The organism is Herbidospora mongoliensis (genome assembly GCF_001570545.1).
Lineage (GTDB): Bacteria > Actinomycetota > Actinomycetes > Streptosporangiales > Streptosporangiaceae > Herbidospora > Herbidospora mongoliensis.
Genome location: NZ_BBXD01000023.1, coordinates 113693 through 219682, shown reverse-complemented (window position 1 = coordinate 219682; position 105990 = coordinate 113693). Strand labels below are relative to the sequence as shown.

The following is a 105990-nucleotide window of genomic DNA, read 5'->3' as shown; positions in this document are numbered from 1 at the left end:
CCCGAATTGTGGACACCGGTTTTAGGCTGCGGCGGTCAGGCTACCTGCGGTTTTCTCGTAGTCGATCGGTGAGATCTGGCCGAGGCGGGAGTGCCGCCTTTTGGTGTTATATCGGGTCACCCACGTGAACACCGCCAGGCGGGCTTCGCCGGCTGATGTCCAGCCATGAGCGCCTTGCAGCGTCTCGCGTTTGAGAGAGGCGTTGAATGATTCGGCGGCGGCATTGTCGGCGCTGGTGCCGACCGCGCCGCGGGAACGGGTGACGCCCAGGCGAGCGCAGGTCTCCTCGAAGTCCTTGGAGCAGTACTGGACGCCGTTGTCGCTGTGGAAGATCGCCCCGTCGAGGGTGCCGCCCCTGGTGCGGGCCGCAGCTTCGAGGGCGTCGGTGACGAGTTTGGTGCGCATGTGGTCGGCGATCGACCAGCCCGCCAGCCGGCGTGAGCCCAGGTCCAGGACGGTGGCGAGGTAGAGGAACTTGCCGTCCCCGATCGGCAGATACGTGATGTCACCCACGTACCTCTGGTTCGGCGCGGACGCGGTGAAGTCCCGTTTCAGCAGGTCCGGGACGGGGGTGGCGTCCAGTTCGGGGATCGTGGTGCGGACCTTCCTGCGGAGGTGCGCCCCGACGATGTGCCGCTCGCGCATGACCCGCTCGACCCGTTTGTGATTGACCTCGAGCCCTTGGGCCTGGAGTTCGGCGGTGATCCGCGGGGACCCGTACGTGCCGTCCTCTTCTGTGTGGATCCTGCGGATCTCGACCGCGAGAGCGTCGTCGGCCCGCTTGCGGGCCAGCCGGGTCGGGGCGGTGGCCAGCCACCGGTAGTAGCTCGATCGGGCCAGCTCCAGGACCCGGCACAACCGCTTCACCCCGAAGGTGTTCTTGTGATCGTCAACGAACTCGAAGCGGCTCACCAGTTCGTCTCGCCCGCGAAAAACTTCGCGGCCTTCCGCAGAATGTCCCGTTCCAGCTCCAACTCCCGCACCCGGGCCTTGAGCTGCTGATTCTCTTCCTCAAGCACGTCATCCGAGGATAGGTTTCCTCGCAAAACCGGCTTGCGGCCAGGCTTCGGCCTCGCGCTGGCCGTCCCCTTCTCCTGCGCGTCGATCACCCACAACCGCAGCGTAGCTCGATGGATTCCGAGATCATCAGCGACCTGCTTGTAGGTCTTGGCCGGGTCCGACAAGAACAACGCCACAGCGTCGGCCTTGAACTCCTCCGGATAGTTCTTCCGCACCATCAAGAACATCTCTTCCCCTGGACCTCAAGATCCAGTCTCCAAGGTGTCCACAATCAGGGGGGAACTCCCGACCGGGCGGGTTCACGCCGGTCATCACCGACCGGTGGATGGACCGCGGATGGCGCCAGGCGTAAATCATGGCGGTACGGGTTCCTACGCTCTGGCTGATCAGGTTGATCCGCTGGTAACCCAGTGCCCTGCGGACGGCTTCCAGATCCTCGACTCGCTGGGGTAACGAGTAGCCGTCGAGGTCGGCGCCGTCCTCGGTCAGTCGTCGCGCACAGTCGGCGTAGGCCTGAGAGGTGCGGCGCGTTGTGTCGGGTCCGGCGAGGTCGGCGGAGTACCGCATCGCCGTGGTCACCTCAGGACAGTCAAGGACAACGGCACCGTCGATGCCCCGGTAGCCGACCAGGACGATGTCGTGCCGGTCAGCGAGGCGGCCGGCTTCCTTGAAGGTCATGTTCGTCTGGCCGGGCCCACCCCCGAGACGGAAGATCGGCTCGCCCGGATCGGGGCCGGTGGCCCGGATGCGGTTCACGGGCAGCGTGATCGGCCGGGAGCCGGGAACGTCGTGGTTCTCGGGGACGGTCAGGGTGCCACAGTCCGCTGGGAGGGCTCCGTTTTCTGTCTCGTACATGCAGGGGTTCAGGGTCAGCGTGCCGACCTCGGCCGCAGGGGAACCGCCGGTGTCGTCGTATCCCGCACACCCAGGTAGCCGAGGGCAAGGGTGGTGAGGGTCATAGCCGCCAGGGCGACGATTCTGGCGGGGGTCAGTCTCGTGGTGTCCATGGCTGACGTCTCCTGTGTGTCAGGAGCGAGTCTGGTGCGAATGGATCGGCGGCTCGCTGACGCCTGCCGGTGTATCGGAGGTAAGGGCAGCCCTACCCCAAACGGCTCAAGGGCGAGAACCCGGACAAGGGGTCGAGCCTGACCCGCAAGGGGTCGGCACCACGACCACGCCACCGAGCGCCCGAACGGTCAGACGGCTAGGTCCAAAGTCGCTGCGGCCGCCGACTCCTGGCCCGACGTGATGATGACGCAGGAGGAGTTCGACCAGCCGACGACCCGCGGCCCGGCAAGCGTCAGCGTCTCTCTTCTGCCGGGAGTGCCCGTCGCAGCGGCTCGTCAGGCAGCGCCGGTGGTGGTACCGAGATCCTGAACGTCCGGCCCGGTCGAGCCCCCGTACGTGGCGATCTTGTATTCGACCGCCGTGAGGGAAAGGGTCAGCTCACGGATCCGGCGGCGGATGGTGTCGCGATGTTCGACCAGCACATCGAGCCGCTCCGGCACCGTGTGCCCGCCGGCATCGACGAGCGAGATGTAGTGCTGCAGGTCACGCATTGGCATACCGGACAGCCGCATCCGGGTGAGGAACACCAGGCGCCGAACCGCTCCGGCGTCGTAGACGCGATGACCATTACCGTCGCGGGCCACCTCGACCAGCCCGGCCCGTTCGTAATAGCGCAGTGTGTGAGGCGAGATGTCGAGGAGGTCGGCAACCTCGGCGATCGTCATCGCCTCGGGCAGATCGGCCAGATCGGCGAGCCGGTGGATCGCCTCGACCGACAGCGGACCGTCGTCCCCAAGCGCTTCGAGCGCCCTGGTCATCAGATCGTCGGTAGCCATGACCACGAGCCTAGATAGGCCGTACCGATGCGGAGACACCCTCGAAGTCGGCGCTGCGGGCGGTCTCGGCCCACCGCTCGACCTCGTCCAGACCGCGCCGGTAGGCACGCGAGATACGCTCGACCGCCTCGCGCCCGAGCGGCAACCGCAGCGGCACCTCGTCGCCGTGCACGAGGGACACGATGATCTCGGCGCCCGCGCCGGGTCACCTTCCTGGCGACCGTCGCTCCCGGCCATGTCCGCACGAACCTTGGCGAGCAAGTCACGGTAGATCGCGGACGGCTCGACGAACTCGAGCACGTCACCCCCGTTGAAGCCAGTCCTGAAACGGCTGGGCTCGACGAGCATCACCCGGATCCCGAACGGCGCGACCTCCCCGGCCAGAGCCTCGGACCAGCCTTCGAGAGCGAACTTCGACGCGGAGTACGCCGACACGCCGGGGAACGACGTCCGCCCACCCTGGCTGCTCATCTGCACGATCGTCCCGGTGCCCCGCTCACGCATCGCAGGCAGCGCCGCCCGGACAAGCGCGGCGGGCCCGAACAGGTGCAGATCCATCAACTCGCGCAACTGCGCATCACTGACCTCCTCGACCGCTCCGACCACGGCCCGACCCGCGTTGTTGACCAGCACATCAAGCTGACCGAAGCGGTCGAGGGTGTCGCACACGAGGTCCGCAGCCGCAGCGACGTCCCGGGCATCGAACTTCGCGACAAGGCAGTTGTCCGGGTACTCGGCCTCCAGATCGGCCACACTCTCAGGCCGGCGCACCGCCGCCACCACATGGTCGCCCGCCGCGAGCGCCGACTCCGCCAGCGCCCGTCCGAACCCGCGGGACGCGCCAGTGATGATCCAGGTCTGTGTCGTCATGGCGGGACGCTATGCCTTCGAGCGCACTCGAACGCAAAACCGACGTAGCCACCAAAACGGAAGATCGCGTCCGAAAAGCGCAAAGGCGGACCTCCACCTGCCGGGTCCGGGATGTTCACGAGTAGCTGTGACCTGGGATGAATCAAGAGTCTGAAGAGTTCTTGGTCGAAGCTATCAATCGCTCAATCGCCCAAAGCCACGCGTTGGACGATAGGGCAGAGCCCCCAACATCGGAAGTCCGAGCGAAGCGAGGCCTTACCAGGGAGCGCGAGGGGCGGAGCCCATCGTAAGGAGCGCAGCGACCCGGAGCGACAGCGACGAGAGGACGCGACAGCGGCCAGGGGGAGCGCGAGGGGGCGAAGCCCTCTCGTATCGGGGGTTCGGGGGGTCGTCCCCCCGGGTAAACGACGAAGGGACCCTAGGGGAAGCCGCCCCAGAGGGGCGGCGACCATAAGGTCCCTGGTCACGAGTGGAGCTATGGGGATTTGAACCCCAGACCCCTTCGATGCGAACGACGATCACCGAACCCGCTGACCTGGGCGATCATGGATCGCCCTGGTCAGAGCTTCATCAGAATCAATCTCGGTGAATCTCGGTGAACCTCAGTGAGGCTCGCTCAAGATCACGTCTCCCATTTTTCTCCCACCCCCGCGAGGCCTACTCCCCCGCCTCGATCCTGATGGCCCACCGGTCGGAGGGCAGGACCTCGTCACCCTTCGCCGTGGTGACGACGAGCACCGGCACCCCCTGGCCGATAGCCAGTCGCCGGCGTTCCTCCTCGCTCGGCATGCGGGCCGTCACCACGGCGCCTGACGGGGTGACCTCCTGACGGTTGTCCTCGCCGCGCACGTACGAGCCGCGGGGCCCGGTGACGATCGCGCCCTCCGCACGGAGGTGCGCGAAGGCCTGACGGACCGTAGTCCGGGAGAGGTCGTAACCCTGCATGAGGTCGTGCTCGCTGGGGAGTCGGTCGCCCGGCTCTAACTCGCCCTTCGCGACCTGGTCCCGGATGATGTCGGCCAGCTGTTTGTACGCGGGCCTTTCCAGGCTGTGGTCAATCCGCCGTCGCCTCCGCATGGACAGCGACCCTACGTAGTGGCGTAACCGCTCTCTGATGTCCCTACATACTGATGATCGGTACGTACCTACAGAACGTTCGTCTACTCCGACGGCCAGTTCTGGGGCTCGGACACGTAAGTCCCTTGCTGGGGAAGGGTGTAGACCCAGCCCTGATCCCGAAGCACGGCGACCGCCCGGCGCACCGTCCCGATACTGCAGTCGTAGATCTGGCTGAACTGGAGCTCGCTGGGGATGGCCTTGTTGGGCTGACGCCGGCCCGACCGGATCTCGGCAGCGACGTCAGCCGCGATCCGCTCGTACGTCCAGGTCTTCCGTGCCGGGAGCTCCTCAAGCTCGGCGACGGGGCCCACGAACGTTCCTCGGCCGGGGACCGCCTCAAGGAGGCCCTCGTCTCTCAGGATCAGAAGGGCTCGGCGAGCCGTCTGCCGAGCCACCCCGAACCGGTCTTTGAGCTCCTTCTCTGAAGGCGCGCGAGACCCGGGCGGCATCTCGCCCTCTTGGATCTCGTCGCGGACGATGTCCGCGACCTGCACGTACAGCTTCACAGGCCCATCCCGATCGAGCACGGACCGCACGTTAGATGTGCGTCTACCTGCATCATTGTCGCGCTACAGGCACTTGCCATTATGCAGACATCCTATTGCTCTTACGTAGACAAGTAAGTGCATGTATATTCCAGCCATGCGATTGCTCACGGTCACTGAGTGGCGCCAGGCCGAACTCGACCAGATCGACGGCCGCCATTGGGATCGGGTCAGCCTCGAAAGGGCCTTCCCTGAGTGGTGCGTCTGGGAAGGGCGTGACTCCAACGGTGACGGTCCCTTGCGTTGGTGGGCAATGCGGCGGCGGGGCCGTGGTGCGGACAACGCCATCTCGGCAGAGACCCTGCGCGAGGTGGCCGAGGAACTGCACAAGGTGGACACCCCCACTCCGAGGCCTGACCTGATCGGGCGAGGGCGGGAGCGGCTCTGATGTCGTACAAGATCGACTACCGTGGCCAGCTGCCGGACGGCGCTCCCGGAATCGCGGGCGAAGTGCTGATGTACGGCCCGAGCGACCAGCTCCTCACGATCTCCGTCACCGGGACCACGATGTCCCAGACGTGGCAGGGCTCCGACTCACCACCACGCACCGACCCGGTCGACCCACGGCCGGCCGACGTCCGCGCATGGGTGTTCAACCGGATCACCGAACTGGAGCGCGACGGCTGGCGCGTGAGCGCCGTCTTGAGCCGCCGCTCGGCCAGATAAGGGTGCCGCGATGGACCAGGACGTCCCGCCCGTTCGGCCTTGGCATGAGGTGGCCACGCACGCTGAAGTAGCCGCCGCCATCAAGGCGGCCCGTGCCGTCCCCGGCCTGCTCGCCTCCATCACGAGCCGCTACCGCTGCTCCTGCGTCCAGAAAGGGAAGCAATGCGGCTGGGACACCGGCTACACGCTGGGCGCGATCTGCCCGCAGTGCCGGGTGACCTGCGACCTCGGGAAACCGAATGTTGTCGAGCCAGGAGAGAAGACGTGGACGGCGTTGACGCGCGGGGCGCTGGTGTCGCTTCCGCTGCTCCATCTGGTGCGGCCGTTGCGGCCTGATCCCTTTGACCAGTCCGGAGCTGAAGTGCCCCCGTACGCTCCGGACTGCTAGACCCCCCGCCCGCCTCGGGAATCTCGTCCTTCAGGCGGGCGGGGCCTCAACGGGCCGTGGTGTCGGGGTTGGGAGAGCTCGGCACCACGGCCTCGCAAGACTCGGCATGGCCAGCTTCCTCGAAGGGTCCGAAAGCAACCCGACCACCCTGGCCCTGCCGACTCCCGTCACGCTCGGCGGCGTGACGGGATGGGCCGTGGCGCGGATGGCTTGTCAGGCTATGTCCGCGCCACGGCCCGCTACCGCAGTACGCTGCCCCCGAAATAGAGCGGCCCCGGCGACGCTGTCACGTCCGCCCGGGGCCTAGCTCAGCCCATCTCCACAGGACAGAGACGAGCGGAACCAATGAAAACCCTAGACCCTGACACCGCCCGCCGCCGCAGGTCCGCGCGCCTCGTCGCGACCGTCGCCGGCGGCCTGGCGCTGCTGCCGATCGCGGCCGGCGCCGTGGTCCTCATGACCACCTGGTGGCACATCGCCACGGCGGCCGGGCTCCTGCTCGCGGTCGAAGCCGCCGCCGCAGCCGCGCTGATACAGCTGCTCGACCTCGCCCGCGTCCCCTACGTGCCCGCCCGGGTGCGCGAGATGAACGCGCTCCAGACCGCCCATGATGAGGCGCTGCTGCTCGCCGAGAAGGAAGCGCGGCGGGCGGGGAAGGAAGCGCGGCGGGCGGACATGGCGGCCGCGTGCCGGGAATCCGAGGCGGCCGAGGCCGACCTCATGATCGGGAACTTGCGCACCGCGTTGAGCGCGGCCCGCGCTGTACCCGAGCCGGGCCCCGCCGTACCCGACGGACCCGAGCACCGGGTACGCAAACGCCTGGCGATGCCCCGGCGAACCACGGCCGCACCTGAGCGGGTTCCCTCCATCCGCGACCTCAAGGCCAAACTCGGCGTAGGCCAGGCCAAGGCGGCCCGCGTCCAAGCTGTGCTCGCCGACGTCGCGGCCTGAGCTGGACAGACGCCCGGGTACGCGCTGTACCCGGGCATACCTCGTAGCTGGGGTTCCAATTTCCTGGTAGCCGGGTGAACTCTGGGTCGGTTTGGAACGTCCCACATGTCACTCCCATCCCCCTGACCACGAGGTGCCCATGGGCTGGATCAAGGACGCAAAGGCCGCTCAGCTCCGCGAGGAGGCCGAGCGCGCTCTGAAGGAAGGTCGTTACACCTTCGCCCCGCGTCTCAACACCCCAATGACGCAGCACAACCTCAGCGGCTCGATCGCCGGCTGGGCCGAGATGATCGAGATGATCGAGAGCGTCGGCTGGCAGATGCAGTTCTGGAGCGTGTCGACCGACCCGAAGGGCCGGCCGGAGGCGTACCCGCTCTTCCGCCGCCGGGCCTGACCCACAACGAAAACGCCCGCCCCTCCCGGAGGAGGGGCGGGCGTTCGTGCGTCGCAGCGGCCTACCGCAGAGGCGTCCCGAAGACTTCCGGAACGAGGCGGCGGCCGCCGTCGTCCTTGGGCGCGGCCACCGGGGTCACCTTGCGGCGGGCGGACCAGAACGCCCAGATACCGGCCACGTAGGTCAGCCAGTCCTGGACGTCCTGCTCGTCCACCACCCAGTCGGCGGGCACCCAGCCGAGCAGGTTCAGCACGCGGACGATCGCGACCACCGCGATGGCCACGATGAGTCGGGCCAGCAGAGGCTGGCGCTTGATGAAGTCGGCCAACATGAGATCACCTCATGATCTTTCGAGGAGAGGGGGCAACCGGTCGGCCATGGATTGGGGCGATGCCACGGAGAGGCCGCCGGACAGGTGAGGCCGCGATCAGGACGCGGGCGAGGGGGACGGCGACGGGCTGGGCGTCGACCAGACGCAGTCGTACGTCGCGGTCTTGGCGGTGCGCGTCGCCAGAGTGCAGGTCTTGGTCTGGCCGGGGAAACGCTCGACGAGCTTCTCCACCGCCCGGCCGAGCTGGGTGGGGACCAGAACCTTGGTCTCGTCGTCCAGGCAGGCGCCATGCTGGGAGCGGCTGAGTTTCCGGCGCTCCAGCTGGCGCCAGTCGCCAGTGCCGAGGTCGATGCACACGCCGAGCACCGTCACGGGCGGCGGCGGTACTGCGTGGGTCTGGCTGGCCAGCGCGGCGCCGACCGGGACCAGGGTGGACAGGAACATCGCGGCGGCGGCCGCGATCGCCAGGGATCGTTTCACCGGGTTACTCCTCGGGCTCGGGTGAGATGGAGACCTGGACCGTGACCCGGTCGAGGGCCTGCTCGATCCGGGCCAGGAACGCGTCGACGTCGACGCCGCCGGCGTTGCCGAGCGCAGTGGCCAGCTCGCGGATGACGGCGGTCTGGGACTCCTCGCGGATGCGGGCCGCGTCGAGCTGGCCGGAGATCTTCCTCAGCCACGTGCCGTGGTTGGCGAGGATGTTGCCGGCCTGCCAGGTGGGGTTTTCCTGGTCGCCGTAGGGGACCTTCAGCTCGTACTGCCACAGGTCTTTCGGTGGGGGCATGTCGTCTACTCCGTTCGCCGGGTTCGTCATCAGGTGGGCCACGTCGACCCGGAACTGGTGCATGTTGAGCGAGTGGGGGTCGACCTTGCTGGTGTTGACTTCCTTGTGGCCGCACACGCGGGAAGCGGTCAGTCCGAACTCGTTGCACAGCTCGGCCGACAGGGCCTTGAAGGCGCGCAGCTGGTCGGCGGGCCAGGGCGTCTTGCCGTCGTTCTCGGCCTCGATGCCGATGCTGTTGCTGTTCTGGTGGTGGCGTGAGGTCGATGGCGCGTTCTGCCAGGACTTGCCCGCCGCCACGACGTGGATCTTCGCGCGGCGGCTGAGCCAGAACTGTGAGAGCGGGCCGTCCAGGCCGGGGCGGCCGTCCCGCACCACGTGCAGGTCATTCCAGCCCGCGGTGTGGTGACACACCACGCCCTGGATTGGGTACATCTCGCCGTGGCCACGAGTACGCCATCCGGGTTCCTCTACCACCTCGAAGCCGGTGCGCCTCGCGACGTCGGCGAGCTGGGTGAGCCAGGGCATGCGGCAGCCCTCCGTTCAGGAGTGGGGGCCGGCCGAGGTCTACGGCCGGGGACGGTGGGCGCGCTCAGCGCGGCGCTCGCGCAGCTCGCGCGGCAGGGCTCGCAGGATGATGGCCAGCAGCCATCCGAGCACGACGGGCAGCAGGGCGAAGGTGGCTAGCCGGAGGTAGGGCCACCAGGACCACTCGCCGATCAGGAGGCGGGCCATCCACACGTCGATGATCACGGCGACGGTGGCCATGTAGGCGAGCAGGTGCCGGCCGTAGCCGCTGGTCCACCAGCGGAAGCCGAGCCCGTAGACCAGCGTGCACGCGTTGGCCAGGACGGCAACGACGACGATCATCACGCTACCGGCGGTCTCGATCATGGACACCTCCCAGCGCCTCGTCGAACAACCTGGAGATGCCGTTGCGGCGGGTGTACTCGCGCATTCGTGCGCCCATCTCGGTAACGTCGCGCCACCGCTCGCGGACCTCGTCGAGGCCAGCCTCGGAGACCTCGCGGGCGTGCCGAGCCTCCTGCATGCCGCTGGTCTCGGGGAGGGTGGGAGCCGCGCAGTCGGCGGGCTCGGGATCCGGGTCGCGCCTGCGTCTACGCCACATCATGGGCCACTCTCCTCGCGGGGGTCGGCCGGCGACTCGCCCAGGGCGCGGCCGTACAGGGCCCGCATCACGCCATCCGTTACTCGTGCGTACTCAAGCAACGTCGACACCTGGTTTCCCTGCTCGCGGCGCGCCGCCTCGGCCGCCATCCACGCGGCCCGGAACTCGGACGCCTCCTGGGCCTTCTCATCTCCCCGCTGTTTGGCGACCGCGACCAGATCGTCGCCTCGTTTGTTCGCGGCAGCGACGAGCTCGTCGTGACGCGACTTGGGGATCAGCTGCCCGCGGATCACCAGGCCTAGCGTCCCGACGACGAGCCCGACGCCGAGGGCGACGAGCGAGCCACCCCAGGGGATCGATGCGAGCCAGTCCACTACGCTCCCGGCGGGGTCGCGAAGCCGAGCATCCCGGGGAAGGAACCTGGGGGCTTGAGGTCGAACGTCGGTCGCACGGGTCCGGCCATCTGGGCGCGCTGCCACTCCACCGCCATCCGGCGGCCGGCGACACGGACCGGGTCAAGCCGGGTCAGGGTGCGGATCGGGTCGAGCGGGTCGGTGGGGGCGCGCCGTTCGGAGCCGATGTAGACGAGCGCGGCCTGGCGGTCGGCGCGCCGGGCCGGGGCCAGCCGGACCCGGTGCTCCTTCACGGCGGCGACCCTGGCCAGGTGGGCCTGCAGCCGGTCGGTGTCGGAGACGCGCGGGGTGGCCACCGTGGGAAGGCCGTGAATGACCTTGAGGACCTCTTCGGCCGTAGGGTCTGCCCACACCAGCGGGTCGTTGGGGTCCGGAATGAACGGCTCATGCAGGATGACGTCCAGCAGCGTGGCGGTGTCCTCATGATCAATTCCGTACTCGGCGCATCGCCATTCCAGCGTCGAGTGCGGGAAGACGTGTATCCAGTTCCGGCCGTCAGGCCGAACCTGGTAGACGCCCCACATGGGGTTGCCGCCGTCGCCGACGTGCACAGGTTCGGCGGGCGGGCCGCCGGTTTCGGCCGCGGCTGCCGGCACCTTGATGCTGGCTGGGCTGTGCGAGAGCTCGGCGTCCCAGATGGTCCACGTCTGCAAGATTCCTCCCATCGTTAGTGCCGGTGAACCCACCAGTAGACGGCTTTGCCGGAGTAGACACCGCCACCGATCGACCACTCGACTACGAACCCGGATTGGTTGCTGCCGACCAGGCACCAGTAGAAGTTCGCGGTCACGGCGCCGTCCCTCACGGTCACCACGGGGCCCATGTTCCCGGTCATGGTGGAGCCGTAGGTGTAGTTGGCCCCGGACAGGCCAGAGCTGACGGTGTCGCTGCCCGCGAGGATCCCGGCGGTCGGCCCGAGGTCGGCGTAGTCCCACCATCGGCCGACGTGCCTGGTCCTGCCGGAGCGGTCGAACCAGAAGTACTGCTCGTCGCTCGCGTCGTGGAAGAACCCGTACCTGGCGTAGTCCTCGGTGAGCTCCATCAGCCCGCCGTTAGCCGCGTTCAGGGCGGCGTTGCGGACCTGCATCTGCATGTACCCGGCGGCGATCGTCGTCTGGCTCGCGGCCGTGACGCCGGCGTTGGTGCCTGAGGTGATCTCCCACATGGCCTCGCCGGTGAAGCCGTCACCCCGGGTCCTCTGCCGGGTGTAGTTGGCGCCGCTGTTCGGGTAGAAACGCATCTCCGGGTAGGCGGCGCCGGGGGGCGCGAGCTCGATCCGCTGGCCGCTGGCGGCCGTCCTGATCCAAGCGCCGGTGATGGTCTTGCCGTCGATCGCGGTGGCGGCGATCGCCGCGGCGGTCACCGCGCCGGCCTCGATGGCGTCGGCGGTCACACTGTTGGCCGACAGGTGGCCGGCCTCGATCGCCTCGGCCGCGATCAGCAGCGCGGTGATCGACTCGGCCACGATCTTCTCGGCCGCCACCAGGCTGCCGTCGACGATGTTCGCGCCGCTGACGACCTGGCCGATCAGGTCCGTGTCGACCAGGGGGACGGTGGCGATCGTCGCCTCGTCGCTGGGGTCGGACTCGTTGCCGGCGCGGTCGACGGCCGTCAGGTGGAACGTGCGGTCCTCGCCGTAGGGCTGGCCCGCCACGACGTAGGAGCCGCCGATGCGGAAGGCCCCGATCTCGATGGCCGGGTCGACGCCGTCGGTCATGAAGATCTTGGCGTGGTCGAAGTCGACCGGCATCGGCCCGGGCGCGGGGTTCAGTCCCTGGCCGTCCCAGGTGACGTAGATGATGCCGAGCCGGGTCGACAGCGTCGGCGTGGTCGGGACGGGCGGCGGCGTGACGTCGTTCGGGATGAGCACGGCCAGGGTGTCGGAGAACACGCCCTTGGTGCCCTCACTGACCGCCCGGACCTTGAAGGCGTAGGTGAAGCCGACGCTCAGCGGGCTGTAGGTGGCGGTGTTGTCCCCGCCGTCGGTCGAGGTGATCTGCTGCCACGGCTCGTCGACGTCGTTGATCCGGGCGTGCAGCTCGTAGGTGTCGACGTCGATGGCCACCGACGAGACGTCCTCGGTCACCAGGCCCCACGCGGCGGTGATCTGCCCGCGCGCGAACCCGTACTGATCGACGTAGGCCAGCGGGTCGACGATCAGTCCCTCGGGCGCTGCCGGCACCCGCCCGGGCGGGCTCTCTGGCGCGGGCTCCACTCCGGTCCCGCCGTCGGCGGCCGACCCGCCCAGGATCCCGGCCGACCGGCGGGCGAGCTTGATGTCCCTCTCCAGGAACCGATCGTTGAGCACCAAGTTGCCGCCGACGACACCGGCCTCGTCCTTGGTGAGAGTGATCTGCCGGACCCGCAGCGACTCCATGACACCGCCGTCGCCGGGCGCCAGGATGTGGTCACCGGGCCGGTAGTCGATCAAGGGCAGCCACTCGGCCACCTCGACCGTGATCCCGCGCGTCAGCTGGACCCGCTCGCGGCCCGCACGGGCCAGCGCCTCTTCGGCCAGCAACTGGGCGGTGCCCTCATCCGTCACCCCGCCCTGGCCCTGATACTGCTCCCACCGTCCCCACGGTGTGTCGGCGCCGGGGTTCTCGACCTCGACCCGGAGCGAGCCCTCGCCCTGAATGAGGATCGCCGAGGCGGCCTCCTCGTAGGTGCCTTCGACCGGGGCCTCGGTCACGTCCCGCCCGAACCGCAGGTCGACCGGGTCGGGTCCGCTGGCCAGGTCTCGGCCGAGGGTGGTGTCGCCGTTGTAGACCTGCAGGGTCCGGCCCTGGGTCCTGAAGTCGATCAACCCTTGCTCGGACAGGTTGATCAGCACGGTCAGCAGGTCGACGCCGATCTCCATGTAGACCGTCATCACGTGGGACCAGGCGTTGCCGGCCGAGTCGTGCGTCGTGGTGAAGTCGTGGTCCAGGCCGGGGATGGTGCCGCGGCCCTGGCCCTCCTGCAGGAAGGTCCGCAGGATCGCGCCGGGGCTGACGCCCAGGAAGGGACGCTTGCCGTCGACCAAGGTACCGAGGTCGTCCGGCGGGTACAGCACGCACTTCTTGGCCTGCCAGATGTACCCGGGGCAGGAGTACTCCCGCGAACCGGTGACGTCGACGTCGTCGCCACCGCGGCCGATGCGCATGAACCGGGCGTCGGGCGGCTCCACCCACTCCCCGCCGGTCACCAGGGCGCGGTACTCCACGGCGATCTCGCCGACGGTGGCCAGGTGCTCGTACCCGGGCGCCTCGGTGCTGTACCCGACGGTCAGGCCGGGCACGTCGCCCAGGGGCATCCCGGCCTCGAAGGTCAACGGCGAGGCGAGCAGGCCGCGCCGCGCCCCGTTGGGGTGATAAGCGACCAGCCGCAGATCGAAGGTCACAGGTACGCCCTTCGAGCCCGGATGGCCAGCCTGGTCGCGCCACTGGTCCCCGGTGCTGTGCCCCCGACCTGGATGAGACGCGAGTGCGCGTCATGTCCGTAGATGCTGGGCGTGAGGTGCAGCCACCGGTAGGCCGAGCCGGGGCCGGTCGAGTCGATCAGCCCGGTGACGTCCTGGCCGTCGGCCAGGTCCCACGTGTCGGTGTCGACGACGGCCGCGCGCATGCGCCCGCAGTCGATCAGCAGCCGCTCGCCGCCCGACAGGTCGACGTCGGCGACGACGCTCCCGCCGGAGGCCAGATCGTTGACCACGATGTCGTCGCCGGCCGGGCCGGTCACCCGGATCAGCGCGTCGGTGATCTCCCCCGAGCAGCCCGACAACGGGGTGGCCACGTACGACCAGCCGTCGAGCCGCCCACCGGACCACGTAGCCGCGGCGACGTCGCGCCAGAAGACTCCGGGGATCCGAGCGGCCATGGTCAGCCGGATGGCGTTCGCGCCGGCGAGCAGTTCAGGTTCGGACCCGGCGTTGAACTTCGCGTCGGCCTGGCGGATCATGCCCTCGCCGATGTGGTGGCGCAGGTCGACCAGGCGGTGGGGTGGCATGAGCAGCGCGATGAGCGCCTCCATGTTCCGCTCAAGATCGGCCTCGGTGCCCGGACGGCCGTCCGGGCGGCGGCCGCGCACGTTGAACGTGAACGGCAGCACCGTGGGCTCCAGGTCCTCGCGCGGCATGGGCAGCTCACCGGCGCGACCGGCCAGCGCGACGTTGATCCCGCGGCGGGCCGGGATGGCGCGGCGGCCAGTGCCCTTCTCCAGGTACCACAAGCCGAGCGGGTGATCGAGGGCCAGGCCGTCGACGGTGTAGGTGCTCATGCGAGCCCGAGCGCGCCGACGAACTGCAGCGACCGGTTCGTCGTCTTGGACGTCGGCTCGGCGACGGGGTAGTGGTTGGTGACGTTCAGGTTGACCGTCCTTCCGGGACCCGCAGGGACCAGGCCGGGGCCGTCGCCTCCGGGCGCGCCGCCGAACCGGGGCGGCGGCGGGGTGAGCTCCTCGCCGAGCTTGGTGGCGATCGCCGAGGCGGCCTTCAGCAGGCGGGCCCGGCGGGCGAGCAGACCGCGCAGCATGCCCAGCATGGTGTTGCCACCGATGCCGGCCATGACCCGCGACGGGCTCTTGATCTTGAGGGCTTTCTTGATCGCCTCGGCCATGCTCTTGCCGATCGCGACCATCTGGGACTCAAGGGTCTTGATCTGGGATTTGATGCCGGACAGGAAGCCCTTGCCGCTCTGTTTCCCGGCATCGAACAGGGCCGAGGCGGCGGCGTTGCCGACGTTCTTGGCGGCCTTGTCGATCCCGGACTGGGCGGAGTTGATGGCGCCGAAGGTGGTGGCGTCGGCGTCCAGGAACATCTTGGCCAGGGGCAGGCCCTGCTCCGGTCCGGCCCCGATGATCTGCCCGAGCAACGATTTGTTCAGGCCGCGCTTGGCCAGCTTCTTGATCGCGGTCCCGAACTGGCGCAGCTGGCTGAGCTTCTGCTGTAGGCCGCTCTGGACCTGGCTCGCGTTGGTGACCCCCTCGCCGAGGTTGGTCACGCTGGCGAAGTCACGGGCCGCGGACGCTACCTCGTTCGCCTTTTCCTGGGCGGACTTCATGACCTCCAGCAGGCGGTTCCGCTCGCCGACCAGGTCGCGCAGTTCGCTGGTGCCCTTGGCGATGGTGGCGACCAGACGGTCTTCGACCTTGCCCTCGAAGGTCTTCTTGACCATGTCGGTGAGCTTCTTCGAGCTCTCCTTGATCTTGGCGAGCCCGTCGTCCATGCCCTTCGCGACGCCGTAGGAGACCATCTTGCCGATGACGGCCATGACCTTCGACGGGCTGGCGATGCCCAGGGCGTCTTTGACCCAGCCGGGCATGATCGACGAGAAGAAGCCGAGGATCTTGTCCTTGAGCCAGCCGGCGAGGGCTTGAATCCCGTTCCAGAGTCCGGTCAGCAGGTCGCGACCGGCGTTGACCAGGAGTTTCCCGAGGTTGCCCAGGGAGGACAGGATCCGGCCTGGCATGCCCTTGAGCCAGTCGACGACCTCTCCGGCCTTCTTGATCGCGGCTTGGGCGAGCTGGGAGAACCAGGCGCCTACCTTGCCCGGGAGCGCCTTCAGCCAGTCGATCGCGGACACGACCGCCTTGACCCCGGATTCGATCTTGGACTTCAGCCAGGCCCAGGCCGCGCCGGTCTTGTCCTTGATCCACTCCCAGACCTTGCCGATGACCTCTTTGATCTTGTCCCAGTTGGCGACGATCAGCGCCACGACGGCGATCACCGCGGCGATGATGATGCCGATCGGGCCCATGGCGATCAGCCAGGCGAGCGCCACCCGGGCGGCCTGGGCCAGGGCCTGGGCGCCCATCAGCACCCAGCCGGCCACGACCCGCGCGGCGGTGGCGGCCATCGAGGCGACCATCCGGGCTGCGCTGGCCAGGAAGCTCGCCGCGGTGGTGGCGGCGGTCACCGCGAATCGGCCCATGGCCGCCCCGCCGGTGACGAGCTTGGGCCCGAGTTTGACCAGCCCGCCGTAGAGGAGGCCGACCCCCTTGATCAGGGGGAGGAGCTTGGTCCCTACGGTCCCGGCCACCATGGCGAACGCCAGGAACTGGGTGACCACGCCCTGCGCGCCGGGCGGCAGGGACATGATCAGGCCGGCGATCGCGCCGAGTGGCCCGACGAGCAGCCCCAGGATGGGCAGCAGGTTGCTCGCGGTCTGGCTGATCAGCCCGAAGACTGTGGCGAGCTGCTGCTGGCCGCCCGCCGATTGGGACCAGGCGGCCATGCGGGCGGTGAGCTGCTCGATGGTGGTGAGCAGGTTGCCGCCATCGCTGTTGGCGCCCTTGAAGAGCCCGCCTATGAACGCGCCGATGTTGACGGCGATCCGGCCGAGGCTGCCCAGGGCCGAGGCGCCACGCTCGGCCCAGTCGGTCAGCTTGGCCGCGCCCTCCTTGGTCTTCAGGAACGCGGCCGCGGCCTTGGCGCCGTTGACGACCCAGGCGGCGAACCGCTGGGCCAACGGCATGCCGAGGTTGACCAGCCGCAGCAAGATCGTGATGAGCGGGGCGACCCCGCCCTTCAGGGTCTTGACCACGCCTGAGGTGCCGGAGAAGACCTTCGCCAGCTGGCCCTTGAAGAAGGGCGTCGCCGCGACCCGCAGGCCCTCGCGGCCGAGACCGTTGATCTCCTTCGCTACCCCGACCATGCCCTTGCGGGCGGTGGGCAGGACGTTGGCCGCGGCCGCCTTCAGCGGGCCGGTCAGCCGCTCGAAGAGCTTCTCCTGTACGGCCTTCTGCAGGGGGTCCCAGGCCTTCTTCTTGAGGCCGGCGAACTCCTTGACGAAACCCGCAGCGTTGGGAGAAAGCCCCTTGAGGGCCTTGTCGAGCTTGGCCGCGTCGCCCTCGGCGACCGCCGACATGGCGTCGCCGACGCCGGTCAAACCGACCTTGAGGGTCAGGCTGGCCACCTTCACAGCGGCCATCGCCGCTGGTAAGGCGAGTAGCGCCCCCGCAGCGGGAGCAAGCGCGCCGGCCAGCTGCAGCGCGCCACTGGCCATGACGGCCATGCCGCCGGCCTTGGCGATGCCGTTGAGCCGCTCGGCCCGCGCGGCGATCGACTCCAGCCCGGCCAGGGTCCTGCTGACGCCGGACTTGAAGTGCTTGGTATTCAGGCCAAGCTTGATCATCAGGGTCTTGAGGGTGGCCACTGGTCACCCCCATCCCTGCCGTCAGTCCGTCTCCGGTTCTGGCGTGGTCCGGGCGTCGGTGCCGCCCAGCTGGGTGTTGATCTGCTTGATCCGCTCGTACAGCTCTTGCGGGCTCATGGGCTCGCGGCGGTCCCAGCGGAACACCAGGTCGGCGACCGTGAGGGCGCGCTTGCCGCGCTTGCGGTTGACGTTGAGGATCGCGGCGGTGACCTGGGCTGACTGGTAGTCGCCGCGTGCGGACCCGAGCGGGCCCGCCATCTGCTCGTAGATCATCCACTCGGTCAGCTCACGACTGCTGATCTCCCGCAGCAGCTGACCGACCGTCTTCCCGAGGTGGCTGGCCAGGCGGAAGTAGAAGGCCCGCTCAGGGCGGGCCCTTATTCCCCCTCAAGCTTCTCCACGTCGTCCTCGGCGAGCCCACTCAGCTTGGTCGCCACGTCGGCCACACGGCCCAGGGCCGCCGCATTCTTGCGCCCCAGCGCGGCGATCTGTTCCTTGCTGAACAGCAGCTGGCCAGCCTCGTTGACGATGGTGAGCTGGGCGAGCTTGGCGCGGAAGTTCTCATTGCGGACCTGGTTGTTCTTGCCGATGAGGGACTGCTCGAAGCGGTCCCGCTCGGTGCCGGTCAGGCTGCGCACCTTGACGGTTCCGCCCCATTCCGGAACGGCGACGTACTCGAAGGTCCGGTCGGCAACCGCGATGATCTCGTCGGCGGTGAGCAGCACCGGTGGCCCGGCCGGCAGCGGCGGCGAGATGACGTCACCGGTGCTGTACCCGGGGCCCGGCTGCTCGGGGTAGAGAGGGTTCACGCGCTCGCTCCGATGATGTAGATGTCGTACGCGACCGCTGTACCGGAGCCGGAGTTGGCGACCTGCAGCAGGTCGCCGGTCCCGGCGGTCACGGCGTAGGCGGTGGCGTCTTCCTCGCCCGCCCACAGCGCCAGGCCGGCGGCGGGGCGAAGGACGATCTTGTCGGTGGCGTCACCGAACGGCGTGATCCAGCCGTTGGAAGCCACGCCGCCGATCACGACGTTGTTGACGTTGTCGGCGTGCGCGCGGATCGCGAGCATCTTGACCCGGGCGAACACGGCCGGGCCGCCGAGTACGTCCTCCAGCGAACCGGACAGGTCGAGGCTCTCCGACCCGGAGGCGGCCAGGGTGCGCGTGTCGGTGAACACGCGGTCGGCCGCGCCGGCGCCCGTGCCGGGTGCCAGGGCCACGACGTGGCGCAGGTCGGTGAGGGCCTCGGGGTCGGACAGGTCGGCCTGTCCGGTCAGCCGGGTGATCAGCGACAGGGTGAGCTTGGTTCTCAGGCTCATCGTGCTCCGTTCGGGTTAGGAGATGACCGGCTTGCCGGACACCTTGAAGGTGACCTCGGCCGAGAGCAGGTCGTCGAAGGGGCCCTCGGGCGAGAAGCCGGTGAGGATGGCTTGGAAGTCCCACTGGGCGCCGGTGATCTCCGGCCAGATCAGCCGGTAGTCGCGCGGCTCGTCGTCCTCGAAGTCCTCAATGAGGGTGTCGTGGTCGCGCGGGTCGTACCGCAGCTCCAGCGACACCTCACCGCCGTCCTTCAGGCCGCCGAGGAACGTGCGCCACTTCTCGGCCGAGTCGTGGGCGGTGGTCTCGTAGTTCTCGCGCTCGATCTCCGGGCCGCCGACCGACGTGACGCCGGCGGTCGCGGTGTAAGTGGCGGGCGACTCGCCGTCGCTCCGAAGGAACTGGCAGCCGAACCCGTCTACTGCGGACATCGGCTCACCTCCTGGGGTCAGGGCCCTACGGGCCGGGTGACCCAGACGCGGAAGCGTGCCTGGGCCTGGCGGATGTTGGGGGTCTGGTTGCCGCTGGTCTTGCGCACGCCGTCGGCCAGGTGCGCGATGCTGACCAGCTCCCAGCCCTCGATGGGGAAGCGCTGCCGGTGCAGCAGGTCGACGACGGCGGCGATCATGAGGCTGGCCTGGCGGTTGCCCTTGTAGCCCGACCAGGCGTTGATCGTGACGATGACCTCGTACTCCTGGGAACCGTGCGTGCCCATCGCCTTCTCGGTCAGCTCGCCGAACGCGAGGTAGGGCACCTCGGCCCGCTCGGGCGGCTCGTCGTACAGACCGGTCACCTCTGCCAGCGGCTCGGTGGTCGCGGCCTGCACGGTCGGGTTGACGTGGCTGAAGATCGCCTGTTGGACCGGCCAGAGCGCGCTCACTCGGGCAGCCACCTGTCGATGGCCCGGCGGGTGATCTCCTCGATCTGGGCGTCGCCGAGCTCGGCCGCCGGCTCGATGTACGGCTCGGCCGTGATCGATTCGGTGCCCTTCTCGGGGAAGACGCCGTAGAAGCCCCGCTTGTCGAACACACCGACCTGCGCGGCCATCGCCGTGCGGGAGACCTTCTGGCCGATGTGGTCGCGCAGGAACCCGGTGTCGACCGGCGCCAGCTCTTGCGCGTAGGCCTGGACGACGTTGGCCCACTCCTGGGCGACCTCGGCACCGGCCCCGTCGATGTCGTTGAACATGCGGTAGACCTGCCGGCGGAGCGCGCGGCCGTCGACCTTGACGTCCATCACAGCGGTTCCTCTCCCTGCCGTTCGCGGCAGTCGGCCCGTAGGTAGACCGGCTTGGAGGGCCGGTAGACGAACGTGACCACCAGGGCCAGGCCGTCGACGTCGAGGCGATCGCCGCGGCGTACGTCGTCACCGGGTTCGAAGTAGACGGGGTGCTTCAAGTCGGCGCCGTCGGCGCCGGCCTGCTCGCGCTCGATCGCGACGGGCTGGTCGCGCTTGCACGGCAGCGGGTCCAGGTCGACCCACTCCGAGGAGGTGCCGCCCCCGCCGTCGGCCGTGGTGTCGAGGCGGGAGCGGGCCGCCGTGGTGGTGAGCAGGTGGCCGATCACGTACGCGCCCGGTAGGTCGAGATGGCGTTGATCTCCTGGGTGGTCAGCGCGATCCCGGCGACCTTCCAGGCGGCCTGCCAGTCGCCGAGCCGCTCGCTGACCTTGCCGGAGAAGTTGTCCCACGCGCTGACGGCCATGCGCAGGCACGGGGCGCGGGCGCCGTCCGGGATCGGGTCGTACCCGGCGGAGAGGGTGATGATGATCGACTGCTCCCAGCGGGGCCAGCAGCCGCGCCGGAGGGTCATGATCCCGGCGGTGCTCCACCGGTAGTCGGCCGGGTAGGACAGGTCGGTCGCCGCGTCGTCCTGGTCCAGCACGGTCACCGCCGTCACCTCGGTGACCGGCCAGCGCGGCAGCAGCAGGCGCACGCCGCCGGGCCCGTCGAGGGTGAACGTCTCGGTGGTGAGGGCCAGGTGCTGGCCGAGCTCGCGGTCGATCTCGCCGGTGGCGAGGTTGAGCAGCAGCTCGGCGCGCTCGCGCTCGGCGTCGGTGAACCCGGTGACGGGCTCGCGGCCGAGCGCGGTCGCGAGCTCGTCGACGGAGGCGTACGACGGCACCAGCTACTCCGGCTTCTTCTCCGGAGTCGGCGACTGCTGCGGGTTGGCCCCGCCGGTCTCGCCGGTCTCGCCGGTCGTCTTCTTCGGGACGGTCTTACGAGGGCGGACGGGGCGCGCCGGCTCGTCGACGGGCCGGGTTCGGATCCCGTCGCGCGGGCCGTCGACGGCTCTTGCGGCGCCGTCGCGGATCAGCTTCTCGGCGGTGTCGTTCGGGAACTGGGCGCGCTCGCCCGGCGCGATGCTGCGCTCGGCGTCGGCGTGCTGCACGATCATCTCCACCCACATGGGCCTGCTCCATTCGTCTTTCGGGATGGTGGCCCGCGGCCGGGTACGGGGAAGCCCCGGCCGCGGGTTGATTGGGCGCCCGGTCAGGCACGGTTAGGTGACGGGCCGCTTGCGGCTGCCGTTGCGCAGCACGATCGCGTCGGCGATAAGGGCGGGCGTGGTGCCGACCTTGGCGGTGATGGCCACGCGGATGTACCGCTTGATGCCCAAGTAGCCGATCACGTGCAGCTGCTCGTCGTTCGCGGCCGCGACGACGGGCTCGGCCCCGTCCAGGAAGGCGTCGGCGACGGCCGTGAACGTGGCGTTGTCGTCGGAGTCCTGCACCTCGAAGGTCTGGCTCGGGCTGGCCGAGCCGCCGATGGTGCCGACGTTGATGAGGACCAGCGCGCCGTTGTAGCCGGAGAGGTCGACGCCGGTCCCGTTGATGGGCAGCGAGGGGTCGGAACGGTTGGCGGGCGGCAGGCTGACGACGGCCGCGATGTTGTTTCTCAGGTCGCGCATCGACATGAGCGAGAGTCCCTTCTGGGGTTAGGCGACGATCTTGAGGCGGACGAACGGCTCCTCGTAGATCGGCATCCCGTCGCCCTCCAGGCGGCCGATGAAGCCGATGAGGTTCTGCTCGGCGTAGAGCTCGACCAGGCGTTTGACCGTCATGTCCAGGGCGTCGACGATCCAGTAGTAGGAGAAGTCGCCGATCATGCCGACGTAGGAGCCGTCGGTGTAGGTGCTGGGCACCCACTCCGACAGGACGTAGGGCACTTCGAGGATGGTCGGCGGCCGGTCGTTCACCAGGCCCGGCTGCCAGATGAACTGGCCGGTGCCGGGGCCGGCGCCGTCGTCGGTGCGGATCTTGCGGATCCGGGCGATGGTGTTGCGGTGGAACAGCCACCGGGCGCGCGTGTGGTAGCCGGCCTTGAGGGTGTACTTGGCGTCGATCAGGCCCTCGGGCGAGATGTCCCACTGGTCGGCCGAGATGTCGCCCACCGTGACGTCGCGGTTGGTCGAGATGCCTTGGGAGCTGGCGGTGAACAGGCCGAGCGGCTTCTTGTTGCCGTTGCCCGTCATGTAGGCCTTCTCCATGGTCAACGCGAACTTGTAGCGCAGGCGCTCCCGGACGAGGGTCTCGGGGTTGATGGCCGCCTTCCGCAGCAGCGTGTCGGAGATCTTGACGCGCTTGGCGATCGGGTTGGGCGACAGCTCGCGGCCACCGAGGCGGATCGAGTCGTCGTCGCTGCCGGTGGCCAGCTCGGTGGTCCACTCGGCGTCGGTCAGGTCCTGGTCCAGCGTGGGGACGCCCAGGCTCTCGCCCGTGGTGAGCTGCATGACCGTGGCCAGCTCGCGGAACGGCAGGTCGTCGTCCAGACCCTGGATCAGGTCGGCCACCCACTGCTGCGGGGCGACCAGGTAGCCGCCCTGCGGGTCGTTGCCCATGTTCAGGGCGCGGGCCATGTCGGGGGTCAAGCTCGCACGGCCGCCGCGCAGGAACGCGCCGAACGCAGCCGCCTGGCGCTCCTGCTCGGTGCCCTGGCCCAGCTGCGGGTCGGGCTTGGGCGGGTTGGCGCCGGCGATCCGCCTTTCCTGCTCGCGGAGGCCCTCCTCGCGGGTGATCGTGCGCTCCAGGCCGTCCGCATCGGCCATGAGCTTGTCGAACTTGGTCTCCTCTTCGCCCGTCATGGAGCGCTGAGCCGTCTCGACTTCCTCCATGAGCGCGCGAGCTTCGTTGACCAGCGCGCCGCGCTTCTGCTTCAAGGCGTTGATGTCCACGCCTCTCCTCCCTCTTCGTGATGCGGGCAGCCGCCAACGCAGGACCCGGCGGGCCCTGTGGCGGAAGTTGGTTAGGTCAGACCTTCAGCGAGGCCTCGGCCAGGCGCAGACGTCGCGCCCGGTCGATGGCCGCCGCGCCAGGCGCGACGGTCGTGGGGGTGAGCAGCTGCTCCAGCGCGGTGATCGCGTTGCGTACGGCGGCCGGGTCGACCGGGCCGGAGAGCGCGCCGAGCCCTGCGGGGCCGAGCGCCCGGGCCAGCGCGGCCACGCCCGCCCGGTCAGGGTCGGCGATGGCGTTGGGGTCCATCGGGAGCGGCACCACCGAGATCTCGTAGAGCTCCCAGCGCTCGGGCACCCCAGCGTCGTCGATGTTGTTGACGCCGAACCCGATGGAGACGGCGTTCAGGAACCGGCCGCGGATCTTCCGGTCGACGGTTCGCGCGAACTCGTCCTCCAGGTCGAAGACGAGCTCGGTCCGCAGCGCGTCGCCGTCGGTCCGGACGTTCTCGGCCCGGCCGATCGGCAGGGCGTCGCGTCCCCAGTACTCGTGGTCGTACATCACCACGGGATTGGCGATGTACCGGTCGAGGTCGACGCCGGACATCTGCAGGTTCAGCCCGTCGGCTTTCTGGCCGGCAGTGGCGGCCACGAACGGGATAGGGCCCTCGCCGGTCGCGCGCGCCAGGTCGGCGAAGCCCCGGAGGTGCACAGTCTTCATGATCACTCCTCAGGCGGGCACCAGCTGGCAGTCGCAGCCGGGGTGGAGAGGCGGGTGGTGGATCGCTCGCGGGGGCGAGAGCTTCTGACCGTCCGGGCCGTCCAGCTCGGACCCGGCCGGTACGAACGGATCGTCGATGGGCACGGTGGTGCCATCGAGGGGGCCGCAGTAGCCGCAGTCGTCCGTGCCGAAGGTCACCCAGCGCACCGCGCGCACGCCGGCGGCCTTCCACGTCTCGCGCGCCGAGCCGTTGGCCAGCTGGACGCGCTGCCACGCGGCGATGCGGCCGGGCCGCTCGGTGACCCACTTGGCCAGCCGGGCGAGCACGGCGGCGGCAGGGGAGTCGGCGTCCAGCTGGGCGGTCAGCTGGCCGAGCTCGGAGGCGATCCGGTACGCGGCGTGCGAGGCGACGTACTGGGCCACCCACTGCTGCAGGTCCACCGCGGCGTCGTGGGCGACGTCGGCGGCGGCGTCTTCGGAGATCGCGGCCGCGAACTCCCCGAACAGCGGCATCCACGCCTCGGTCGTGCGCTCCAGGATGGCGCCCCGGTAGAGCTCCTCCAGCGCGGCCAGGAACCGGGTCTTGGAGGTGACCGCGCCGGTGAGGTGCTTCTCGACCAGCTCGGTGACGCGTTCCTGCTCTAGGTCGGCCAGCTTCACGTCGGCGGCCTCGATCAGCGCGGCGTACCGGTCGGCGATCTGCTGGCGCACCTCCACACCACGGCCCCACAGACGTAGCCGGCGCGGCTCGTCCGGGTCGTCGGGGTCGGGGGCCGGGGCGGGAGGTTCCGGCGCCGGTGCCGGGGTGGGCGCCTTCTTGGCCGCCTCGATCTCCTTCGGGCTCTGCGCGGGGACCATGTTGAGCGGGACCAGGTACACCTCGCCGCGGCCGTCGGGCAGCGGGTTGCGGTTCTCCATCTCGCCGACGTCGTCGGCGCTCAGCCAGCCCCAGTTCCGGCCGATCGCGTACGCCTCGTAGCGGCTCTTGATGTCGCCGCGCAGCAGGGCGTCGACCAGGTGCTCGCTGAAGTAGCGGCCACGCTCGGCCGAGGTGAGCAGCCGGGTGAGGATGCCGCCTTCCCACCGGACCAGCCAGATGCGCAGGGCCGAGGTGACGTAGTCGAGCGCCTGGTGCTCGATGTTGGTGTACGTCGCGTGCTCGAGGTCGCCGATCTTGTGGGGCGGCAGGCGCAGCCAGCGCGCCATGTCGGTCACGCCGAACCGGCGGGTCTCTAGGAACTGGGCGTCCTCCGGCGGGATGCCGATGGTCTGCCACTCCATGCCCTCTTCGAGGATCGCGACCCGCTGGGAGTTGTCCAGGCCGCGGTGCATGTTCTCCCAGTCGGCGCGCAGCCGCTTGGAGGCGGGTTCGCCGAGGGTCTTGGGCGTCTTCAGCACGCCCGAGGGCCGGGCCCCGTTGGAGAAGAGCGCGGCGCCGTACCGTTCGGTGGCCAGGCCCAGGCCGATGCTCTGGCGGGCCAGGCCGACGAGGCTGTACCCCTCGATGCCGTTGCCGCCCAGGCCGTGGATGTGAAGGACCTCGTCAGGGTGCAGCATCGTGTAAATGCCGTTCACATCGTCGGTGTAGCGGTACATCAGCCGCATGACGCCGGGCCCGGTCCGGGTGATCTCCGGCTTGATCCGGTCGGGGCGTAGCGGCCAGAGCTCTTCGACGTGGCCGCCGCCGTTGCGCACGATGTTGGCGAAGCCGCCCTTCCAGGTCATGACGTGGCCCTGCAGGGTCTCCCGCAGGGTCACCGAGCTCATGTAAGGGTTGGGCTGGTCGTGCAGCACGCTGTAGAGCGGGTGATCGGTCGCGCGGCGCTTGCCCCGGCTCAGCCGCTCGTAGGTGATGAGCGGCAGGCTGGCCAGGTCCTCGGCGATGACCCGCACGCCGGCGAAGAACGGGCTGTAGTGGAGCGCGGTCTCCTCCGACACGTAGATGCCGGCGTTGGTGGCCACCCCGCCCGCCCACCAGTCCTCGGCCCATTGCTCGGGCGTGGCCAGCCCGCTGGGCTTCATGACCGAGGCGCGCGAGGACCGTACCGCGGACCGGACCAGACCCACCTCAGGCCCCCCGGATCGAGGTCGGGCGGCGGACCGGTTCGACGAGCTCGCCGTCGACCACCGGATCGAGCACGGACGCGGACGCGTTCCGGGCGCCGGCGATGCCCAGCGCGAGCACCAGGGCGCCGATGACGGTCAGGGCCGGGCCCGGGCCGAACCACACCACCAGCCCGACGGCCAGGATCAGCACGCCGCCGGTGCAGACGGCGTCCCACAGGTCCAGCCCCAGCCGGACCCACCCGTCGACGAGCACCTCCCATCGACTGGGGGCCTGCTCTTCCTGCTCAGGTTCCTGCTCGGCCATCTCGCCTCCCCTCACAGCACGGTCAGACCGCGCGTCTCGTAGATGGACAGGCCGGGCGCCCGCCGCCGGGCGTCGATGCCGTACAGCAGCGTGATCATGCCGTCGATCCGCTTGCCGGTCTTGTCGCGGTTGGGCTTGACCGGCCGGAGGCGCTCGGGGTCGTCGACCGGGCTCTTGGCCTCAAGGTTGTCGGCCATCCACCGGGCCACCGGGTTCCCGCCGTGGAGAAACTCGCCGTCGTGGGCCTTGAGCAGGCGGCTGAGCTCCTTCATGGGGTCGGTCATGCGGTCGTAGGTGGTGTTGCTCTCGTACATGGTCAGCCCGGTGCGCTTCTCGATCTCCTGGCGGACGGGCTCGCCGGTCCACTTGTCGTAGGTGATGTCGGCGATCCGGAACCGCAGGTGCTCCTCCTCGACCGCGTCGTAGACGGCGTCGTAGTCGATCGTGTCGCCGTCGGTCAGCTCGACCCACCCGTCGTCGACCCACTGGGAGAACTGGTTGTCGGTGTGCTCGTCGAGGACGGGCACGATCGCCTCGGGCGCCCAGAACCGCCACCAAACCCACCCGTTGTCGAACATGAAGCACAGGCTGGTGAGGTCGAGCCGGGAGCTGAGGTCCAGGCCGCCCCAGCACTTGCGCCCCTCGATGTGCGGGAGAATCCACTCCGGGTTCGGGGCGACCTCGCCGATGCACGCGTCCCACAGGTCCAGGGAGATGTAGCGGGTGACCTGCTGGACCCGGCAGTTCATCTGGAACTGAAGGAACCCGTTCTCCTTCATCTTGCTGCCCCGGGCCTCCAGGGCCTGCCGGCGTAGCGCGTCCCTCGACTTGAAGTCGTCCAGGGCCGGGTTGGGCCACTTCCAGTTCCGCTCGTCGTACGGGTCGCACGACACGGGCAGGTCCGGGTGCCCGGCGAAGATCCGTTGGAGCCGCTCCAGCGCCTCGGGCGTCCGGGGGGACTTCCTGACGAACGCGAAGACGTGCGGGGCGCGCTTGGGGTCCTCCTGGACTCGCTCGGCGTCGTCGATCAGCCCGGCACCGAAGGACGCCGAGTCGTTCGTCTCGGTCGTCGTGGAGAACATGAGCTCCTGCTCGCGGGCGCCCGCCGCGGTGGTCATCGCGGTCCAGAGCGACCCGTCCGGCTGGCTGAGGACCTCGTCCAGGCCGAACGAGTGCGGGTTGTGGCCGAGCTCGCCCTCAGCGTCCGACGTGATCACGCCGTAGTGGCTGTGGGACTTCTCGTCGACCAGCCGCTTGGCGTCCTTCATGTGGCGCAACCGGCCGCGCAACAACGGGCTGAGTTGGACCATGCGGACGGCGGGCTCGAAGACCTTGGCGGCCTGGTCCATGTCCTTGGCCGCGCTGTAGACCTCGGCGAACTCCTCGTCGTCGCCGACGAGCATGTACAGCTGGATCGCGGCGGCGATCTCGCTCTTGCCGTTCTTGCGGGCGACGACGATGTGGGCGATGCGGTAGCGGCGGACGTACCGCTCCCACTCGGCCGACCAGACCACCTCGCCGAACAGCGGCCGGGCGATCTCGTGCTCCTGCCAGAACCGCAGGATGAACGGCTTACGGCGGTGCGGGCCCTTGGTGTGGACCAGCAGCTCGGCGCAGAAGAGCACGAACTTGTCGGCGCGCGGCTCGCAGTAGTGCGCGCCCTTCTTCTCGCACGTCAGGCCGCGCAGCGTGAAGCCGCAGACGGGCCCCTTCCGGTCGGCCGGCCGCCAGCGCTTGTTGTGGTCCGGCGGCCGCCGCTCAGGTGAGGAGGTCCTCCGCCGGGTCACGATGGCCGCCCTTCCCGATCGACAGCTGGGCCCGGTCCGAGGGCGTCATGCCGAACCGTCCGCCCCAGCGGAGGATCTGCGCGTCAGCGTCGGCCAGCACGTACAGCCACGGGTTCTTGAATCGGCGCCAGATGATCTCGCCCTGAAAGTCGTTGGCCAGCTCGGCGTCGGGGTCGCCCGACGGCGGCAGGCGGACGTACTCGCCGGCCTTGGTGAGCAGCGGCACTTGGATGATCTCGCCCTCGGCCCGCAGCGCTTTGACCGCGGCCCGCCGGCGGACCACCGCGTCACACAGGATGGCGAAGGTCTCCACGTCCCACCCGGTGAGCACGCCCGAGCGCTCCAGGTCGGGAGCGTACTGGCGCCACACCGTACGGGCCGTCGGGCTGAGCCAGGCGGGCGGCTTGATGTCGACCTTGGACGGGACCGGCTCGTCGGTGTTGATCCTGTCCTTGCGGTCGCCGTGCAGCTGCCGGACGTTGGTCGGTTTGGGCGCTGGCCCGCGCTGTCCCACGGTGATCACCCCCTCACGATCGGCCGGAAACTCGGACCCCGAAACCTGTCACTCTCCCGAGCGACTCCCCCCCGCGCGTTCGCCAAGGGCCCCCTGGTGATCGAATGCCCCCTCCCCCGGGTCGACCGGGTCAAGGGCGCGGGGTTCGCTTGTTGCCGAATCCACCGTCGTGGCGTGCGGTCTTGCGGCTGTGGCACGAGGAGCACAGCGCCTGCAGGTTGGACTCCGCCCAGTTCGACTTGTTGCCGTCGATGTGGTCGACCTCGTCGGAGGGGGCTGCCTCGCAGGCCTCGCATACAGGTCGTTGCGCACGAATGCGTTCGGACACCTCACGCCATCGCCGCGTGTAGCCCTGAGCGTGTGAGCTGGGGCGGGGCTTGGCTGGGGTGCGTCTGGGTGGGTGCTGGTGCTCGCTGCAGCGCCCACCATTGGTGGCCTTAGCGCCGCATCCTGTGGCTGTGCAACGCCGTGGTGCACGCGTGGGCATCAGGGTGTGGTGGCTGGTGTGACCTGTCCCTCAACGTCCCTGTGGACGACGGCCCAGCAGCGGCCGCCGCCCAGGAGCCGGGTGACGATCTTGTATTCGGGCTTACAGGGGCATTCCCGGGTCAGGACGTGGTCGTATTCCTCGCCGATGGGGACGTCATGGCGCATGAGCAGCACCTCTCAGAAGACGTCGACCAGCCCCGCGCGGAAGACGGGCGTCGACTGGGTGGCGTTGACCCGGACCCACATGACCCAGGTTCCAGGAGTCAGTTCGAAGTCGGTGTCGGGCCCGACGTCGACGTAGGCCTGGGCGCCGGCCTTGGTGGTGGCGCCCCATCGGCCGGTCTTCCAGTCGCCGCCTGCGGGGTTGGCGTCGAGGGCGTCCAGGAGGGCGAACTCCACGGTGCCGGTCCCGTCAGCGCCCTTGATCAGGGAGCCGATCGGGACCTTCGAGAGGGAGGAGATCGGATCCATGGCTCTCCTCAGGGGGTGAGGCTGGGCTCGCCGGCGGCCCAGTCGGTGAACGGCGGCCCGGCGGCCCAGTCGATGAAGGGCTCGCCGGCGGCCCAGTCGGTGAACGGGGGTCCGGCTGCGGTGGGCCGGGCGCGGGTCTTGATGGCCGTGATCGGCAGGGCGACGTCGGTCTCGGCGGCGGTGTTGATGCGGTCGTCGAGCAGGACCAGGGCTCGGTCGCGCTCGATGGCCACGCCGAGGACGACGCGCTTGACCGCCCGGATCGGGAGCGCGATCTCCTCGACCGCGGCGAGGCCGAGGATGACCCGTTTGGCCGGCCGGATCGGAAGGGCGACGTCGGCCTCGGCGACCTGGTCGGCGTGAGCTCGCTTGGCTGGCCGGATGGGCAGCGCCAGGTCGTCCTCAACGGCGACCGGAAGGGAACTGGAGTTGCTGCCGGTGACGGCGAGGGCCAGGTCGCCCTCGATGGCCACGCCGAGCCGGACCCGCTTGACCGCCCGGATCGGGAGCGCGATCTCCTCGACCGTGGCCACGCCGAGGACAACGCGTTTGACCGGTTGGATCGGAAGGGCGACGTCGGCCTCGGCCGCCGTGTTGGCGATGGCGGCTTTCCCAGCCTTGGGCGGGCGGGAGACTGCGACTCGGGAGGGGAAGCCGCGGCCGAATCGTGCCACCGGTTGTCCTCCTTACCAGAGGCTGGCGCGGCGGCCGGCCACGCTGAGACCGGGGTTGAGAGGCCGCCGTGGGGTGGGCGGCATCAGGCCGTAGCTGGCGACCACCCATTGGGTGTGGAAGCCGCCGCTGGTGGTGAGGCTGGACACCTGGAACTCGGCGGACCCGGGGCCCGGGAGCGGGACCGAGGTGAAGTCGGCGTAGTTCTGGGTGCCGCTGGCGGTGAAGTCCCGGCGTAGGTCGTGGCTGTAGACGGCGGCGTTCAGGGGGTTGCCGGCCTTGCACAGCCCGAAGACCCAGCCCTCCAGCGCGGCGGGGATGGTCTCGGTCACGATGAGGCTGGAGGGTGAGTTGCTGCCGTTGGCGCCCTCGGTCAGCAGGGCCCAGGGCGGCATCTGGTAGGCGGTGGCCATCACGCGGGTGTCGGCGGAGGCCAGCGTCAGAGCGAGCGAGGTGTCTCCGGAAGCGGCGATCTTGGAGTAGATGCCGCGTGAGCTGTCGCCGGCATCTCGGACCCAGCCGCCGCTGAAGGAGTTGACCGCGACGTGGGTGTTGACCGCGACGACCAGGCGGCGGCCCGGGATGACTCCCGACCACGAGATCGTCTGGCTGGTCGAGGACGGGCCGCTGCTCATGGTCGTCAGGACCGTCGGGGTGTCCGCGAAGAACTCGACCGTGTCGATCCAGGCGGTGTCGGAGCCGCCGATGGAGCCGGAGTCCTTGACGTACCGGAAGGTGATCGTGCTTCCGGGGGTTACGGGGATGATCGGTGTCTGGGCCCAGCCGAGCTCGCCGCTGACCTCGAAGACGACGTTGGAGCCGACCAGGAAGCGCAGGAAGTCCCAGGTGGCCTCGGAGCTGACGCGCCACTTGAAGCGCACGCCCGTCGCGCCGGCGGGGAGGGTGACCACCGCGTCGGATGTGCCGTTGTCGGAGGTGGCGGGGGCCTTGTAGGACCATGAGCCGTCGCCCGCCGTGGTGTTGACCCGGGTCCAGCTGCCGGTGACGGAGAAGGCCAGGCTGGCGTCTTCGAAGTCCTCGGTGACCAGGAGTACGGGCATGGTGCTACGCCTGCGGGACCGGCGGCCGCCAGAGGACCTCGCCGTTCTCGGCGATGATGTGCACCGGCGCGCTGGAGTAGTCGCCAGAGGCCACGCACAGGGCCAGGTCGTGCTCGGCCTGGGCGAGTGCCGATTCGTAGTCCGCGTAGTGGGCCTTGCGGGTGTTGTGGTCGACCGAGTCGTGCCAGTTCCACACGAGCCAGACCATCAGCCCTCCTCGACTTCGACGTAGCCCTGGACGTTGCAGGCAGCGGGGGCGGTGCAGCGCACGACGTAAGCCTGTCCGCTGGTGGTCTGCTGCGGTTCGCGGCCGAGGGGGAATTGCCAGGTGCGGCCGGTCTGGGGGTGGACGAGCCAGCGCTTGATGACGGTGAGGACGGTCGGTTCGGCGGTGAAGTTTCTTTTGCCGGTGCCCTGGGCGGTCCGAGGGGTGCCGCCGGCGGTCTGCACGGTGTGGGAGGTCGCGGTCCCGGCGCCGGCCTCGGTCGACTTGCACAGCTCGACCGTGACGGCCTCGGCGGTCGGGGAGGTGCCGTCGAACCCGATCTCGAGTTCGATGATCTTGAAGGGTGCGTTGCTGCCCGCGATGTAGGACAGGACGGTCTTCGCGGTCGCGGCCGACAGGGCGATGTCGCCGTTGGTGTCGACGGTGTATGTGGTCATGGCCGCCTACGCGGGTTCCTGGGCGCGGAAGAAGCCGCCCGCGTTGATCTGGGCCAGGACGTCGGTGCCGTCCGGCTCGATGGCGAAGTCCTGACAGGTCATCGGGATGATGGCCGTGTCGGCGCCGCCGGTGGTGTCCGGGTCGTACCCGATGACGAGCTTGGCCCAGTTGGTGCCGGCCAGGACCTCCAGCCAGACCTGATCGGGTATGTCGGTGGCCAGCCAGTCGTTGGCGTCATCCGGGGCCACCGCGTCCAGGTCAACGTCGGTCAGGACCTTCCGCACGTAGCCGGTGTTCGTGGGCTCGTTGGTGGTGCCGGCCAGGACCGCAGACAGCGTGTCCTTGTCCTTGAGCACCGCGTCGGTCTCCAGCCCGGTCACGGCCAGGACCGCGACCACCAGACCGCTGGTGGACGGATCGTTGTTCTTGACCCGCCAGACGAGCTCGCCCACTCTGCCTTTCGCGATGTTGAACACGAAGTCGGCCATGTCACCTCCAAGGGTTGAGGGTTCGGTCGGTCAGAGACCGACGTGGAGCTGGCCCACGCGGCGGACCGGCCGGCGGGAGCTGGGGCCGGTGAGGCGCACCCAGATGTCGTAGTCGCCGGCGGTGACCGCCAGCTGGGAGCCGGGGCCGATCAGGATGACGATGTCGGAGCCGTCCCAGGCCGCATCCTCGTACTCGTCGTCGTCGGGCTCGCGTCCGTAGCGGGTGGGCAGGCAGGCGACCTCGGCGGGCAGGCCGACGATGTTCCCTCCGGCGGGGATGACCATCTCCTCGGTGCTGCTGGCGGGCACGCGCACCGCTACCTCCTCCTGGGCGGGTCGAGGTCGAGAGGGCGCGGCCGGGGCTGGCCGAGCGCGAGCTCTCGCGCGGCGGGTCGGCCGAGATCGAGGGGGCGCGCTCTGGGCGGGCCGAGCACGACTTCCAGGGCGGTGTCTGGGGAGGTGCTGTTCGCGACGTCCGTGACGGCCAGGGCGTCGACGGCCGAGCGGGCCCAGTGCGTGGATGCCCGGGTCGCGGTGTCGGTGACCGCCAGCTCGTCGACGGCCGCGGCGGGGACCGTGAACAGCTGCTCGGCGAGGTCGGCCAGGGCCAGGCCGTCGGCGGCCGCGCGGGCGGTGGCGGCCGAGCGGGTCGTGGCGTCGACGGCGGTGGTCGTATCGCTGGCGGCCCGCCCGATGGTGAGGGCCGAGACGGCGACGTCGGCGACGGCCAGCTCGTCGGCGACGGCCCGGACGCGGAGCACGGAGGCCGCCGCGGTGTCGGCGATCGTGGCCGTGTCGGCGGCCGCGCGCTCCAGAGGCGCCGCGGTGGAAACGGTGTCGCCGGCCGTGACCGCGTCGGCGGCCGAGCGGGCGGTGGTGGTCGTGGGCGCGGCGACGTCGGCGACGGCCAGCTGGTCGACGAGAGCTCTGGGCGCGGTGCGGGATGCGACCGTCGCGTCGGTAGCCGTGAGCGTGTCGAGGGCGTCGCGGGCCAGCGGGGTCGACGCGGTCGAGGCTTCGTCGGCGACGGCCAGCGCGTCGGCGATCGAGCGGGCTTGGACGGCCGAGCCGGTCGCGGTGTCGGCGGCCGCCAGCGCGTCGCCGGCAGCGCGGGCGGCCGTGGTGGTCGACGCCGTGGTGTCGGTGGCCGCGATCGCGTCGGCGGCCGCGCGGTCAAGGGGCGCGGCGGCGGTCGAGACGGTGTCGCCGGCGGTCAGGGTGTCGCCGGCAGCGCGAGCGGTGGTCGTGGTCGACGCCGGGGCGTCGGTGGCCGCGATCGCGTCGGCGGCCGCGCGCTCCAGAGGCGCGGCCGAGGTCGAGACGGCGTCGTCGGCCGTGACCGTGTCGGCGATCGAGCGGGCTTGGACGGCCGAGCCGGTCGCGGTGTCGGCGGCCGCCAGGGCGTCGCCGGCAGCGCGGGCGGTGACCGTGGTCGACACTGCGGTGTCGGTGGCCGCGATCGCGTCGGCCGCGTCCAGGCCCTGGGTGACGAGGGCGGTCGCCTCGTCGGCGGCCGAGACGGTGTCGGCGGCTGCTCGCGCGGCGGTGGCCACGCCGGTGGACACGTCGGCCGAGGTGACGGTGTCGGATGCGGCGCGGGCCAGCGTAACCGAGCGCGTCACGGCGTCGGCCGCGGTGAGGGTGTCGGCCGCGTCGCGTTCGGCCGGGCCGCCGCCGCCGTCGTCGGCGGCGAGCAGCGCCAGGGACGCGGTGACGACGCCGGAGGAGGAGACCGAGCACACCGACGCGGGCGGGGTGACGGGGACGGTCGCGGGGTTGACCGTGGCCAGGCCGTCGTCAGCGGCCTCGGTGATGGTGCCGCCGGACCCGTTGGCGAGGGCGAGCGTGTCGCCTCGCTCGGTGTAGCCGGACGGCGGGGTCACGTTGTTCGACCCGGTCGACTGGCGCTCGCCCAGGGCGGAGATGATGCTGCAGCCGTCGACGGTCGGGGTGACCGCCGGGTGGGTGTGGGTGGCGGTCGGGGTCGAGGTCTCCTGGCGGAAGGTCAGCGCGTCGAAGTAGCCGACGGGCGCCGCGCCTCGGTAGATCTCCAGAACGGCGGACTGGCGGTTGGTGCCGTTCATGACCAGCGGGATGTTGCCGCTCTCGCTGCCGGTGCACACCTTGTGGATGCACCGGAATCTGAGAGATCCCTGGGCGCTGTTCTGGCTCCCGCCCAGGGACCAGCCCGCCGGGTCGGTGACGGTGTTCCCGCTGGAGGAGGACCACCAGATGATGGCCACGTCGTCGGCGGCCGGGGCACCTCCGGCGGTGGGCCAGGCGACGTTGAGCGTCGCGGTGTTCCCGCCGGCGGTGTTACCCGAGACGTATTCGAGTCCCACGCAGCCCTCCCCGGTGAGGCGGCGTTAGGACAGGGTCACGGTCTGGGTGACGGTGAGCTGGTCGCCGCTGGCCGACAGGGTGGCGGTGGCGCCGAGCAGGGTCTCCCACACCATCGTGCCGGAGCTGCTCGCGTTGAAGATCCCGACCTTGGCGACCGTCACCGGCAGGGAGTCGGACCCGTTGGCCGTGAACGTCTTGGTCAGGGTGTAGGTCGCGGCGCCGCCGGTATGGGCGTAGGTGGCGGCCGCGCGGATCAGGCCGCCGCCGCCGGTGGTGATCTCGCCCGTGAGGGTGGTGTTCCCGGCCGAGGGTGCGGAGCTGTTGGCGGTCAGGGCCATGTACTCGGCGACGGCCGGGCGGCTGGCGGCCTTGCCGATGGAGTCGGCGATCATGTCGCGGCCGGCGGTGGTCAGCATGGTCAGGCCTCCGGGTCGGGGTCTCGGAGCTCACAGCCGTAGTGGTCGGCGAGCAGCTGGGCGAGGGCCGGATCGGTCGAGGCGACCCAGGCCGGCGCGGGGGCGTCGGAGTGCGCGGCCCAGACGCCCTTCGGGTGGGTGATGTCGGTCGCGGCGTCCAGCAGCGAGGCGTCCTCGCGGATGGCGACGACCGTGCAGCGCTTGCCGGGGAGGGCCTGCCGGTCGTCTTTGTGAACGGCCTGGCGGTTGCCGAGCCACACGTGGATGGGCATGGGGTGTACCTCCCGGGTGGGATCGCGGGCAGGCCGCACCCTCAAGAGCCCGCCCGCGACGAACATGGGAGCCTCACGAAGAGGCGGGGAAACGCGAAAGCCCGGCGCACGGCCGGGCTGCAGACATAGGGGTGGTAGGACGAATTAAGCCAGGTAAATAAGCTGATCGTCAACTGGCGGGCTGGCGAGAGCGGGTGGAGATCACGGCGGCGTGGGCCTGCAGGAGCTGTCCGATGTCGTAGACGGCCGGGGGCCGGCCGCGTCCGATCGTGCGGTGACCGATCGGGCTGAGCCCGAACAGCATGACGAGGGCGCGGACCTCGGGCCCCGTCATGGCGGGGTGGAGCATGGCGACGGCGTCTTCCAGGGTCCACCCCAACACGGTCATCAGGCCCAGTCCCTCCGGTAGGTCACCCGCCCATCGGCCCACTGGATCGTGGAGTCGCCGTTCAGGTTGCTCTTCACCAGTCTGCCTTCCGGACGATGATCTTCGCGGTCCCAGCAGTGCGGGTTGATGCACCGGATCCGCTGCTCCAGGCCCCGCATGCGCAGCCCGTAGGTCTGGCAGTACGGGCAGCTCGGCGGCACGGCGCCGTGCGGGACGGGGACCGGCACCCACGGCTCCTCCAGCCCGATGTCCCGGATCTGCCGGGCGGAGCGGATCCACCGCTCGATGATCCGCCGGGCGGCCGAGGCGGCCTCGCGCGGGACACCGTGAACCAGGTGGGTGATCGCGTTCAACGCCGCGGCGGTGTTCGCGTCGCTACCGCCGCGGCGTTGGCCGGGGTGGCCGGCGACGACCAAGCGGAGCGAGGCCTCCAGGCGGCGGGCCTCCTGATGGATGACCATGAGGACCATCCCGGCCTCGGGATGCCACGGCGCGGGCGACCCGCTCACCTTGTGGTGGGTGGTCGTCCCCCGTGAGGCGTCGCCCATCTGCTCGGGGAGGAGGGCCTCAACCTCTTCGAGCAGGTCTTGCAGCTCGGCGACCAGGGCGCCGATGTCGGTCTGGTCAGCCACTCAGTGCTCTGTAGATCATGCTGAGGTCCTATCGGTCGGCGCGCGGGACGGCGGCGATGTCGGGGACGTAGTCACCGGTGCGGAGCGCGGCGGGCGGGCCTCGGTGGCCGAGACACACCGGGGTCCAGGTGGGGTTACCGCGCACCCATAGCCATCCGGTCGAGGCCTGCCCGCATGCTGTGTCGAAGCCGCACCGCCGGCCGCCAGCCCGGGGCGGGGGCAGGGGACGGTTCATGGCGCCATGCCCTGGGCGCGAAGCCGGATGAGGTCGCGACGCTCGATGAGCATGTTCTCCAGACTGGCCTTGCCCTCCCGGCGGGATTGGGGGTCCGTGCCGGTGAAGATTTCCTGCAGGCGGTCGAACTCGCGCGCGACCTTCTCGACGTTCTTCTCCATGGCCTGCTTCGTCTGGTCCCCCAGGGTCTCCAGCCCTTTGGTGACCGCAGCCACGATCCGCGCGTCGACCTTCGCGGGGATGCCGTCGATCAACCCGACGACCTCGGCCTGCAGCGTTCGGAGATCCTTGTGGGCCGTTCGCAGGTCCTTGAGGAGCTCATGCCCTTCGCGGATCGCGGCGCGCAGTTCTTCGATCTCCTCTGAGGTGGTCTTGGGTGCCTTACCCACCGAGCTTCTCCTCTGCGGTCAGGGCGGCGGGCCGGGCCTGGAGCTCGGCCTCGGCACGCAGCGCGCGGAGCTTCCAGGGCAGGCCCCATTCCGGCGGGAGCGGGCCGCCGCCGCCGGTGATCGTGTGGATCTGCTCGGCCGCCTGGCGGTAGCGGTCACGGTCGCGGCCGAGGTCCTCGTGGCGCTCTCGCAGTCGGTGGTACTCGGTGATCATGCGGAGGATGTCTTCGAGTGGAACCTGGGCGGTCCCGTACCGGAGGTGCATCTCCATGTCGCGGATCTCGTCGGGTGTCATGGCGTTCCTGTTCAGCGTCGGGCGCGTCGTCGGCGGCTCGGGCGGGCGACGGCGGGCAGGCCGGGGAGCGTCAGCTGGACGTCAGCCAGCGCGGCGCACCCTCCCTTGCGGAAGTGGGGCTTGTAGGTGTGTTCGACCTTCGCCGGGGCCAGGGCGCCGGGGCTGGTGAGGGAGCGCGACACCCAGCGGCCGAGCCCGTCGCGCATGCACGCCTGATTGCCGGCGGGGTCCGGCTCGGCGTCGACGGCCATCCGCTCGCCGTACTCCGTACGGGTCCAGAGGATTCGTTCTCCGCAGAGGTTGGGGCAGTCGGTCAGGTCGTGTCGGGTGGGCCGCACGGCGCCCTCCTCGGTCAGGTCCGTCGTATGCGCGGTTCGCCGCAATTCGAACAATGTTCGAATACGGTGGGGCCGATCTGCTCGGGCGGGTCATGTCGGGGGTGGGAGCACGGGCGACGGCGCTGACGTCGCCCTTTGCGCCTCATCTTCATGATCCACCGAGTTCGGCGGATCTTCAGTCGGATTAGCGTTCGAATCACGTTCGAACGACCTGAAACAGCAACTGCTGCCCCTTGATGTCTCCCGGCGACCGGACCCGGCCGAGCCGCAGCGCCTTGAAGCTGCGCTCGACACCGAGCTTCTTCGCGCACTTGGGGCCGAGCTTGTACTCCAGGGAGAGGTCGACTCGGATGGGGTGACGGCACTCCTTGCAGCGGGGGCGGTTGGTCAGCCCGCGCCGGCCACGGCGGGGGCGACGGTCGTCCTCCTCGATCACCTCAAGGGGCGGCAGGTCCAGCGGCAGCAGCCCGAGCGCGGCGGTCATAAGCCGATCTCCTTTCGGACCGCGCTCACCGCGATCTCGGCCAGCGCGTCCACGTACGCCTCCCCGAAGATCGGGTCGTTGACCAGGTTGGGCCACGCCAGGAGCAGCGCCTCGGCGATGCCCGCGCGGGCGACGGCGGCCGGGTCGACCTTCGCGCCCGACGGGCTGATGCGGGTCTTGCCGCACCGCTCGACCATGACGTCCCCGATCACGTCGACCGGTTCCCAGCGGGGCCGGTGGAGGATCATGACGGGTGCTCCATCCCGCGTCGGGCGGCGTCTTCCTGGTTGCTCATGCAACGACTCCATTCGCTCGAAGGTGGACCCGGGCCTCAGCCGCGCCGCGACCGGCGCGCTTGGGGTCAGGGGGCGGGCCGTCCCGGATGACGGTGGACGGCGCGGTCCAGGGCACGTGGTCGGGCTCGGGCCGCAGCAGCATCTGGTCCAGGCGCCATCGGGCGACGGCGGCCGGGTGCTCGGCCTCGTGCACCCCGGCCAGCGCCCGGGCCAGGTGGGCCGTGCTGTAGCCCTGAATCATCAGCGCCATCACGCTGGGCGCCAGGTACCACGGCGCCTCGGCCCGGGCCAGCACGGTCATCGCCAGCTCGCCGTACCGGGGCGGGTAGTGGCTCATGAGGCTGAGCACCTGGCCGGGCGTGAGCCAGAACTGACTCTGTTCCTCGGGAGCTGGTAGTGGCGGGAGGGCGGACAGGGCCTTGAGGTCGGCGACGGTGCGGACCACGACCGGCGTGGTGTCTGTGGGATCCGAGGGGAAGTAGTTAACTGGTTTTATGTGCGCTTTTTCGACACATGTTGTGACCTGGTGTTCCATCGCATCGCCGCAGGTCGCAACATGTGCGCTCTCAGGTGAGATGTCACCGGGGTCGTGAGCGGGATCGGCGGCCGCCTCGGCCGCCAGAGCGGCGTCCAGCAGCGCCCAGGCCTCGTGCTCGGCGGGCAGGTCCCCGGGGTGGTCGGTGACCAGGATGAGGTGCTGCCACTTACCGCGGGCAAGCGAACGGCGGTGCTGCGTGAGGTGGCCCGCGTTGGCCAGCTCGGTATTGCCGGCGCGCAGTCCGTTACGGCTCACCTGGTAGGAGGCCGCCACGTCCTCCCGGCTACTGCCGGGAGCGGGCGGGCAGGCGAGATAGCGGACCAGCAGGCCGATCGCGGCCGCGCTGAGGTCGCGGGCGGCCTGGACGACGGCACCGATGGTGTCGTGTTGGAAGGCCAACACGAACGTCCCGGTCAGGGCCATAGGCCACCTGCCGGGACGTGAGACCGGACGGTGCGGGTCCGGTGTCGTGCGGTCATGGGAGTCGGCGCCTTCCTTATGGATCTAGTGGGGGGCGGAGGCGGTGCTGCGTAACCAGTGCTCCAATCGGCCGCGTACGCCGCGCTCGATCCGGTGCACGCGTAGCTTCGTGACGTCGTCTCGGCTGATGTCGGCCAGGTCCGGCAGCTCGGCCCAGTCGGCGTCCATCTCGTCGAGGCGCGCGGCTACGGCGTCGACGAGTTCGGCGATGGGCCGGAACTGGCGGGGCCGGACTTCCAGAGCGCGGCAGCCGGGGTCGAGCGTGGTCAGCCACCCTGCGGCGGCCAGGAGCTGCTCGGCCCAGTTGACGACGCGGTCGTAGTCGAAGGGGTCGGCGCCGGCCTCGTCCACGGGCCGGGCGATCAGCATCACGTGGTCCGACCCGGCGGGCGGGATGCCGACGACCAGGCGCAGGCCCATCGTGCCGAGCTCCGGCGCGGTCTCGTCGCGGATGTGCCGCCGGACCAGACGACTCACCGCGTCGCCCATAACGGTCAGGTCGTGGCGAGTGAGCTTCCGGGGCTCGGCCGAGACCTTGCTCTGGTCTCGGCCAGGAGCCGGGCGCTTAGCTGTCCGCGTCATGACGGCCGTCCGAACGCGGTCAGGAACAGCACACCAAGGCCGGCCACCAGGCACGCCAGCGCGAACACCACGGCGTACGCCATGGGGCCGTTGAGGCGTACACCGGCGAGCAGGCCGACGATGACAACGGTGATCGTCATCATCAGGTCTCGGACGGGTCGGTGGCGCCGCGCTGCCAGTTGATCTCGCTCTCGTGGATCAACAGGCCCTGGTGGTTGACCTTGCCGTAGATGACCTCGTTGTCCTCGGGCAGACCGCTGGTGGCCGCGCGTGCCTGGTAGGCAATCGCGACGGGGTTGAAGCTGTCCTGCCACGACTCCCCGGCCAGGTGGTCCCACCAGTCTTCGACCTCGAACTCGGTGCCGGTGCCATGCAGGATGACCGTGCTGCCCGCGAGCGGGTGCCGCTCCTGGTGGCCGGCGGTCGACGTGTCGGGCTCGGTGCCGGCGGCCCAGTCGGCGACCTGCGCGGCCACGGTGGTCGTGATGGTGCTCGCTTCGGTGTCGGCCGGGACCTGGACCATGCGCTCCTCCGAGCAGCCGCACGGCGTCCGCAGGTAGTGGGTCGTGTCCGGCGGCTCGCCGCTCCAGCCGGTCATGAGCCACCAGCCGCGGCCGCCGCACGACGGGCAGGCCAGGGCGCCGTCGCCCTCGTCCTCGTCGCCCTGGCCCTCGTCCTCGTCCTCGTCGGAGTCGTCGAACTCGTCTTCGTGGTCGAAGGACCAGGCGTGGGCCTCTCGCGGGCAGTGCTGGTGCGTGGAAGCGCCACAGCCTCGGCAGGCGGGGCAGATCTCGTCGAGCAGAACCGCGCGGGTCTCGTCGTCGGCGTCGATCGGCATGCTGAACCGCACGCCGGTCAGGCCCGTACCCGAGCATCCGCCGCAGGGCGTGGCCCCCTCGGGCACGGTGGGTGCGGGGAGGGGGAGGTGGAACAAGATGGTCATCAGAGGGTGCGACCTCTCCGTTCAGATGTGAATGTGCCTGGGCTGCATGAGGGTGAGGCGGGGCCGCCCCCGGTCCTGTGACAGGGCGGCCCCGCGCGTACCCGGGCCCCGCCCCCACAGCGGGACCCGGGAACTCAGGGGGCTACTCCCAGCGGGCCGGGATCACCAGTGCGGCCAGCAGACCGAGGTTGTGGACCACGGCGCGGACGACGCTGAGGAAGGACCGGCGGTGACGCTGGGGATGGCGGCCGAGGTGACGACGCCGGGATGTCACCTCGGCTGATGAGGGCCCGCGGCCTGCCCGACGGCCGCGAACCCCGCTCCGTGGGCGACGAACGAGCGGCCGAGCGGCGGGTCGGGCTGGTGCACCTGGGGCTGGCCCGGCCGGACCCCCATCGCCTGCGCCAGCGTCGTCCGAGCCAGGTCGGGTCCGTCCAGGCGCTGCTCATGCGGCGAGGCGTGCGCGCCGGTGGCGGGAGCGGTCACCGGCTCGGGCCCCTGTCCGGACGGCACGGGGGCCGGGGCCGGCATGGACGGCCCGCCGATCATGCGGGTGAGCTGCTCCCGCTGGATCTCAGCGGCGGCGATCAGGGCGTCCAGGTCGGCGGGGTCCTCGAACCAGAGGCGCTGACGGTCGTTGAACGCGATGGCCACGGAGGGCGGCTGCCCCATGACGTTGTGGATGCCGCCGGGGACGGCGGACCTGAGCGGGGTGAATGTGGTTTCGGCGAAGACGCTCATGAACTCTCCGAGGGTGCGGTGGAACCGGCCGCGTGCGGAGCGGCCGGAGACTGAGGGGTGTGGGTGGCCAGCACCCACCGCACGGCGGCGGTACGGCTGGTCTGGGTCTCGGTGTTGGCGGTCGGCGCCATGCCGTTCCGGCTGGTGGGCCTGAAGTTGGTGGCGGCGATCCACCGGGACTTCACCTGGCCGCCCTTGTTCCGCGCCATGGAGACCATGCCGATGACGTCCGACCACGACATGGGCCACTCCCGAGAGCGCGAGACGAGCCAGTAATCGGGCTCCTTCTCGAACCGGGGGATTAGCAGCGGGCCCGCGTGCAGCCAGGCGTCACCGACCTTGACCGGGGCGGTGCCGAAGCCGATCTCCGCCACCAAGCCGGACCGGTACGCCCATGGGCCGTCGTCGGTGAGGGACGTGGCCGCGCCGATGCGCCACTCCTCGAAGGCTCCGCAGCCGGCGGGGAGCGGGCAGACGGCCCGGATGGTGAGCCCCCGGGAGCCGAACAGCGTCATCTCGTCGGTCTGGAGAACCCAACCGGCGGCCTTGCAGCCGGGCCCGTGCCCGACCGTCTCAAGGAAGTAGTCCCGCGCCACGCTCACAGCCGACTCCCGGGAGCGTCCTTGGGCGGCTGGAAAGAGCGCAGGCGTGCGGCGGCCTGTCGGGCGACGTCGGCGAGCCAGTCCATCGCCTCGGCGTCGGCTGCCCGGTCGGCCGTCTTGGCGCCGAGCTCGATCGCGATGGTGTGGGCACCGTCGCACAGCTGCAGGTTCAGGCCGCGTCCACCTACGGGTTCGAGGCGGATCTCCCCGACGCGCGGGTCCCTGATCGTCGTGAGGGTCCAGGTCCGCGCCATCAGCGGTTGCCACCGTGAACGACGACACCGTCGCGGACGATGGTGATGATGTGCGGGCCGCCCTCCAACCACGCGTCCATCAGCGGGTCGGGGTCATCGGCCACGGTCAGATCGGTGCCGGGGTCGAAGTCGCCGGAGCGGACCATCAGCCGCATGTTGAGGAAGCCGTCGCTCGACCCGGCCTCGATCGCGTACGTCTCGCCGAAGGCCGGCATGACGTCGTCGATCGCGTCGTATCGGATGTGCACGATGTCGCCCGGCTTGAGCGGATACCAGGGCGCGTTCTTCAGCGACTGCTCGCCCGCCATCAGTGCGGCGACCTCACCACCGAGGTCGCGGCGGCGCTTGGCGTCCTCGGCCTGGGCCAGCGGGCTCTGCTGCTCGGCCGGGGCGCCGTATAGCGCGCGGCCGATGCGGTACTGCGGCGCGTGCTCCTGGACGTACGTCAGCACCGGTTCCCCGCTGGCGGGCTGGTCCTTGCGGAACAGTTGCACGGCCAGTCGCTCCAGCGGTTCGCAGAGCTGCTCCAGCTTGTCTTGGGCGAAGGACCAGTCGCCGATCTCGATGGCACCGGTCATGCGGGACATGAAGTCGAACATCCGGACGGTCTCTTCGCCGATACGCTGCTCGCGGTCGTTCACAGGTCGCCGCCGTGCAGGGTGTTGGCGTTGAGCGCGACCGCGAGCTGGGTCCGCATGGCGAGCGCGGCCGACACCAGGGCGTCGGCCTCGTCGAGGCTGGTGACGGTGAGCTCGGCGTCCTGGTCGTCCGCGTGCAGCACGATGGCTGCGACCGGGCGGCCGTCGTGCATGCAGGTCGACGATCTGTCGACCGTCGTGCAGGGCCTGGCCTGTCTGGGCCGCCCGCTACGCTTGATCATCATCTTCTGTAGTCCTTGAGGGCTTGTCGGGTCCCTCGGCGCGCACCGCCGAGGGACCTCGTCATGTCGGGGGTCAGAGCGGGAGCGGGGGCATGCCCGGGTAGGGGTGGCCGCTGGCGTCCCGGGGGATCACGGTCCGGACGGCCCAGTCGGGCACGGCGTCGGCCTCGGTCATGAGGCCGTCGGACAGACCGGCGAACATCGCCCAGGCGACCTCGCGCGGCGCGAGGAACCACTTCTTGAGCACCGGGTGGTCGATCATGATGAGCACCGGGTCGACCTCGCCGCCGATCCGGATCAGCACGCGGCCCGTGGCCCGTGGCCGTCTCGCCGACCGGGAAGTCGATCGAGTAGAAACGATCGCCGTCCGCGCCCGGCGGCAGGCCGTCGACGGGCTGCCCGTCGGACAGGTCGACCGGGACTTCCTGAGCCGAGGGGATGCCGGTCATGCCGGGTCCTGGGAGCGTTCCCGCTCGGCGAGCTTGGCCGTCAGGACCTCGCGGTAGCGGATGTCCCACTCGGTGTCGTTGGGGCGCGGCGCGGACCCGGCGAGCTCGGCCCGGAGGTCCTCCAGCGACATGGAGTCCAGGTGCTTGATCTCCTTGGCGAGCATCGCGTCCTCGCGGGCACGGCGCTCGTCGTCGTGCCGGGCGGCCAGGTTCAGCGCCTCGGCCACGTGCTCCGGCGTCAGACCGCGAGACCAGTTCGCGATGTGGGGGACGAAGTCGGCCGGGAGCATGCCGTTGTTGTTGTCGTCCCAGAAGTCGCGGCTGACGTAGCGCAGGCCCATGGCCAGGCACCGCAGCGCGGACATCGCCAGCTCGTTGTGCGGCTCGTCGCCGATCGCGTTCTGGCCGGCGGCCAGGCGGACCGCGCCGACGACGGTGAGGCCCTTGTCCGGCCGGAAGCCGCGCGGCAGGTCCTTGTTGTAGCCCTTCAGCTCGATCAGGGTGACGGCGTCCCGCAGCACGTGGCCGGGGGTCATGATCGGTTCAGGGTCAGGGGTGGTCATGGTGCTCCGTTCAGCTGTAGGTCTCGCCGTAGCGGCGGCCAGGCCTAGATGTCAGGGAGACGAGATCGCCGCGTTTCTTGGGCGGCGGGGGAACTTCGCGGGTACGCGTCGCGGCGGTCGGGGCCGGTGACCCGCCGCGCTCGGTCGCCAGGTAGGCAACCGCGCCGGCGATCTGAGGCACTGTCCAGCCGACCTTGCGGCCGTTGCGGGTGTGGTCGACCAAGCCGAGCCGGGCGAGGCGGGCGAGGGTAGAGGGGCGGACGACCTTGAGGTCAGGGTCGATGAGCCGCGCCGCTTCTTCGTTCGTGTAGACGCGCGGTACCACTGCCTCCTCGGCCGCCGCGGTGCTCATGCCAGGAGGTCCTCAACCGGGCAGTCCAGTGCTGCGGCGAGCCGGTGCAGCACCTTGACGCTCGGCGAGCGCTTGCCCGATTCGAGCAAGGACAAGTAGGGCCAGCTGATGCGAGCCCGCTTGGCCATCTCCTCCTGGTCGAGGCCGGCGAGGACGCGACGTCGCTTCAGCTCCCCGTGCTTGTGGAGCGTTGCTCGCGTGGGCTGAGTTGCTGTCATGGGAAGAAAAGTAAAGGAGAGAAAAGGATCTGTCTAGTCATAGATCTATCCTCTTCTTCTCTATGATCTCCAACCCTCTGATCACTTGCCTATGTACGCCAAGGTCGGCCACGCTGAGCACTGCACTTAGCTACACTTAGCTGTACTTTTCTTCATCGCGAGGAGCGACGGGGCAACCATGGCGAGGGACCTGCCGTCTCCTACTCCGGAAGGCGCCCTCATCCGGCGCGTGCGTCTGAGCGTCAAGCCCCGGCTATCCGTAGCCGAGGCGGCGAAGCGCGCCGGGGTGGGCGAGGCCACCTGGGGCAACACTGAGCGTGGCTACAAGACCGTCGGTCGGGACGCCGAGCCCAACGAGTTTTCTCCGTCGGCAATGATCTTGGCCCACATGGCCGACGTCCTCGGATTGACGCCTAACGACCTGCATGGAGTCGACCGGGGAGACGCTGCGGAGATCCTGGCCGAGATCGCGAAGCCGACCGTCGAGACACGCGGGTCGGGCGAGACGCAAGTCACCTTCATGGTTCCGGCAGGACTCCCAGAGGAGGACAAGGAAACTGTCCGCCGATGGGCCGAGCAGATGGCGCGAGACCTTGACCAGCGCCATCACCACCATGGAGATCATTAGTCACTACTGACCCTTTGGTGACATCTGTGTAACCGAATGTCCCAATCACCCCTTTTGTGTCCCGTTCCAAAGGGGGGTCACTACGTGACGAATCGCCCAAATGGTGTTGGAATACGCGGACGCGAGTGGGGCGCGTTGTAGGTACGTACGGACCAACCAAGGGAAGTCCGGCATGGATTCAAGCCGCCGCCGTCGTCGCATGATTTTCGAGCCAGTCGCCCCGACTCTCCTGAGGAATGGCCTCCCTATCGTCATCGACCGGCCATGCTGCTCCACGTGGCTTGTGAACGGCGAGGAGATCGACGAGCGTCTCGCCGCTCGCTTTAACGTCATCGGCGGGCCAGCGCAGAACGCCATGGAAGCGCGTGAGTTCCCGGCAGACAAACCCTTCGGCGGGCTAGTGCTGAGCCGAGAGGACATCGGGGTCGACGAGGTGTTCTACACCCTCACCTCCGCTGGCCTTCACGTTCCTGTCCCCCGAAAGCTCATTACCCAGCGCCTGATCGACCAGATCACGGTGACGGGCCTGGAGCGCATGAAGTGGTACTCCGCACCGAAAGAGAGATGAGGAGGGAGGGCTATGGCGTACACAGAACAGCGCGGGAAACGCTGGCGTGTGCGATGGAAGCTCGCTGACGGTACCTACAGCACCGGCACCACGTTCAACCTTGAGACCGGCGAGCACTTCGAGACCGAACCCGAGGCGAAGCAGTACGGCGAGGACAAGGAAACCCTGATCCGGCTGGGTCTCTACAAGGAGAAGGACAGGATCAAGTTCGGGCCCTACGCGGCTACCTGGTTCAGCGGACTCGACCTCGAACACAGCACGTGGGAGACCTACCTCAGCATCATGGAGAGCCACGTCATCCCCCGGTGGGAACACACCTGGGTGGACGAGATCGAGCTCCGTGATGTCGAGGCCTGGGAGCGCGGCATGATCCGGGCCGGCTACGCCCCTCGGACCGCGAAGGACGCCCGACGCCTGCTCGGCAACGCGCTCAGCGACGCGATCCCGAAGTACATCGACAAGGACCCGACGGTGAAACCGCGCGGCAAGGGCCGCAAGGGCCTGCGGCGGATCGCGCAGTACCAGCAGGCCGCGAAGGTCTGGGCCTCGCCGGAAGAGGTCGTGCTGATCGCCGAGCGGGCTGCACTTCTCGCCCGCGACGACGACCTGTTCCTCAAGCTGGTCACGAAGGCGTGGACCGGCGGACGCTGGTCAGAGATCACGGCGCTGTCCCCCGAACAGCTGACAGTCGACGGCATGCTCGACATCGACACCAAGCTCTACCAGGCCACGCGAGGTTTCTACCTCGGGTACCCCAAGGACGGCAGCCTCCGGGTGATCGACCTCCCGGACTGGCTGCTGCGCATGCTGCAGGACCAGGCCGCCGAGGCCCGACACTGCGGGTGCCGGCGGCCCGAGGACCCGGGGCGCATCGGCGCGGTAGAGCCCGACTGGTGCGAGGGCGGCCGCAGGAAGTACCTGTTCCTCACGCCGGATGGCGCGCACTACCAGCGGGGGACGATGGCCCAGATCATGGGGCCCGCCGCGAGCGGGGTCTTCCAGAAGCGGAAGGACGGCGGGCGCATCCGGCCGGAGCGGCCGGTCCTGGTCGACGTCGCCCGCTACATCGTCGGCCCGCTGCCTCGAGGAGCCCGCCGGCCGGTGGCCGATGGCGGCGGGTGGCCCGGGCAGCCGCTCACGCACGCCTGGCCGTACGCGGTGAAGGGCGAGGACTTCGAGCCGCCGCGGACCCGTGGCCGGCCGAACTTCGCGGCGTGGCCCGAGGCCGAGCAGCCGCACCTGATGAGCTGGCGGCCGATCCGCGCCGACCTGACACCGCACGGTTTGCGCCACAGTCACCAGACCTGGCTTGATGACGGCAACATCAAGCGGGCTCTCAAGACCGAGAGGATGGGTCACGAGGACCTGAGCATGCCCGGGCGGTACGGCCACATCACCGAGCGCATGCGCGTCGAGCTCGCCGAGTTACTCGCGGCTCTGTGGGAGAACGCGATCGGCGAGCGCTTCAAGCGGTGGCCGAGCTCTCCCATCCCGCTGCTCGACCGGGAGCTCGCGCGGTGGCGAATAGGGACGGCCGCCAAGGTCGTCTCCCATATTTCTCCCAGAAACGCGAAGAGGGCCCTGACCGCGTAAACGATCAAGGCCCTACCTGCAAGTTCATGGTGGAGCTATGGGGATTTGAACCCCAGACCCCTTCGATGCGAACGAAGTGCGCTACCGGACTGCGCTATAGCCCCGTGAACGAGATCTAGGCTACCAAACTCCAGCACCCCTTCGCGCCATCCACGCCCTAGTCCCCCACAGCCCGCCGATGATCCGCGTACTGGTCGAACACGTAAGCGCGCTTCTTCTCCAGCTCGATGATCTCGGCCTCCCGAGCCGCCTCAGCGGCCCTCCTGGCCTCGAACGCGGTCCGCCGAACCCGATCGGCCCGGACCCGGGCCGCAAGATCCTGCTGCTCGTCCTCAAGCTTGGAGGCCACCCGCAGCAGCAGCACGTACAGCCCGAGAAGAAGGGCAGCCGGCGCAACCCCCCACCAAGCCACCACCCCGAGAAAGGCGGCCAGGCCGGAGACGAGGACCATCGCCACACACCACAGGAGGGTGCGCCGCCGGCGCACGCGGATGCGGGCTCGCCGTCGCTTGGTCGCGAACTGTGGGTCGGAGGAGGGCGCGGCAGGTTCAGACACCGGGGCCTCCTCCTCCAAAGCGGTCGGGGCGGCCACGGCCTGATCGAGGGACTCGATCAGGGTGTCGCCCTCGGTGGTGGTGTCCTTGTCTTCGTCCATTAGGACATAGCGGTCGCGGCGTAGCCACATCGGGACGAGGACGCCGAGCCACATCGCGACGATGGCCAGATAGAGGAGGACGCTGCTCATCGGCTGCTCTCCTCCTGATCTCGACCCGCCTGCATGCTCACGTCACGCACCGTAAGACGGCGTGTCACTGATTGACGAGCATTCGGTGCGGTGTGTCGCGAGATCGTCGAAGCTGTTGATGCCTAGGGGGACTCTCCGTGACGCGCTTTCGATGAGTCTCGGGCTCTCCGCCACTGGACGAGCAGGCCCCTCGGCACATCTTCCACGGTCAAGGCATAGCAGATGTGGTCTCGCCACGCTCCGTCAATGTGTAGTTGCTTTCTGCGTACGCCCTCCTCACGGAAGCCCAGTTTCTCGACGACGCGGCGGCTGGCGTGGTTTTCGGGGCGGATGTTGGCCTCCAGGCGGTGGAGGCCGGTGGTGAAGAAACAGTGGTCCACCGCCATGGCCAGGGCCGTGGGGGTGATGCCCCGGCCGGCCAGGGCGCCGTCGACCCAGTAGCCGACCTGGGCGGAGCGGGCCGAGCCCCAGACGATGGCGCCGACGGTGAGCTGGCCGGCGAAGGCGCCGTTGTACGTCACGACCCACGGCAGGGCCAGGCCCTGTCTGGCCTCCCTGCGGAGGGTGCCGACCATGGAGACGTAGGGACTGAGGCCGGTGCGGAACAGGGGCGTCTCGGGGTTGCTGGGTTCCCAGGGGCGCAGCCAGTCGGCGTTGCGCAGGCGGGTCTCACGCCAGACGCGCACGTCACGGAGCCGCAGCGGCCGCAGCCCTACGGGGCCCTCCGCAAGGGTCGCGGGCCAGCCGCGAAGTCGATCCACTTGTCAATCATCCCTCTTGTTCACCGAATCACGCCATCAGACGCGATGGTCACCGCCTCGGATCTGGTCGACCGCGTGACCCAGGACGGGACCGAGGACGGCCATGCCGTCGCGTACGCCGCCGGTTGATCCGGGCAGGTTGACGATCAGCGTCTTGCCCGCCTGTCCGGACAGGCCGCGCGAGAGGACCGATGTCGGCACCTTTTCACTGTTGGCCTGCCTGATCGCCTCGGCGATGCCGGGGATCTCCCGGTCGAGGACGCGCGCCGTCATCTCCGGGGTCAGGTCGGTGGGGGTCAGCCCGGTCCCGCCGGTGGTGACGATGACGTGGTACGCCGACTCAAGGCCCTTCACCAACGCTTCATACACCGGTTCACCGTCGCGGACCACCACTGGACCGTCGACGGTGCAGCCCGACTCCTCCAGCAGGCCGTAGAGAAGACGACCTGACTTGTCCTCGTAGACGCCGCCGGCGGCCCGGTTGGAGGCGGTGATGACCAGGGCGCGGATCATGAGCGCCGCCAGTCGCCGGTCTTGCCGCCGGTCTTCTCCTCGACGCGCACGTCGGTGATGACCGCAGCCGGGTCGACCGCCTTGATCATGTCGATCAGGCCCAGGGCCGCGACGGTGACGGCCGTGAGGGCCTCCATCTCGACGCCCGTCTTGTCGGCTGTCTTCACATAAGCGGTGATCTCGACGCCCTCGTCCACCACCACCAGCTCCACGCGAACACCATGAAGGGCGATCGGGTGGCACAGCGGGATCAGGTCGGGGGTCTTCTTGGCGCCCATGATCCCGGCGATGCGGGCCACGCCGAGGGCGTCGCCCTTCGGGGTGTCACCCGAACGGAGGATCGCCACGGCCTCTTCGGAGAGAAGGACCCGGCCGGAGGCCGTCGACGTGCGGACAGAAACTGATTTTTCCGACACGTCGACCATGCGGGCCGCGCCCGATTCGTCGAGATGAGTGAGATTCACAGCCGGATCACTTCCACAGTCGTCCCCTCCGGAACCTCGGTCACGTCTTCGGGCACCACGATCAGCGCGTTGGCCGCCGCCAACGCCGCGAGTTGATGAGAACCCTGGCCACGGGCGGGGGTGACCATGTCGCCGGTCAATACCGCACGCAGGTAGGAACGGCGGCCCTGAGGTGATCTCAAAGCCGCGGTGGAAACCGCCCGGACCGAAGAAGGCAGCGCGGCGGGCAGTCCCTGCATCTGGCGGAGCGCCGGTCGTACGAACAAAACAAACGACACATATGACGAGACCGGATTGCCCGGCAAGGTGAAGATCGGGATCTGGTCGTCGCCGACCACGCCGAAGCCCTGGGGCATGCCGGGCTGCATCGCGACCTTCTCGAAGCGCACCGTGCCGAGCGGGCTCAGGCCCTCTTTCACCGGCTCGTAGGCGCCCATCGAGACGCCGCCGCTGGTGATCACCGCGTCGGCGCGGACGAGTTGCGCGTCGAGGGTCTCCATGAACACGCGGGGATCGTCGGTCACCGCGCCCGCGCGGAAGGCCTCACCGCCGGCCTCGCGGACCGCCGCGGCGAGCATGAAGCTGTTGGACTCCCAGATCTGGCCGTACCCGAGATTGGTTCCGGGTTCGGCGAGTTCGGTGCCCGTCGAGATCACGGCGACCCGGGGCACCGGACGGACCGTCACCCGGCGCCGCCCCACCCCCGCGAGCATGCCGATCTGGGCCGCGCCGATGCGCGTGCCGACCGGCAGGACCACATCTCCCACCCGCACATCTTCACCGGCCCGGCGGATCGCGTTGCCGCGTTCGACCGGCTTGTGGATAACCACGCTGGCGGTGCCGCCGTCGGTGTATTCGACCGGTACGACCGTGTCGGCGCCCGCCGGCATCGGCGCGCCGGTCATGATGCGCGCCACCAGGCCGGGCCCGATGGCGCGCGGATGAGAGTCTCCCGCCGCGATGTCTTCGGTCACCGGCAGCGTGACCGGTGCGTTCGCGAGGTCGGCGGCCACGACCGCGTAGCCGTCCATCGCCGAGTTGTCGAAAGGCGGCAGGTCGACCGGCGCGGTCACGTCTTCGGCGAGCACCGACCCCAGCGCCCGCTCGAGATCGAGCTCAAGCGGCGCGAGGGGGCGGACGGTCGCCAAGATGTCGGCGAGGTGCCGATCGACCGGTTTCAGATCGCTAGGACTGTGCCTCATCCAGGAATTCTCGCAGCCACGGCAGGAAGTCGGGGGCGAGGTCCTCTCGCCGCGCCGCGAACTCCACCACGGTCTGCAGGTACTGCAGCTTGTCGCCGGTGTCGAAACGGCGACCCCGGAACAGAACGCCGTAAACGGGCCCGCCCTCCTCGGGCGAGCTCCCCGCGAGCGTGCGCAGCGCGTCGGTGAGCTGGATCTCGCCGCCGCGGCCGGGCGGGGTCTTCTCCAGCACCTCGAAAACGGCCGGGTCGATCACATAACGCCCGATGATGGCCCAGTTGGACGGCGCCTCCTCGATCGGGGGCTTCTCCACCAGGTCGGTGATCCGCACGACGTCGTCTTCGTCGGTCGCCTCGATGGCGGCGCAACCGTACTGGGAGACCTGCTCCGGCGGCACCTCCATCAGCGCGATGACGCTGCCGCCGCGCTGCTGGCGGATCTCGATCATGCGCTTGAGCAGCGGCTCGTTCGGGTCGATGATGTCGTCGCCCAGCAGACAGGCGAACGGCTCGTCGCCGACGTGCTGCTTGGCGCACAGCACGGCGTGGCCGAGGCCCTTCGGCTCGCCCTGGCGGACGTAGTGCATGGTCGCGAGGTCGACGGGCTCCTGAATCTGCGACAGGCGCTTCTCGTCGCCCTTCGCCCGGAGGGCACCCTCCAACTCTGCGGCCACGTCGAAGTGGTCTTCAATCGATCGTTTGTTGCGACCGGTGACCATCAGCACGTCGAGCAGCCCAGCCGACACGGCTTCCTCAACGACATACTGGATCGCCGGTTTGTCGACGATCGGCAGCATCTCCTTCGGAGTGGCCTTGGTCGCGGGGAGGAAACGCGTCCCGAGACCGGCGGCGGGGACAACGGCTTTGGTGACGGAGTCGAAGTCAGCACCCATGAGTGAAGGCTAGTGGAGGCCCCTTTGGACAAGTTCGAGCTGAGGCGTGAAATTCTGTGTGAACGTTCCATCATGGACGCCGATCATCGCCGTGAGAGCGCTCGCCGAATAAGAGAAACCCTGCTTGACCAGCCATGGGTCCAAATGGCCGGGTTGGTGGCCTGCTATTGGTCGACCGGAACAGAACCTTCTACCGAAGGCCTCGTATTCGCACTGTGGAAACACGGCGCGACCGTGATCCTCCCGGTGCTGCGCGACGACGACGACCTCGACTGGGCCGTCTACGACGGTCCCGACACCCTCGCGCCGGGCAGGCACGGGATCATGGAGCCGGTCGACACGCGGCGCGGCGTGGACACGATCCGCACGGCCGCTCTGGTCATCGTCCCGGCGCTCGCCGTAGACCCCCATTCGGGTGTACGTCTTGGGCGAGGCGGTGGCTCCTACGATCGAGCCCTGGCCAGGGTCGGTCCGAACGTGCCGACCGTCGCCCTCCTCCACGAGGGGGAGATGCGCCCCGGCCTCCCGGCCGAACCTCACGATCGGCCGGTCAAGTATGCGGCGTTGCCATCAGGAATCCGTGTTGTCCCTGTGAAAGAATCTACATAAATCTAACGAAAGGGGACCTAGTGCGGCTGGACCTCGACGGATGGCTCCTCCTCTCCGCCGTGATCGTCCTGGCGGCCGTGATCTCGGTCAGAGTCGCCCACCGCACCGGTCTGCCGTCGCTGCTGCTCTATCTGGCCCTGGGCGTCGCCCTCGGCGAGTCGGGTCTCGGCGTCCATTTCGAGGACGCCGAGCTGGCCAAGCAGCTCGGACTGATCGCGCTGGCGGTCATCCTGGCCGAAGGCGGCCTGACCACCAACTGGGAACACGTGCGCAGGGCCGTACCGACGGCACTGGTATTGGCGACGTTCGGCGTGGCGATCAGCATCATCGTGCTGGCCCTGGCCGTTTTCGGCTTCCTGGGCCTCGACTGGCGCTCGGCGATGCTCCTGGGCGCGATCCTCGCCTCGACGGACGCGGCCGCGGTCTTCAGCGTGCTGCGACGGCTCCCGCTGCCGCCCCGCCTGGCCGGCACCCTGGAAGCGGAGTCGGGCTTCAACGACGCCCCCACGGTGATCATCGTGGTGATGTTGAGCCAGGTCAGCGAGCCCATGCCGACGGTGTGGAACGTTCTGGGCACCTCTCTGTGGGAACTCACCGCGGGCGCGGCCGTCGGCTGCGCCGTCGGACCTATCGCCGCATACGCGTTGAGAAGGGTCGCGCTGCCCGCCTCGGGCCTCTACCCGATCGCCGTCCTCGCGGTGGCCTTCATCGCCTACAGCGGCGCGGTCAGCCTCCACGCCTCAGGCTTCCTCTCCGTGTACGTCGCCACACTGATCATCGGCAACAGCCGCCTCCCCCACCGAGCCGCGACGAGAGGTTTCGCCGAGGGAACGGCCTGGCTGGCCCAGATCGGCCTGTTCGTCATGCTCGGCATGCTGGTCAGCCCTTCGGAACTGCCGAGCCAGATCATCCCCGGCCTGGTCGCCGGCCTGGCCCTGGTCCTGCTGGCCCGCCCGATCTCGGTGATCCTGTCGTCGTGGGCGGTCCGCCTGACCAGGATCGGCCTGGTCACCTGGCGAGAACAGGTTTTCCTGTCCTGGGCGGGCCTGCGCGGCGCCGTACCCATCGTGCTGGCGACCATCCCCTGGGCCGCCGGGATGCCGTACGCGAAAGAGCTGTTCAACGAGGTCTTCGTGATCGTGGTGGTCTTCACCCTGATCCAGGGACCGACGTTGCCGTTCCTGGCCCGGGTCCTCGGCCTGTCGGCCGACGGGGAGGCGCGCGACCTCGACGTGGAGGCCGCCCCCCTGGAGGAACTGGACGCCGATCTGCTCCAGATGCGCATCCCGCCCGAATCCAAACTCCATGGCGTCGAGGTCTTCGAGCTGCGGCTACCCTCGGACGCGGCCGTCACCATGATCGTGCGGGACGGCCGTTCGTTCGTCCCCGACGGCAGCACCAGGCTCCGGCGGGACGACCAACTGCTCGTGGTGACCACCGCCGCGGTGCGCCGAACCGTCGAAAAACGCCTGCGCGCAGTGAGTCGCAGAGGCAAACTCGCAGGCTGGTATGGGGAGACAGGGGACTAAACTCCCCCACGGCAACGTTGACGCTTGCCAGTTGCCTTATCATTTAGCAGTCACTTGGGCCGAGTGCCAAGTCACTGAGGAGGACCGCGTGCCCACCTATCAGTACGCCTGCACCAGTTGTGGCGAGCAGCTCGAAGTCGTCCAGAAGTTCACCGACGACGCCCTGACCGAGTGCCCCGCATGCGCGGGCCGCCTCCGCAAGGTGTTCAACGCGGTGGGCATCGTGTTCAAGGGCTCCGGTTTCTACCGGACCGACAACCGGTCGTCGACGTCGTCCGCGCCTGCTGCTTCGCCGTCCAAGCCGTCGACGGAGAGCAAGCCGGCCGAGACGAGCTCAACCACCGGCAGCAGCAGCACCAGCACCACATCTGCGAGCACCCCAGCGGCCTGACCTGCGGCGAAACGGGTTGTCCACAGGAAGCCACATAGGGCCTCACCGGGTGGGGCGCAGGGCGCTAGGGTCGGCGCCATGGTCAATCGTGCAGACATCGGTGTCATCGGCGGTTCAGGGTTCTACTCCCTGCTCGACGACGCCGAGGAGATCGATGTCGCGACCCCCTACGGGCCTCCCAGCGACAAGGTGACGGTCGGGCGCATCGGCGGGCGCAACGTCGCCTTCGTGCCCCGCCACGGGCGGGGGCACAGCTTCCCGCCGCATCGCATCCCCTACCGGGCCAACCTGTGGGCGCTGCGCAGCCTCGGCGTGCGCCAGGTGCTGGCCCCCAGCGCCGTCGGTTCACTGCGGGCCGAGCTGGGCCCGGGGGCGCTGGTCGTCCCCGACCAGCTCATCGACCGCACATCGGGGCGGATCCAGACCTTTTACGACGCGGGCGGCGCCGTCCACGTGTCGCTCGCCGACCCCTATTGCCCCGACGGACGCTCCGCCGCCGTGTCGGTGGCGCGCTCCTCCGGGTGGGAGGTCTCCGACGGCGGCACCCTGGTGGTGATCGAGGGCCCGCGGTTCTCGACCCGGGCGGAGTCCCGCTGGTTCGCCAGCATGGGGTGCTCGATCGTCGGGATGACGGGGTTTCCGGAATCGGTGCTGGCTCGGGAGTTGGCGCTCTGCTACACGTCGATGTCTCTCGTGACCGATCACGACGCCGGGGTCGAGGCCGGCGAAGGGGTCACCCATGAAGAGGTGATGGCGTTCTTCGCGGCCAACGTCGAACGGATGCGGTCCTTGGTGGGCCAGGTGGTGCGGGAACTGCCGGATGAACGGTCGTGCGCGTGCGGGAACGCGCTTGACGGGATCAAATTGCCGTTCGAACTGCCTTAAGTGATTTCGTCGCACGGCGCCGTTGGGTGAGAAGGCGGCGCCGTAGGACGGACAGACTGACCTGCGTCATCCGCTGGGGGAATGACGACCGATGTCTGCGTGAACACGCCGTCTGGTCGCGAGCCCTTTCGTCTTGGAGTCTTCTGATGCGTGTCGCGGTGCCGGCGCGGTGGGCTCGTGTGCTCGCCAGACGCCGTCGGCTGATCTCCGCTGTCCTGCTCGGGCTGGCGTTGGCCGGAACCCTGGTGTCCGTACGGGCTCCGTCGGGTGTGGCCGTTCTGGTCGCGGCCCGTGATCTTTCCGGTGGACGGCTGGCGGCGAGTGATCTCGTGACTGTTCGGCTGCCGTCGTCGGCGCTGCCTGATGGGTATCTGGTCGCCGGTTCCGCCGTGGCGGGGAAGGTGCTGACCGCGCCGGCACGGCGGGGAGAGGTGCTGACCGATGCCCGGCTGCTGGGTGGTGGGTTGCTCGCCGGGAACGCGCCGGGATTGGTCGCCACTCCGGTACGGATCGAGGACGCCGATGCGGCCGGGCTGGTGACGTCCGGGGATGTGATCGACGTGCTGGCCGCTTATGAGACCCATGCGGAGACCGCGGCGCAGCGGGTGACCGTGCTGACGAAGGCGCAGTCGGAGGAGGGCGGGCTGCTCGTGCTCGCCACGACGACCGGTCAGGCCACGTCACTGGCACGGGCGCAGGCGAGCGCGCGGCTGTCGTTCGCCATCCATCCACGTTGAGGGAAAGCTGCTCCCCGGTGGGTCGTATCGCCGGGCTTGCTGTCGTTGCGGGGTGGGGCGGGAGCGGGTGGTCGGCGCCGGATACGGGGCGGGCCGGGGCGGTGGTCGGGGCCGGCCAGGCGGGAGCCGTAACGGGAGAAGAGCTTTTAAATGACCCGCTAGAGGAGGGATCCGACCTTCGGGTCGTATTCCCAGTGCCAGGGTTCGAAGGGGCTCACGTAGGCCCAGTCGGGGTGGATCCAGCCGAACTGCTTGCCGTTCTGTTCGAGCCAGACGAATTCGGTGGATTTGTACACGCGGATCGCGCCGCAGAAGTCGATCGCGAGGCCGAGTCCGTGGTTGCTGCGTCCGGGGATGGCGGCCAGGCCGGGGCGCTGGTAGTAGACGATCTGCTGGTCGCGGAGGCTGCGGTAGCTGTCGACGACACAGAGGGGCTCGCCGAAGCGTCGCTTGTACGCCAGGTTGAGGTCGGCGAAGGCGATCGCGGCGTCGGCGCGGAGTTCCTCGCCCTTGAAGGGCAGCGGGCAGAGCACGTTCGTGGGAAGCAGCCCGTTGGCATACTCCTCGGCGAGCACGACCCTCGTCGGGTCACACGCGCCGCCGCCGCGTTTCACGCCAAGCTTCGCCAACGCGGACGTGAGGGATTTGACGGTCTTCTGCGACTGCTTCCGAAGCGTGTCGATCTCGAACGTGAGCTGGGCTTCCTGGAGGAGCTTGGTGGCCCGCAGTTCCTGCGCCTCGGCGGCCAGGCTTTCGCGGTCCTGGAACAGGCGGGTGGCGTCCGCGACCACGATGTTGCGCCCCGCGATCAGCTGGTTGACGTCGCTCAGAGCCCGCAGCGAGACCTCACCGTTCGTGCTGGTCATGAGAGAACCCATGTTCTTGCTGGTCGGGTTCTGGTACATGACCTCGATGAGGTCCGACAGCGGCTGGCGGATACGCGCGAGCTTCTCGTCGGCCGTGCGCAGCTCGGTGAGCTTGGCCTCAAGCTGCTTGTTGGAGGAGTCGAACTCCTTCTGCCGCGCCACGAGCGCCTTGGTGGCCGACTCGATCCCCTTGGCCGCCTCTTCGGCGTCCCGGCGCAGCTCGGTCAGCGTGGCGGGCTCCTTCTTCGGCGCCGCCTGGGCAATCCCCACCGGTACCAGGGAAAACACCAGCATGACGGCCGCGACCAGTCCCGCTGATCGAGGAGTAGGCACGCTTCGACTCCTCCGTTTGCGAATTCGTGACCTCGGTCAGGGAGGCACGTTACTACAGCAGGATGCGTGGTCGTGCCCGAGTCGTTGGAGCCGTTACATACCGATTGGCGTGTCTTATGCCGAATGGGCTTTGTGGACCGTTCTTGCTGGTTGGGCTGACGTTTTCAGGCCGGCTTGCGAGCTTCCTCCTGGCAGAGTTCCCAGAGCCAGGTGTCGGTCCATTCGTCGGGGCAGGCGGCCCTTACCTCTGCGGGGGGCTGGTGCCTTGGCTGCGGTTGGGGGGTGCCGGCGCTCGGGGGGTGCTTGACCTCGCTCCTCGGGGGCGCTGCGGCCTGGACGGGGGGCTTTGGGCGCCTTGGGCGTTTTTGCTTGGGGGCGGGGACGCGGCCTTCGTACAGGCGATCCGGGGTGAGGGGGCGCGGGAGCGGGGTGGGAGCCATGAACGTCGGGGGCTCCGCGGGCTTCGCTCGCAGGTATGGCGGGACGCCGAATTGGGTCAGTTCGGCGACGAGTAAGCCTAAGGCCAGTACGGCTGGGGCTAGCAGGGCGGCCAGCAGGACCATGGGGCGGAGTGCGCGGCTCCCGGGTCGGCGTCCTCGGTTCACGGGTCCGAGCCCATCATCTTGCGGGAGCTTGGGGGGTGGGGGTTGCCGGGAGCTTTACCTTTGGGCGTGATGACCTTGAGGTGGGGTGGGTGGCGCGCGGGGGCGCTTGGTTTCGCTAGGCTGGGGGGGTCGGCTCCCGTAGCTCAGGGGATAGAGCACAGGTTTCCTAAACCTGGTGTCGTAGGTTCGAATCCTATCGGGGGCACCAATAAAAAGAGCCCTGACCTGCACGGATGCGGGTTGAGGGCTCTTTCTTGTGTTCGGTGGTGTGCGGTTAAAGCTGATCGTTTGTGGGTGTCCTTACCCAGTTCTTACCCACGGGATCAGCCGGCGGAGAGGGCCGCTTCGATGCACTGACGTGCGACAACGTCTTGTCCAGTGACGCACTTGGCTTAGATGCGGAGCAGAACCTCGACGCTGTGGAGCCGTCTGCCTGACCCTGCCCGGGTCGGTATGAGCTTGGTGGCGGGCTGACCGCACGAGCGTGCGCGACGGGAGCGATCACGCCTGCAGAGTCACCCCCGTGGGAGTGCGAGCTCTAACTCGATCCAGTAGATGCCGGTCATGATGGGGGCGAAGTCGGCGACGACCTCTTCCACGTAGTCGCCGCCCTTGCGGAGCTTCACGGAGAGAGGGCGGCCCTCGTAGTCGGCGGTGATCCGGTAACGGCTGATGGGCACGTCCTCCAGGCCGGAGCCGTCTCCGTTCCTCGTCGCCATCCCGACGATCGGAGGCCCTTCGGAACCGTCGATCAAGGGACCGTCCGGAGTGAGAGTGAGCCGCACCTTCTCGTCTTCCAGGAAGGCGTCTGGGTTGAGCGGGTCGGTGCTGTCGAGGTAGAAGAGCACCTTTCCCCCGTAGAAGCCGAGACCGTCGGCCTGCTTCCCTGTGAGTTTCCAGGTGAAGTTCCTGATGGCGCCGCTCGGCCCGGCGAAGGGGCCGTCGTCGTCGGGCGCCAGGCTCAAGGTGTATTCCTGGCCGTTGTACTCGCTGGTCACGGTCGCCGTCGCGTGAAAGGTCGTCGCGACGTTCGTGTCGACTCGGTAGAAGCCGTCGCCGTCGGTCCTTACGACCGCGTTGCTGTTGTAGAGCAACTGATTGTCGGCGACGATCTCAGCCCCCTTGATCGGCTTGCCCGCCGCGTCGACCACCCGCCCCCGCAGCACGCCGGGTTCGATTGTCCCGCCGTCCACGGATTCCTCCTGGCTCACCGCGCCGTTCACCTGACTTTCGTTGGTGATCTCCGCCGTCCCGCACCCTGTGAGGGCCATCAAAAGGACGCAGATCATCAGCCGTTTTCCCATGTCGCACCACGTTAAGGTCACTAACTTGCGAGGGACTTGGTAACGGAGTGAAGCGAGGTAACGGGCCTGCTCGTGATGTCGCACGACCTCCGACGCATCGCACGGGGTCGCGCGGGACGGCAACGATCTTGGCTGCGTTCCCCCAGTCATGCCCCGAATGACTAGTGGTCGCGCGCGTTGATTCGTCGGGGGTGGGCCGGGCCTTAGTCGAGGGCTTCCTGCGCGGTGCCGGGCGGGTAGCCGCGACGAGACTACTGCGTGCTGACCGCCTTCCGTTGCGTGTTCCGGCGGAGGGCGAGCACGATGAGCCCGTAGGCGAGGACTGCCAAGGCCCAGTACGCGCCATCCGGGCGGGTGCCGAGGTAGAAGTCCGGCTGGCTGCCCGCGGTGTCGTCCACGGGGAGACCGATCATCTCCAGTGTTGACGGCAGCGCGTCCGAGACCTCCACGAGGTGGGCCAGCCCCAGCAGCCCACAGACTGTCCCGACGACCGTCCCCGGGATCCGCGACTTCGCCAGCAAGGCCACCGCTACCAGGAGCGGCATGACGCCGATGACGAAGACGTCCACCGGATAGAGCAGGCCACGATGGCCGCTGCCCGGGAAGAGGGTGCCGATCATCCCGATGGGCATCGGCGGGACGGACCCGACTCCCTCACTTTGCGCCAGCAGACCGATCGGCACCACTGCGGCTGCCAGCGCCATCAGGGACCATGGGCGAAAGATCCGGGGCAGCACGCGGTAGATCGTAGCGATCACGGCTTTCGCTTCGGGACAGAGCAGACCTCCTGCCGGCGCCACGGCCTCATATGGACTTTCTCGACGCAGGTCATCCCGGGCACCCGCCATCGCGTCGTCGACGCGGGCGAGCCGCCACGCGGTAGGCCTGCATCTGTCCCATTTGCACGGATATGCCCGCTCGGGCGCCGGCTCGGCACTTCTCACAGGTTGGTCACGGGTGTTGACCGTGATCGGCCAGTGGACCGGACTGTTGGGGGATCGCGCGGTCCAGGAAGGGGCGGACCAGGAGCTCGTCGTCCTCCCAGATCGGATCATCAGGGTTGCCGCCACGACCCTGGGGATCCACGGTCGTCTGTGGTGCCCGGCCAGTGGTCAGGTACTCCATCATGAAAGGGCGGATGATGGGTCCGTCCTCGATCTCCGGATGATCGCCGCCCGTGCCGGTGTCACGGGTCAGCGCCAGTTGGACGGTGATCCAGCGGACCGACACCGACTGCTCGTCCGCGGCTCCCGTCGAATCGCCAGGATCGTCGACCACGTCGACATGGTGGTTCAGGATCTGGTCCAGTTCCTGTGCCGCCAGTCGGTCGGTGTGCTGGCAGGCGGCCCGTACCAGCAGGAATGTCAGGGCGGCTTCCTCCCTCCTCGCGGGGGAAGGGTCGGCGGCGCAGGCGTGGTGCCGACCGCTGGTGGTATCGACCCAGGTCAGGAACGCGGTGGCGGCCATATCGGGCCATGACTGTATGGCGATCGACCTCTGTGTGGGCACCTGCTGGGGCGCCGTCGGCCCACCGGCGTCCGGCCGGTCCCGTAGGCGTCCCCGGGCCTGCAGTTGATCGCGGCGCTTGAGGATCTTGGCGACTCGATCCGGCGGCGTGGTGCGGCGGATCCTGCCCACCGGTTCGCTCTCCATCGACGACCTGCTGATCAGCAGTAACGCCCAGGTGACGTGCGCCACCTGCTCGACCACCGGCCGCTCGTAGTCGGCCAGGTGAGTGCACGTCGTGAGTTTGCGGGTGAAGTCGGTCACGTCCGTGCTGGAGCTCAGCATGGCCAGCATGCACTGGCCTCGGTTGACGGTCAGGTCCTGCCAGATCAGCGCCTCGGCGAGCCTCGGCACGTACACCTGATCCCGGCCGGTGCCGGCGATGCCGAACCGGTGGTACTGGACGTCGGCGTAGCGGCGCAGGGCCTCGGCGAACGTCGCTGGGTCGAGTCTCATCTGGGCCATCACTCCTCCTGTTCGTTCAGCCGCAGCCGATGACGCAATCGGTTCAACCGCATCTGTACCGCTTCCACGGTTATGTCCAGCTTCGCCGCCATTTCCTGCTGTGAGGCGTCGCCCAGCAGCATCCGCACCAATTCCTGATCGGCCGGCTTCAGGCTCCTCAGCACCTGTTTCAGATGCATCCGCGCCATGACCGAACGAGCAGGATCGGCGAGCGGATCGACCAGCAGCGCCAGCGTGTCCTCCCCGATCGCCGCGAGAGCGGGCTGCGGCGGCACGGGCTGCTCCTTGCGCCATCGGCGGAAGACGTTGGGGAAGGCCAGCAGACAGGCGCCGACGAAGTAGGTCGCCAGCGAGGCGCCGTGGTCCGGGTTCCATCTTCCGCCCCGCAACGCGTCCTGCTCGAACAGGTGTAACGCTTCGGCCACCGTCTCCAGTGCGACCTGCCGGCGTTCGTCCCGCTCTCTGAAGAGCAGTTCACGATGGTAGTTCTCACAGGTCACCCCCCTCCCACGCGATGCGCAGCGCGCATAGATCGAGCTGTCGTACAGCCACGCGCTGATCACCGCGTCACCGTATTCGACCAGCCCGATGATCAGCGCGTCGTACAGGTGCCCGGTGAAGTCGTCGGCGGCGATCTGCTCGATGACGTGCGCGTCGTCGGCGAGCAGGCGCCGACGGTCGTCGGAGTGGTCGCCGACGCGGGTTTCGGGGAGGTCGTCGAAGGTGGGGCGGATGTGTGCCAGGGCCTGGGCGTGCAGATCCTGCTCCAGCTCCGCGAGCTGGGAGTGATCCCATGACCAGACCTGCTCCTCGGTCGGCTGGCCGGGCGTTCGGTCAGGTGGCGCCGGTACGGGTTGTAGGTGTCCGGCGAGCCGTTCGGGCTGCGCCCGCGTCATTCCGGGGATTCCCTTCGCTTGGGCCCCCGGGAAACAGCGGAGGAGGAGTCGGCAACGAACGACCCGTCATATGTCAGCAGAGCCGAAAACCCAACACGGACTTTTCAAGATTCTTCGTGAAATTTGTGGCTCTATCCGCGTTGGGTTGGCGCCGAGGAAGACATACGAACCGGCAGACCCAAGATGAAGATCAACGTGCCCTCGGGTCACACCCCGTCCGCGAGGAGTCCCGATTCGGCACCGATGATCATCGCGCCGGGCGCCCAGCACAGAGGGCGCTTTCCGCCGTTCTGTGGAATATCCCGAAATGGCCAGCAGATATCACCAATAAATGAAGGGTTCAAAAATGGCTGACGACGAGGCATCTCTGAGCTCGCGGGCAGAGCCGCGCGAGGAATCGCCGCAGGAACCCGGCGACCCGGCGGAGGATGCGGCGTCGACAGCGTTTCGCGAGGCCGGACGGACGGTGCGGGACGCCCTCAGGAGCTGGCCCGCCACCGCCCGTCTCATGGTGATCGTCGCGTCGGGTGCCGCGCTGATCGCCTGGTTCTCCGGCGGATCGGCTGGGACCGAGGCGGCGGGATGCAAGATCGTCCACATCACGGCTCCGGATGGGAGAGCCGGAGGTGCGAACTTCTGATCCTCGGGTGTGACGAATGAGGGGCGGCGTCAGATGTCATACACGTGAGTGTTGTCGCGACCATCGAGACGGACCTGTCGGCCGACCTGCGTGATCTGCACGCCTGGCTGAACGAGGATCACGAGCTGCGGGCCTGGGTGGAACTGGTGGAGAGCCCGTCGCCGATCTGGTGCGGATCGTCGCGGAGTCGCCGGAGGTCGTGGTGGCGGCACCAGTGGGATCCTCGCCTGGCTGCGCTACCGGCAGGGCAACGTGAAGATCAAGATCAGGAACACCAAGACAACCAGCCAGGTGGACGTCACCGTGACTCATGTGAAGGGGCTCGACGATGCTCAACTGGGTGAGCTGACCCGGCAGATAAAACGGGCGATCAGCGGAGAGCCGCCCGCCGAGATCCCACCCGACGGCGGGGCCGGTGGATGAGCCGCCGCTGCTGCTGTCGGCGGCCGATGCCCGGGTGCTGGTGGTCCGGCTTGTTCAGGTCGTCGAGGAGCCCGGCCACCAATAGCTCGTGCCGTTCATAGGTGAGCTGATACGCGGTGACCGCGTGGACAAGTCGGTGCACGCTGATGAAGACCTGCTCCGCGATGCCGTTGGCGACATCGCCAGGGCTCGTGGTGACAGCGACCATGCTGTAGGACGCCGGCAGGCTTGCGGTCTGCGGTTCATCCGCCCGCACTGCCCCTGAACCAACGGCAAGGCCGAACGCCTCACCAAGCACATCTAGGCGACAGAGCCGTCAACGTGCAGGAGCGTTGCCGAGCTCCTCGGCGGCATGTACCTGCAAGAGCCCCTCGACTCCGAGCAGGAACGTCTCGCTGATCAGCGCCGGGTCGAACAGACACCCGGCGGCCATGGCGCCGTCGCGCATCATCACGAAGTGGCGGGCGGCGGGTTCGGCGCCCGTCTCCCGGAGCTTGGCCAGAAGTTCCGTGGCGGTTTCCAGGAACCATTGCCGGTGAGCGAGTACGGCCTTGTGTACCGGAGACTCGGGGTCGGGATACTCCGCGGCGGCGTTGAGGAAAGCGCATCCCCGGAAGCCCGAAGACTGGATGCCCTGGGCGATGGACCCGCTGAGGGCTCGGATGGAGTCGGCGGTCGGGAGTCCAGCGGCGACGGCCTCATCCGCCTGGCTTCGCATGGCCCGGTCGACCTCGTTCAGGTAGGCGAGGACAAGGTCTTCCTTGCCGGGGAAGTGCCGGTAGAGGGTGGCCCGCGTCACCTGGGCTTCCGCGACGATGCGATCGATGCCGACCGCGTGGATGCCCTCCGTGTAGAAGAGCCGGATGGCTGTGGCGAGCAGCCGGGATCGCGCTTCGGATGGCCGGCTTTCGGATGGGCTCCGCATGCCGCTCATTCTAGTAGGTAGAACGTTCGGTCTTGACAGTCAACGACCTGGATTGCGATGCTAGGCCGCGATAGAACGTTCTGTCTTGCTGGGAGTCGATCCAGTGGCTCGTGTACGCAATCACGCAGGTCCGCGCTCTCCTCGTCACTCATCCACCGAAAGGACCATCATGAGCACCATCGCTGCTTCGCCTGGTATCTCCGCTACCGCGTCCACACTCCGGCGCCTGTACTTCGTCCGGTTCGGGTTCGCCATCGTCTGGGCCCTCGCGATGTTCACGACCGCCTCGACGCTGGGACCTCTCGCAGTCACACTGCTCGTGCTCTACCCCCTGTTCGACGTCGCCGCCGCCATCATCGACGCCCGCGCGTCGCGTGCCACCGGGTCACCGACCCTGCTCTACGTCAACATCGCGGTCAGCCTGATCACCGCCGTCGGCGTGGCCGTCGCGTGCGCGTCCGGTATCCCGGCGGTGCTGCGGGTGTGGGGCGCTTGGGCGGTCGTAGCCGGAGCGGTCCAGCTCCTCGTGGGAGTCACCCGTCGCAAAATGGGTGGCCAATGGCCGATGATCATCAGCGGCGGCATCTCCGTGCTCGCCGGTGCGTCGTTCATTCTCGGCGCCTCCGCAGCCAACCCCACGCTGACCAACGCGGCCGGCTACGCCATCCCAGGCGGCATCTTCTTCCTCATCTCGGCCTTCCGTCTCGGCCGCGCCGCGAGGCCACGCATCTGACGATGGTCAGCCTTGCCGGGCGTCTGCTCGTTGACCTGGACGGTCAGTGTTCCGAGCGAACGCGATGCTCATCGTGGGCCCAGGTTGTCGTGCGCGTATCCGGCGGCCTCCGTGCGGTTACGGACGCCGATCTTGGCGAAGGCGTTGTTGATGTGCGTTTTCACGGTCGTCTCCGCGATGAACAAGGTCGCGCCGATCTCGTTGTTGCTGAGGCCACCGGCGATGAGCCGCAGCACCTCGACCTCCCGGGCGGTCAGCCCATCCGGGAAGGTCGTGACCGGCGGCGGAACGGCGCGGGACAACGCGTCGACCAGACGGCGGGACACCGACGCCGTAAAGGTCGACTGGCCCGCGGCGGCGGAACGGAGGGCGGCGGCGATCTCGGCTCGCCCGGCGTCCTTAGTGAGGTAGCCACGCGCACCGGCCAGCAGCGCGGCGTCGACGGACTGATCGTCGTCGTAGGTGGTGAGCACGACGACGGCCACCTCCGGATACTGGCGGACGATGCGGCGGGTGGCCTCGACGCCGTCCATGACGGGCATGCGCAGGTCCATGAGCACGACGTCGGGACGCAGCTCGGCGACCAGGCTCATCGCCTCCTCGCCGTTGGCGGCGGCGCCCGTGACCTCGACGTCGTCGACCAGGTCGAGCAGCGCTACCAGGCCCTCGCGCATGAGCTGCTGGTCGTCCACGACCACGACCCTCACTCCGGCACCTCCGCCCTGACCTCCCACATATCTTCTTCCGGCCCGGCGCGCAGGGTGCCGCCCGCCAGGGCCAGGCGTTCCGCCATCCCCTGCAATCCATGCCCGTACGAGATGGGGACGCCCTCCAGGTAAGGGTTGCGCACCACCAAGCGCACCACGCCGTCGCCATAGCCGAGTTCGACCGTGACCGGCTGGTTCGAGGCGTGTTTCGCGGCGTTGGTGAGGGCCTCACGGGCTGTTCTGAGCAGGCAGACCTCGGCGGCCGGGCTGATAGGGCGGCGCGCGCCGGTCGTGCGCAGCTCGGCGGGCACGTCGTGGTCTCTGCGGTGTTCGGCGACGAGCAGGCCCAGGGCGTCGGGCAGCGGCGGGATGTCCTCGCGGAGGGCGGCCACCGCCGAGCGGGCCTCGATGAGTCCTTCCCTCGCGAGCGCCCTTGACCTGCGGATGCGAATCACTGCTCCGTCGACGTCGCCGCGTTCGGTGAGCAGGGCCTCCGCCACCTCCAGCTGGACGCCGAGTGCGCCCAGAGAATGGGCCAGGACGTCGTGGAGTTCCCTGGCGATCCGGGCGCGTTCGTCCAGGGCCATGGCTCTGGCCCGGTCCTGCTGGGCGCGGCGGTAGTGGCGGCGGTGCAACGCGAACAGGACGGTGCACAGGATCACCGCGCCCCGGACGACGATCGCCTCGCGCGGCCGATCCCACCAGATCATGCTGGCGGCGGTGAGGGCGAGGTCGAAGACGGTGACCGCGACGATGGCGGTCATGGTGGGCGTGACATGGGCGGCGAACAGGAGCAACGCCGCGAACAGGAAGACCGTGGCAGCCGCCTGCTCCGACCCCGACACCGACGCGGCCAGGGCCGAGCCGCCCGCCAGCAGCGCCGCGGCCGTTCTCGGGGCGCGACGGTCGAGCAGGACGAAGGCCAGCCAGCAGCCCATGGACACCGCGAGCGCCGTCCACACCAGGGCCGGGGCCTGTGACGTGGTGGCGAGCGACCAGGCCAGGACGAGCGTCATCAACAGCCTGACCAGACGACCGGTTTCCGGGTCGTCGGCCGCCAGCAGCCGGACGACCCGGGCTCGCACCTCGCGCATGGCCTAGCGGGAGTCCTTCAGGGTCAGAATCATGTCGACCAAGATAATCCGGAAGACGACGAAGCCGACGATGACGAGCACCGCGACGACGACGATCGCGAGCAGGAGCTTGCCGTTCAACTTTCCCCCGTTGGCGTCCAGAAGCCGGTGCAGGAGATCGAGCCAGAGGCCCGACCGGCCGTTGCGTTTTTCCATGGACGAGACGGTAGGAACGGGACGGGGTGGAGCGGCACCTCCGAAGGGTGGAGCCCGGGGTGGAGTCAGCCGGCGGCCTGGCGGCTGAGGTGTTCCCAGGCGCGGTACTCCGCCGTGCGGGCCTGGAGGTCCTGGTGGACGATGTCGTAGGAGGCGCTGCCGACGATGAGGCGTCGGGGTGGGTTGGGTAGGTCGACCAGTTTCATGATCACAGGGGCGGCGACGGCCGGGGGCTCGCCTGCCTCGTCGCCCCACATCTCGATCAGCTTGTCGCGCAGTTCCTTGTAGTGGGGGGCGGGGGGCGTCGTCGTGGTGCCCGTGGTGAACAGGCCGGTGTCGTAGCCGCCCATCTGGACGATCGTGAGTTTGATCCCGAACTGCTCCGTCTCCATCGCGACGGCCTCGGAGATCGAATCGAGGGCCGACTTGCCGGCCGCGTACAGACCGACCATCGGGAATCCCCCACCGGTGCCCATCGTGGTGATCTGCAGGATGTGGCCGGAGCCCTGCGCCCGCAGGTGCGGGAGCACGGCCTGGGTGACCCAGGTCGCGCCGAAGAGGTTGACGTCGAAATGCGCCCTGATCTGGTCTTCCGTGGCCTCCTCTACCATGCCGAGCAGCAGGCCTCCGGCGTTGTTGACCACGATGTCTAGCTGGCCGAAGGCCGCCGCCGCCTGGTCGACGGCCTCGAACACGGCGGCGCGGTCGGCGACGTCGAGCGGTAGCCGTACCAGATGGGCGGGGTGTTTCCGGGCGAGGTCGTCGAGCGGTTCGACGTTCCGCGCGGCACCGACGACCCGGTCCCCCGCTTGCAGGGCCGCTTCCGTGAACGCCCGGCCCAGACCTCGCGACGCGCCGGTGATGAACCACACTCGGCTCACTGGCTTCCCTCCTTCTGTCGGTTCCTGACAACAAGACAAGACGGTACGTCTCGGCTCGCGAAAGTGTCAAGACGCAACGTCTCGTCTCAGAACGTAGTAAGGTCACGGTATGGCGAAGCAGCCCAACCCCGCCCGCCGCAGTGAGCGCTCCCGGCAGGCCATCCTCACCGCGGCCCGCGAACTGGTCTCCGAGGTGGGGTACGCCAAGCTGACCATCGAGGCCATCGCGGCCCGGGCCGGCGTGGGCAAACAGACCATCTACCGCTGGTGGCCCTCCAAGGGCGCGGTGATCTTCGACGCCTTCCTGGCGCTCAGCGAGTCCGGGCCGGAGCAGGACATGACGCTGCCCGACACCGGTGACCTGGAAGCCGATCTCAAAGTGGTGATGCGGGCGACGGCGGCAGAGTTCGCCGACCCCGCGTTCGAGGGGCCGATCCGCGCGCTCAACATGGAGATCATCGACGACCCCGAGCTGGCCGCCCAATATCGCGAGAAGCTGGCGGGCCCGCTCGAAGAGGCGAAGAAGGCCCGGCTGCGCAGCGCCCAGCAGGCCGGGCAGTTCGCCGCCGACGCCGACCTCGACCTCGCACTGGAGTTGTTGTACGCGCCTCTCTACCAGCGATGGCTACTCCGCTCCGGCCCGCTGACCTCGGACTATGCCGACAGCCTTGTCGAAGCCCTCCTCCGGGCCATGGGTCCCGCGCGGGGCTAGCGGCCGGGCAGGCGGTGGGTGATCTCCTGGAGGAACCAGCCGTTGCCGTCGGGGTCGTCGAACGACGCGAACGAGCCGTAGCTCTCGTGGTCGGGAGCGGGGCCGGAGACCCGTGCCTTGCTGTCGGCGTGGTGGAACAGACCGCCCGAGTCGTGGAACACCTGACTCATCCGCACTCCGTGGTCGGCCAGTTCGGCGCAGGCGGCGTCGATGTCGTCCACGACCAGATGCAGGCCCTTCGCGGAGCCCGGCGGCGTGGAAGTGACGCCGGTGCCGAAGATGACCGAGCAGGGCGACCCCGGCGGGGTCAGCTGAACCACCCGGAAGTCGTCTCCGGTGGTGAGGTCGGCGTCTTCCCGCCAGCCCAGGTTCGTGTAGAAGTCCTTCGCCCTGTCCACATCGGAGACGGGCAGGACCATGACTTCGAGTTTCATGTCCATCGGGACGGTCCCTTTCGGTGTCGGTCACCTCTCCTCCACCCTCGCCATGCCTACTGCCGGAAGTCCACCAAGAGTTCCTCTTGAAAGGCTTGAGTGCGAGCCGGCCGTGACACGCGCAATGCGAACGCGGTCCTCTTCGCAGGCTAGAAGGGATGCAGCCTGCGGGCCAGTTCGGCGGCCTTGAGGCCCAGCTCGTCCACCTCGGCTGGAAGATGCACTTCCGCGTCGACGTCTCTGAACACCTGCTGCGCCTCCTCGAAGGCGGCCACCTGCTCACTCGTCTCCGGCGGGGCGATCATGACCTGCAGATCGACGTGCTGGTCTATCTCGCTGACGCGCCCAGCTGAGTCGATCACTCTCGCCGTGTCCCCGCTGCGAAGCCGCTGCAGCGCGTACCCCCAGGCCTTGATTCTCAACGGCACTTCGTCGACCTGGGCAAGGCGGAAGGACCAGGCCTGGCTGAGCTGGACCACCCGCCCGTTGGCGATGGCGAAGTCGACCGGCGAGTGCAGCTTCTCCCCCACGTAGATCTGGACACGGGGCCGGACGAAATCTTCGGGGATCTCCGCGCGCTGGAAGGCCTGTCGCATAGTGCGTTGCAGGTCATATCGGGTTACCGAGTGCTGCCGGGCGGTTGCGACAGGATCGATCAGCATGTGTTCGAAGATGACGGCCAGTGCGTCTTCCGCGCTGTCGGCCAGAATCGGGGCCGGGGCGCTGAACTGCACGACGTTGCGGTGGTCGTGGTGGAGCCGGTCCAGCCAGTTGTCGGGGATCAGTTGACCACGATCTTGGCGCAGAGCCTCCTTGTGACGGTCGATCTGCTCATCGAGGTCCAGCAAGGAGCCGAGAACCACTTCGACCGCCGGGCGCCCGGCGAACTTCCGAGCCCGTTCCAGATTGCTCAGCTGACGGTAGGACCAGTCTCCGGTCACGGGATCACCGGCGATGGCCCCTACGTTGACGAACTCACCGGTCCGCGGATCGGGGAGACAGCGGACAATCGAGTAGACATAGCGACTCATTGGACCCACCTCCTTAGATCAGCGTGCGGATGCGAGCAGCGACGGCCGGCGCCCTATGTTCGAGGAACCAGCCGAGTGTCTCCAAATCGTTGTCGGCCACTGGCCACGATGCTGGCACGCCACGCACGACCGTGACGAGAGCATCGCGACTTATTGCCCCTAATGCCGTTGCTACCCTTTCGACCGCTTCCGGATCCAGCCCGTCAGGAGGATCGGCGAGCGGGTTCGGCTCGTTCACGGCGTCGGCCAGGTAGCGGCTTCGGATCGTTCCATCGTTGGGCGGCAAGTAAAGGCCGTGGTCGTGGCTGTAGCAACTGCGATCGTCGTTGAGATCGTGAAGCCACTGCGGGTCGTCGCCGAAGCACCAGTCGTACAAGGCGTAGACACCCGCGTGACGACGGGGGTTGTCGTCGCTGAGCCGGTCCGACAGGTGCGGCCGGCACTCGATCGCGTGGCCGAGGGCCACACTCGCGTGCGCGATGCCAGGCTGAAGCTTGCCGTGGGCCATCGGCCATCCGGCGAGATCCTCCGGGATCCTGATCAGGCTGGTGTCGCAGACCGGGGCGTGGATCAGCCGGCCTACCTCTGAGACGACGTATTCGATCGCGAGAGTGGCCCGCGCGTGTGAAGGGCAGCCGCTGAGAGCTTCGACGAAGTATCGATGGTTGTCCGAGGCGATCACCTCGAACGGGCTGGCGAAAGACGCTCCGCCCGAACCGACAACGGCTTTGACCGAGAGGGCCTCGAAATCGTCGTGCCGACCTCGAACAAGGCCGGCCCAGTCCCCCTGATCGACCACCGCGTCCTGCCTTTCGCGTCCCATTGACCGCAGCAGAGTAATGCAGCTTTTACGGGCATGTACGAAGAGTGCGCGGATCGCTACAGAAGTAGATCTTGACAGTCATTCCTCTTGTCGGATTCAGAGCTGGATGTCCGGTTAAGAAATCCGTGACCGCTTGTTGATGCGGCTTCACTAGCGTCACCAACCATGCCGTCCTTAACAGCCCGGGCCTTCGCCGCCGTCACCCTCGCCGCCGTTGCCCTAGCACCCGCCGTCCCGGCGAACGCCGACAATGGTGATGAGGTCAAGGTCACGATCATGGCCAGTTCCGACATCCACGGAAACGCCCTCAACTGGGACTATTTCAAGAACGCCGAGTACGACGACAGCGCCCACAACGACGTCGGCCTGGCCAAGATCTCCACGCTGGTCAACCAGATCCGCCAGGATCGCGGCGAGGACCGGACCCTGCTCTTCGACTCCGGTGACACGATCCAGGGCACGCCGCTGGCCTACTACTACGCCAAGGTGGAGCCCATCACCGAGACCCGTGAGACCCACCCCATCGCCAAGGCCATGAACGCCATCGGCTACGACGCCGTGACCCTGGGGAACCACGAGTTCAACTACGGCATCCCCCTGCTGGCCGAATGGGTCAAGCAGATGAAGGCGCCGGTGCTGGCGGCCAACGCCGTGTCGGCGAAGAACGGCAAGCCCGCCTACGAGCCCTACATCATCAAGACGATGAAGGTCCGGGGCCAGGCGAGCCCGATCAAGGTCGGTGTGCTCGGTCTGACCAACCCGGGTAGCGCCATCTGGGACAAGGCCAACGTCGAGGGCCAACTGAAGTTCCTCGACCTGGTCGAGACGGCCAGGAAGTATGTGCCGATCATGCGCAACAAGGGGGCCGACGTCGTGCTCGTCACGGCGCACGCCGGTGACAACGGGCTGTCGTCCTACGGCACGGAGCTTCCGGTCGAGAACGCCTCCGCCCTGGTCGCCCAGCAGGTGCCGGGCATCGACGCCGTGCTCTTCGGGCACGCGCACAACGACGTACCGCAGCGGTTCGTGACCAACATCGCCACCGGCAAGCAGGTGCTGCTGACCGAGCCGGGGCGCTGGGGGCAGCGTCTGTCGGTCGTCGACTTCACCCTGACCAAGATTCGGAGAGGGTGGGAGGTCACCGCGAAGGCGTCGACCACGCTGAACGCCAACACCGTCGCCGAGGACCCGAAGATCGTCGAGCTGATGAAGGAGCAGCACGACACCACGGTCGGCTATGTCAACCAGGTCGTGGCGCAGTCGAAGGAGCAGCTGGCGGCGGTGGAGTCCCCGTACAAGGACACCCCGATTCTCGACTACATCCAGAAGGTGCAGACCGACGTCGTCACCGCGGCCATCGCGGGGACGCCGGACGCCGCGCTTCCCGTGCTGTCGATCGTGGCGCCGTTCAGCCGGAGCGCGGTCTTCCCGGCCGGGCCGGTGAGCGTGCGTGACATGGCCGGTCTGTACGTCTATGACAACACCCTGCTCGGCATCAAGCTGACCGGGGCCCAGGTCAAGGACTTCCTGGAGTACTCCGCCAAGTACTTCGCCCAGGTCGCCCCCGGCGCGCCGATCAACCTCGCGACCCTCACCAACGCGGGCGGCACGCCCGACTACAACTACGACCAGCTCTCGGGCGTGGACTACGACGTCGACATCTCGCAGCCGGTCGGGTCGCGCATCGTCGGGCTGAGCTACAACGGCAGCCCGGTCGCCGCCGACCAGCAGTTCGTGGTGGCCATCAACAACTACCGCCAGTCGGGCGGCGGCGGGTTCCCGCACGTCACGACGGCTCCCGTGCTCTACAACGGGCAGGTGGAGATCCGCCAGGCGCTGATCGACGCCGCGACCGCCTCGGGCACGATCGACCCGGCGACGTTCGCCGACGTCAACTGGAAGCTCGTGCGCGCGGGCGTGCCGGTCTTCTAGGACAGGCTGATCGCCGCGCACGGGCAGTGATCGGCGGCGTCCTCGACGGCATCGTGCAGAGCCTCCCCCGGTTCCGGCTGGAGGAGGAGCACGGTGCCGTCGTCGTCGTTCTGGTCGAAGACCTCGGGGGCGATCATGGCGCACTGGCCCGACGAACAGCATCTGTCCCTGTCCACGCTGACGATCACTGCGGTGTCCTTTCCATCCCGGCGGCCAGGTGGCCGATCGCCTCGTCGATCTGTTCCCGCAGCACGGTCATGGACGCCGGGTGGTCGAGCCACCGCTCCAGGACCAGCCGCATCGCCGTCAGCGCCGTCGCCGCGCACAGTGCGGGATACAGGCTGTCCTCCAGGCCGAGACGGTCGGCGATCGCCTCGGCCAGGGCCTTCTCGCGGGCGGCGTACACGGCCAGCCGCTGGGGGACCAGCGATGGGGCCCGGACGACGAGCCGCAGGGCGTCGATCTGCTCGGGGAGGTCGCCGGCGGCCATGACCGTGACGACCGCCTCGCGCAGGGCGCGCAGCACCGGTTCGGCGCGCGGGCGGGCCCGGAATTCGGTGATCAGGGCGTCGGCCTCGGCCGCCAGGCCGGCGACCATCGCCTCTTCCTTGCTGGAGAAGTAGTTGAAGAAGGTGCGTACGGCGATGTCGGCCTCGGCGGCGATCTGGTCCACGGTCACGTGCTCCACGCCGTGCCGCAGGGCCAGGTGAAGGGCGGCCTCCCGCAGGGCCGTCCGGGTGGCGAGTTTCTTGCGCTCCCGCCGGCCGACGACCGTCATGACCAGGTCACCGGCAGCGAGTGGACGCCGAAGATGAGCATCTCGTCGCGGAGCGGCACCTGATCGGCCGGCACGGCCAGGCGCAGGTTCGGCAGACGGGCGATCAGCTCCCCCAGGCCGACCTTCATCTCCACCCGGGCGAGTTGCTGGCCCAGGCACTGGTGGACGCCGTGGCCGAAGGCCAGGTGGGAGACGCGGGGGCGGCTGAGGTCGAGGCGGTCGGGGTCGTCCCAGTGCCCGGGGTCGCGGTTGGTCTCCGGGGTGGCGATGATCACCGTGGTGTAGAGCTCCAGCCCCTGACCGCGCCCGATCGTCGGGGGGAGCCTCGGAGTTCAACGCCAGGGCGGCAGCCCGCGCAGCGCGGTCGGGGACTGTTTTACGGAGGTCATGGGCTCTGCTCTACCCGGCAAAGTTGCACAGTATGCATTGATGCATAACGCGCAATTTACAGAATCATTGACAGACGTGGTCATTTGTTAGGAAACTTTCTTAAGAAAAGATGGCCCTGCGGCGCCGGTGGCCACCTCCTCACCGTTCAAGGGCAGGTAATCCCGTGAAACGTCTCTTCGCCGCGTTATTCGGTCTCGTCCTCATCGCCGTCCTCAGTCCGCCCGCGCAGGCGGCGACGTTCAAGGTCCTGGCCTTCTACAACGGCACCTGGGACGCCGCGCACATCGACTTCACCAAGGAAGCCAAGGAGTGGTTCCCCTCCGCGGCGGCCCAGAACGGCTTCACCTGGGAGGCGACGACCGACTGGTCGCGGCTCAGCTCCTCGACCATCTCGCAGTACAAGGTGGTCATGTTCCTCGACGACGCACCTCCCGCCAGCCAGCGGGGGGCGTTCCAGACGTACATCCAGAACGGCGGGGCGTGGATGGGGTTCCACGTCAGCGCCTTCACGACCGATCCGAACTCCTGGAGCTGGTACTACAACACGTTCCTCGGGTCGGGGGCGTTCGCCACGAACACGTGGGGCCCGACAGCCGAGACGCTGAAGATCGAGAACCGGAACCACCCGTCGACGGCCGGGCTGCCCGCCACGATCCAGTCGTCGGTCAGCGAGTGGTACTCGTGGAGCCGTGACCTGCGACAGAACCCCGCCATCAGCATTCTGGCCTCGATCGACACGTCGAGTTTCCCGGTCGGCACCGACCCGAACCAGCAGTGGCGCAGCGGGTTCTACCCGCTGATCTGGACCAACACCAACTACAAGATGCTGTACACGAACTTCGGGCACAACGGGATGAACTACTCGACCAACACCCGCACCTCGTCGACCTTCGCGAGCGCCCAGCAGAACCAGTGGCTGATCCAGGGCATCCGCTGGCTCGCCGGCGAGGGGACCACCCCGCCGCAGCCGGGGCCGATCTCCCCCACGGCCTGGCACTCGGTGATCAACAAGAACAGCGCCAAGTGCGTCGACGCCCGCGCCGCCGGGACGGTCAGCGGGACGGCTATCCAGCAGTACACCTGCAACGCGAGCAACGCCCAGCAGTACCAGTTCGCCACGACCAGCGGCGGCTACGTCCGGATCAACAACCGGGGCAACTCCGCCCAGGCGCTGGACGTCACCAACGTCTCGGTGGCCGACAACGCGCCCATCCAGACCTGGACCTACGGCGGCGGCAACAACCAGCAGTGGCTGCCGGTCGCCGAAGGTGACGGCCACTACCACTTCGTGAACCGCAACAGCGGGAAGTGCCTGGACGTCCCGGCGGCCTCACAGGCGAACTCGGTGCAACTGGTGCAGTACACGTGCAACGGCACCGCGGCCCAGTCGTTCCGGCTCGTGGTGCAGGGCTGAGAACAGGCGTCCCCTGCCCGGTTGGTCTCCGGACTATCGGGCAGGGGAAGGGTTCACTGCTCAGAGGGGAGACTGACATGCTCGAAGGCAAGACCATCGCCTTCCTCGTCGCACCCGAAGGGGCCGAGCAGGTGGAGCTCACCGAACCCTGGCAGGCCGTCAAGAACGCGGGCGGATCGCCCGCGCTGGTCTCCACCAAGCCCGGCGAGATCCAGGCGTTCGACCACCTCGACCGGGCCGGCAGGTTCCCGGTCGACGCGACCCTGAAGCAGGTCGAGGCGGCCGACTTCGACGGGCTGGTGCTGCCCGGCGGGGTGGCCAACCCCGACTTCCTGCGCACCGATCCCGAGGCGGTCCGGTTCGTCCGCGACTTCTTCGACATGGGGAAGCCGGTCGCGGCGATCTGCCACGCGCCGTGGACCCTGATCGAGGCCGACGCGGTCCGGGGCCGCACGATGACCTCGTGGCCGAGCCTCCAGACCGACCTGCGCAACGCGGGCGCGATCTGGAAGGACCAGGAGGTCGTCATCTGTACGGAAGCTCCGTCGACCCTGGTCACCAGCCGGATGCCGGATGACCTCAAGGCCTTCTGCGAGGCCACGATCGACGCCTTCGCCTGACCCGGCTCGAAAAAGGGCCCGGCCGGCGCCGGGCCCTTTGCCATGTGCCGGAATACCGGCACCGTCGCCGCTGATCATCAACGGGGGCGGCAGGACCGCGTACAGGACCTCAAATCGTGGTCAAGTCCGGTCCAAGTCGGCGCTGCCACGATCTCGAAGTGAACGTGAGAGTACCGGTCCGCCTGCAGTCCGGCCTGGCCGAATGCGGGGCCGCCTGTCTGGCCATGGTGCTGAGTCACCACGGCCGGCACACGGGGGTCCGCGAGGTGTCCGAGCAGTGCGGGGTCGGCCGGGACGGCCTCTCGGCGCTGGCGATCGTCAAGGCGGCGCGCGGCTACGGGTTGACCGCGACCGCCTACAAGGCCGAGACCATCGCCGACGCGCCCCTTCCCGCGGTCGCGCACTGGCGGCGCAACCACTTCGTCGTCGTCGAGCGGCAGACCGCCCGGCACGTCGACATGGTCGATCCGGCGGCCGGTCGCCGACGGCTGACCAGGGACGAGTTCGCCGAGGGCTACTCGGGGGTGCTGCTCACCTTCGCCCCGGCCGAGAGGTTCCAGGCGCGCGGACGGGCGAAGAGGACGTGGGTGGGGCCGCTCGCGCGGACCGCGCTCAAGAAAGGGCTGATCGCCCGGATCCTGCTGGCGTCGCTGTTCCTGCAGGTCCTCGGGCTGGGCGTGCAGACGTTCTCCGGGATCCTGGTGGACGGCGTGCTGCCCACGAAGGACACCTCGCTGCTGACCTCCCTCGGCATCGCGCTGGTGGTCGCCGGGATGGTGCATCTGGCGCTGACCTATCTGCGGGCGGCGACGGTGCTCAAGCTGCGGTTGCGGGCCGACCGGCTGCTGACGACCGAGGTGGTCGGGCATCTGTTCCGGCTGCCCTACCGCTATTTCGCCACCCGGGGCGCCGGGGACCTGGCCCAGCGCAGCGCGAGCGTGAGCCGGTTGCGGCAGCTCATCTCCGGGCCGATCACCACGGCGCTGCTCGACGGGCCGCTCGCGGTCGGTTATGTCACGGTCGTGCTGATCTCGTCGCCGCCGCTGGGGCTGTGCCTGCTGGTGCTGGCGTCGGTGCAGGCCGTGCTCCTGCTCACCACGCGGAGGAAGCGGGCCGACCTGAATATGGCGGCGCTGTCGGCGCAGGTGCAGACGCAGGGGCAGCTCATCGAGGCCATCAAGGGCGTGGAGATCCTCAAGGCGGGCGCCATCGAGGACGCCGCGCTGAGCCGCTGGTCCCGGCTGTTCATGGACCAGCTCAAGGCCGACGGGGAGCAGGGCCGGACCGAGAACCTGGTCACCTCGGTGCTCGACAGCATGCGGCTGCTCGCCCCGGCCGTGCTGCTCTGGACGGGCGGCTGGCAGGTCCTGGACGGGCGGCCCCTGGGCCAGACGCTGACGCTGGTCGCCCTGGCCGGGGCGGCGCTGGCGCCGATCACGTCACTGGTGGCGACGGTCAGGACCCTCCAGGAGGCGGGCACCCACCTCGACCGACTGGCCGACATCCTGGAGTTCACGCCCGAACCGTACGGCGAGGTGCAGGTAGGCCACCTGCGCGGGCGGATCGAGCTCAGCGACGTATCGTTCCGGCACGCCCCGAACGCGCCGTGGATCCTGTGGAAGATCTCGCTGACCATCGGCCGGGGCCAGAAGATCGCCCTCGTGGGCGGGAGCGGCTCGGGCAAGAGCACCCTCGCCCGCATCATGGTCGGCCTGTACGAACCCACCTTCGGCGCCGTCAGCTACGACTCGGTCCGGATGGAGGCGCTCCAGCGCTCCTCGCTGCGGCGCAACTTCGGGGTGGTCACCCAGGAGGCCCACCTGTTCACCGGCACCATCAGGGAGAACATCTCGCTGGGCCGGCCCGACGCCACGCCCCAGGAGATCGTGCGGGCGGCGATGACGGCCTGCGTCCACGACGAGATCATGGCGATGCCGATGAACTACGAGACCAACCTGTCGGAGGGCATGGGCCTGTCGGGCGGGCAGAAACAGCGGCTGGCGCTGGCCAGGGCGGTGCTCGGGCGGCCGAAGGTGCTGCTGTTCGACGAGGCCACCAGCCACCTCGACACGGTCACCGAGGCCGCCATCGAACGCAACCTGGCCGCGCTGACCCAGACCCGCATCGTGATCGCCCACCGGCTGAGCACGGTCCGGGACGCCGACCTGATCGTCGTCATCGACGACGGCCGCGTCGTCGAGCAGGGCACCCACGATGAGCTGCTGGAACTCGACGGCCACTACAGGCGGCTCGTGGCGCACCAAGAAAACGCCCCAAAGAGCATCAAGATCCCACCAAGTGCCCCTTGCGAGTCTTGATTCGCACGGTTCACACGAACGAAAAAGGGGTCAAGGTGAACAACTTCGAGTCCACCGCGCAGGAGCTCGGTGACACCGAGCTCGCCGGCGTCACCGGCGGTCTTCCGTGGAACTACGACTGGGCCAACTACGACTGGCGCGACGCGGTGATCGAAGCCCTGCCGTAACCGGGGGCGGCCCCGACGCGTATCCAGGGCGACTTGGAGAGGGCTGTGCGCGACTTGTAAGCGGCCAGGAAGTGGGGGCCGAGTCGCACTCAAGAGATCGCCAAGTGGCCGCTGAGATCTTAGGTCCGCAAGGTTCACGAACGGAAAAGAGGGGGTTGTCATGAACAACTTCGAGAACACCGCGCAGGTGCTGGCGGACGCCGACCTCGCTGAAGTCACCGGCGGCATGTGGGCGAACTACGACTGGATGAACTACGACTGGCGCGACGCCGTCATCGACGCCCTGCCGTAACCCACCCCTCGTCACCAGGGGGTGGAAACGGGGCCGGCCCTTCGGGTCGGCCCCGTTTCGCGTGTCAGGCTGTACGCATGATCGAAGCAGTCGTTTTCGACCTCGACGGAGTCGTCGTCGACTCCGAGCCCGTCTGGGAAGAGGTCCGCCGTGCCGTCGTCGCCGAGTTCGGCGGCACCTGGATGCCCGACACGCAGAAGCGCCTGATGGGCATGAGCACCCCGGAGTGGGCCGACTATCTGAGCGGCGAGCTGGGCGTCTGGCTGACCCCTGAAGAGACCGCCCGCACCGTCATCGAGCGGATGGCCGAGCACTACCGCCACCACCTGCCCCTGCTCCCGCACGCCGCGGCGACCATGCGCGCCATCGCCGACCAGTGGCCGGTCGGGGTGGCCAGCTCCTCTCCCGCCGTACTGATCGACACCGTCCTGACGGCCCTCGACGTGGACGTCCGGGTGGCGATCTCGACCGAGACCATGAAGCGCGGCAAACCCGCCCCCGACGTCTATCTGGCCGTGGTCGAGCGGCTCGGGGTCACGCCGGAGCGGTGTGTCGCGGTGGAGGACTCCAGCAACGGGCTGCGGTCGGCGGCGGCGGCCGGGCTGATCGTGGTGGCGGTGCCGCAGGCGGCCTATCCGCCGGACGAGGACGCGCTGGCCGGAGCCACGCTGGTGCTGGAGAACCTGGCCGAACTGACGCCCGAGACGGTGGCGAAGCTGGCCTAGTGGCGGGCCAGGCCGGGGATGACGATTTCGGCCCGGGGCGGATATTCGCCGAGCAGCCTCTCCTGCTCGCCCGTTTCGTAGAGGCGCTGGGCCTGGTTTCCGGGCTCGACCACGACGTATCCGGTCGCGGTCGGGCCCACCGCGAAGCGGCCGTCGGGAATCCGCATCAGGGTGTCGGCCGTCCCGTCGAGGTTGAAGCTCTCGACGCTGACCGATTCTCCGTAGACGAGCAGGTAGAGCCGGTCGCCCCGCGACTGGACCCAGAGGCCGTGGTCCGCGTCGGTCAGCGGGCCCGACTGGGGGCGGAAGAGGACGGCCCTGCCCGCGACGTCCAGAGCGAGCTCGTCGACGGCCTGCTGGTCCGGTTGGAGGATCAGGTCGTGGCCCGGGGTCAGGCCGACGATCTCGTTGCCGTCCAGGACCATCGGGCGGGTGATCCGGCCGGTGCCGAGGTCGACGTCGAGGTAGTGGGAGACGTCGCCGTCCTTGTGGTGGCCCAGGATGATCCGGTTCGAGTCGGCCGACCAGACCCAGGGGCCGTAGACGCCGCCCGGTTCGGCCGGAACTCGGTAGATGGTGTCGCCGAGCAGGTCGCGCAGGACGTAGCCGCCGCCTTCCGGGAGGCCGAGCCAGCGGCCGTCCGGGGAGATGGTCATGTTGCCGGGCGGGTTGATCGTGCCGACGCCGATCTGGATCTCGCGGCCGTCGGTCAGGCGCAGCAGGGTGGGGCAGTCGACGCGGCAGACCGCGTAGAGCGAGTGGGCCCGGGCCATCGGGTGTGTCACGACGGTGACGGGCTTCTCCTGGACGGGTCGCATCAGGACCGCGCCGACGATCAGCACCGTGAGCACCGTCGCCGCCGCGCTCCATCGGATCACCTGGCGGCGGCCGACGGTTCGGATGGCGCGGTCGGGGTCGCCGTAGTCGCGGGCGTCTTCGGCCAGGTCGTGGAGTGCCTCACGCGGGTTCATGGACACCTGCCTTCCGGAGCCGCTTCAGGGCGTCGTGGGTGTGGCGTTTGACCGTGCCGACCGAGCAGCCGAGGCGGGCGGCGATCTGCGCCTCCGGCAGGTCTTCGTAGAAGCGCAGGTAGAGCACGATGCGCTGCTTGGCGGTGAGGGTGGTGAGGGCGTGCCGGAGCACGATCTTCAGGTCGGTGTCGGGGGGCGGGGCGGGAGTGTCCGGGGGCTGCGAGGTCGGGAAGAAGATCAGGCGGCGGGGGCGGTGCCAGGTGCGTAACTGGTTGATCATGATGGTCTTCAGGTAGGCCTCGGGGTCGTCGGCGGCCGAGATCCGCCGCCACTTGGCCGCCGCCTTGGCCAGGGTCTCCTGCATGAGGTCCTCGGCCCTGGCGTGGTCGCCGGTGAGCAGGAACGCGGCACGCGACAGGGCGCGGCCGCGGGCGGCCACGAACGTCCGGAAACCCTCTGCGTCGTACATCTGCCCTAAGGACTCCGCCGGGGGCCGGAAGGTTGAGACGCGAGGAACTCCGCCAGGTGCAGGGCGTGGATTCCGGTGCCGTGTTCGATCTGGGTACGGCAGCTGAAGCCGTCCGCGAGGATCTTCGCTCCGGCCGAGGCGCGCAGAGCGGGGAACAGGGCCTGTTCGGCCACGGCCATCGACAGGTCATAGTGGTCGGGTTCGAAGCCGAAGTTTCCGGCCAGGCCGCAGCAGCCGGCGTCGAGCTGGGTGACGTCGGCGCCGGTTCTGCGCAGGAGGCGGAGGTCGGCGTCGGTGCCCATGATCGCGTGCTGGTGGCAGTGGGGCTGGGTGACGACCCGGCCGGGAAGGTGGGGCGGGTCGATGTCGTGGTCGTCCAGGAGCTCGGCCAGGGTTCTCGTTCTGTTGGCCAGTCTTCTGACGTCGGGGTCGTCGGGGAGGAGTTCGGGGGCGTCGGAGCGCAGGACCGACGTGCACGACGGTTCCAGGCCGACGAAGGGGATGCCGTCGTCGAGGGCGTCGCGGAGGATGCGCGCGGTTCTGCGGATGACCCGTCTGGCCATGCCCAGCTGGCCGGTGGAGATCCACGTGAGGCCGCAGCAGATGGGGGCGCGCGGGATGCGTACCGAGAAACCGGCTTTTGTCAGGACCCTCGTGGCGGCGACGGCGACCCGAGGGGTGAAGTTGTCGGTGAAGGTGTCCGGGAGCAGGAGGACCTCGGGGCCGCCTTTCTGGGCCCGGAAGGTGTCGCTGAAGCGGACGCGGGCCGGTCTCGGCAGGTCCCGCTCCCGGGTGAGGCCGGGGACTCTCGGGATCTTCAGCAACAGGGGGAAGCGCGCCCAGAGCGGGAGCCAGCCCAGGGCGTAGTGGGAGAGGGGGCGGATTCTGCCCCGGTAGTAGTGGTGCAGGAACTCGGCCTTGTAGGTGGCCATGTCGATGTGGACGGGGCAGTCGGAGCGGCACCCCTTGCACGACAGGCAGAGGTCGAGGGCGTCCTTCACCTCGGGTGAGCGCCAGCCGTCGGTGATCACGTCGCCCTGGAGCATCTCGAAGAGCAGCCGGGCCCTGCCCCGGGTGGAGTGCTGTTCGTCGCGGGTGACGCGGAAGCTGGGGCACATCACCCCGCCGGTGTCGCGGCGGCACTCCCCCACTCCGGCGCAGCTCGTCGTCTCGGCCGCGAAGCCGTTCCGGAAGGTGAAGACGGTCTCCACCTCGCGTGGGCGGTCCTTCAGGTGGTCGTCGAGCCGGTCGGGGTCGATCAGGCGGCCGGGGTTCATCCGGTTGCGAGGGTCGAAGGCCTGCTTGAAGCGGGTGAACGCGGCCATGACCCGGTCGCCGAACATCTTCGGCCACAGTTCGCCCCTGGCCAGGCCGTCGCCGTGCTCGCCGGAGAACGAGCCGCCGTAGGAGACGACCAGGTCGGCGGCCTCCTCGACGAAGGCGCGGTAGTCGGCGCGGCGGAACGGGATCCGGGTGTGGACGCAGCCGTGGCCGAAGTGGCCGTAGAGGGACGACGCGCCGTAGCCGTGGTCTTCCTGGAGTCGGCGCAGGTCCCTGAGGTAGTCGCCGATGCGTTCCGGCGGGACGGCCGAGTCTTCCCAGCCCGGCCAGGCGTCGCCCGCCGTGGCGCCGACGGCGGCCTCGCGGATGGCGGCCACCTCCTGGACATCTCGTTGGATGACAGGCCGCACGCCCAGGTCGGCGGCCATGTCGCGGGCCTTGGCCTCGGCCTCCTCCGGGGTGTCGGCGCCGAACTGGACGACCAGCCAGCCGCCGCCCTTGGGGAGGCGGTCGATCGCGGCCAGGTTGAGGCGGCGGGCGCGTTCGTATTCGATCAGGCGGTCGTCCATGCCCTCCAGGGCGATCGGGTCGTAGGGCGCGATCGACGGGGCGGCGTCGGCGGCCTCGAAGACGTCGCGGAACCCGAGGATCGCGACCGCTCCGGCCCTGGGCTGGGGGACCAGCTTCAGCCGGGCTCTGAGAACGGTGACGAGGGTGGATTCCGAGCCGACCAGGGCCCTGGTGAGGTCGTGGCCGTTCTCCGGGAGGAGGGCGTCGAGGCCGTAGCCGGAGACCCTGCGGGGGATCTTCGGGAACCGGGCTCGGATGTCGTCCTCGTACTCGTTCGCCAAGGTCTTCAGAGCGGTTTTGAGGGGTTCGGGTGGGTCGGAGGTCCAGAAGCGGGTGCCGCCATAGGTGAGGACCTCCAGGTCGAGGACGTTGTCGGAGGTCTTCCCGTAGGCCTGGGCGGTGGCGCCGCAGGCGTCGTTGCCGATCATGCCGCCGATGGTGCAGTGGTTGTGGGTGGCCGGTTTCGGGCCGAACATCAGGCCGTTGCCGGTGAGGTCGTCGAGGACCGTGCCTGGTTCGGTGACGACGGTGTTCTCGCCGGTGTCCCACGTCCGCGTGCAGTGTTTCGACCAGTCGATGATCACCGCGGTGTTGCAGCACTGCCCGGCCAGGCTGGTGCCGCCGCCTCTCGACAGGACCGGCACGTCGTGGTCGGCGCAGATCTCCACCGTGCGGGCGGCGGCTTCGATGGATCTCGGTACGACCACACCGATCGGCACCTCGCGATAGTTCGAGGCGTCGGTCGAATAGACGGCCCTGGTTCCCCGGTCGAATCGGATCTCGCCGTCGACGTGGTCACGCAGGGCGCGCTGGAGGGCGTCGAAAAGCGCCATGCGTTCCGCCCTTGCCTGAGGCCGGTAGGTCCATGCGGGGTTTCCGGCAAAATTTCCCGTGGGGTTGCGACCCCGTCAATACGGCGTAGGGAATGCGCGAGAACGACATATAGATCCCGATTAATCGCTTTTCGGGTGCTTAATGTCGATTCATGTCACTGGCTGAGATCGCCCGGCGATTCGGGACCCCTGCGTATGTCGTGGACGAGGACGCCGTCCGCCTCCGGTGCCGCGACTACCGCGCCGCGCTGCCCGCTTCGACGGTCGCCTATGCGGGGAAGGCGTTTCTGACGCAGGCCATGGCGTCGTGGGTGGCCGAAGAAGGGCTGTCCCTGGACGTCTGCTCCGGCGGCGAACTCGCGCTCGCCCGGTCCGTCGGGTTCCCCCTCGATCGGATCATCTTCCACGGGAACGCCAAGACACCCGCCGAGCTGCGGGAGGCCGTCGGGGTCGGACGCGTCGTCATCGACAACGTGGCCGAGATCCACCGGCTGGCGGCGCTGGTGCCCGTCGGGCAGCGGCAGGACGTCTACCTGCGGGTGACGCCCGGGGTCGAGGCGGGCGCGCACGCCGCCATCCGCACCGGGTCGGAGGGGCAGAAGTTCGGGATCCCGCTGGCCGAGCTCTCCGACGCCGTGGCGCGGGTGCTCAGCCAGCCGGAGCTGCGGCTGGCCGGGCTGCACTGTCACATCGGATCGCAGATCACGTCGGTGTCGCCCTTCGAGGCGGCGGCCCGGGTGATGGTCGACCAGCTGGCCATGGTCCGGGATCGGTACGCGACCGTCCTGCCGGAACTCGACCTCGGTGGCGGGCACGGGGTCGCCTATCTCGACGACGAGCACGGACTCGACCTGGGGCAGTTCGCGGCCGCGGTGCCGAAGGTGGTCGCCGAGCGGTGCCGGGCTCTCCGTCTGCCCGTCCCCCGGCTGGTGTTCGAGCCCGGACGGGCCATCGTGGCCGCCGCCGGAGTGACGCTCTACCGGGTGATCTCGGTGAAGCGGCAGGGCGGGCGGACCTTCGTGGCGGTCGACGGCGGGATGAGCGACAACCCCCGGCCCGCGCTCTACGGGGCGCGCTACGCGGTCTCCGTGCCCGGACGGTCGGGGGCGCCGGTGACGATCGTGGGGCGGCACTGCGAGGCGGGGGACGTGATCGCCGAAGGCGTACCGGCTGGGGACGCGCGGCCGGGGGATCTCGTGGTCGTGCGGGTGACCGGGGCCTATCACCACGCGATGGGGTCTTCTTACAACCTGACCTGCCGTCCGCCGGTGGTGGCGGTGAGCGGCGGGGCGGCGCGGCTGATCGTGCGGCGCGAGGAGCCCTCGGAGCTGCTCCGGCGCGAGGTCGGGCGCTGACCCTCTACGACGGAAACGCCGCCCCGCTTCAGGCGGGGCGGCGTTTCCGCAGTTCAAACGGGGTCAGACGGCGTTGACGCAGACCGCCCTCGGGACCAGCACGAGCGGCAGGAGGCCGCCGTTGTGGACGTTGACGTCCCACGTGGTGCCCGCCGCACCGGGGATCGTGGTGACGGTGTACGCCGGCTGCGCGGTCGGCTCCAGGGCGTAGCCACCGCCGACGGCGCGCTTACCGACCGGGCAGATCGCCTGGGCGGTGCACTGGGTGCCCGGGGCGCAGGTGGTGGGCAGACCGTTGACGATCTCGTAGCCGGAGACACCCGGGAGACCCTGCGGACCGGCCGGCCCGGTGGCACCGAGCGGCCCCATCGGACCAGGGAATCCGGGAGGTCCGGCCGGGCCCATCGGGCCACGCGGACCCTCGCAGCAGCCGTGACCCTTACAGCACGGATGCGCGGCAGCCACCGACCGCTGCGCCTCAGCGGCACTCTCGGCCTTGGTCGCGGCGACCGGAGTCGCAGCAGCGGCCTTGGCGAGCAGCGTCCCGGCCTGAGCCGGAGCAGCGGCCTGGACCGGGGCGACAGCCTGAGCCGGGGCGGCGGCCTGCTTGACCAGCAGGGTCGCGGCCGGAGCGGCGGCAGCCTTCACGGCCTGAGCCGGAGCAGCAGCGGCCTTCACCGCCTGAGCCGGAGCAGCAGCGGGAGCGGCCTTCACCGCCTGAGCGGCGGCCACAGCCTGCGCCGGAGCGACAGCGGCGGCCTTGGTGGCAGCGGCGGGCGTCTTCGCGTCCGGAACGTCGGCGGCCCTCGCCGGAGCGGCGGCAGCCTTGGCGGCCTGCTCCATGAGGGTCTGCTTCGTGACCGCGGCCTGCATCGCGCCGGCGGCGGCGCGGGCCTGGATCGCGTTGGCCATGGCCGTGGCGTAGGCGGCAGCGGCCTGGACGCCGGCAGCGCCCGGAGCGGCCTGCCCGGCAGCCTCCTGGGCCTCTTCCGCAGCCTTCATCGCGGCGGCGGCGCGCTCCTCGAGAGCCTTCCGCATCAACTCGGCCCGCTTGGCGGCGGCCTTGCGCATCATCTCGGCGCGCTTGTCGGCGGCCTTCCGCATCATCTCGGCGCGCTTGGCAGCGGCCTTCCGCAGTGCCTCGGCCCGCTTGGCGGCGGCCTTCTCCGCCTTCGCGACCTTGGCCGCGGCGGCCTCGACGGCAACCGCCGGAGCAACCTGCGCGGCCTGAGCAGCAACTGCCTGAGCAACCTTGGCCGGAGCGTCAGCAGCCGGAGCGGCAGCAGCCTCAGCGACCTTGGCCGGAGCAACGGCGGCCGGAGCAACATGAGCCGGAGCAACCTGAACCGCGGCGGCCGGAGCCGGCGCGGCCTGGGCCTGCTTGGCGGCGGCCTTGGCCGCCTTGGCCGCCTTGGCGGCGGCCTTCTCGGCGCGGCGCTTCTGCTTCGCCTGAGCGGCGGCGGCCGGGGCAGCGGCGCCGGCCTGGGCCGGGCCGGTGGCGGCCGGGGTGGTCGCAAGGAGGATGGTGGCCTTCTTGGCGGCGACCGCCGCGGCCTTCTGGGCGGACTTCTCCGCGCCTGCGGCGCCCGGGATGTTCTCCGCGACCGGCGCCGGCTTGGTGGGGGTGTCGATGGGGTTGACCTGCGCCGAGGCGGCCGCCCCGGAGAAGGTGACCAGGGCGGCGGCGAGTACGCCGGTCAGCCCCAGGCTCAATTTGTTAACACGCGCGGGCATGTGGCACTTCCATACGGGTTGTCATTGTTCAACGTCCGAACACCATTGAGGTGTCGGCCGGAAAGTACCCGTATGGATTCTGGCGGCAGCCCTGCGGAACGCTAAGTCAGGACAAAGTCTTATGGTGCGCAATTCGGTCTATACGCCGATATTCAGTGACCGCCGGAACCCGGACCGAACCCCGCAGCGGCATCGGCGTCCGCAGTGCCGCGCCCACCAGCCCCGCCACGACCAGCAGCGCCAGCCGCAACCAGTCGGCCCCCGCGAACGTCAGCTCACCGAGCCCGTTCACCAGGAAACCCGTCATCAGCAGCCACGCGACGCACGCGACCGCGCCCACCGCCACCGGACGCCGGACGACCAGCCCGATCAGCGCCGTCATCGCGGCCATCGCCGCGACCCGCTCCGAGGTGTCCGGTACGGCCATCGCCACCACGACCACCGCCCCGACCGCCATCGCGGCCCCGGCCGGAATGAGCATCTCCAGCGAAGTAACGTGCCGAGAAACCATTTCAGGTCCTCCTTTCACCTCCTATCCAACAAGCGTCCGGGCCGTTGGCAAGCCATACTTACGGCATTCCTACGCCCTCTTGACGCCATAACCACGCGTCAACACGGCGTCAGCATTGACCGGTCACCCGTCAGAACGCCGTAGGGAAACTCCCACGGCTTTTCGCGCGCCCCTAACGTCGATCCCGTGAACAAGGAAGGGAATTCGACGATGGACGTCCCACTATTCGTGCCGGTCCGGAACTCCGGCTGCGCCAACGCTCTCCGGGTGTTCCGCACCCCCGGCGGAGCCCGCACAGCGGTGGCCTTCACCTCTCCGGTCCGGCTCGCCCTCGTGCTCGGCGCCGACCAGCCCTGGATCCAGCTCTGCGAACCGGCGCTGCGCTCCCTGGTCAACGACATCGGCATCCGGGACCTCGTCATCGACCCCCAGACTGCGGCGGCCACCCAGCCGACGCCCCACGCGGCATAACCCCCAGACCCGCCTCGGAGTGGCGCCGGAGCCACTCCGAGGCGTTCCAACGCCCAAGGGAACGTGCACGCCGAAGGGCCGCCCGCGAGGCCTCTGCACGAGGCCCGGCGTCGGGCGGCCCTTCTGGGAACGAGGGTCATCGCTCCAGGAAGTCGAGGAGTTCCTTGTTGACCTCTTCCGCGTGGGTCCAGCCGATGTTGTGCGGGCCGCCCTCGATGGTGATGAAGGTCAGGTCCTTGATCAGGCCGGGTAGCCGGGCGGCGGTGCTGGCGTAGGGCAGGATGCGGTCCTGGTCGCCGTGGACCAGCAGGACCGGGACGTCGATCTTCGACAGGTCCTCCCGGAAGTCCTCCAGCCACGTGTCGACGCACTTGTACGCCGAATACGGGCTCCCCAGGCAGGCCGCCATGAACGAGTTGTTCCAGGCTTCCTGGCTGATCCGGGTGTTCATGTACATGTCGACGTTGTAGAAGTCGTCCAGGAACTTCTTGAAGTAGCCGGGACGGTCGTGCGCCACGGCTTCCTTGATGCCGTCGAAGACGGACTTGTCGACGCCCTCGGGGTTGTCGGCCGTCTTGAGCAGGAACGGCGGGATGGCGCCCATCAGGACCGCCCGGCGGATCCGCTTGTTGCCGTATTTGCCCAGGTAACGGGTGACCTCGCCGGTGCCCATGGAGAAGCCGACCAGGTCGACCTCGGGCAGGTCCAGGCGGTCGAGCAGCATCTTGAGGTCGGAGGCGTAGGTGTCGTAGTCGTGCCCGCTGGTGGGCTGGCTGGACTTGCCCCAGCCGCGCCGGTCATACGTGATGACCCGGAACCCGGCTTCGAGCAGGACCCGCTGCTGCTTCTCCCAGGACGCGCCGCTGAGTGGATAACCGTGGATCAGGACGACCGGCCGTCCGGAGCCGTGGTCTTCGTAATGGATGTCGATCGTGTCGCTGTTCTCCCGGCCGACGGTGACCTTGCCCATTTCGCTCCCCCTGACATCGATTGGCCCCGGCCACGCTAGCAACACGGCATTTGTCACGTTTTACTACTCAAAGTCTCGTTCGTGGACGACCTGCGGCATGATCCCAACGCCCATTCGCTTGACCTGGTTGGGGGAGACTTGTCCCATGGCCAACGAACCGGTGGTGCTCGACGGCGGCGACCGGCGCTGCGTGCTGCTCCTGATCGAGCTGCGCAGGCTCGTCGACTCGCTCGCCCCGGGAGCGGTCGTCCACCTCAGGGCCACCGACCCGGCCGCCCCCCTCGACCTGCCGGCCTGGTGCCATCTGACCGGGCACTCCTACCTGGGCGTCGTCGGCGAGCACGTCTACGGCGTGCGGGTCGCCGAGACGGCCACGCCGACCCAGTCGGAACGCCCCTGGCACGTGAAAGATTCATCTCGCTGACCTGGGCGTCCGCGTCGTTTCATTGACCCGGCGGGCCCCTCGCCGGACCATCCGCCCATGAGGATCCTGACCGCCCTCGCCCTCGCCGCCGCCCTCGTGCTCGGCATCTCCGCACCCGCCCGCGCGATGTCGTACTCCTGCGACGTCACCTACGACACCAGCGTCTGGACCGGCGGCTTCGTCGCGTCCATCACCGTCGAGAACACCGGTACGAGCACCTTCTCGCCCTGGATCCTGCAGATCGTCTTCGCGGGGAACGAGACGATGAGCAGTGGATGGACCGCCACCTGGACCCAGACTCCCCCGAGTCTCCAGGCCGTCAATCCGTCGTGGGCTCCCTCGATCGCACCGGGGGTCACCTCGGCGGCCATCGGCTTCGTGGCGACGTACACGGGAACTTATGTGAACCCGACCGGCATCACGCTCAACGGCGTCGCCTGCACCGTCACCTACATCTGAGCGATTCCAGCAGTTCGGCCAGGGCCCGCCGGGTGTCGGCCAAGGCCGACGGTTCCGTGGTGAGCCACAACGCGGCCTCGTTCATCGCGCCGGAGAGCAGGCGGGTGAGCGGGGCCGCCGGGCGTTCGGGGAGCAGGCCCCGGCGCATCAGGTCGTCGATGGCCTCCTCCAGGTGGAACGCCGAGGTCGCCTCGTCGAAGGCGCGCCATTCGGCCCAGCCGAGCACCGCCGGGCCGTCGATCAGCAGGATGCGCTGGAGCGCCGGATCGGTGCTCGCCGTCAGAAAGGCCTGGCAGCCCGCGACGAAACCGGCCCAGGGGTCGCCGTCGGACGCGGCCACGATGCGGTCGGCGACCTCGTGGTGGACGGATTCCAGGACCGCGCGGAACAGCGCCGTCTTGCCGTCGAACTGGTGGTAGAGGGCGCCCTTGGTGACTCCGGCGGCGGCGGTGATCTCCGCGAGACCGACGTCGGCGTAGCCGCGTTCGGCGAACAGGCGCCGGGCTTCGGCGATCAGGGCCAGGCGGGTGCGTTCTTTCTGTTCGGCTCGCACGAGGTTCACTCCAATTGACATACCGTCGGTATGCGAAATAGCGTACCGGACATGAAGACCTCGAGTTTCTATCCCGTGGTCGCGACTCCGGTCATCGCCGAGTCCCGCGACTTCTACGTGCGGAACTTCGGCTTCTCGATCGTTTTCGAAGCCGATTGGTACGTCAGCCTGAAGAACCCCAGCGGCTATGAGCTGGCTCTTCTCGACCCCGCGCACCCGACGATCCCGGCGGGATACCGCACCCCCGCCCGGGGGCTACTGCTCAACTTCGAGGTCGACGACGTCGACGCCGAATGGCGGCGGCTGGTCGTCGAGGGCGGCCTGAGGCCCGAACTGGAGATCCGCAGCGAGGAGTTCGGCCAGCGTCACTTCATCGTCGCGGCGCCCGAGGGCGTGCTGATCGACGTCATCACGCAGATCCCGCCAGGAGAGGAATTCGCCGGGAATTTCAGCACCGCCAACCTTTAGCGGCCTTCCCGGCGTCGATAGAGAGTGTGAGAGCAGACGAGGGATTCCGGGAGTTCGTGGGCCGCCACCAGCGGGCCTGGATCCGCACCGCCTATCTGCTCACCGGAGACGCCCATCTGGCCGAAGACCTGCTCCAGAGCGTGCTGATCAAGGTGCTCGGCAAGTGGAACGGGCTGGCCCGCCTCGACCACCCCGACGCCTACGTCAGGAAGGCGCTGGTCAACCAGTACATCTCCTGGCGGCGGCGCCGGAGCGGCGGCGAGATCCCCAGTGCCGATCCGCCCGACCGGTCCTACTCGACCGAGGACTCCTCGGTCACCCGCCTGATGGTGCGCCAGGCCCTCATGCGGCTGACCCCCAAGCAACGCGCGGTGATCGTGCTGCGTTACTACGAGGACCGCACCGAGAAGGAGACCGCCGAGATCCTCGGCTGCTCCCTCGGCACCGTCAAGAGCCAGGCCCACCAGGCACTCGCCCGGCTGCGCGAGTTCACCGGGATTCTCACCGACATCGAGGGGGCCCGGCGATGACCTGGCTGTCCGACGCGCTCGACGACATCGCCGAACAGGCCCCCGACGTCGACCTGGCCGACCGCGTCATCGAGGCCCGGGGACGCCGCCGCCGCACACTGACGGCGGTGGCCGCGGGGGTCATGGTCGTGGTGACGGTGGCGGGCGTGGTGGCCGGGGTCCGGCTCCTGCACAGGGGCGAGGAGCCGGCTCCGGCCATCGACATCGACCCGCCCAAAAGCGCGATGGGACCGGCCACCCAGGCCTACCGACTGCCCTGCAAGGAACTCGACGGGAGGGAGCCGGACTGCCGGGGGGCCGGATGGCGGCTCGTGATCGGCAAGAGGGAATACGAGCTGGCCGACGCCCTGCCCGGCCGCAACGGCCCGCTGGCGATCACCGAGAACGGCTGGACCATCGCCTACTACAGCCTCAAGGCCGGCACGATCGTCACCCGCGACCTGCGGGACGGGAAGGTGACGGCGGCCCCCGCGAAGATCCCGCTCAACAAGATGGGCTCGGTGGCCGAGCTGGTGATCAGCGATGACGGCCGTTACGTGGCCTTCTCGAAGGTGCCGGAGTTCAAGGACCCGGGAATGTTGTTCGACATGGTCGCGCAGCGCACCCGGCTGCTGCCCAATCGGGTGGCGCCGGTCTGGATCTCCGAGGGCGCCGACCGGGTGATCCTGGCGACCTTCTCGCCCCGGCCCCGGCTGATCACGATGGCCGACCTCTGGGAGACGGCGTCCGCGTCCGACCAGACCGACATCACACTGAATCGCCCCTACTACTTCGGCGCCGCCGCCGTCGACGGCACCACGATCGTCGCGCTGGAGGACAACACCACGCGGCAGGACAACTGCGTCCCCGGCGACCTGGTCCACCTCGAAGCGCGGACCGGCAAGGTCCTCGCCACCATCAAGAATCCCCACCTGCCGATGCAGGACCGCCGCGTCTACCTGCGGAACTGGCGCAGCCAGCGGGAGATCCTCGCGCTGGCCTTCCCCAACCCCGACTGCGGCTCGAAGGGCATGGCCATCACCGCCTACGCCCTCGACGTGCACACAGGGAAGACCCGGAAACTGCGCACCTACAAGGGGGACGACTTCTGGTCGACGGCCTTCCCCGGCATCGGCGGCACCCCCTGACCGCGCCGCCGGGCATGCGCCTCGGCCCACTCCCCCACGGCGATCACCAGCGGCAACAGGTCATGGCCCGCCTCGCTGAGGCGGTATTCGGCCCGGCCGCCCGGCCCGCTCGGCGCGGCCCGGTCGACGAGACCCTCACGGACGAGCGCGGCCAGGACCCGGGTGAGCATCCGGCGGCTCAGCCCGTCGACCGCGCGGTCGAGCTCGTTGAAACCGAAGGGACGTTCGGCGAGCACGCCCATCACCAGCAGGCTCCACTTGTCGCCGACGGCGCGCAACACCGGGGCCGCACCACAGGCGGCCCGGTTGACGGGGAGGAGGGGGTACATCGATGTTCCTTCTTTCGCCGCCGGCGACGCTCGCCCGACCATCGACCCTATGCGCACATTGGTCATCACCGGCGGCACCTCCGGCATCGGCCGGGGCCTCGCCCACCACTATCTGGAGCGCGGCGAACAGGTCGTCGTGGTCGGCAGCGACCCTGAACGCGGCGCCGCGATGGAGGCGGCGGGGGCCCGGTTCGTCCAGGCGGATCTGAGCCTGGCCGGGGCGACCCTCGACCTGGCGCGGCGGTTGCGCGACGACCTTCCGGTCGTCGACGCGCTGGTGCTGGGGGCGTTCCGGTTCCAGCCCGCCCGCCGTGAGACCGCCGAGGGCGTGGAGTTCACTTTCGCTCTGTACGTCATGAGCCGCTTCCTCCTGGCCGAGGAGCTCCGGCCGGTGCTGGAGGCGGCGCCCGATCCCGTGGTGGTGAACCTGTGCGGAACCGGCCTCGGGAAGGGCCCGCTCGACGAGCCGGCCCGATACCGGGGGTTCGACGCGGTCCGGCGCGGGGCCTACGCCAACGACCTGCTCGCCGTCGCCTTCCACGCCGACCACCCGACGAGCAGGATCCGGTACGTCCTGCACAATCCCGGCTTCGTCGACACCGGCATGGCCGACACCCTGCCGCAGCCCAGGAAGGCGCTGACCCGCCTCGCGGCGCGGCTGCTGGCCCGTCCGGTCGCCAAGGCCCTCCCGCCGATCGTCAGGAAGATCGACGTACCCGAGCTTGCCGAAGCCCGGCGGCTCACCCGCGCGCTGGCTCCATAATCGGCGGAATGACGACCATCGAGACCGCCGTCGCCGATATCGCCGCGATCAACGCGTTCTTCGCGATCGGCGTGGGCGGCGGGGTCCCGCTCGTCGAACGCCTGCACGACGACGCCGTCATCGACGAGACGGCGAAACGGCTCCTCACCCAGGACCGCAGGGCCGCCGCGTCGATCCTGTTCCAGGGGGCGATGGCACGGTTGTGGTCTCCGTACGTCGCCCTGCGGGCCGCCTACGGGATCTCGATCGACCTGAGTGACGCGCGCTGGTCGGATGACGGGGTGCGGGTGCCGTCACTGCGCGAGGGACCGAGGTTCGCGCTCGAGCCGCTGGTGGCGGCGCTGCCGTGGGTGTCGCCCCTGGTCCTGTACGGAAACGCCGCGTCGGCGCTGGTCGGAGCGGTCGGGGCGTTCTCCCGCGCCCGTCCGGGAGACGCGTCGCGGGCGGATTCGCTGCAGCGGGAGTTACTGGCCGAGGGGCCGCTCGCCGGGCGGCTCGACCGGCGGGGGGTGCGGCGGTCGTGCTGTCTCTACTACCGGGTGGGCGGGATCTGCGGCGACTGCGTCCTCCTCGCCGTACGGTGAAGCACTCCTTGTCGGGAAATTTCCATAAATGGGGATAGAGACGACCTGAGCCCGGCCATGACCGTCCAATGCCTCCTTTCTTCAAAGACGACGGGTTCGACTTCTCGACACAGGTCGCTCTTGGGGCCGTCTACCACCGGGCCGCCGACGCCGGGGAGGTGCTGGCCACGATCGACCTGATCCGCGACGGGAAACCACGCTCGTGGGTGGACGCCTGGCTGTCGACCGCCGACCGGGTGGCCGACGAGGCGGAGGGGAACGCGGGGGCGGGGCGTACACGATCAGCGGCTTGTGAGTTCCTGCGGGCCGCCACCTATTACGCGACCGCCACTGACATGGCCGACGGGGTCGGCGAGCCGGGCCTGTTCGAGGACATCTGGGAGAAGCACCGCGAGGCCTGGGATCGCTTCGCCGACCTGACCCACGTGGAGCGACTGGCGATCCCGTTCGGGTCCTCCGTACTGCCCGGCTACTTCTTCCGGGCGGGCGACGGGCGGCGGCGGACGATCGTCTACAACAACGGCAGCGACGGCCCGGTCACCGAGGCCTGGACGCAGTGCGCCGCCGAGGCCCTGGCGCGCGGCTGGAACGTGGCCACCTTCGACGGGCCCGGCCAGAACGCGGCGCTGGTGCGGCAGGGGCTGCACTTCCGGCCCGACTGGGAGCACGTGCTGACCCCGGTGACCGACCATCTGCTGACCCGGGCCGACGTCGATGGCGACCGGCTGGCGGTCATGGGGGTCAGCCAGGCCGGATATTGGGTGCCGAGGGCGCTGGCGTTCGAGCACCGCTACGCCGCCGCCATCGCCGACCCGGGTGTGGTCGACGTGTCGGAGGCGATGACGAACCACATCCCCCACTCGCTGGCCAGGAAGCTCGACGAGGGCGATCAGGCGGCGTTCGACCAGGAGATGGAGTGGGCGCTGAAGCTGTCGCCCCGGACCCGGTCGATGCTGGTGTGGCGGATGCGGCCCTACGGGCTGACCAGCTTCTACGAGTTCTTCCGCGCGGCCCGCGCCTACCGCCTCGACCCCGAGACGGCCACGAGGATCACCACGCCGATGCTGATCACCGACCCGGAGTCGGAGGGCTTCTGGCCGGGGCAGTCGCGGCGGCTCTACGACATGCTCGGCACGAAGCGGACGCTCGTCCACTTCACCGAACCGGAGGGCGCCGACGCGCACTGCGAGCCGATGGCCAACGGGCTGCGTGGCGAACGGATCTTCGACTGGCTGGACGAGCAGGTCAGCCCTTAGTACCCGACCAGCGTCCGTCGGCTTTGGCCTCGTCCACCTGGGCCTGGCCGGCCGGGCGCATCCGGCCCGCGTCGATGAGGCGCTGGGCCAGGTCGCTGTTGCGCGGCGACCACTTGGAGGTCTTCTTCCTGGGCTGGTAGCGGAGGATGTAGTAGTCGTCGTCGTAGCGGTACATCTTCGAGTCGACCCAGCCGTAGCAGGCGGAGGCCTCCAGTGCCTCCTCGAAGGTGATCGTCGGGATGCCGCGCCCCTTCTTGGCGAACTTCAGCCACAGGCCGGGTTCGTGGGCGTGGTTCTTCTCCAGCCAGTCTTCGAACGCCTCGGCGGAGGCGAACGGGATGATCAGGAATCCGTCGGACTCGTGGCGCTCCATGGCAGAAGAATCTGCCACCAGGGGTGGCGATCTAACGGGCGTCCCGGTTCTGTTTCCGTACCGGGGCTTTGCCCAGACTTGATGCGTTTTGCCCGAACTTGAATTGGCAACAAAGGTTAGCCTAACCTAAGCCTCGTGACCGAATCCACCGCGTTACGCGGCTCCGGCCTGTCTCTCGCCTATCACGGCACTCCCGTCGTCCAGGACGCCGGGATCGTGCTGTGTCCCGGCCGGGTGACCGCCCTCGTCGGCCCCAACGGCAGCGGCAAGTCGACTCTGCTGCGCGCGCTGGCCCGCCTCCACGAGCCCGTTTCCGGTTCTGTACGGCTAGGCGACGGCGTCTCGGCGTTCGATCTCGCACCCCGCGAGTTCGCCAGGAAAGTCACCCTGCTGTCCCAGTCGCGGCCGACGCCTTCGGGTGTGCTGGTGCGGGACGTGGTCTCCTACGGACGCCACCCCCACCGGGGCCGCTGGCGAGCCGACGACCCCGAGGGCGCGGCCGCGGTCGCACGGGCCATGGACCTGACCGGGACGACCGAGATGGCCGACCGCCCCGCCGACGAGCTGTCCGGCGGCGAACTCCAGCGCGTCTGGCTGGCCACCTGCCTGGCCCAGGAGACCGGCGTGCTGCTGCTCGACGAGCCCACGACGTTCCTGGACCTTCGCTACCAGGTCGAACTCCTCGACCTGGTCCGAGACCTGGCCGACCGTCACGACGTCGCCATCGGCGTCGTCCTGCACGACCTCGACCAGGCCTCCTCCATCGCCGACGAGATCGTGCTGCTGTACGAGGGCCGGATCAAGGCCGTCGGCTCCCCCGCCGAGGTGCTCACCGAGGCCCACCTGACCGAGGCCTACGGCATCCGCGTCGAGGTCACCCACGACGGCCCGACGATCCGCACCCGCCCGGTCGGCCGCCACTCGCAACGAACCACCGTTTGAACAGTGCGCCGGCCCACACCCCTGGTCGGCCGCCAATCCACCAGCACCACCGTTTGAAGGACTGCCCTACATGAAGCCCCTGCGCACCGCGCTCCTCATCGCCGCCGTCCTGGGATTGGGCGCGTGTGGCACAACCGAGCCCGCCGCAGCACCCTCCGCCCCCGCAGCCGCGCCGGAGAGCTCCGCCCAGGCGATCACCATCACCGATTCGCTGGGACGTGAGGTCAAGCTGGCCAAACCCGCCACCCGGGTCGTCGGCCTGGAGTGGGGCGAGACCGAGATGCTGGTCGGCCTCGGCGTGATGCCGGTCGGCGCGGCCGACGTGAAGGGCTACGCCACCTGGGTCACCGCCGCGCCGCTCGATGCCGCGGTCAAGGACGTCGGCACCCGCAGCGAGCCGAGCGTCGACTCGATCGTGGCCCTCCAGCCCGACCTGATCGTCATGGAGGCCGCGGCCAACAGCCCGCTGGTGGCACAGCTGGAGAAGTTCGTCCCGGTGCTGGTGCCGAAGGGCTCGTCGGCCACCGACAACATCGGCCGTATGCGCGCCGACCTGAAGATGATCGCGACCGCCGTCGGCAAGCAGGCCGAGGCCGACACGCTGCTCGCCGACATGGACGCCAAGTTCGCCGCCGCGAAATCCACGCTCGAGGCCGCCGGACACGCCGGCAGCCCCTTCGCGATGGCCGACGGCTGGTCCGAGGGCGGCAACGTGTCGATCCGCCTGTTCGGCCAGGGCGCCCTGGTCACCGAGACCGCCGAGGCCATCGGCCTGCGCAACGCCTGGGAAGGCGAGGTCGACCCCGACTGGGGCCTGGGCACCACCGACGTCGAGGGCCTGTCCCCGCTGAAGGACGAGAAGATCCGCTTCTTCTACAACGCCAGCGACGGCACCGACGTCTTCGCCGACGACCTCAAGGGCAACGCCATCTGGACCTCCCTGCCCTTCGTCAAGAACGGCCAGGTCACCAAGCTCCCCAACGGCATCTGGACGTTCGGCGGCCCACTCTCCCTGGGCCAGTACGCCGACGCCCTCGTGAAGGCCTACGCGGCTTGACCACCGCCCGACGCCAGGGGGCCGCGGAACCTCTGGGATCTGAGAAAACTCAAGGAGCCGAGGGAGCTCTGCCGGCTCAGGGACCTCGGGGCGCTGACGAGCGGCCGGGAGTCGCGAAGCGGCTAGGGGTCGTCGGAGTATTCCTGGTCGCCGGTGCCGTGACCATCGTCATCGCCGCCGTCCACATCACCCAGGGCACCTCCTCCGTCGGCCTGTTCGACCTGCTCGGCCAGGGTGACGAGGCGATGCGGGTGCTGCTGGCCTCGCGGTTGCCGCGGCTGCTCGCCGGGGTCGCGGTCGGGGTGGCGCTCGGCGCGTCCGGGGCGCTGCTCCAGGCGATCTCGCGCAATCCGCTGGCCTCGCCCGACACCCTGGCGGTCTCCTCCGGGGCCTATCTGGCCGTGGTCGCCGCCGCCGCGCTCGGGATCAGCCTGCCGACCCTGCCGTCGGGCGGGCTGGCGTTCCTCGGCGGCCTCGCGGCGGCGGGGCTGGTCATGGCGGCCTCCGCGGGCGGGCGCAGCGGCACCACCCGGCTGATCCTGGCCGGGTCGGCGGCGGCGCTGGCCTTCACCGCGCTGACGAACCTGATGATGATCCTGTTCCAGCAGGAGACGACGGGGCTGTTCGCGTGGGGCTCGGGCGCGCTGACGCAGAAGGACCTGTCGGTCCTGACGCAGATCGGGCCGATCATCGTGCTCGCGCTGGCCGCCGGGATCCTGCTCGGGCCCCGGCTCGACGTGCTCGGGCTCGGCGACGACGGTGCGACCGTGCTCGGGGTGAACGTGCGCCGGGTTCGGTTCTGGGTGACCGTGCTGGCGGTCCTGCTGGCCACGGCGGCCGTCGTGATCGCCGGGCCGGTCGGGTTCGTGGGGCTGTGCGCGCCGGTGATCGTACGGCTGGCCGGGCGCTGGTTGCCCGCTCTGCTGGCGCACCGGATCCTGATCCCGCTCTCCGCCATGGCGGGGGTGCTGGTGGTGCTGGCCGCCGACGTGTCGCTGCGGGCACTGTTCGGCGGCCAGTCCGGGGTCGACGTGCCGCCCGGTGTGGTGACGGCGCTGATCGGCGCCGTGGTGATGATCTACCTGGCCCGGCGGCACCGGGACGGCGGACCGGCCCGCCGTCCGCCCGGGATCCGGTCGGCCGCCCACCGGTCCCGCGCGGTCTTCACGGTCTTCGTCGTCGCCGGTACGGTCCTGCTCGCCGGAGCCGTCGTGCTCGGCATGCTCCTCGGGGACACCTTCCTGCGGACCGGCGACGTGGCCCTGTGGTTCCAGGGCCGGACCGGCATGGGCATCACGTTCGTGCTGGACCAGCGCTATCCCCGGGTCCTGGCGGCGGTGCTGGCCGGGGCCGCGCTCGCGGTGGCCGGAACGGTGATCCAGGCCGTCTCCCGCAACCCCCTGGCGGAGCCGGGCGTGCTCGGCATCACCTCGGGAGCGGGGGTCGGCGCGATCTCCGTCCTCTCGTTCGCTCCGGCGGCGGGTATCTGGGCCGTCACCGGCGCCGCCGGGCTCGGCGCGGTGGTGTCGTTCGCGCTGGTCTACGGCCTGGCGTGGAAGGGCGGCCTGAGTTCCGACCGGCTGGTGCTGATGGGCTTCGCGGTCGCCTCGGCCGGGACGGCCCTCACCGTGCTGATCATCGTGGAGACCGACCCCTGGAACACCGCCACGGCGCTGACCTGGCTCTCCGGTTCGACCTACGGGCGAACCCCGCTGCAACTGCTGCCCGTGGCGATCGCGCTGGCCCTGGTCGTACCGCTGGTGGTCGCGCAGCGGCGGGAGCTCGATCTGCTCTCGCTCGACGAGCACACTCCGCGCATCCTGGGCGTACCGATGGAACCGGCCCGGCTCACCGCCCTGGCGGGCGCGGTCCTGCTCGCCGCGACCGCGGTGTCGGCGATCGGTGTGGTCGGCTTCGTCGGGCTCGTCGCCCCGCACGCCGCCCGTGCCCTCGTGGGCGGCCGGCACACCCGCGTCCTGCCGGTCGCCGCCCTGCTGGGCGCGCTGCTGGTCAGCCTCGCCGACACCCTGGGCCGGACGGTCATCGCCCCCGCCCAGATCCCCGCCGGACTGGTCACCGCCATGCTCGGCACACCGTATTTCGTCTGGCTGCTGTGGCGGTCACGAGCGGGACAGGAGTCCTGACATGCACGACCCATGGCACGTCTTCCAGGTGCGGGTCCGCCGCGTCGACCGGCTGAGCCCGGCGTTCCTGCGCGTCACCTTCACCGGCGACGACCTGGAACACTTCGCCGACCCGGGCTACGACCAGCGGATCAAGCTGGTCCTGCCGATCCCCGAATACGGGACGCTGCTGTTCCCCGACGGCCCCGACTGGTACGAGCGCTACTGCGCGCTCCCCGCCGACCGGAAGAACCCGTTCCGGACCTACACGGTCCGCGCCGTCCGCCCGGAGAAGGCGGAAGTGGATGTGGACGTCATCATGCACGCCGACGACGGCCACCTGGGCCCGGCCGCCGCCTGGGCGACCACCGTCCAGGAGGACGACCGCTGCGCGCTGTGGGGGCCCGACTCCCGGCACGGCGGGCCTTACGGGGGGCTGGAGTTCAAGCTGCCCGCCGGCGGGGGGAACCTGCTGCTGGCCGGGGACGAGACGGCGGTCCCGGCGATCATGCGCATCCTGGAGCAGCTCCCCGCCGACGTGACCGGTGAGGCTCTGATGGAGGTGCCGTCGGGGGCCGACGTACTGAAGGAGACCGCACCCGCCGGCATGCGGGTGACCTGGCTCCCGCGCGACGGCGCCGAGCACGGTTCCCGGTTGGTCGGAGAGGTCGAGGCCGCGGCCGCCCGCCTCATTCCGCCGGCTGCTCCCACGCAGGTGGAGGACGTCGACATCGACGAGGACATCCTGTGGGAGATCCCCGAGACGCCTCCGGCGGCCTGTTCCGTGTGGCTGGCCGGAGAGGCCGGAGTGGTCAAGACGCTGAGACGTCACCTGGTCGGCGAACGGGGACTGGACCGGAAAGCGGTGGCCTTCATGGGCTACTGGCGCCGCGGCAAGGCGGAGTCGATCTAAGGGACAGGATCTGACCGCATGGGTTCCTAGGGTCGGCGGCATGACACGCATCCTGGTGACGGGCGCGACCGGAAACGTCGGCCGCCCCCTGGTAACCCAGCTCCTCGCGGCAGGCCACGAGGTCCGCGCGCTCACCCGAAACCCCGAGAAAGCGGGCCTCCCGGACGTCGTGGAGATCGTCCAAGGCGACCTGTCGCAGCCGTCGGCCCTCTTCGAGGGGGTGGAGGCGGCCCACCTCATCACCTTCGCCGGCGACCCGGCGGCCATCGCCGAAGCGGCCCGTGGCCTTTCCCGCGTGACCGTGCTGCGCGGCCACCCCGAGGCCGACCCCCTCGAACTCGCCCTTCGCGAAGCGGGCCTGCGCCCGACCTGCCTGGCCCCGGTCGAGTTCATGTCGAACGCCCTGGAATGGGCCGACAGCATCAAGGCGGAAGGCGTGGTCCGGCACGGCTTCGCGACGATGCCGAGTTCGATGGTCCACGAGTACGACATCGCGGCCGTGGCGGCGGTGGCCCTGACCGAGGACGGCCACCAGGGCAAGGAGTACTGGATCACCGGCCCCGAACTGCTGACCGCCCCGGAGAAGGTGGCAGTGCTGTCGAAGGTCCTGGACCGCGAGATCCGCTTCGAGGAACTGACCGCCGAGCAGATGACGGCGCACTGGGCCGCATGGGGCTTCGGCGAGGAGGACATCGCCTTCATGCTCCAGATGAGCACCGACCCCCCGATCGCGGGCCGCACGGTCCTGCCGACCGTGGAACAGGTGACCGGCCGCCCGGCCCGGACGTTCGCCGACTGGGTCGCCGAGAACACGGGCGCTTTCGCCGACTGACCGCGAACGCCGGAGTCGCTCGTATGGCCGGCCAGGCGAAGCCGTAACGAAAGAAGGCCCTTTACCGGCAACGGCGCGCTGCGGAGAACGAGACAAGCGGTTCGCCCGCGCCCTCCCAAAATGGGAGAACGCGGGCGTGTTCTGCTCTTCGGTCAGAGTCCCAGGCGGGCGACCGCGAGGCTGCCCAGGCCCGGCACGTACTGGCTGGTGCCGTCGCCCAGCGGGGCGCACGTGGCCTCCGCGGTCATGGTGCGGCAGGCCCAGCTCTTCTTGGCCTTCACCTTCGTGTACTTCACGAACTTGTGGGGCCGGTGGTGGTGCTTGTGGTGGTGCTTCCAGCCCCACTCGCCCCAACCACGGTGATGGTGGCGGTGGTGCCACTTGTGGTGGTGATGATGACCGTGGTGCCACTTGTGGTGATGGTGGTGGCGGCCCTTGTGGTGGTGGTGCCGTCCCTTGTCGAGCTCCTCTTCGCCCTCGTCATCGCCCTCGTCCTCGTGGTCGACCGGATCGATCGGCTCGATCGGCAGCGGCTTCACCGGCTTGTGCGGCCGGGGCCACCAGCAGTGCTTCTTGTTCTTGTCCCAGCCCCGCTTGCAGTGGTGGTGCGGCGGGCGGGGCGGGAAGGTGCGGCTGACCAGGACGCTCACGCTGCAGGGCGCGGCGGTCGAGCCGGGCACGCAGATGGTGTCGTGGACGGTGGTGCTGATCTCGTCCACCAGGTTCTCGCCGGCGGCGTTGGCGTTGGCCCTGATCCTGAAGGTGATGACCACGTTCGCGTTGTCGGCGAGCGTGCCCTCCCAGATGAGGTCGGTGCCGCTGACCGTGGCGGTGCCGGTGGAGCTGATGATCGAGCCGGGGACGAGCGTGCCGTTGTTCAGCACGTCGACCAGCGCGGTGTGGATCTGGACCGGCGAGAGCGCGAACCCGGAGACGTTGGTGACGGTCTCCGTGACGGTGACGATCTGGCCGGCGCGGACCGGGTTGGGCGTGGCGGTCTGCGAGACCTGCACCTTGGGCAGCAGGATCTGGACCGGGACGGTCGCCTGGCTCTGGTTGGAGGCCAGCGGACCGTCCTCGTCCGTGCCCGACGCCTGGGCGTAGGTGGTGAACGTGCCGGTCTTCGACTCCTCGCCGGTGATGACGTGGGAGGCGGTGCAGACCAGCGTCGCCGAAGGCGTGCCCTGCGGGCCGACCGTGGTGGTCGGGCAGACGATGTTCGACAGGGTCGGGTCGTCGATGACGACGCCGGTGACGCTGCCGATGCCCTGGTGCGTGAGCGTGAACTGGTACTGAACGGTGTCGCCGACCTGGAACGGGTTGTCCGGGGTGCGCGGGTTCAGGACCGTCGTGGTGAGCTGGAGCTCCTGCGGGTCCGCGTTGATCGTGACGACGGGGCCGCACGGAGTGGTGCAGGTCGCGCCCTGCGTGGTCGAGCTGACGTGGTCCTGGATGGTGTCGCCACCGGCGTCCTGCTTGATCGTGACGGAGAACGTGATGGTCTCCGTCTCACCGGGAACGAGCGCGTCGGTCCAGGTCAGGGTGTTGCCGGTGATGTTGGCCAGACCCGCGGAGACCGCCAGGTCGTTGTTGTAGTTGGCGTGCAGGAACACGTCCGACAGGTTGTCGGTGAGCTGCGCCGGGTCGATGTCGAGCAGACCGGCGTCGGTCACGTGGATCGTGTACGTCACCACTGCGCCCGGGTGCACCGAGGTCGAGCTGACCGACTCGGCGATGTGCAGGACCGGACGGACCACCACGGTCGGGACCGCGGTCTGGGTCTCGTTCGAGGCGATCGGCGTGCCGCCGTCGTTGCCCTCGGCCTGGGCCAGGGTGATGAACGTGCCGTCCTTGGCGTCCTCGGGCGTGATGACGTGCGAAGCGGTGCAGGTCATCGTGGCCGTCGGGGTGCCCTGCGGGCCGAGCGTGGTGCTCGGGCAGACGATGTTCGACACGGTCTGGTCGAAGACGACGACGTTGGTGACCGACCCGATGCCCTGGTGGGTCACCGTGAAGGTGTAGTTGACCGTGTCGCCGACCTGGAACGGGTTGTCCGGGGTCCGCGGGTTGGTGACGGCCGCCACCAGCGTGAGCTTCTGCGGAGCCGCGGCGACCGTGACCGCGCTGGTGCACGGCAGGTTGGTCGTCGGGCCGGTGGCGCAGGTCGCGCCGGTGACCGGCGAGGTGATCGAGTCGGTCAGCGTGGTGCCGCCCGCGCTCTGGTCGGTGGTGACGGAGAACTTGATCTGCTCCGACTCACCGGGCGCCAGGTTCGCGGTCGACCAGGTCAGCGTGTTGCCGTTGATCGCCGCCGTGCCCGACGTCGCCGTCAGGTCGTTGTCGTACGTGGCGTTGTTCAGCACGTTCGCGAGGTTGTCGCTGATGCCGGCCGGCGCGATGGCCAGCTTGCCGGTGTTGGTCACCGTGATGGTGTAGGTGACCTTGCCGCCGACGTCGACGGTCTTCGCCGAAACGGTCCCGGCGATGGTCATGTGCGGCGTCTCGACGACGACCGGAACCGAGGTGGTCGTCTGGTTCGAGCTCAGCAGGACGCCGTTGACGGTGCCGGTGGCCGTCGCCTTCGTGGTGAAGGTGCCGGTCAGCGTCTCGTTCGGCTGGATCACGTGCGAACCGGTGCACGTCATCGTCGCCGACGGCGTGCCCTCCGGGCCGAGCGTGGTGCTCGGGCAGACGACGTTGGTGAGGTCCGGGTCGTTGATCGTGACGCCGGTGACCGTGCCGATGCTGCCGTGGGTGACGGTGAAGCTGTAGTCCACCGTGTCACCCGCCTTGAACGGGTTGGTCGGCGGGCGCGGGTTGGTGACCGTGGCGGTCAGCGCGAGCGACTGCGGGTCGGCCGTGATCGGCACCGACTGTCCACAGGGCAGCGGGGCCATCCCCTTGGCGCGACGCGCCGACGACGTGGCGGCGACACAGTCGGCCCCGGAGGTCGTCGACGTGATGACGTCGGTCAGCGTCTGGCCGCCCGAGCTCTCAGCGGTCGTCACCGAGAACGTGATCTTCGTCTGGGCGCCGACCGGCAGGTTGCCCGACCAGTTCAGCGTGGTGCCGTTGATCGAGGCGGTGCCGACCGTCGCGGTGAGGTCGTTGTTGTACGTCGCCTCGTTCAGCACGTTCGCGAGGTCGTCGGTCAGCGTGGCCGGGGTCAGCGCGACACCGCCGGTGTTCGTGGCGGTGATGGTGTAGGTGACCTTCTGACCGACCTTCGCCGGGTTCGGCGTGACCGTCTCGGAGATGTCGAGCCTCGAGATGAGCTCCTGCACCGGAACCGTGGCCGACGACGTGTTCGAGTCGATCGGGCCGCCGATCGAGGTCGCGTGGGCGGTGCCCGTCGTGGTGAAGGTCTGCTCGCCGGTCGCGTCCGCGACGGTGATGGTGTGCTCACCGGTGCAGGTCATCGACGCGGTCGCGGTACCCGCCGGGCCGAGCGTGGTGCTCGGGCAGACGATGTTCGTCGCGGTCGGGTCGGTCACCGAGACGGCTGCCAGCGGGCTGGGGCCGGTGTTGGTCACCAGGAAGTCGTAGTGCACCGTCTCGCCGACGAGAAATGGGTTCGACGGCGGACGCTGGTCCTGCTGCTGGACAGTGGTCACCAGGTCCAGCAGCTGGAGCGGCGTCACCGAGCCGACCACCAGATTCCGGATCAGGTGGGTGTCGATGAGGCCACCGGTCGAGGCGCTGAAGCCGAACTTGAACGTCGGCGGCGCCTCGTCGGTGAGCTGCTTGTCCAGCACCCGCACGTAGCCGTTGCCGTCGTTGAAGTCGATGTCGACGTGGAGCAGCTCGGACGGGCTGAGGGTGATGCGGACCTTGCGCAGCGCGGGGGCCGGGCTGGCGCCCGGGTCGCGGAGGCTGCCGGGCAGCGTGGTGACGAAACCGGACGGCTTGGTCGCGTCGGGCGTCATCGTCGTCGCGATCCAGCAGTAGCCGTCCAGACCTTGGCCGGGGCCGCGCACCGTGACGGTGTCGGGTACCTGGATGGTGGTCGCGATCGGCGACTTCTGATTCGCCGGGCACTGGTTGCCGCGGTTCTCGCCGTCGTTGACGAAGTTGCCGTAGGCGTCGAGGCCTACACCCAGGTAACCGGAGTCGACGCCGGGGGTCAGGTTCCGCTGGGCGTAACCCAGCGAACCGCCGTCGGCGCCGTCAGACGTCAGCTCGGCGGTCCCGTCGACCAGGAAGAAGCCGATGCCGTCGGCGCCGTTGCCGCCGTACTGGAACTGGTCGAACTCGACGACGAGGCCGTTGTTGTTCGACAACGGGCGGTTGTAGACGATGCCGCCGACCCGGTAGTTGCTGTTGTCGGTCATCTGGAGGTAACCGGGGATCACACCGGGAGCGGGAACCGG

Annotated in this window: 136 protein-coding genes and 2 tRNA genes (1 of these 138 running past the window's edge); 39 read left to right on the top strand and 99 right to left on the bottom strand. The window is 69.2% G+C overall.

Annotated features, from left to right (window positions below; genetic code table 11):
- Positions 1-21: 21 nt before the first annotated feature.
- The 6 genes from AW272_RS34570 to AW272_RS34545 all read right to left on the bottom strand — a co-directional run bounded on the left by AW272_RS34570 (position 22) and on the right by AW272_RS34545 (position 5359).
- A protein-coding gene (locus tag AW272_RS34570; protein WP_157519053.1) for an IS3 family transposase occupies positions 22-1238 on the bottom strand; the annotation gives its coding sequence in 2 pieces (ribosomal slippage) (positions 22-935 and positions 935-1238; 1218 coding nt in all).
- Positions 1147-1587, bottom strand: coding sequence for an alpha/beta fold hydrolase (locus tag AW272_RS46140; RefSeq protein WP_369408800.1), 441 nt, complete (start codon positions 1585-1587; stop codon positions 1147-1149). The genes AW272_RS34570 and AW272_RS46140 overlap by 92 nt, the downstream gene beginning before the upstream one ends.
- Before the next feature lie 302 nt (positions 1588-1889).
- Positions 1890-2027 (bottom strand): hypothetical protein, encoded by a 138-nt coding sequence (locus AW272_RS42740; RefSeq protein WP_157519047.1) that lies wholly within the window; start codon positions 2025-2027, stop codon positions 1890-1892.
- Between the two features lie 336 nt (positions 2028-2363).
- Complete coding sequence (locus tag AW272_RS44590; RefSeq protein WP_218011158.1) at positions 2364-3734, bottom strand: SDR family NAD(P)-dependent oxidoreductase; 1371 nt, start codon at positions 3732-3734, stop codon at positions 2364-2366.
- Positions 3735-4391: 657 nt separating this feature from the next.
- The gene (locus AW272_RS34550) at positions 4392-4811 is read right to left on the bottom strand and encodes a GntR family transcriptional regulator (RefSeq protein ID WP_066374024.1); all 420 of its coding nucleotides are present in this window, start codon (positions 4809-4811) and stop codon (positions 4392-4394) included.
- A gap of 83 nt (positions 4812-4894) precedes the next feature.
- Complete coding sequence (locus AW272_RS34545; RefSeq protein WP_169807682.1) at positions 4895-5359, bottom strand: GntR family transcriptional regulator; 465 nt, start codon at positions 5357-5359, stop codon at positions 4895-4897.
- Between the two features lie 136 nt (positions 5360-5495).
- Here AW272_RS34545 and AW272_RS34540 point away from each other — a divergent pair, with 136 nt between their 5' ends.
- The 5 genes from AW272_RS34540 to AW272_RS34520 all read left to right on the top strand — a co-directional run bounded on the left by AW272_RS34540 (position 5496) and on the right by AW272_RS34520 (position 7797).
- Complete coding sequence (locus tag AW272_RS34540; protein WP_157519045.1) at positions 5496-5786, top strand: hypothetical protein; 291 nt, start codon at positions 5496-5498, stop codon at positions 5784-5786.
- The gene (locus AW272_RS34535; protein WP_066374016.1) at positions 5786-6064 is read left to right on the top strand and encodes a hypothetical protein; all 279 of its coding nucleotides are present in this window, start codon (positions 5786-5788) and stop codon (positions 6062-6064) included. The genes AW272_RS34540 and AW272_RS34535 overlap by 1 nt, the downstream gene beginning before the upstream one ends.
- A 49-nt stretch (positions 6065-6113) precedes the next feature.
- Positions 6114-6452 carry a hypothetical protein gene (locus AW272_RS34530; protein ID WP_218011157.1) on the top strand — a complete coding sequence of 113 codons (339 nt, stop codon included), beginning with the start codon at positions 6114-6116 and terminating at the stop codon, positions 6450-6452.
- Between the two features lie 345 nt (positions 6453-6797).
- Complete coding sequence (locus AW272_RS34525; protein ID WP_066374013.1) at positions 6798-7403, top strand: hypothetical protein; 606 nt, start codon at positions 6798-6800, stop codon at positions 7401-7403.
- Between the two features lie 139 nt (positions 7404-7542).
- On the top strand, positions 7543-7797 hold the full coding sequence (locus tag AW272_RS34520) for a hypothetical protein (protein WP_066374008.1): 255 nt from the start codon (positions 7543-7545) through the stop codon (positions 7795-7797).
- A gap of 61 nt (positions 7798-7858) precedes the next feature.
- Here AW272_RS34520 and AW272_RS34515 read toward each other — a convergent pair whose 3' ends face one another.
- From AW272_RS34515 to AW272_RS34245, 59 genes are all read right to left on the bottom strand, one after another.
- The gene (locus tag AW272_RS34515) at positions 7859-8128 is read right to left on the bottom strand and encodes a hypothetical protein (RefSeq protein ID WP_066374003.1); all 270 of its coding nucleotides are present in this window, start codon (positions 8126-8128) and stop codon (positions 7859-7861) included.
- A gap of 96 nt (positions 8129-8224) precedes the next feature.
- Positions 8225-8608 carry a hypothetical protein gene (locus tag AW272_RS34510; RefSeq protein ID WP_066374001.1) on the bottom strand — a complete coding sequence of 128 codons (384 nt, stop codon included), beginning with the start codon at positions 8606-8608 and terminating at the stop codon, positions 8225-8227.
- Positions 8609-8612: 4 nt separating this feature from the next.
- On the bottom strand, positions 8613-9437 hold the full coding sequence (locus tag AW272_RS34505; protein ID WP_066374000.1) for a peptidoglycan recognition protein family protein: 825 nt from the start codon (positions 9435-9437) through the stop codon (positions 8613-8615).
- A gap of 39 nt (positions 9438-9476) precedes the next feature.
- The gene (locus AW272_RS34500) at positions 9477-9803 is read right to left on the bottom strand and encodes a putative phage holin (protein ID WP_066373998.1); all 327 of its coding nucleotides are present in this window, start codon (positions 9801-9803) and stop codon (positions 9477-9479) included.
- Complete coding sequence (locus AW272_RS34495) at positions 9784-10041, bottom strand: DUF7620 family protein (protein WP_066373996.1); 258 nt, start codon at positions 10039-10041, stop codon at positions 9784-9786. The genes AW272_RS34500 and AW272_RS34495 overlap by 20 nt, the downstream gene beginning before the upstream one ends.
- Positions 10038-10412, bottom strand: a complete 375-nt coding sequence (locus AW272_RS34490; protein ID WP_066373994.1) for a hypothetical protein — start codon at positions 10410-10412, stop codon at positions 10038-10040. Before AW272_RS34490 ends, AW272_RS34495 begins: the two co-directional genes overlap by 4 nt.
- Positions 10412-11104, bottom strand: a complete 693-nt coding sequence (locus tag AW272_RS34485) for a hypothetical protein (RefSeq protein WP_157519043.1) — start codon at positions 11102-11104, stop codon at positions 10412-10414. Before AW272_RS34485 ends, AW272_RS34490 begins: the two co-directional genes overlap by 1 nt.
- 14 nt (positions 11105-11118) lie before the next feature.
- Positions 11119-13833, bottom strand: a complete 2715-nt coding sequence (locus AW272_RS34480; RefSeq protein ID WP_066373990.1) for a phage tail protein — start codon at positions 13831-13833, stop codon at positions 11119-11121.
- Positions 13830-14708 carry a hypothetical protein gene (locus AW272_RS34475; RefSeq protein WP_066373988.1) on the bottom strand — a complete coding sequence of 293 codons (879 nt, stop codon included), beginning with the start codon at positions 14706-14708 and terminating at the stop codon, positions 13830-13832. Before AW272_RS34475 ends, AW272_RS34480 begins: the two co-directional genes overlap by 4 nt.
- Positions 14705-17584 (bottom strand): hypothetical protein, encoded by a 2880-nt coding sequence (locus tag AW272_RS34470; RefSeq protein ID WP_066373986.1) that lies wholly within the window; start codon positions 17582-17584, stop codon positions 14705-14707. Before AW272_RS34470 ends, AW272_RS34475 begins: the two co-directional genes overlap by 4 nt.
- A 21-nt stretch (positions 17585-17605) precedes the next feature.
- Positions 17606-17869 (bottom strand): phage tail assembly protein T, encoded by a 264-nt coding sequence (locus AW272_RS34465; protein ID WP_439649175.1) that lies wholly within the window; start codon positions 17867-17869, stop codon positions 17606-17608.
- A gap of 92 nt (positions 17870-17961) precedes the next feature.
- Positions 17962-18393, bottom strand: coding sequence for a hypothetical protein (locus AW272_RS34460; RefSeq protein WP_245657873.1), 432 nt, complete (start codon positions 18391-18393; stop codon positions 17962-17964).
- Positions 18390-18902 (bottom strand): hypothetical protein, encoded by a 513-nt coding sequence (locus tag AW272_RS34455; protein ID WP_066373979.1) that lies wholly within the window; start codon positions 18900-18902, stop codon positions 18390-18392. Before AW272_RS34455 ends, AW272_RS34460 begins: the two co-directional genes overlap by 4 nt.
- Before the next feature lie 15 nt (positions 18903-18917).
- Positions 18918-19331, bottom strand: coding sequence for a phage tail tube protein (locus AW272_RS34450; protein WP_066373977.1), 414 nt, complete (start codon positions 19329-19331; stop codon positions 18918-18920).
- Positions 19332-19348: 17 nt separating this feature from the next.
- Positions 19349-19780: a DUF3168 domain-containing protein gene (locus tag AW272_RS43640; RefSeq protein WP_066373975.1), complete on the bottom strand. Its 432-nt coding sequence runs from the start codon at positions 19778-19780 to the stop codon at positions 19349-19351.
- Positions 19777-20136 (bottom strand): HK97-gp10 family putative phage morphogenesis protein, encoded by a 360-nt coding sequence (locus AW272_RS34440; RefSeq protein WP_066373973.1) that lies wholly within the window; start codon positions 20134-20136, stop codon positions 19777-19779. The genes AW272_RS43640 and AW272_RS34440 overlap by 4 nt, the downstream gene beginning before the upstream one ends.
- Positions 20136-20465: a head-tail adaptor protein gene (locus AW272_RS34435; protein WP_066373972.1), complete on the bottom strand. Its 330-nt coding sequence runs from the start codon at positions 20463-20465 to the stop codon at positions 20136-20138. The genes AW272_RS34440 and AW272_RS34435 overlap by 1 nt, the downstream gene beginning before the upstream one ends.
- Positions 20462-21022, bottom strand: coding sequence for a head-tail connector protein (locus tag AW272_RS34430; RefSeq protein ID WP_066373967.1), 561 nt, complete (start codon positions 21020-21022; stop codon positions 20462-20464). Before AW272_RS34430 ends, AW272_RS34435 begins: the two co-directional genes overlap by 4 nt.
- A gap of 3 nt (positions 21023-21025) precedes the next feature.
- Entirely contained in the window at positions 21026-21307 is a 282-nt protein-coding gene (locus AW272_RS34425) for a hypothetical protein (protein ID WP_066373966.1), read from the bottom strand.
- A gap of 93 nt (positions 21308-21400) precedes the next feature.
- Positions 21401-21808 carry a hypothetical protein gene (locus tag AW272_RS34420; RefSeq protein ID WP_157519039.1) on the bottom strand — a complete coding sequence of 136 codons (408 nt, stop codon included), beginning with the start codon at positions 21806-21808 and terminating at the stop codon, positions 21401-21403.
- 27 nt (positions 21809-21835) lie between these two features.
- A complete protein-coding gene (locus AW272_RS34415) occupies positions 21836-23071 on the bottom strand; it encodes a phage major capsid protein (protein WP_066373964.1) in 1236 nt (411 codons plus the stop codon).
- Positions 23072-23147: 76 nt separating this feature from the next.
- On the bottom strand, positions 23148-23789 hold the full coding sequence (locus AW272_RS34410) for an HK97 family phage prohead protease (RefSeq protein ID WP_157519037.1): 642 nt from the start codon (positions 23787-23789) through the stop codon (positions 23148-23150).
- Positions 23790-23798: 9 nt separating this feature from the next.
- The gene (locus tag AW272_RS34405; RefSeq protein WP_066373959.1) at positions 23799-25856 is read right to left on the bottom strand and encodes a phage portal protein; all 2058 of its coding nucleotides are present in this window, start codon (positions 25854-25856) and stop codon (positions 23799-23801) included.
- 1 nt (position 25857) lies between these two features.
- Positions 25858-26160 (bottom strand): hypothetical protein, encoded by a 303-nt coding sequence (locus AW272_RS34400; RefSeq protein WP_066373954.1) that lies wholly within the window; start codon positions 26158-26160, stop codon positions 25858-25860.
- Between the two features lie 11 nt (positions 26161-26171).
- Positions 26172-27947: a terminase large subunit gene (locus AW272_RS34395; protein WP_169807681.1), complete on the bottom strand. Its 1776-nt coding sequence runs from the start codon at positions 27945-27947 to the stop codon at positions 26172-26174.
- Entirely contained in the window at positions 27919-28470 is a 552-nt protein-coding gene (locus AW272_RS34390) for a phage terminase small subunit P27 family (protein WP_066373953.1), read from the bottom strand. The genes AW272_RS34395 and AW272_RS34390 overlap by 29 nt, the downstream gene beginning before the upstream one ends.
- Positions 28471-28591: 121 nt before the next feature.
- Positions 28592-28789 carry an HNH endonuclease signature motif containing protein gene (locus AW272_RS44585; protein ID WP_218011156.1) on the bottom strand — a complete coding sequence of 66 codons (198 nt, stop codon included), beginning with the start codon at positions 28787-28789 and terminating at the stop codon, positions 28592-28594.
- A gap of 158 nt (positions 28790-28947) precedes the next feature.
- The gene (locus AW272_RS42735; RefSeq protein ID WP_157519035.1) at positions 28948-29115 is read right to left on the bottom strand and encodes a hypothetical protein; all 168 of its coding nucleotides are present in this window, start codon (positions 29113-29115) and stop codon (positions 28948-28950) included.
- Positions 29116-29127: 12 nt separating this feature from the next.
- A complete protein-coding gene (locus AW272_RS34385; protein ID WP_066373952.1) occupies positions 29128-29421 on the bottom strand; it encodes a hypothetical protein in 294 nt (97 codons plus the stop codon).
- An 8-nt stretch (positions 29422-29429) separates the two neighbouring features.
- A complete protein-coding gene (locus AW272_RS34380) occupies positions 29430-30095 on the bottom strand; it encodes a hypothetical protein (RefSeq protein WP_066373951.1) in 666 nt (221 codons plus the stop codon).
- A gap of 12 nt (positions 30096-30107) precedes the next feature.
- A complete protein-coding gene (locus AW272_RS34375; RefSeq protein WP_066373950.1) occupies positions 30108-31154 on the bottom strand; it encodes a hypothetical protein in 1047 nt (348 codons plus the stop codon).
- Between the two features lie 4 nt (positions 31155-31158).
- Entirely contained in the window at positions 31159-31362 is a 204-nt protein-coding gene (locus AW272_RS34370; protein WP_066373948.1) for a hypothetical protein, read from the bottom strand.
- A complete protein-coding gene (locus tag AW272_RS34365; protein ID WP_066373946.1) occupies positions 31362-31817 on the bottom strand; it encodes a hypothetical protein in 456 nt (151 codons plus the stop codon). The genes AW272_RS34370 and AW272_RS34365 overlap by 1 nt, the downstream gene beginning before the upstream one ends.
- A gap of 6 nt (positions 31818-31823) precedes the next feature.
- Positions 31824-32306 (bottom strand): hypothetical protein, encoded by a 483-nt coding sequence (locus AW272_RS34360; RefSeq protein ID WP_066373944.1) that lies wholly within the window; start codon positions 32304-32306, stop codon positions 31824-31826.
- A 30-nt stretch (positions 32307-32336) separates the two neighbouring features.
- Positions 32337-32621, bottom strand: a complete 285-nt coding sequence (locus AW272_RS34355) for a hypothetical protein (RefSeq protein WP_066373943.1) — start codon at positions 32619-32621, stop codon at positions 32337-32339.
- A gap of 2 nt (positions 32622-32623) precedes the next feature.
- On the bottom strand, positions 32624-34648 hold the full coding sequence (locus AW272_RS34350; protein WP_066373942.1) for a hypothetical protein: 2025 nt from the start codon (positions 34646-34648) through the stop codon (positions 32624-32626).
- Between the two features lie 24 nt (positions 34649-34672).
- Positions 34673-35065 carry a hypothetical protein gene (locus AW272_RS34345; protein ID WP_066373941.1) on the bottom strand — a complete coding sequence of 131 codons (393 nt, stop codon included), beginning with the start codon at positions 35063-35065 and terminating at the stop codon, positions 34673-34675.
- Positions 35066-35067: 2 nt separating this feature from the next.
- Positions 35068-35337 (bottom strand): hypothetical protein, encoded by a 270-nt coding sequence (locus AW272_RS34340; RefSeq protein ID WP_066373940.1) that lies wholly within the window; start codon positions 35335-35337, stop codon positions 35068-35070.
- A gap of 169 nt (positions 35338-35506) precedes the next feature.
- Positions 35507-35725: a hypothetical protein gene (locus tag AW272_RS34335; RefSeq protein ID WP_066373938.1), complete on the bottom strand. Its 219-nt coding sequence runs from the start codon at positions 35723-35725 to the stop codon at positions 35507-35509.
- Positions 35725-36357 (bottom strand): hypothetical protein, encoded by a 633-nt coding sequence (locus AW272_RS34330; RefSeq protein WP_066373937.1) that lies wholly within the window; start codon positions 36355-36357, stop codon positions 35725-35727. Before AW272_RS34330 ends, AW272_RS34335 begins: the two co-directional genes overlap by 1 nt.
- 231 nt (positions 36358-36588) lie before the next feature.
- On the bottom strand, positions 36589-36981 hold the full coding sequence (locus AW272_RS34325; protein WP_066373936.1) for a hypothetical protein: 393 nt from the start codon (positions 36979-36981) through the stop codon (positions 36589-36591).
- Complete coding sequence (locus AW272_RS34320; RefSeq protein WP_066373935.1) at positions 36974-37276, bottom strand: hypothetical protein; 303 nt, start codon at positions 37274-37276, stop codon at positions 36974-36976. The genes AW272_RS34325 and AW272_RS34320 overlap by 8 nt, the downstream gene beginning before the upstream one ends.
- An 11-nt stretch (positions 37277-37287) precedes the next feature.
- Positions 37288-37614: a hypothetical protein gene (locus tag AW272_RS34315; protein WP_157519033.1), complete on the bottom strand. Its 327-nt coding sequence runs from the start codon at positions 37612-37614 to the stop codon at positions 37288-37290.
- A gap of 196 nt (positions 37615-37810) precedes the next feature.
- The gene (locus tag AW272_RS34310; protein WP_066373932.1) at positions 37811-38098 is read right to left on the bottom strand and encodes a hypothetical protein; all 288 of its coding nucleotides are present in this window, start codon (positions 38096-38098) and stop codon (positions 37811-37813) included.
- A complete protein-coding gene (locus AW272_RS34305) occupies positions 38095-38346 on the bottom strand; it encodes a hypothetical protein (RefSeq protein ID WP_066373930.1) in 252 nt (83 codons plus the stop codon). The genes AW272_RS34310 and AW272_RS34305 overlap by 4 nt, the downstream gene beginning before the upstream one ends.
- A 43-nt stretch (positions 38347-38389) precedes the next feature.
- Positions 38390-39355: a hypothetical protein gene (locus AW272_RS34300; RefSeq protein ID WP_066373929.1), complete on the bottom strand. Its 966-nt coding sequence runs from the start codon at positions 39353-39355 to the stop codon at positions 38390-38392.
- Positions 39356-39436: 81 nt separating this feature from the next.
- The gene (locus tag AW272_RS34295) at positions 39437-39994 is read right to left on the bottom strand and encodes a hypothetical protein (protein ID WP_157519031.1); all 558 of its coding nucleotides are present in this window, start codon (positions 39992-39994) and stop codon (positions 39437-39439) included.
- Entirely contained in the window at positions 39991-40134 is a 144-nt protein-coding gene (locus AW272_RS42730) for a hypothetical protein (protein ID WP_157519029.1), read from the bottom strand. Before AW272_RS42730 ends, AW272_RS34295 begins: the two co-directional genes overlap by 4 nt.
- 2 nt (positions 40135-40136) lie before the next feature.
- Complete coding sequence (locus tag AW272_RS34290; protein WP_066373926.1) at positions 40137-40937, bottom strand: hypothetical protein; 801 nt, start codon at positions 40935-40937, stop codon at positions 40137-40139.
- A 142-nt stretch (positions 40938-41079) separates the two neighbouring features.
- Positions 41080-41211: a hypothetical protein gene (locus tag AW272_RS45790; protein ID WP_275527338.1), complete on the bottom strand. Its 132-nt coding sequence runs from the start codon at positions 41209-41211 to the stop codon at positions 41080-41082.
- Entirely contained in the window at positions 41208-41678 is a 471-nt protein-coding gene (locus tag AW272_RS34280) for a hypothetical protein (RefSeq protein ID WP_066373924.1), read from the bottom strand. Before AW272_RS34280 ends, AW272_RS45790 begins: the two co-directional genes overlap by 4 nt.
- Entirely contained in the window at positions 41675-42280 is a 606-nt protein-coding gene (locus tag AW272_RS34275) for a hypothetical protein (RefSeq protein ID WP_157519027.1), read from the bottom strand. Before AW272_RS34275 ends, AW272_RS34280 begins: the two co-directional genes overlap by 4 nt.
- Entirely contained in the window at positions 42277-42534 is a 258-nt protein-coding gene (locus AW272_RS34270) for a hypothetical protein (protein ID WP_066373921.1), read from the bottom strand. Before AW272_RS34270 ends, AW272_RS34275 begins: the two co-directional genes overlap by 4 nt.
- Positions 42534-43175: a hypothetical protein gene (locus AW272_RS34265; protein ID WP_066373919.1), complete on the bottom strand. Its 642-nt coding sequence runs from the start codon at positions 43173-43175 to the stop codon at positions 42534-42536. The genes AW272_RS34270 and AW272_RS34265 overlap by 1 nt, the downstream gene beginning before the upstream one ends.
- Positions 43172-43417: a hypothetical protein gene (locus AW272_RS42725; protein WP_157519025.1), complete on the bottom strand. Its 246-nt coding sequence runs from the start codon at positions 43415-43417 to the stop codon at positions 43172-43174. The genes AW272_RS34265 and AW272_RS42725 overlap by 4 nt, the downstream gene beginning before the upstream one ends.
- Before the next feature lie 70 nt (positions 43418-43487).
- On the bottom strand, positions 43488-43718 hold the full coding sequence (locus AW272_RS34260; RefSeq protein WP_066373914.1) for a hypothetical protein: 231 nt from the start codon (positions 43716-43718) through the stop codon (positions 43488-43490).
- Between the two features lie 141 nt (positions 43719-43859).
- Entirely contained in the window at positions 43860-44426 is a 567-nt protein-coding gene (locus AW272_RS34255) for a DUF6197 family protein (RefSeq protein ID WP_066373913.1), read from the bottom strand.
- Positions 44427-44436: 10 nt separating this feature from the next.
- On the bottom strand, positions 44437-44778 hold the full coding sequence (locus AW272_RS34250; RefSeq protein WP_066373912.1) for a hypothetical protein: 342 nt from the start codon (positions 44776-44778) through the stop codon (positions 44437-44439).
- The gene (locus AW272_RS34245; protein ID WP_066373911.1) at positions 44775-44996 is read right to left on the bottom strand and encodes a helix-turn-helix domain-containing protein; all 222 of its coding nucleotides are present in this window, start codon (positions 44994-44996) and stop codon (positions 44775-44777) included. Before AW272_RS34245 ends, AW272_RS34250 begins: the two co-directional genes overlap by 4 nt.
- A gap of 229 nt (positions 44997-45225) precedes the next feature.
- Here AW272_RS34245 and AW272_RS34240 point away from each other — a divergent pair, with 229 nt between their 5' ends.
- The 3 genes from AW272_RS34240 (at position 45226) to AW272_RS34230 (ending at position 47785) form a co-directional block, all read left to right on the top strand.
- On the top strand, positions 45226-45624 hold the full coding sequence (locus tag AW272_RS34240) for a helix-turn-helix domain-containing protein (protein ID WP_169807680.1): 399 nt from the start codon (positions 45226-45228) through the stop codon (positions 45622-45624).
- 283 nt (positions 45625-45907) lie between these two features.
- Positions 45908-46192 (top strand): hypothetical protein, encoded by a 285-nt coding sequence (locus tag AW272_RS34235; RefSeq protein WP_157519023.1) that lies wholly within the window; start codon positions 45908-45910, stop codon positions 46190-46192.
- A gap of 12 nt (positions 46193-46204) precedes the next feature.
- Complete coding sequence (locus tag AW272_RS34230; protein ID WP_066373906.1) at positions 46205-47785, top strand: site-specific integrase; 1581 nt, start codon at positions 46205-46207, stop codon at positions 47783-47785.
- 27 nt (positions 47786-47812) lie between these two features.
- On the opposite strand, the gene AW272_RS34225 is transcribed toward AW272_RS34230, so the two are convergent.
- From AW272_RS34225 to galU, 7 genes are all read right to left on the bottom strand, one after another.
- Positions 47813-47889 (bottom strand) — tRNA-Ala (locus AW272_RS34225).
- A 53-nt stretch (positions 47890-47942) separates the two neighbouring features.
- Positions 47943-48530: a divisome protein SepX/GlpR gene (sepX, locus tag AW272_RS34220; RefSeq protein ID WP_066373904.1), complete on the bottom strand. Its 588-nt coding sequence runs from the start codon at positions 48528-48530 to the stop codon at positions 47943-47945.
- A gap of 122 nt (positions 48531-48652) precedes the next feature.
- Positions 48653-49291: a GNAT family N-acetyltransferase gene (locus AW272_RS34215; protein WP_083958998.1), complete on the bottom strand. Its 639-nt coding sequence runs from the start codon at positions 49289-49291 to the stop codon at positions 48653-48655.
- A 36-nt stretch (positions 49292-49327) separates the two neighbouring features.
- The gene (locus AW272_RS34210) at positions 49328-49804 is read right to left on the bottom strand and encodes a MogA/MoaB family molybdenum cofactor biosynthesis protein (RefSeq protein ID WP_066373902.1); all 477 of its coding nucleotides are present in this window, start codon (positions 49802-49804) and stop codon (positions 49328-49330) included.
- Positions 49801-50268, bottom strand: a complete 468-nt coding sequence (gene moaC / locus AW272_RS34205; protein WP_066373900.1) for a cyclic pyranopterin monophosphate synthase MoaC — start codon at positions 50266-50268, stop codon at positions 49801-49803. The genes AW272_RS34210 and moaC overlap by 4 nt, the downstream gene beginning before the upstream one ends.
- The gene (gene glp, locus AW272_RS34200) at positions 50265-51449 is read right to left on the bottom strand and encodes a molybdotransferase-like divisome protein Glp (protein WP_066374049.1); all 1185 of its coding nucleotides are present in this window, start codon (positions 51447-51449) and stop codon (positions 50265-50267) included. Before glp ends, moaC begins: the two co-directional genes overlap by 4 nt.
- A gap of 4 nt (positions 51450-51453) precedes the next feature.
- Positions 51454-52362 carry a UTP--glucose-1-phosphate uridylyltransferase GalU gene (gene galU, locus AW272_RS34195; RefSeq protein ID WP_066373898.1) on the bottom strand — a complete coding sequence of 303 codons (909 nt, stop codon included), beginning with the start codon at positions 52360-52362 and terminating at the stop codon, positions 51454-51456.
- Between the two features lie 24 nt (positions 52363-52386).
- Between galU and AW272_RS34190 the strand changes: the two genes are divergently transcribed.
- From AW272_RS34190 to AW272_RS34170, 5 genes are all read left to right on the top strand, one after another.
- On the top strand, positions 52387-52971 hold the full coding sequence (locus AW272_RS34190; RefSeq protein ID WP_066374051.1) for a 5-formyltetrahydrofolate cyclo-ligase: 585 nt from the start codon (positions 52387-52389) through the stop codon (positions 52969-52971).
- Positions 52972-52991: 20 nt separating this feature from the next.
- Positions 52992-54500, top strand: coding sequence for a potassium/proton antiporter (locus AW272_RS34185; protein ID WP_369408796.1), 1509 nt, complete (start codon positions 52992-52994; stop codon positions 54498-54500).
- An 88-nt stretch (positions 54501-54588) separates the two neighbouring features.
- On the top strand, positions 54589-54891 hold the full coding sequence (locus tag AW272_RS34180) for an FmdB family zinc ribbon protein (protein ID WP_066373896.1): 303 nt from the start codon (positions 54589-54591) through the stop codon (positions 54889-54891).
- Between the two features lie 78 nt (positions 54892-54969).
- The gene (locus AW272_RS34175) at positions 54970-55776 is read left to right on the top strand and encodes an S-methyl-5'-thioadenosine phosphorylase (RefSeq protein WP_066373894.1); all 807 of its coding nucleotides are present in this window, start codon (positions 54970-54972) and stop codon (positions 55774-55776) included.
- 146 nt (positions 55777-55922) lie between these two features.
- Positions 55923-56513 carry an SAF domain-containing protein gene (locus tag AW272_RS34170; protein WP_066373892.1) on the top strand — a complete coding sequence of 197 codons (591 nt, stop codon included), beginning with the start codon at positions 55923-55925 and terminating at the stop codon, positions 56511-56513.
- A gap of 158 nt (positions 56514-56671) precedes the next feature.
- On the opposite strand, the gene AW272_RS34165 is transcribed toward AW272_RS34170, so the two are convergent.
- Positions 56672-57649: a D-alanyl-D-alanine carboxypeptidase family protein gene (locus AW272_RS34165; protein ID WP_245657872.1), complete on the bottom strand. Its 978-nt coding sequence runs from the start codon at positions 57647-57649 to the stop codon at positions 56672-56674.
- 800 nt (positions 57650-58449) lie between these two features.
- On the opposite strand from AW272_RS34165, the gene AW272_RS34160 reads away from it, so the two are divergent.
- Positions 58450-58525, top strand: a tRNA-Arg gene (locus AW272_RS34160).
- 307 nt (positions 58526-58832) lie between these two features.
- Here the strand turns inward: AW272_RS34160 and AW272_RS34155 are convergent.
- The 4 genes from AW272_RS34155 to AW272_RS34140 form a co-directional block, all read right to left on the bottom strand.
- Entirely contained in the window at positions 58833-59510 is a 678-nt protein-coding gene (locus AW272_RS34155) for a carboxypeptidase-like regulatory domain-containing protein (protein ID WP_169807679.1), read from the bottom strand.
- A 362-nt stretch (positions 59511-59872) separates the two neighbouring features.
- Positions 59873-60379 carry a hypothetical protein gene (locus tag AW272_RS34150; protein ID WP_066373887.1) on the bottom strand — a complete coding sequence of 169 codons (507 nt, stop codon included), beginning with the start codon at positions 60377-60379 and terminating at the stop codon, positions 59873-59875.
- A 193-nt stretch (positions 60380-60572) separates the two neighbouring features.
- Positions 60573-61583, bottom strand: a complete 1011-nt coding sequence (locus AW272_RS34145; protein ID WP_157519017.1) for a hypothetical protein — start codon at positions 61581-61583, stop codon at positions 60573-60575.
- An 8-nt stretch (positions 61584-61591) separates the two neighbouring features.
- The gene (locus AW272_RS34140) at positions 61592-62488 is read right to left on the bottom strand and encodes a hypothetical protein (protein WP_066373885.1); all 897 of its coding nucleotides are present in this window, start codon (positions 62486-62488) and stop codon (positions 61592-61594) included.
- A 346-nt stretch (positions 62489-62834) separates the two neighbouring features.
- Between AW272_RS34140 and AW272_RS34135 the strand changes: the two genes are divergently transcribed.
- A complete protein-coding gene (locus tag AW272_RS34135; RefSeq protein WP_066373884.1) occupies positions 62835-63128 on the top strand; it encodes a hypothetical protein in 294 nt (97 codons plus the stop codon).
- 370 nt (positions 63129-63498) lie between these two features.
- Here the strand turns inward: AW272_RS34135 and AW272_RS43635 are convergent, their stop codons facing one another.
- A complete protein-coding gene (locus AW272_RS43635) occupies positions 63499-63759 on the bottom strand; it encodes a hypothetical protein (RefSeq protein ID WP_066373882.1) in 261 nt (86 codons plus the stop codon).
- A gap of 108 nt (positions 63760-63867) precedes the next feature.
- Positions 63868-64476 (bottom strand): TetR/AcrR family transcriptional regulator, encoded by a 609-nt coding sequence (locus AW272_RS34125; protein ID WP_218011155.1) that lies wholly within the window; start codon positions 64474-64476, stop codon positions 63868-63870.
- A 169-nt stretch (positions 64477-64645) separates the two neighbouring features.
- Between AW272_RS34125 and AW272_RS34120 the strand changes: the two genes are divergently transcribed.
- Positions 64646-65209, top strand: a complete 564-nt coding sequence (locus tag AW272_RS34120) for a hypothetical protein (protein ID WP_066373878.1) — start codon at positions 64646-64648, stop codon at positions 65207-65209.
- A 68-nt stretch (positions 65210-65277) separates the two neighbouring features.
- Here AW272_RS34120 and AW272_RS34115 read toward each other — a convergent pair whose 3' ends face one another.
- From AW272_RS34115 to AW272_RS34100, 4 genes are all read right to left on the bottom strand, one after another.
- Positions 65278-65916 carry a response regulator gene (locus AW272_RS34115; RefSeq protein ID WP_245657871.1) on the bottom strand — a complete coding sequence of 213 codons (639 nt, stop codon included), beginning with the start codon at positions 65914-65916 and terminating at the stop codon, positions 65278-65280.
- Positions 65913-67010: a sensor histidine kinase gene (locus AW272_RS34110; protein WP_083958997.1), complete on the bottom strand. Its 1098-nt coding sequence runs from the start codon at positions 67008-67010 to the stop codon at positions 65913-65915. The genes AW272_RS34115 and AW272_RS34110 overlap by 4 nt, the downstream gene beginning before the upstream one ends.
- Positions 67011-67013: 3 nt before the next feature.
- A complete protein-coding gene (locus AW272_RS34105) occupies positions 67014-67205 on the bottom strand; it encodes a hypothetical protein (protein WP_066373876.1) in 192 nt (63 codons plus the stop codon).
- Between the two features lie 65 nt (positions 67206-67270).
- Positions 67271-68086 (bottom strand): SDR family NAD(P)-dependent oxidoreductase, encoded by an 816-nt coding sequence (locus tag AW272_RS34100; RefSeq protein ID WP_083958996.1) that lies wholly within the window; start codon positions 68084-68086, stop codon positions 67271-67273.
- Positions 68087-68195: 109 nt separating this feature from the next.
- On the opposite strand from AW272_RS34100, the gene AW272_RS34095 reads away from it, so the two are divergent.
- The gene (locus AW272_RS34095) at positions 68196-68798 is read left to right on the top strand and encodes a TetR/AcrR family transcriptional regulator (RefSeq protein WP_066373874.1); all 603 of its coding nucleotides are present in this window, start codon (positions 68196-68198) and stop codon (positions 68796-68798) included.
- On the opposite strand, the gene AW272_RS34090 is transcribed toward AW272_RS34095, so the two are convergent.
- The 3 genes from AW272_RS34090 to AW272_RS34080 form a co-directional block, all read right to left on the bottom strand.
- Entirely contained in the window at positions 68795-69232 is a 438-nt protein-coding gene (locus AW272_RS34090) for a VOC family protein (protein ID WP_245657870.1), read from the bottom strand. The two genes, AW272_RS34095 and AW272_RS34090, sit on opposite strands and share 4 nt — an antisense overlap.
- A gap of 149 nt (positions 69233-69381) precedes the next feature.
- Complete coding sequence (locus tag AW272_RS34085; protein WP_066373872.1) at positions 69382-70263, bottom strand: DUF3037 domain-containing protein; 882 nt, start codon at positions 70261-70263, stop codon at positions 69382-69384.
- A 13-nt stretch (positions 70264-70276) separates the two neighbouring features.
- A complete protein-coding gene (locus tag AW272_RS34080; protein ID WP_157519013.1) occupies positions 70277-71086 on the bottom strand; it encodes a hypothetical protein in 810 nt (269 codons plus the stop codon).
- Positions 71087-71251: 165 nt separating this feature from the next.
- Here AW272_RS34080 and AW272_RS34075 point away from each other — a divergent pair, with 165 nt between their 5' ends.
- On the top strand, positions 71252-73018 hold the full coding sequence (locus tag AW272_RS34075) for a bifunctional metallophosphatase/5'-nucleotidase (RefSeq protein ID WP_066373869.1): 1767 nt from the start codon (positions 71252-71254) through the stop codon (positions 73016-73018).
- Here the strand turns inward: AW272_RS34075 and AW272_RS34070 are convergent.
- The 3 genes from AW272_RS34070 to AW272_RS34060 are packed head-to-tail and all read right to left on the bottom strand — an operon-like array spanning position 73015 to position 74071.
- A complete protein-coding gene (locus AW272_RS34070) occupies positions 73015-73206 on the bottom strand; it encodes a ferredoxin (protein WP_066373868.1) in 192 nt (63 codons plus the stop codon). The two genes, AW272_RS34075 and AW272_RS34070, sit on opposite strands and share 4 nt — an antisense overlap.
- Complete coding sequence (locus AW272_RS34065) at positions 73203-73796, bottom strand: TetR/AcrR family transcriptional regulator (RefSeq protein ID WP_066373867.1); 594 nt, start codon at positions 73794-73796, stop codon at positions 73203-73205. The genes AW272_RS34070 and AW272_RS34065 overlap by 4 nt, the downstream gene beginning before the upstream one ends.
- Complete coding sequence (locus tag AW272_RS34060; RefSeq protein WP_066373866.1) at positions 73793-74071, bottom strand: cytochrome P450; 279 nt, start codon at positions 74069-74071, stop codon at positions 73793-73795. Before AW272_RS34060 ends, AW272_RS34065 begins: the two co-directional genes overlap by 4 nt.
- A gap of 278 nt (positions 74072-74349) precedes the next feature.
- Between AW272_RS34060 and AW272_RS34055 the strand changes: the two genes are divergently transcribed.
- The 6 genes from AW272_RS34055 to AW272_RS34040 all read left to right on the top strand — a co-directional run bounded on the left by AW272_RS34055 (position 74350) and on the right by AW272_RS34040 (position 79722).
- The gene (locus AW272_RS34055; RefSeq protein WP_218011154.1) at positions 74350-75600 is read left to right on the top strand and encodes a ThuA domain-containing protein; all 1251 of its coding nucleotides are present in this window, start codon (positions 74350-74352) and stop codon (positions 75598-75600) included.
- A gap of 77 nt (positions 75601-75677) precedes the next feature.
- Entirely contained in the window at positions 75678-76220 is a 543-nt protein-coding gene (locus tag AW272_RS34050) for a type 1 glutamine amidotransferase domain-containing protein (RefSeq protein ID WP_066373861.1), read from the top strand.
- 158 nt (positions 76221-76378) lie between these two features.
- Entirely contained in the window at positions 76379-78538 is a 2160-nt protein-coding gene (locus AW272_RS34045) for a peptidase domain-containing ABC transporter (protein ID WP_066373859.1), read from the top strand.
- 35 nt (positions 78539-78573) lie between these two features.
- Positions 78574-78705 carry a hypothetical protein gene (locus tag AW272_RS45785; protein ID WP_275527337.1) on the top strand — a complete coding sequence of 44 codons (132 nt, stop codon included), beginning with the start codon at positions 78574-78576 and terminating at the stop codon, positions 78703-78705.
- A 160-nt stretch (positions 78706-78865) separates the two neighbouring features.
- Positions 78866-78997 (top strand): hypothetical protein, encoded by a 132-nt coding sequence (locus tag AW272_RS45780; protein ID WP_275527336.1) that lies wholly within the window; start codon positions 78866-78868, stop codon positions 78995-78997.
- A gap of 77 nt (positions 78998-79074) precedes the next feature.
- Positions 79075-79722, top strand: coding sequence for an HAD family hydrolase (locus tag AW272_RS34040; RefSeq protein WP_066373857.1), 648 nt, complete (start codon positions 79075-79077; stop codon positions 79720-79722).
- Here the strand turns inward: AW272_RS34040 and AW272_RS34035 are convergent.
- The 3 genes from AW272_RS34035 to AW272_RS34025 are packed head-to-tail and all read right to left on the bottom strand — an operon-like array spanning position 79719 to position 83846.
- Complete coding sequence (locus AW272_RS34035) at positions 79719-80693, bottom strand: TolB-like translocation protein (RefSeq protein ID WP_066373855.1); 975 nt, start codon at positions 80691-80693, stop codon at positions 79719-79721. The two genes, AW272_RS34040 and AW272_RS34035, sit on opposite strands and share 4 nt — an antisense overlap.
- Positions 80680-81162 carry a SigE family RNA polymerase sigma factor gene (locus AW272_RS34030; protein ID WP_066373850.1) on the bottom strand — a complete coding sequence of 161 codons (483 nt, stop codon included), beginning with the start codon at positions 81160-81162 and terminating at the stop codon, positions 80680-80682. The genes AW272_RS34035 and AW272_RS34030 overlap by 14 nt, the downstream gene beginning before the upstream one ends.
- A gap of 5 nt (positions 81163-81167) precedes the next feature.
- A complete protein-coding gene (locus AW272_RS34025) occupies positions 81168-83846 on the bottom strand; it encodes an FAD-binding and (Fe-S)-binding domain-containing protein (protein WP_066373848.1) in 2679 nt (892 codons plus the stop codon).
- Between the two features lie 152 nt (positions 83847-83998).
- Here AW272_RS34025 and lysA point away from each other — a divergent pair, with 152 nt between their 5' ends.
- Positions 83999-85201 (top strand): diaminopimelate decarboxylase, encoded by a 1203-nt coding sequence (lysA, locus tag AW272_RS34020; protein WP_066373846.1) that lies wholly within the window; start codon positions 83999-84001, stop codon positions 85199-85201.
- 63 nt (positions 85202-85264) lie between these two features.
- Here the strand turns inward: lysA and AW272_RS45775 are convergent, their stop codons facing one another.
- Together AW272_RS45775 and AW272_RS34010 are read right to left on the bottom strand one after the other, a co-directional pair.
- Positions 85265-86935 carry a hypothetical protein gene (locus AW272_RS45775; protein WP_157519011.1) on the bottom strand — a complete coding sequence of 557 codons (1671 nt, stop codon included), beginning with the start codon at positions 86933-86935 and terminating at the stop codon, positions 85265-85267.
- 106 nt (positions 86936-87041) lie between these two features.
- Complete coding sequence (locus AW272_RS34010; protein WP_066373843.1) at positions 87042-87446, bottom strand: hypothetical protein; 405 nt, start codon at positions 87444-87446, stop codon at positions 87042-87044.
- A gap of 186 nt (positions 87447-87632) precedes the next feature.
- Between AW272_RS34010 and AW272_RS34005 the strand changes: the two genes are divergently transcribed.
- Entirely contained in the window at positions 87633-87917 is a 285-nt protein-coding gene (locus AW272_RS34005; RefSeq protein ID WP_157519009.1) for an SAV_915 family protein, read from the top strand.
- Between the two features lie 136 nt (positions 87918-88053).
- Here the strand turns inward: AW272_RS34005 and AW272_RS34000 are convergent, their stop codons facing one another.
- A complete protein-coding gene (locus AW272_RS34000; RefSeq protein ID WP_066373840.1) occupies positions 88054-88887 on the bottom strand; it encodes an alpha/beta fold hydrolase in 834 nt (277 codons plus the stop codon).
- Positions 88888-89032: 145 nt separating this feature from the next.
- On the opposite strand from AW272_RS34000, the gene AW272_RS33995 reads away from it, so the two are divergent.
- Both AW272_RS33995 and AW272_RS33990 read left to right on the top strand, forming a co-directional pair.
- Positions 89033-89311 carry a sulfurtransferase TusA family protein gene (locus AW272_RS33995; protein WP_066373838.1) on the top strand — a complete coding sequence of 93 codons (279 nt, stop codon included), beginning with the start codon at positions 89033-89035 and terminating at the stop codon, positions 89309-89311.
- 57 nt (positions 89312-89368) lie between these two features.
- Positions 89369-89770: a cellulose binding domain-containing protein gene (locus AW272_RS33990; RefSeq protein ID WP_066373836.1), complete on the top strand. Its 402-nt coding sequence runs from the start codon at positions 89369-89371 to the stop codon at positions 89768-89770.
- Here AW272_RS33990 and AW272_RS33985 read toward each other — a convergent pair.
- Positions 89757-90332 carry a TetR/AcrR family transcriptional regulator gene (locus AW272_RS33985; RefSeq protein WP_245657869.1) on the bottom strand — a complete coding sequence of 192 codons (576 nt, stop codon included), beginning with the start codon at positions 90330-90332 and terminating at the stop codon, positions 89757-89759. The two genes, AW272_RS33990 and AW272_RS33985, sit on opposite strands and share 14 nt — an antisense overlap.
- 42 nt (positions 90333-90374) lie before the next feature.
- Between AW272_RS33985 and AW272_RS33980 the strand changes: the two genes are divergently transcribed.
- From AW272_RS33980 to AW272_RS33970, 3 genes are read left to right on the top strand one after another with little or no spacing between them, the layout of a single operon-like run.
- On the top strand, positions 90375-90791 hold the full coding sequence (locus AW272_RS33980) for a VOC family protein (protein WP_066373831.1): 417 nt from the start codon (positions 90375-90377) through the stop codon (positions 90789-90791).
- Positions 90792-90817: 26 nt separating this feature from the next.
- A complete protein-coding gene (locus tag AW272_RS33975; RefSeq protein ID WP_066373829.1) occupies positions 90818-91321 on the top strand; it encodes a SigE family RNA polymerase sigma factor in 504 nt (167 codons plus the stop codon).
- A complete protein-coding gene (locus AW272_RS33970) occupies positions 91318-92448 on the top strand; it encodes a hypothetical protein (protein WP_066373828.1) in 1131 nt (376 codons plus the stop codon). The genes AW272_RS33975 and AW272_RS33970 overlap by 4 nt, the downstream gene beginning before the upstream one ends.
- Here the strand turns inward: AW272_RS33970 and AW272_RS33965 are convergent.
- A complete protein-coding gene (locus AW272_RS33965; RefSeq protein ID WP_066373826.1) occupies positions 92391-92777 on the bottom strand; it encodes a winged helix-turn-helix transcriptional regulator in 387 nt (128 codons plus the stop codon). The two genes, AW272_RS33970 and AW272_RS33965, sit on opposite strands and share 58 nt — an antisense overlap.
- 49 nt (positions 92778-92826) lie before the next feature.
- On the opposite strand from AW272_RS33965, the gene AW272_RS33960 reads away from it, so the two are divergent.
- The 3 genes from AW272_RS33960 to AW272_RS33950 all read left to right on the top strand — a co-directional run bounded on the left by AW272_RS33960 (position 92827) and on the right by AW272_RS33950 (position 95380).
- Positions 92827-93540, top strand: a complete 714-nt coding sequence (locus tag AW272_RS33960) for an SDR family NAD(P)-dependent oxidoreductase (protein WP_083958995.1) — start codon at positions 92827-92829, stop codon at positions 93538-93540.
- Positions 93541-93548: 8 nt separating this feature from the next.
- Positions 93549-94124, top strand: coding sequence for a (2Fe-2S)-binding protein (locus AW272_RS33955; protein WP_066373823.1), 576 nt, complete (start codon positions 93549-93551; stop codon positions 94122-94124).
- A gap of 68 nt (positions 94125-94192) precedes the next feature.
- Positions 94193-95380 carry an alpha/beta hydrolase family protein gene (locus AW272_RS33950; protein WP_066373821.1) on the top strand — a complete coding sequence of 396 codons (1188 nt, stop codon included), beginning with the start codon at positions 94193-94195 and terminating at the stop codon, positions 95378-95380.
- On the opposite strand, the gene AW272_RS33945 is transcribed toward AW272_RS33950, so the two are convergent.
- Positions 95370-95753 (bottom strand): YdeI/OmpD-associated family protein, encoded by a 384-nt coding sequence (locus AW272_RS33945; RefSeq protein WP_066373817.1) that lies wholly within the window; start codon positions 95751-95753, stop codon positions 95370-95372. The two genes, AW272_RS33950 and AW272_RS33945, sit on opposite strands and share 11 nt — an antisense overlap.
- Positions 95754-95888: 135 nt before the next feature.
- Here AW272_RS33945 and AW272_RS33940 point away from each other — a divergent pair, with 135 nt between their 5' ends.
- The 5 genes from AW272_RS33940 (at position 95889) to AW272_RS33920 (ending at position 101620) form a co-directional block, all read left to right on the top strand.
- Positions 95889-96695 (top strand): ABC transporter ATP-binding protein, encoded by an 807-nt coding sequence (locus tag AW272_RS33940; protein ID WP_066373815.1) that lies wholly within the window; start codon positions 95889-95891, stop codon positions 96693-96695.
- Between the two features lie 70 nt (positions 96696-96765).
- Positions 96766-97752, top strand: coding sequence for an ABC transporter substrate-binding protein (locus AW272_RS33935; protein ID WP_066373813.1), 987 nt, complete (start codon positions 96766-96768; stop codon positions 97750-97752).
- Complete coding sequence (locus AW272_RS33930; RefSeq protein ID WP_439649174.1) at positions 97749-99896, top strand: iron ABC transporter permease; 2148 nt, start codon at positions 97749-97751, stop codon at positions 99894-99896. The genes AW272_RS33935 and AW272_RS33930 overlap by 4 nt, the downstream gene beginning before the upstream one ends.
- A 1-nt stretch (position 99897) precedes the next feature.
- A complete protein-coding gene (locus AW272_RS33925) occupies positions 99898-100788 on the top strand; it encodes a siderophore-interacting protein (RefSeq protein WP_066373811.1) in 891 nt (296 codons plus the stop codon).
- Positions 100789-100828: 40 nt separating this feature from the next.
- Positions 100829-101620 carry an NmrA family NAD(P)-binding protein gene (locus AW272_RS33920; RefSeq protein WP_066373809.1) on the top strand — a complete coding sequence of 264 codons (792 nt, stop codon included), beginning with the start codon at positions 100829-100831 and terminating at the stop codon, positions 101618-101620.
- A 152-nt stretch (positions 101621-101772) separates the two neighbouring features.
- Here the strand turns inward: AW272_RS33920 and AW272_RS33915 are convergent, their stop codons facing one another.
- Positions 101773-105990, bottom strand: partial view of a CLIPPER-2 domain-containing protein gene (locus AW272_RS33915; RefSeq protein ID WP_157519007.1) — the 3' portion only. It continues 360 nt past the right edge of the window; 4218 of the gene's 4578 nt are visible here — the last part of the coding sequence; its start codon lies off the right edge, out of view; the stop codon is at positions 101773-101775.

Coding starts and splice junctions, on each gene's coding strand:
- AW272_RS34105 (WP_066373876.1), bottom strand. CDS start 67,205: ATGGAAAAACGCAACGGCCGGTCGGGCCTCTGGCTCGATCTCCTGCAC.
- galU (WP_066373898.1), bottom strand. CDS start 52,362: ATGGGTGCTGACTTCGACTCCGTCACCAAAGCCGTTGTCCCCGCCGCC.
- AW272_RS34095 (WP_066373874.1), top strand. CDS start 68,196: ATGGCGAAGCAGCCCAACCCCGCCCGCCGCAGTGAGCGCTCCCGGCAG.
- AW272_RS33935 (WP_066373813.1), top strand. CDS start 96,766: ATGAAGCCCCTGCGCACCGCGCTCCTCATCGCCGCCGTCCTGGGATTG.
- AW272_RS34040 (WP_066373857.1), top strand. CDS start 79,075: ATGATCGAAGCAGTCGTTTTCGACCTCGACGGAGTCGTCGTCGACTCC.
- AW272_RS33990 (WP_066373836.1), top strand. CDS start 89,369: ATGAGGATCCTGACCGCCCTCGCCCTCGCCGCCGCCCTCGTGCTCGGC.
- AW272_RS34540 (WP_157519045.1), top strand. CDS start 5,496: ATGCGATTGCTCACGGTCACTGAGTGGCGCCAGGCCGAACTCGACCAG.
- AW272_RS34300 (WP_066373929.1), bottom strand. CDS start 39,355: ATGGCCCTGACCGGGACGTTCGTGTTGGCCTTCCAACACGACACCATC.
- AW272_RS42735 (WP_157519035.1), bottom strand. CDS start 29,115: ATGCGCCATGACGTCCCCATCGGCGAGGAATACGACCACGTCCTGACC.
- AW272_RS34125 (WP_218011155.1), bottom strand. CDS start 64,476: ATGCGGAGCCCATCCGAAAGCCGGCCATCCGAAGCGCGATCCCGGCTG.
- AW272_RS34000 (WP_066373840.1), bottom strand. CDS start 88,887: ATGGGCAAGGTCACCGTCGGCCGGGAGAACAGCGACACGATCGACATC.
- AW272_RS34515 (WP_066374003.1), bottom strand. CDS start 8,128: ATGTTGGCCGACTTCATCAAGCGCCAGCCTCTGCTGGCCCGACTCATC.
- AW272_RS34500 (WP_066373998.1), bottom strand. CDS start 9,803: ATGATCGAGACCGCCGGTAGCGTGATGATCGTCGTCGTTGCCGTCCTG.
- AW272_RS34320 (WP_066373935.1), bottom strand. CDS start 37,276: ATGACACCCGACGAGATCCGCGACATGGAGATGCACCTCCGGTACGGG.
- AW272_RS34010 (WP_066373843.1), bottom strand. CDS start 87,446: ATGGTTTCTCGGCACGTTACTTCGCTGGAGATGCTCATTCCGGCCGGG.
- AW272_RS34385 (WP_066373952.1), bottom strand. CDS start 29,421: ATGGATCCGATCTCCTCCCTCTCGAAGGTCCCGATCGGCTCCCTGATC.
- AW272_RS33945 (WP_066373817.1), bottom strand. CDS start 95,753: ATGGAGCGCCACGAGTCCGACGGATTCCTGATCATCCCGTTCGCCTCC.
- AW272_RS34375 (WP_066373950.1), bottom strand. CDS start 31,154: ATGCCCGTACTCCTGGTCACCGAGGACTTCGAAGACGCCAGCCTGGCC.
- AW272_RS34290 (WP_066373926.1), bottom strand. CDS start 40,937: ATGACCATCTTGTTCCACCTCCCCCTCCCCGCACCCACCGTGCCCGAG.
- AW272_RS34455 (WP_066373979.1), bottom strand. CDS start 18,902: ATGAGCCTGAGAACCAAGCTCACCCTGTCGCTGATCACCCGGCTGACC.
- AW272_RS34255 (WP_066373913.1), bottom strand. CDS start 44,426: ATGACCACCCCTGACCCTGAACCGATCATGACCCCCGGCCACGTGCTG.
- AW272_RS34135 (WP_066373884.1), top strand. CDS start 62,835: ATGGCTGACGACGAGGCATCTCTGAGCTCGCGGGCAGAGCCGCGCGAG.
- AW272_RS33920 (WP_066373809.1), top strand. CDS start 100,829: ATGACACGCATCCTGGTGACGGGCGCGACCGGAAACGTCGGCCGCCCC.
- AW272_RS34425 (WP_066373966.1), bottom strand. CDS start 21,307: ATGTGGGTGGAGATGATCGTGCAGCACGCCGACGCCGAGCGCAGCATC.
- AW272_RS34270 (WP_066373921.1), bottom strand. CDS start 42,534: ATGGCGCGGACCTGGACCCTCACGACGATCAGGGACCCGCGCGTCGGG.
- AW272_RS34495 (WP_066373996.1), bottom strand. CDS start 10,041: ATGATGTGGCGTAGACGCAGGCGCGACCCGGATCCCGAGCCCGCCGAC.
- AW272_RS34245 (WP_066373911.1), bottom strand. CDS start 44,996: ATGACAGCAACTCAGCCCACGCGAGCAACGCTCCACAAGCACGGGGAG.
- AW272_RS34080 (WP_157519013.1), bottom strand. CDS start 71,086: ATGGGACGCGAAAGGCAGGACGCGGTGGTCGATCAGGGGGACTGGGCC.
- AW272_RS34550 (WP_066374024.1), bottom strand. CDS start 4,811: ATGCGGAGGCGACGGCGGATTGACCACAGCCTGGAAAGGCCCGCGTAC.
- sepX (WP_066373904.1), bottom strand. CDS start 48,530: ATGAGCAGCGTCCTCCTCTATCTGGCCATCGTCGCGATGTGGCTCGGC.
- AW272_RS34420 (WP_157519039.1), bottom strand. CDS start 21,808: ATGCGCGACCTGAGAAACAACATCGCGGCCGTCGTCAGCCTGCCGCCC.
- AW272_RS45775 (WP_157519011.1), bottom strand. CDS start 86,935: ATGCCCGCGCGTGTTAACAAATTGAGCCTGGGGCTGACCGGCGTACTC.
- AW272_RS34145 (WP_157519017.1), bottom strand. CDS start 61,583: ATGAGACTCGACCCAGCGACGTTCGCCGAGGCCCTGCGCCGCTACGCC.
- AW272_RS33950 (WP_066373821.1), top strand. CDS start 94,193: ATGCCTCCTTTCTTCAAAGACGACGGGTTCGACTTCTCGACACAGGTC.
- AW272_RS34230 (WP_066373906.1), top strand. CDS start 46,205: ATGGCGTACACAGAACAGCGCGGGAAACGCTGGCGTGTGCGATGGAAG.
- AW272_RS33925 (WP_066373811.1), top strand. CDS start 99,898: ATGCACGACCCATGGCACGTCTTCCAGGTGCGGGTCCGCCGCGTCGAC.
- AW272_RS33965 (WP_066373826.1), bottom strand. CDS start 92,777: ATGTACCCCCTCCTCCCCGTCAACCGGGCCGCCTGTGGTGCGGCCCCG.
- AW272_RS34450 (WP_066373977.1), bottom strand. CDS start 19,331: ATGTCCGCAGTAGACGGGTTCGGCTGCCAGTTCCTTCGGAGCGACGGC.
- AW272_RS34030 (WP_066373850.1), bottom strand. CDS start 81,162: ATGTACGACGCAGAGGGTTTCCGGACGTTCGTGGCCGCCCGCGGCCGC.
- AW272_RS34505 (WP_066374000.1), bottom strand. CDS start 9,437: ATGCCCTGGCTCACCCAGCTCGCCGACGTCGCGAGGCGCACCGGCTTC.
- AW272_RS42730 (WP_157519029.1), bottom strand. CDS start 40,134: ATGACGATCACCGTTGTCATCGTCGGCCTGCTCGCCGGTGTACGCCTC.
- AW272_RS34090 (WP_245657870.1), bottom strand. CDS start 69,232: ATGAAACTCGAAGTCATGGTCCTGCCCGTCTCCGATGTGGACAGGGCG.
- AW272_RS34110 (WP_083958997.1), bottom strand. CDS start 67,010: ATGCGCGAGGTGCGAGCCCGGGTCGTCCGGCTGCTGGCGGCCGACGAC.
- AW272_RS34400 (WP_066373954.1), bottom strand. CDS start 26,160: ATGGCCGAGCAGGAACCTGAGCAGGAAGAGCAGGCCCCCAGTCGATGG.
- AW272_RS34175 (WP_066373894.1), top strand. CDS start 54,970: ATGGTCAATCGTGCAGACATCGGTGTCATCGGCGGTTCAGGGTTCTAC.
- AW272_RS34065 (WP_066373867.1), bottom strand. CDS start 73,796: ATGACGGTCGTCGGCCGGCGGGAGCGCAAGAAACTCGCCACCCGGACG.
- AW272_RS34075 (WP_066373869.1), top strand. CDS start 71,252: ATGCCGTCCTTAACAGCCCGGGCCTTCGCCGCCGTCACCCTCGCCGCC.
- AW272_RS34535 (WP_066374016.1), top strand. CDS start 5,786: ATGTCGTACAAGATCGACTACCGTGGCCAGCTGCCGGACGGCGCTCCC.
- AW272_RS34365 (WP_066373946.1), bottom strand. CDS start 31,817: ATGACCACATACACCGTCGACACCAACGGCGACATCGCCCTGTCGGCC.
- AW272_RS34120 (WP_066373878.1), top strand. CDS start 64,646: ATGAGCACCATCGCTGCTTCGCCTGGTATCTCCGCTACCGCGTCCACA.
- AW272_RS46140 (WP_369408800.1), bottom strand. CDS start 1,587: ATGCGGTACTCCGCCGACCTCGCCGGACCCGACACAACGCGCCGCACC.
- AW272_RS34410 (WP_157519037.1), bottom strand. CDS start 23,789: ATGAAGACTGTGCACCTCCGGGGCTTCGCCGACCTGGCGCGCGCGACC.
- AW272_RS33960 (WP_083958995.1), top strand. CDS start 92,827: ATGCGCACATTGGTCATCACCGGCGGCACCTCCGGCATCGGCCGGGGC.
- AW272_RS34520 (WP_066374008.1), top strand. CDS start 7,543: ATGGGCTGGATCAAGGACGCAAAGGCCGCTCAGCTCCGCGAGGAGGCC.
- AW272_RS43635 (WP_066373882.1), bottom strand. CDS start 63,759: ATGGTCGCTGTCACCACGAGCCCTGGCGATGTCGCCAACGGCATCGCG.
- AW272_RS34140 (WP_066373885.1), bottom strand. CDS start 62,488: ATGACGCGGGCGCAGCCCGAACGGCTCGCCGGACACCTACAACCCGTA.
- AW272_RS33995 (WP_066373838.1), top strand. CDS start 89,033: ATGGCCAACGAACCGGTGGTGCTCGACGGCGGCGACCGGCGCTGCGTG.
- AW272_RS34335 (WP_066373938.1), bottom strand. CDS start 35,725: ATGACCGTGTTGGGGTGGACCCTGGAAGACGCCGTCGCCATGCTCCAC.
- AW272_RS34280 (WP_066373924.1), bottom strand. CDS start 41,678: ATGAGCGTCTTCGCCGAAACCACATTCACCCCGCTCAGGTCCGCCGTC.
- AW272_RS33955 (WP_066373823.1), top strand. CDS start 93,549: ATGACGACCATCGAGACCGCCGTCGCCGATATCGCCGCGATCAACGCG.
- lysA (WP_066373846.1), top strand. CDS start 83,999: ATGTCACTGGCTGAGATCGCCCGGCGATTCGGGACCCCTGCGTATGTC.
- AW272_RS34475 (WP_066373988.1), bottom strand. CDS start 14,708: ATGAGCACCTACACCGTCGACGGCCTGGCCCTCGATCACCCGCTCGGC.
- AW272_RS34050 (WP_066373861.1), top strand. CDS start 75,678: ATGCTCGAAGGCAAGACCATCGCCTTCCTCGTCGCACCCGAAGGGGCC.
- AW272_RS34525 (WP_066374013.1), top strand. CDS start 6,798: ATGAAAACCCTAGACCCTGACACCGCCCGCCGCCGCAGGTCCGCGCGC.
- AW272_RS33980 (WP_066373831.1), top strand. CDS start 90,375: ATGAAGACCTCGAGTTTCTATCCCGTGGTCGCGACTCCGGTCATCGCC.
- AW272_RS34295 (WP_157519031.1), bottom strand. CDS start 39,994: ATGACGCGGACAGCTAAGCGCCCGGCTCCTGGCCGAGACCAGAGCAAG.
- AW272_RS42740 (WP_157519047.1), bottom strand. CDS start 2,027: ATGGACACCACGAGACTGACCCCCGCCAGAATCGTCGCCCTGGCGGCT.
- AW272_RS34440 (WP_066373973.1), bottom strand. CDS start 20,136: ATGGACGTCAAGGTCGACGGCCGCGCGCTCCGCCGGCAGGTCTACCGC.
- AW272_RS44590 (WP_218011158.1), bottom strand. CDS start 3,734: ATGACGACACAGACCTGGATCATCACTGGCGCGTCCCGCGGGTTCGGA.
- AW272_RS34025 (WP_066373848.1), bottom strand. CDS start 83,846: ATGGCGCTTTTCGACGCCCTCCAGCGCGCCCTGCGTGACCACGTCGAC.
- AW272_RS34340 (WP_066373940.1), bottom strand. CDS start 35,337: ATGCCCATCCACGTGTGGCTCGGCAACCGCCAGGCCGTTCACAAAGAC.
- AW272_RS34170 (WP_066373892.1), top strand. CDS start 55,923: ATGCGTGTCGCGGTGCCGGCGCGGTGGGCTCGTGTGCTCGCCAGACGC.
- AW272_RS34085 (WP_066373872.1), bottom strand. CDS start 70,263: ATGAGTCGCTATGTCTACTCGATTGTCCGCTGTCTCCCCGATCCGCGG.
- AW272_RS34035 (WP_066373855.1), bottom strand. CDS start 80,693: ATGAACCCGCGTGAGGCACTCCACGACCTGGCCGAAGACGCCCGCGAC.
- AW272_RS34345 (WP_066373941.1), bottom strand. CDS start 35,065: ATGCTGACCACCGCCGGCCGCGACATGATCGCCGACTCCATCGGCAAG.
- AW272_RS34360 (WP_066373944.1), bottom strand. CDS start 32,306: ATGGCCGACTTCGTGTTCAACATCGCGAAAGGCAGAGTGGGCGAGCTC.
- AW272_RS34310 (WP_066373932.1), bottom strand. CDS start 38,098: ATGACCGCCGCGCTCGGGCTGCTGCCGCTGGACCTGCCGCCCCTTGAG.
- AW272_RS45780 (WP_275527336.1), top strand. CDS start 78,866: ATGAACAACTTCGAGAACACCGCGCAGGTGCTGGCGGACGCCGACCTC.
- AW272_RS34370 (WP_066373948.1), bottom strand. CDS start 31,362: ATGGTCTGGCTCGTGTGGAACTGGCACGACTCGGTCGACCACAACACC.
- AW272_RS42725 (WP_157519025.1), bottom strand. CDS start 43,417: ATGATGATCAAGCGTAGCGGGCGGCCCAGACAGGCCAGGCCCTGCACG.
- AW272_RS34250 (WP_066373912.1), bottom strand. CDS start 44,778: ATGAGCACCGCGGCGGCCGAGGAGGCAGTGGTACCGCGCGTCTACACG.
- AW272_RS34210 (WP_066373902.1), bottom strand. CDS start 49,804: ATGATCCGCGCCCTGGTCATCACCGCCTCCAACCGGGCCGCCGGCGGC.
- AW272_RS34305 (WP_066373930.1), bottom strand. CDS start 38,346: ATGATCCTCCACCGGCCCCGCTGGGAACCGGTCGACGTGATCGGGGAC.
- AW272_RS33970 (WP_066373828.1), top strand. CDS start 91,318: ATGACCTGGCTGTCCGACGCGCTCGACGACATCGCCGAACAGGCCCCC.